Origin of the sequence: Borrelia recurrentis A1 (assembly GCF_000019705.1) — a bacterium.
In the GTDB taxonomy this organism is placed as follows: domain Bacteria; phylum Spirochaetota; class Spirochaetia; order Borreliales; family Borreliaceae; genus Borrelia; species Borrelia duttonii.
The window spans coordinates 807,401-922,743 of record NC_011244.1 but is presented as its reverse complement, the minus strand read 5'-3'; the positions used below and the strand labels follow the sequence as shown (position 1 = coordinate 922,743).

95 protein-coding genes, 4 tRNA genes and 2 pseudogenes (2 of these 101 running past the window's edge) are annotated in these 115,343 nt (G+C 26.8%); 41 read left to right on the top strand and 60 right to left on the bottom strand.

All coding sequences use genetic code 11. The features are described 5' to 3' along the window. The 3 genes in view from BRE_RS04275 to uvrB are tightly spaced (at most 27 nt apart) and all read right to left on the bottom strand, a layout consistent with a single transcriptional unit that may run on beyond the window. Positions 1 to 3,392, bottom strand: partial view of an LPS-assembly protein LptD gene (locus tag BRE_RS04275; protein WP_012539211.1) — the 5' portion only. It extends 67 nt beyond the left edge of the window; the window shows 3,392 of its 3,459 coding nt (coding positions 1–3,392); it begins with the start codon at positions 3,390 to 3,392; its stop codon lies off the left edge, out of view. Continuing rightward, positions 3,347 to 6,187, bottom strand: coding sequence for an excinuclease ABC subunit UvrA (gene uvrA / locus BRE_RS04270; RefSeq protein WP_012539210.1), 2,841 nt, complete (start codon positions 6,185 to 6,187; stop codon positions 3,347 to 3,349). The genes BRE_RS04275 and uvrA overlap by 46 nt, the downstream gene beginning before the upstream one ends. A 27-nt stretch (positions 6,188 to 6,214) precedes the next feature. Continuing rightward, complete coding sequence (uvrB, locus tag BRE_RS04265; protein WP_012539209.1) at positions 6,215 to 8,179, bottom strand: excinuclease ABC subunit UvrB; 1,965 nt, start codon at positions 8,177 to 8,179, stop codon at positions 6,215 to 6,217. A gap of 115 nt (positions 8,180 to 8,294) precedes the next feature. Here uvrB and BRE_RS04260 point away from each other — a divergent pair, with 115 nt between their 5' ends. Genes BRE_RS04260 through BRE_RS04245 form a run of 4 tightly spaced genes read left to right on the top strand, consistent with a single transcriptional unit; the run spans position 8,295 to position 16,186 of the window. Beyond that, the gene (locus BRE_RS04260; protein WP_012539208.1) at positions 8,295 to 10,004 is read left to right on the top strand and encodes a phospho-sugar mutase; all 1,710 of its coding nucleotides are present in this window, start codon (positions 8,295 to 8,297) and stop codon (positions 10,002 to 10,004) included. A 16-nt stretch (positions 10,005 to 10,020) separates the two neighbouring features. Continuing rightward, entirely contained in the window at positions 10,021 to 12,255 is a 2,235-nt protein-coding gene (locus tag BRE_RS04255; RefSeq protein WP_012539207.1) for an AAA family ATPase, read from the top strand. Next, positions 12,240 to 15,374, top strand: a complete 3,135-nt coding sequence (gene ileS / locus BRE_RS04250; protein ID WP_012539206.1) for an isoleucine--tRNA ligase — start codon at positions 12,240 to 12,242, stop codon at positions 15,372 to 15,374. Before BRE_RS04255 ends, ileS begins: the two co-directional genes overlap by 16 nt. Continuing rightward, positions 15,362 to 16,186 (top strand): hypothetical protein, encoded by an 825-nt coding sequence (locus BRE_RS04245; RefSeq protein WP_012539205.1) that lies wholly within the window; start codon positions 15,362 to 15,364, stop codon positions 16,184 to 16,186. Before ileS ends, BRE_RS04245 begins: the two co-directional genes overlap by 13 nt. Positions 16,187 to 16,257: 71 nt before the next feature. Here the strand turns inward: BRE_RS04245 and BRE_RS04240 are convergent, their stop codons facing one another. The 4 genes and pseudogenes from BRE_RS04240 to sbcD all read right to left on the bottom strand — a co-directional run bounded on the left by BRE_RS04240 (position 16,258) and on the right by sbcD (position 21,951). Continuing rightward, positions 16,258 to 16,845, bottom strand: coding sequence for a copper homeostasis protein CutC (locus BRE_RS04240; RefSeq protein WP_012539204.1), 588 nt, complete (start codon positions 16,843 to 16,845; stop codon positions 16,258 to 16,260). Positions 16,846 to 16,888: 43 nt separating this feature from the next. Next, positions 16,889 to 17,829 (bottom strand): annotated as a pseudogene (locus BRE_RS04235) (ROK family protein). 47 nt (positions 17,830 to 17,876) lie between these two features. Further along, the gene (locus BRE_RS04230; protein ID WP_012539203.1) at positions 17,877 to 20,732 is read right to left on the bottom strand and encodes an AAA family ATPase; all 2,856 of its coding nucleotides are present in this window, start codon (positions 20,730 to 20,732) and stop codon (positions 17,877 to 17,879) included. After that, a complete protein-coding gene (gene sbcD / locus BRE_RS04225; RefSeq protein ID WP_012539202.1) occupies positions 20,719 to 21,951 on the bottom strand; it encodes an exonuclease subunit SbcD in 1,233 nt (410 codons plus the stop codon). Before sbcD ends, BRE_RS04230 begins: the two co-directional genes overlap by 14 nt. Before the next feature lie 76 nt (positions 21,952 to 22,027). On the opposite strand from sbcD, the gene topA reads away from it, so the two are divergent. From topA to BRE_RS04200, 5 genes are all read left to right on the top strand, one after another. Continuing rightward, the gene (gene topA, locus BRE_RS04220; RefSeq protein WP_012539201.1) at positions 22,028 to 24,565 is read left to right on the top strand and encodes a type I DNA topoisomerase; all 2,538 of its coding nucleotides are present in this window, start codon (positions 22,028 to 22,030) and stop codon (positions 24,563 to 24,565) included. A gap of 3 nt (positions 24,566 to 24,568) precedes the next feature. Next, positions 24,569 to 27,055 (top strand): helicase-related protein, encoded by a 2,487-nt coding sequence (locus BRE_RS04215; RefSeq protein WP_012539200.1) that lies wholly within the window; start codon positions 24,569 to 24,571, stop codon positions 27,053 to 27,055. A gap of 89 nt (positions 27,056 to 27,144) precedes the next feature. Then, positions 27,145 to 28,581 carry a PTS transporter subunit EIIC gene (locus BRE_RS04210; RefSeq protein WP_012539199.1) on the top strand — a complete coding sequence of 479 codons (1,437 nt, stop codon included), beginning with the start codon at positions 27,145 to 27,147 and terminating at the stop codon, positions 28,579 to 28,581. 45 nt (positions 28,582 to 28,626) lie between these two features. Then, complete coding sequence (locus BRE_RS04205) at positions 28,627 to 29,139, top strand: hypothetical protein (RefSeq protein WP_012539198.1); 513 nt, start codon at positions 28,627 to 28,629, stop codon at positions 29,137 to 29,139. Continuing rightward, positions 29,132 to 29,941 carry a phosphodiester glycosidase family protein gene (locus tag BRE_RS04200; protein ID WP_012539197.1) on the top strand — a complete coding sequence of 270 codons (810 nt, stop codon included), beginning with the start codon at positions 29,132 to 29,134 and terminating at the stop codon, positions 29,939 to 29,941. Before BRE_RS04205 ends, BRE_RS04200 begins: the two co-directional genes overlap by 8 nt. Here BRE_RS04200 and BRE_RS04195 read toward each other — a convergent pair. Then, complete coding sequence (locus BRE_RS04195) at positions 29,913 to 30,461, bottom strand: TDE1717 family outer membrane beta-barrel protein (RefSeq protein WP_012539196.1); 549 nt, start codon at positions 30,459 to 30,461, stop codon at positions 29,913 to 29,915. The genes BRE_RS04200 and BRE_RS04195 overlap by 29 nt on opposite strands. A gap of 77 nt (positions 30,462 to 30,538) precedes the next feature. Here BRE_RS04195 and BRE_RS04190 point away from each other — a divergent pair, with 77 nt between their 5' ends. Beyond that, positions 30,539 to 30,895 carry a hypothetical protein gene (locus tag BRE_RS04190; RefSeq protein WP_012539195.1) on the top strand — a complete coding sequence of 119 codons (357 nt, stop codon included), beginning with the start codon at positions 30,539 to 30,541 and terminating at the stop codon, positions 30,893 to 30,895. Between the two features lie 155 nt (positions 30,896 to 31,050). Here the strand turns inward: BRE_RS04190 and miaA are convergent, their stop codons facing one another. From miaA to panF, 8 genes are read right to left on the bottom strand one after another with little or no spacing between them, the layout of a single operon-like run. Beyond that, positions 31,051 to 31,953 carry a tRNA (adenosine(37)-N6)-dimethylallyltransferase MiaA gene (miaA, locus tag BRE_RS04185; protein WP_012539194.1) on the bottom strand — a complete coding sequence of 301 codons (903 nt, stop codon included), beginning with the start codon at positions 31,951 to 31,953 and terminating at the stop codon, positions 31,051 to 31,053. Further along, entirely contained in the window at positions 31,940 to 32,137 is a 198-nt protein-coding gene (locus BRE_RS04180; RefSeq protein ID WP_232212706.1) for a DNA-directed RNA polymerase subunit omega, read from the bottom strand. Before BRE_RS04180 ends, miaA begins: the two co-directional genes overlap by 14 nt. 22 nt (positions 32,138 to 32,159) lie before the next feature. Beyond that, on the bottom strand, positions 32,160 to 32,699 hold the full coding sequence (gene cmk, locus BRE_RS04175) for a (d)CMP kinase (protein ID WP_012539192.1): 540 nt from the start codon (positions 32,697 to 32,699) through the stop codon (positions 32,160 to 32,162). Beyond that, positions 32,696 to 33,565, bottom strand: coding sequence for a YicC/YloC family endoribonuclease (locus BRE_RS04170; RefSeq protein WP_012539191.1), 870 nt, complete (start codon positions 33,563 to 33,565; stop codon positions 32,696 to 32,698). Before BRE_RS04170 ends, cmk begins: the two co-directional genes overlap by 4 nt. A gap of 11 nt (positions 33,566 to 33,576) precedes the next feature. Then, entirely contained in the window at positions 33,577 to 34,983 is a 1,407-nt protein-coding gene (murC, locus tag BRE_RS04165; protein ID WP_041178208.1) for a UDP-N-acetylmuramate--L-alanine ligase, read from the bottom strand. Position 34,984: 1 nt separating this feature from the next. Next, the gene (locus BRE_RS04160) at positions 34,985 to 35,917 is read right to left on the bottom strand and encodes a hypothetical protein (RefSeq protein ID WP_041178171.1); all 933 of its coding nucleotides are present in this window, start codon (positions 35,915 to 35,917) and stop codon (positions 34,985 to 34,987) included. Next, positions 35,895 to 36,869, bottom strand: coding sequence for an RluA family pseudouridine synthase (locus BRE_RS04155; RefSeq protein WP_012539188.1), 975 nt, complete (start codon positions 36,867 to 36,869; stop codon positions 35,895 to 35,897). The genes BRE_RS04160 and BRE_RS04155 overlap by 23 nt, the downstream gene beginning before the upstream one ends. 4 nt (positions 36,870 to 36,873) lie before the next feature. Beyond that, positions 36,874 to 38,295, bottom strand: coding sequence for a sodium/pantothenate symporter (gene panF, locus BRE_RS04150; protein WP_012539187.1), 1,422 nt, complete (start codon positions 38,293 to 38,295; stop codon positions 36,874 to 36,876). A 242-nt stretch (positions 38,296 to 38,537) separates the two neighbouring features. Here panF and coaBC point away from each other — a divergent pair, with 242 nt between their 5' ends. Next, positions 38,538 to 39,713 (top strand): bifunctional phosphopantothenoylcysteine decarboxylase/phosphopantothenate--cysteine ligase CoaBC, encoded by a 1,176-nt coding sequence (coaBC, locus tag BRE_RS04140; protein WP_041178207.1) that lies wholly within the window; start codon positions 38,538 to 38,540, stop codon positions 39,711 to 39,713. On the opposite strand, the gene BRE_RS04135 is transcribed toward coaBC, so the two are convergent. From BRE_RS04135 to mutS, 15 genes and pseudogenes are all read right to left on the bottom strand, one after another. Continuing rightward, complete coding sequence (locus BRE_RS04135; protein ID WP_012539185.1) at positions 39,707 to 41,137, bottom strand: HEAT repeat domain-containing protein; 1,431 nt, start codon at positions 41,135 to 41,137, stop codon at positions 39,707 to 39,709. The two genes, coaBC and BRE_RS04135, sit on opposite strands and share 7 nt — an antisense overlap. Beyond that, entirely contained in the window at positions 41,134 to 42,657 is a 1,524-nt protein-coding gene (gene murJ, locus BRE_RS04130; protein WP_012539184.1) for a murein biosynthesis integral membrane protein MurJ, read from the bottom strand. The genes BRE_RS04135 and murJ overlap by 4 nt, the downstream gene beginning before the upstream one ends. Continuing rightward, positions 42,650 to 43,777, bottom strand: a complete 1,128-nt coding sequence (tgt, locus tag BRE_RS04125; RefSeq protein ID WP_012539183.1) for a tRNA guanosine(34) transglycosylase Tgt — start codon at positions 43,775 to 43,777, stop codon at positions 42,650 to 42,652. The genes murJ and tgt overlap by 8 nt, the downstream gene beginning before the upstream one ends. Before the next feature lie 17 nt (positions 43,778 to 43,794). Continuing rightward, a complete protein-coding gene (locus BRE_RS04120; protein ID WP_041177757.1) occupies positions 43,795 to 44,862 on the bottom strand; it encodes an LptF/LptG family permease in 1,068 nt (355 codons plus the stop codon). Further along, positions 44,859 to 46,148 carry an LptF/LptG family permease gene (locus BRE_RS04115; RefSeq protein ID WP_012539182.1) on the bottom strand — a complete coding sequence of 430 codons (1,290 nt, stop codon included), beginning with the start codon at positions 46,146 to 46,148 and terminating at the stop codon, positions 44,859 to 44,861. Before BRE_RS04115 ends, BRE_RS04120 begins: the two co-directional genes overlap by 4 nt. Beyond that, positions 46,123 to 47,634: a hypothetical protein gene (locus BRE_RS04110; RefSeq protein ID WP_012539181.1), complete on the bottom strand. Its 1,512-nt coding sequence runs from the start codon at positions 47,632 to 47,634 to the stop codon at positions 46,123 to 46,125. Before BRE_RS04110 ends, BRE_RS04115 begins: the two co-directional genes overlap by 26 nt. 9 nt (positions 47,635 to 47,643) lie before the next feature. Continuing rightward, positions 47,644 to 49,797: a polyribonucleotide nucleotidyltransferase gene (pnp, locus tag BRE_RS04105; RefSeq protein WP_012539180.1), complete on the bottom strand. Its 2,154-nt coding sequence runs from the start codon at positions 49,795 to 49,797 to the stop codon at positions 47,644 to 47,646. Positions 49,798 to 49,810: 13 nt separating this feature from the next. Then, the gene (gene rpsO, locus BRE_RS04100; protein WP_014696616.1) at positions 49,811 to 50,077 is read right to left on the bottom strand and encodes a 30S ribosomal protein S15; all 267 of its coding nucleotides are present in this window, start codon (positions 50,075 to 50,077) and stop codon (positions 49,811 to 49,813) included. Between the two features lie 296 nt (positions 50,078 to 50,373). Next, positions 50,374 to 51,219 carry a tRNA pseudouridine(55) synthase TruB gene (gene truB, locus BRE_RS04095; protein ID WP_012539179.1) on the bottom strand — a complete coding sequence of 282 codons (846 nt, stop codon included), beginning with the start codon at positions 51,217 to 51,219 and terminating at the stop codon, positions 50,374 to 50,376. Between the two features lie 9 nt (positions 51,220 to 51,228). Further along, complete coding sequence (gene rbfA, locus BRE_RS04090) at positions 51,229 to 51,588, bottom strand: 30S ribosome-binding factor RbfA (protein WP_025400981.1); 360 nt, start codon at positions 51,586 to 51,588, stop codon at positions 51,229 to 51,231. A 19-nt stretch (positions 51,589 to 51,607) separates the two neighbouring features. Then, positions 51,608 to 54,223: a translation initiation factor IF-2 gene (infB, locus tag BRE_RS04085; RefSeq protein ID WP_198004626.1), complete on the bottom strand. Its 2,616-nt coding sequence runs from the start codon at positions 54,221 to 54,223 to the stop codon at positions 51,608 to 51,610. Positions 54,224 to 54,227: 4 nt separating this feature from the next. Then, positions 54,228 to 55,673, bottom strand: coding sequence for a transcription termination factor NusA (gene nusA / locus BRE_RS04080; RefSeq protein ID WP_041178169.1), 1,446 nt, complete (start codon positions 55,671 to 55,673; stop codon positions 54,228 to 54,230). Between the two features lie 13 nt (positions 55,674 to 55,686). Then, positions 55,687 to 56,118: a ribosome maturation factor RimP gene (gene rimP, locus BRE_RS04075; protein ID WP_012539176.1), complete on the bottom strand. Its 432-nt coding sequence runs from the start codon at positions 56,116 to 56,118 to the stop codon at positions 55,687 to 55,689. A gap of 113 nt (positions 56,119 to 56,231) precedes the next feature. Beyond that, positions 56,232 to 56,814: pseudogene (locus BRE_RS04070) on the bottom strand (amidophosphoribosyltransferase). Between the two features lie 35 nt (positions 56,815 to 56,849). Continuing rightward, complete coding sequence (gene mutS / locus BRE_RS04065) at positions 56,850 to 59,423, bottom strand: DNA mismatch repair protein MutS (protein WP_041178168.1); 2,574 nt, start codon at positions 59,421 to 59,423, stop codon at positions 56,850 to 56,852. A gap of 74 nt (positions 59,424 to 59,497) precedes the next feature. Here mutS and BRE_RS04060 point away from each other — a divergent pair, with 74 nt between their 5' ends. Then, entirely contained in the window at positions 59,498 to 60,007 is a 510-nt protein-coding gene (locus tag BRE_RS04060) for an STAS domain-containing protein (RefSeq protein WP_012539174.1), read from the top strand. 30 nt (positions 60,008 to 60,037) lie between these two features. On the opposite strand, the gene BRE_RS04055 is transcribed toward BRE_RS04060, so the two are convergent. The 3 genes from BRE_RS04055 to BRE_RS04045 are packed head-to-tail and all read right to left on the bottom strand — an operon-like array spanning position 60,038 to position 67,450. Continuing rightward, a complete protein-coding gene (locus BRE_RS04055) occupies positions 60,038 to 60,556 on the bottom strand; it encodes an OmpH family outer membrane protein (protein WP_012539173.1) in 519 nt (172 codons plus the stop codon). Positions 60,557 to 60,588: 32 nt separating this feature from the next. Next, positions 60,589 to 63,111 carry an outer membrane protein assembly factor BamA gene (gene bamA, locus BRE_RS04050; protein ID WP_012539172.1) on the bottom strand — a complete coding sequence of 841 codons (2,523 nt, stop codon included), beginning with the start codon at positions 63,109 to 63,111 and terminating at the stop codon, positions 60,589 to 60,591. Beyond that, positions 63,059 to 67,450, bottom strand: coding sequence for a translocation/assembly module TamB domain-containing protein (locus BRE_RS04045; protein WP_012539171.1), 4,392 nt, complete (start codon positions 67,448 to 67,450; stop codon positions 63,059 to 63,061). Before BRE_RS04045 ends, bamA begins: the two co-directional genes overlap by 53 nt. A 74-nt stretch (positions 67,451 to 67,524) precedes the next feature. Between BRE_RS04045 and tmk the strand changes: the two genes are divergently transcribed. Both tmk and BRE_RS04035 read left to right on the top strand, forming a co-directional pair. After that, positions 67,525 to 68,133, top strand: coding sequence for a dTMP kinase (gene tmk, locus BRE_RS04040; protein ID WP_012539170.1), 609 nt, complete (start codon positions 67,525 to 67,527; stop codon positions 68,131 to 68,133). Positions 68,134 to 68,165: 32 nt separating this feature from the next. Next, on the top strand, positions 68,166 to 68,783 hold the full coding sequence (locus BRE_RS04035; RefSeq protein ID WP_012539169.1) for a hypothetical protein: 618 nt from the start codon (positions 68,166 to 68,168) through the stop codon (positions 68,781 to 68,783). Between the two features lie 7 nt (positions 68,784 to 68,790). Here the strand turns inward: BRE_RS04035 and BRE_RS04030 are convergent, their stop codons facing one another. The 18 genes from BRE_RS04030 to BRE_RS03945 all read right to left on the bottom strand — a co-directional run bounded on the left by BRE_RS04030 (position 68,791) and on the right by BRE_RS03945 (position 83,307). Next, entirely contained in the window at positions 68,791 to 69,897 is a 1,107-nt protein-coding gene (locus BRE_RS04030) for a thymidine kinase (protein ID WP_041178167.1), read from the bottom strand. A gap of 35 nt (positions 69,898 to 69,932) precedes the next feature. Beyond that, complete coding sequence (locus BRE_RS04025) at positions 69,933 to 71,570, bottom strand: S1C family serine protease (protein ID WP_232212704.1); 1,638 nt, start codon at positions 71,568 to 71,570, stop codon at positions 69,933 to 69,935. A 16-nt stretch (positions 71,571 to 71,586) separates the two neighbouring features. After that, on the bottom strand, positions 71,587 to 73,065 hold the full coding sequence (locus BRE_RS04020) for a hypothetical protein (RefSeq protein WP_012539166.1): 1,479 nt from the start codon (positions 73,063 to 73,065) through the stop codon (positions 71,587 to 71,589). 22 nt (positions 73,066 to 73,087) lie between these two features. Further along, on the bottom strand, positions 73,088 to 74,998 hold the full coding sequence (ftsH, locus tag BRE_RS04015; RefSeq protein WP_012538526.1) for an ATP-dependent zinc metalloprotease FtsH: 1,911 nt from the start codon (positions 74,996 to 74,998) through the stop codon (positions 73,088 to 73,090). Next, positions 74,995 to 76,311, bottom strand: coding sequence for a tRNA lysidine(34) synthetase TilS (gene tilS / locus BRE_RS04010; RefSeq protein ID WP_041178166.1), 1,317 nt, complete (start codon positions 76,309 to 76,311; stop codon positions 74,995 to 74,997). Before tilS ends, ftsH begins: the two co-directional genes overlap by 4 nt. Then, positions 76,311 to 76,877 carry an aminoacyl-tRNA hydrolase gene (gene pth / locus BRE_RS04005; protein ID WP_012539164.1) on the bottom strand — a complete coding sequence of 189 codons (567 nt, stop codon included), beginning with the start codon at positions 76,875 to 76,877 and terminating at the stop codon, positions 76,311 to 76,313. The genes tilS and pth overlap by 1 nt, the downstream gene beginning before the upstream one ends. A 5-nt stretch (positions 76,878 to 76,882) precedes the next feature. Then, positions 76,883 to 77,431: a 50S ribosomal protein L25/general stress protein Ctc gene (locus BRE_RS04000; protein WP_012538523.1), complete on the bottom strand. Its 549-nt coding sequence runs from the start codon at positions 77,429 to 77,431 to the stop codon at positions 76,883 to 76,885. Between the two features lie 22 nt (positions 77,432 to 77,453). After that, positions 77,454 to 77,525, bottom strand: a tRNA-Gln gene (locus BRE_RS03995). Positions 77,526 to 77,595: 70 nt separating this feature from the next. Further along, positions 77,596 to 77,886, bottom strand: a complete 291-nt coding sequence (gene spoVG / locus BRE_RS03990; protein ID WP_012539163.1) for a septation regulator SpoVG — start codon at positions 77,884 to 77,886, stop codon at positions 77,596 to 77,598. A gap of 98 nt (positions 77,887 to 77,984) precedes the next feature. Beyond that, the gene (gene rsfS / locus BRE_RS03985) at positions 77,985 to 78,335 is read right to left on the bottom strand and encodes a ribosome silencing factor (protein WP_038366626.1); all 351 of its coding nucleotides are present in this window, start codon (positions 78,333 to 78,335) and stop codon (positions 77,985 to 77,987) included. Then, positions 78,310 to 79,494, bottom strand: coding sequence for an LCP family protein (locus tag BRE_RS03980; protein ID WP_012539162.1), 1,185 nt, complete (start codon positions 79,492 to 79,494; stop codon positions 78,310 to 78,312). Before BRE_RS03980 ends, rsfS begins: the two co-directional genes overlap by 26 nt. Beyond that, positions 79,495 to 80,067 carry a nicotinate (nicotinamide) nucleotide adenylyltransferase gene (gene nadD / locus BRE_RS03975; protein WP_041177753.1) on the bottom strand — a complete coding sequence of 191 codons (573 nt, stop codon included), beginning with the start codon at positions 80,065 to 80,067 and terminating at the stop codon, positions 79,495 to 79,497. A gap of 94 nt (positions 80,068 to 80,161) precedes the next feature. Beyond that, positions 80,162 to 81,145, bottom strand: coding sequence for a GTPase ObgE (gene obgE / locus BRE_RS03970; protein ID WP_012539161.1), 984 nt, complete (start codon positions 81,143 to 81,145; stop codon positions 80,162 to 80,164). 49 nt (positions 81,146 to 81,194) lie between these two features. Next, complete coding sequence (rpmA, locus tag BRE_RS03965) at positions 81,195 to 81,440, bottom strand: 50S ribosomal protein L27 (RefSeq protein ID WP_012538517.1); 246 nt, start codon at positions 81,438 to 81,440, stop codon at positions 81,195 to 81,197. Further along, complete coding sequence (locus BRE_RS03960; protein ID WP_012539160.1) at positions 81,427 to 81,759, bottom strand: ribosomal-processing cysteine protease Prp; 333 nt, start codon at positions 81,757 to 81,759, stop codon at positions 81,427 to 81,429. The genes rpmA and BRE_RS03960 overlap by 14 nt, the downstream gene beginning before the upstream one ends. A gap of 3 nt (positions 81,760 to 81,762) precedes the next feature. Continuing rightward, positions 81,763 to 82,074 (bottom strand): 50S ribosomal protein L21, encoded by a 312-nt coding sequence (gene rplU, locus BRE_RS03955; RefSeq protein ID WP_041178165.1) that lies wholly within the window; start codon positions 82,072 to 82,074, stop codon positions 81,763 to 81,765. 137 nt (positions 82,075 to 82,211) lie between these two features. Then, a complete protein-coding gene (locus BRE_RS03950; RefSeq protein WP_041178164.1) occupies positions 82,212 to 82,742 on the bottom strand; it encodes an adenine phosphoribosyltransferase in 531 nt (176 codons plus the stop codon). A 34-nt stretch (positions 82,743 to 82,776) separates the two neighbouring features. Then, a complete protein-coding gene (locus BRE_RS03945; RefSeq protein ID WP_041178163.1) occupies positions 82,777 to 83,307 on the bottom strand; it encodes a DUF2147 domain-containing protein in 531 nt (176 codons plus the stop codon). Positions 83,308 to 83,577: 270 nt separating this feature from the next. Between BRE_RS03945 and flgF the strand changes: the two genes are divergently transcribed. The 14 genes from flgF to BRE_RS03875 all read left to right on the top strand — a co-directional run bounded on the left by flgF (position 83,578) and on the right by BRE_RS03875 (position 96,315). Next, the gene (gene flgF, locus BRE_RS03940; RefSeq protein WP_041178162.1) at positions 83,578 to 84,426 is read left to right on the top strand and encodes a flagellar basal-body rod protein FlgF; all 849 of its coding nucleotides are present in this window, start codon (positions 83,578 to 83,580) and stop codon (positions 84,424 to 84,426) included. Positions 84,427 to 84,440: 14 nt separating this feature from the next. Beyond that, positions 84,441 to 85,238 (top strand): flagellar basal-body rod protein FlgG, encoded by a 798-nt coding sequence (gene flgG, locus BRE_RS03935; protein ID WP_012539155.1) that lies wholly within the window; start codon positions 84,441 to 84,443, stop codon positions 85,236 to 85,238. Then, positions 85,235 to 85,873 carry a hypothetical protein gene (locus BRE_RS03930; RefSeq protein ID WP_012539154.1) on the top strand — a complete coding sequence of 213 codons (639 nt, stop codon included), beginning with the start codon at positions 85,235 to 85,237 and terminating at the stop codon, positions 85,871 to 85,873. The genes flgG and BRE_RS03930 overlap by 4 nt, the downstream gene beginning before the upstream one ends. A 195-nt stretch (positions 85,874 to 86,068) precedes the next feature. Beyond that, complete coding sequence (locus tag BRE_RS03925; protein WP_012539153.1) at positions 86,069 to 87,049, top strand: flagellar basal body P-ring protein FlgI; 981 nt, start codon at positions 86,069 to 86,071, stop codon at positions 87,047 to 87,049. Between the two features lie 2 nt (positions 87,050 to 87,051). Then, positions 87,052 to 87,384: a rod-binding protein gene (locus BRE_RS03920; protein WP_012538508.1), complete on the top strand. Its 333-nt coding sequence runs from the start codon at positions 87,052 to 87,054 to the stop codon at positions 87,382 to 87,384. 111 nt (positions 87,385 to 87,495) lie between these two features. Next, entirely contained in the window at positions 87,496 to 88,299 is an 804-nt protein-coding gene (locus tag BRE_RS03915) for a sigma-70 family RNA polymerase sigma factor (RefSeq protein WP_012539152.1), read from the top strand. A 45-nt stretch (positions 88,300 to 88,344) separates the two neighbouring features. After that, complete coding sequence (locus tag BRE_RS03910; RefSeq protein ID WP_012539151.1) at positions 88,345 to 89,268, top strand: divergent polysaccharide deacetylase family protein; 924 nt, start codon at positions 88,345 to 88,347, stop codon at positions 89,266 to 89,268. Next, complete coding sequence (tsaD, locus tag BRE_RS03905; RefSeq protein ID WP_012539150.1) at positions 89,237 to 90,253, top strand: tRNA (adenosine(37)-N6)-threonylcarbamoyltransferase complex transferase subunit TsaD; 1,017 nt, start codon at positions 89,237 to 89,239, stop codon at positions 90,251 to 90,253. Before BRE_RS03910 ends, tsaD begins: the two co-directional genes overlap by 32 nt. After that, on the top strand, positions 90,250 to 91,044 hold the full coding sequence (locus tag BRE_RS03900) for a PfkB family carbohydrate kinase (RefSeq protein WP_012539149.1): 795 nt from the start codon (positions 90,250 to 90,252) through the stop codon (positions 91,042 to 91,044). The genes tsaD and BRE_RS03900 overlap by 4 nt, the downstream gene beginning before the upstream one ends. A 141-nt stretch (positions 91,045 to 91,185) precedes the next feature. Beyond that, the gene (gene murG / locus BRE_RS03895) at positions 91,186 to 92,283 is read left to right on the top strand and encodes an undecaprenyldiphospho-muramoylpentapeptide beta-N-acetylglucosaminyltransferase (RefSeq protein ID WP_041178205.1); all 1,098 of its coding nucleotides are present in this window, start codon (positions 91,186 to 91,188) and stop codon (positions 92,281 to 92,283) included. Next, positions 92,264 to 92,746 (top strand): CvpA family protein, encoded by a 483-nt coding sequence (locus BRE_RS03890; protein ID WP_041178161.1) that lies wholly within the window; start codon positions 92,264 to 92,266, stop codon positions 92,744 to 92,746. Before murG ends, BRE_RS03890 begins: the two co-directional genes overlap by 20 nt. 17 nt (positions 92,747 to 92,763) lie before the next feature. Further along, positions 92,764 to 93,807, top strand: coding sequence for a hypothetical protein (locus tag BRE_RS03885; protein ID WP_012539146.1), 1,044 nt, complete (start codon positions 92,764 to 92,766; stop codon positions 93,805 to 93,807). After that, positions 93,807 to 94,967 (top strand): two-component system sensor histidine kinase NtrB, encoded by a 1,161-nt coding sequence (locus tag BRE_RS03880; RefSeq protein ID WP_012539145.1) that lies wholly within the window; start codon positions 93,807 to 93,809, stop codon positions 94,965 to 94,967. Before BRE_RS03885 ends, BRE_RS03880 begins: the two co-directional genes overlap by 1 nt. Then, positions 94,960 to 96,315 (top strand): sigma-54-dependent transcriptional regulator, encoded by a 1,356-nt coding sequence (locus tag BRE_RS03875; protein WP_012539144.1) that lies wholly within the window; start codon positions 94,960 to 94,962, stop codon positions 96,313 to 96,315. Before BRE_RS03880 ends, BRE_RS03875 begins: the two co-directional genes overlap by 8 nt. A 214-nt stretch (positions 96,316 to 96,529) precedes the next feature. Here BRE_RS03875 and BRE_RS03870 read toward each other — a convergent pair whose 3' ends face one another. Next, positions 96,530 to 97,417 (bottom strand): LysM peptidoglycan-binding domain-containing M23 family metallopeptidase, encoded by an 888-nt coding sequence (locus tag BRE_RS03870; RefSeq protein WP_012539143.1) that lies wholly within the window; start codon positions 97,415 to 97,417, stop codon positions 96,530 to 96,532. A gap of 100 nt (positions 97,418 to 97,517) precedes the next feature. On the opposite strand from BRE_RS03870, the gene BRE_RS03865 reads away from it, so the two are divergent. Then, the gene (locus BRE_RS03865; protein ID WP_012539142.1) at positions 97,518 to 97,847 is read left to right on the top strand and encodes a nucleoside triphosphate pyrophosphohydrolase family protein; all 330 of its coding nucleotides are present in this window, start codon (positions 97,518 to 97,520) and stop codon (positions 97,845 to 97,847) included. Between the two features lie 34 nt (positions 97,848 to 97,881). Then, positions 97,882 to 98,748 (top strand): undecaprenyl phosphate translocase family protein, encoded by an 867-nt coding sequence (locus tag BRE_RS03860; protein ID WP_012539141.1) that lies wholly within the window; start codon positions 97,882 to 97,884, stop codon positions 98,746 to 98,748. Between the two features lie 2 nt (positions 98,749 to 98,750). On the opposite strand, the gene BRE_RS03855 is transcribed toward BRE_RS03860, so the two are convergent. From BRE_RS03855 to BRE_RS03845, 3 genes are all read right to left on the bottom strand, one after another. Then, a tRNA-Leu gene (locus BRE_RS03855) sits at positions 98,751 to 98,834 on the bottom strand. Positions 98,835 to 98,892: 58 nt separating this feature from the next. Continuing rightward, the gene (locus BRE_RS03850; protein ID WP_232212703.1) at positions 98,893 to 99,597 is read right to left on the bottom strand and encodes a hypothetical protein; all 705 of its coding nucleotides are present in this window, start codon (positions 99,595 to 99,597) and stop codon (positions 98,893 to 98,895) included. 1 nt (position 99,598) lies between these two features. Continuing rightward, entirely contained in the window at positions 99,599 to 100,189 is a 591-nt protein-coding gene (locus BRE_RS03845) for an ATP-dependent Clp protease proteolytic subunit (RefSeq protein ID WP_012538494.1), read from the bottom strand. 150 nt (positions 100,190 to 100,339) lie between these two features. Here BRE_RS03845 and BRE_RS03840 point away from each other — a divergent pair, with 150 nt between their 5' ends. From BRE_RS03840 to BRE_RS03815, 6 genes are all read left to right on the top strand, one after another. Then, positions 100,340 to 101,419: an NAD(P)/FAD-dependent oxidoreductase gene (locus BRE_RS03840; protein ID WP_012539139.1), complete on the top strand. Its 1,080-nt coding sequence runs from the start codon at positions 100,340 to 100,342 to the stop codon at positions 101,417 to 101,419. A gap of 305 nt (positions 101,420 to 101,724) precedes the next feature. Then, the gene (locus tag BRE_RS03835) at positions 101,725 to 102,684 is read left to right on the top strand and encodes a ribonuclease Z (protein ID WP_012539138.1); all 960 of its coding nucleotides are present in this window, start codon (positions 101,725 to 101,727) and stop codon (positions 102,682 to 102,684) included. A gap of 21 nt (positions 102,685 to 102,705) precedes the next feature. Beyond that, entirely contained in the window at positions 102,706 to 103,632 is a 927-nt protein-coding gene (locus tag BRE_RS03830) for an ABC transporter ATP-binding protein (RefSeq protein ID WP_012538491.1), read from the top strand. Then, positions 103,629 to 104,363 (top strand): ABC transporter permease, encoded by a 735-nt coding sequence (locus tag BRE_RS03825; RefSeq protein ID WP_012539137.1) that lies wholly within the window; start codon positions 103,629 to 103,631, stop codon positions 104,361 to 104,363. The genes BRE_RS03830 and BRE_RS03825 overlap by 4 nt, the downstream gene beginning before the upstream one ends. A gap of 7 nt (positions 104,364 to 104,370) precedes the next feature. Beyond that, positions 104,371 to 105,873 carry a GldG family protein gene (locus tag BRE_RS03820; RefSeq protein WP_012539136.1) on the top strand — a complete coding sequence of 501 codons (1,503 nt, stop codon included), beginning with the start codon at positions 104,371 to 104,373 and terminating at the stop codon, positions 105,871 to 105,873. Positions 105,874 to 105,886: 13 nt separating this feature from the next. Continuing rightward, a complete protein-coding gene (locus tag BRE_RS03815) occupies positions 105,887 to 106,882 on the top strand; it encodes a DUF4340 domain-containing protein (RefSeq protein ID WP_041178204.1) in 996 nt (331 codons plus the stop codon). Between the two features lie 509 nt (positions 106,883 to 107,391). Here the strand turns inward: BRE_RS03815 and BRE_RS03805 are convergent. After that, the gene (locus tag BRE_RS03805; protein WP_012539134.1) at positions 107,392 to 108,963 is read right to left on the bottom strand and encodes a hypothetical protein; all 1,572 of its coding nucleotides are present in this window, start codon (positions 108,961 to 108,963) and stop codon (positions 107,392 to 107,394) included. A gap of 172 nt (positions 108,964 to 109,135) precedes the next feature. On the opposite strand from BRE_RS03805, the gene BRE_RS03800 reads away from it, so the two are divergent. The 3 genes from BRE_RS03800 to BRE_RS03790 are packed head-to-tail and all read left to right on the top strand — an operon-like array spanning position 109,136 to position 111,389. Further along, positions 109,136 to 109,555 carry a septum formation initiator family protein gene (locus BRE_RS03800; protein WP_232212702.1) on the top strand — a complete coding sequence of 140 codons (420 nt, stop codon included), beginning with the start codon at positions 109,136 to 109,138 and terminating at the stop codon, positions 109,553 to 109,555. Between the two features lie 35 nt (positions 109,556 to 109,590). Then, positions 109,591 to 110,538, top strand: coding sequence for an ABC transporter permease subunit (locus BRE_RS03795; protein WP_012539133.1), 948 nt, complete (start codon positions 109,591 to 109,593; stop codon positions 110,536 to 110,538). After that, positions 110,538 to 111,389, top strand: coding sequence for an ABC transporter permease subunit (locus tag BRE_RS03790; RefSeq protein ID WP_012539132.1), 852 nt, complete (start codon positions 110,538 to 110,540; stop codon positions 111,387 to 111,389). Before BRE_RS03795 ends, BRE_RS03790 begins: the two co-directional genes overlap by 1 nt. A gap of 7 nt (positions 111,390 to 111,396) precedes the next feature. Here BRE_RS03790 and BRE_RS03785 read toward each other — a convergent pair whose 3' ends face one another. Continuing rightward, the gene (locus tag BRE_RS03785) at positions 111,397 to 112,014 is read right to left on the bottom strand and encodes an endonuclease III domain-containing protein (protein ID WP_012539131.1); all 618 of its coding nucleotides are present in this window, start codon (positions 112,012 to 112,014) and stop codon (positions 111,397 to 111,399) included. A gap of 103 nt (positions 112,015 to 112,117) precedes the next feature. Here BRE_RS03785 and BRE_RS03780 point away from each other — a divergent pair. Then, positions 112,118 to 112,191, top strand: a tRNA-Arg gene (locus tag BRE_RS03780). Positions 112,192 to 112,200: 9 nt separating this feature from the next. After that, a tRNA-Pro gene (locus tag BRE_RS03775) sits at positions 112,201 to 112,273 on the top strand. An 80-nt stretch (positions 112,274 to 112,353) separates the two neighbouring features. Here BRE_RS03775 and BRE_RS03770 read toward each other — a convergent pair. Both BRE_RS03770 and BRE_RS03765 read right to left on the bottom strand, forming a co-directional pair. After that, complete coding sequence (locus BRE_RS03770; RefSeq protein WP_012539130.1) at positions 112,354 to 114,603, bottom strand: P83/100 family protein; 2,250 nt, start codon at positions 114,601 to 114,603, stop codon at positions 112,354 to 112,356. Between the two features lie 128 nt (positions 114,604 to 114,731). After that, a protein-coding gene (locus BRE_RS03765; protein ID WP_012539129.1) for an outer membrane protein assembly factor BamB family protein crosses the window boundary here: on the bottom strand, positions 114,732 to 115,343 show its final stretch. It continues 1,074 nt past the right edge of the window; 612 of the gene's 1,686 nt are visible here — the last part of the coding sequence; the start codon falls outside the window, past its right edge; its stop codon occupies positions 114,732 to 114,734.

The following is a 115,343-nucleotide window of genomic DNA, read 5'->3' as shown; positions in this document are numbered from 1 at the left end:
CTCTCAAACGATGACTTAACAGGCTCAAAGAAATTCCAGGAAATATAAATTGAAAAAGTATTTCTCCAAATTGAAGAATACCGATTGTTATCATGCTTTAAAATATCTGGACTTAAACTATACTCACCAACAAATTTCCAATCATAAAAATTAAATTTAAAACTTGTACTAATTTTTTTAATCTTAAATAATGAATCTTTTCTATCCTGAATATTAAAAAAATTAAATGACTTAAAGACATCTTCTAAAAAATTGACTGTTGCAAGATCAATTTGATTCATATATCCCCCAAAATATCTAAAAGTTTTTGTATTAATAGAACGAGTTGCAACATCCAATTCAAAAAATTTAGTATACTTAAACTTTAAAGTAAACTCAGCCCAAAATTCATTATCAACAAATTTTTGCAAATTCATTTTCCATCCAACATCTGTTCCAAAGCCAATTGAAAATTTTTCATTAAAAAACTTAAATTCATACAAATCTTTTTTATACTGAGCACTTAAAGAATACGGAACAAGCTTAGCCATAGATCCCACTTTTGCAAAATCACCAAGTAATTTATCATATTTATACTCAAAATCATTTTTCATTTTAAATGCAAATTTAAAGTCATAAGCATTAACCTTTAACGAAAGCTCAGATAATCCATTAATTAAAGGATCATAAGCAATTAAAAAGGAAAATTTTAAATAATCTAAATATCGTGGCTCCAACTTATAATATAAAGCAGGATTCATTTTTAAATGCTTATATGGATATATAGGTTTTAAGGGTGATGAATTAATAAGCGTCTTTTTTGAAAAGAAAGTTTTTTTAGTGTCTTCTTTAAATTTTCTATCATATTTAACACCAATACCCACTTCTTGTAACAAATAAGGAAATTCTAGAGAAAATTTAAATTCAGAAGAAGTATATATGCTTTCAAAAGTATTTTTTAGGACACTTAAAAAACTAGTAGTAAAAAATTTATAATCATAAATCAAATCAAAATTAAAATCTTGATAAAATGTTTCGGGACTTTTTAAAAAAACAGTATTACTCTTACCAGCTAAAATTTTAGAATTTACATCATACTTTTTATCAAATGAATAAAGAGTAATTTTATTTTCAAATTTAATACTACTACGAGAAAAATTAGGATACATCATAAAAGGTAACAGATTTAAAGTGATCTTATGAATAATTGAATGCTCACCTTTTTTATCTTTTTCTATTAAATTATAATTTTTATCTAAGGGATTATATTCAACAGTATTAAGATACAAAATATCTTCAAAAGTAATTTGTCGATTATTAAAGTCAGCATAAAGCTTTAAATCTATTTTATTTTTAATGTCAAACAAATAAGTCTTTACATCATATTTAAATTCCTGGGGAGATTTAAATTTAGAATCATCAAAAAATATATTGTTTTTTAAATAAGGATTAATACCAAATCTTATATAAAAAGAATCTTGTTTATTAAAATCATTAGAAACAATTGGATTAGGAACTAAATGAAAATCTTTAATTAAATCTTTTTTTTCCTTAAGTTTTTCTGAATCACTTTTATCTTTATCATCTTCAAAACTATCCCCAATATCTTTAACTTTAGATCCCATAATTACTTCTTTAGTTTTAGAATCAGAAGAAACAGTCCAATTATTATTATAAAGATCCTTTTGAAAATTTAAATCAATATAAGGCAAATGAATCCTCTCTAAATAAAACCATTTTCTAGTAGGATCCTTAATATTTTTCTTAGATTTGGCATTAAATATATTATCATAACTTGCTAATTTAAAAGTAAATCCCAAATTATTTAACCTATAATCAATAAGAGAATTATCATCAAAAGTACGATTATAAAAAGAAGATAAATTCCAATCAAATGTGCTTATCATTTTTTCTATTTCTGATGAAGATTTTGGAGAACTTAAAAGAGATAAAAATGTTCCACTCTCTAATCTATCTTTAAAGTCAATCATCACATAAGGATCTGAATAATGTTCAAATATTACTGAAAAAAGTGCATCACTGATTAAAAATTCAGACTTAGATTTAAGTAAATATCTAAAAGGAACTTCAAACCCAAATATATTACCCTTATTTATATTATCAAAACTAAAAAGAGAATAATTAATACTATTACTATCAAAAGGACGATAAACTCCAGACAAAATATGTCTATGCACAGTTCTTGTGAAACCTATTCCAAAACTAACTTCAAAGGTCTTAAAAAGATCTAAGGTATTACTTAAGTTAAGATCAATACCTGTATAAAATCCCAAATTAGAATAAATATCAAAAATCAACTTAACATAATCTTTATTCAACTTAGAGACAACATCCTCTGCAAAAAAATAAGTTAAATAACCATTCCTAATATAAGGTTCTTTAGATGAATCATACATTGAATGAAAATCAAAATCTAAAAAAGAAAACTTATCACTATCAACAGACTTCTTCCCAAATAAATATACAGTATTAAAAAGAGTAAGACCTCTCTTGGGGAAATATCCTAAAGATGGATTAAAAAATAAACTATCACCTGGTTTAAAAAAGAACGGAATATAAAACATTGGTACTCTTCCTATATAAAACACAGCATTAAGAATACCAAAATCTCCAGATGGTAAAATCCATATCTTAGACGCTTTAATAGAATAATAAGGTTCTGGGATTTTACTGGTTGTAATAAAAGCCTGTTCTAAAATGCTAGCATCATTATCCAACCTTTTTAAAGATTTACCCCCAAATGAAACAATATGATCAACTAAATTTCTCTGTATTTTTTTCTGAATAATTCCATCTTTAAGAAGCAAATTTTTAGAATCAAAATCAACAAATAATTCATTACCATAAAAATATAATTTTTCATCAGAACTTAAATCAAGTTTATAATCAACATTTCCACTAGAAAAAAGCTTTTTGGTTTTTTTATTAAAAACAATCTTATCACCTTGAATATTATGTTTTTTATTCTCTTTAACATCTTCAATAATAAGTTTCACTCTACCTTTAAATACAATATTTTCATCTTCAGTAAGCTCATAGGTAAAATTTTCAAGATTATCTGTACTCTCAATAACTACTTTATATCTTCCTGCATCCTTGCCATCTTTTAAAAAAAGATCAGGAGATATACCAAATTTTTCCAAAAGCAATGATTTTATCTTAGAAATGTCTTTCTCTTTGATTCCTTCTTTTAATGCCCACTTTTTCAAATCTTCATCACTAGAAAGCTCAAGTTCCCTTAAATTAGCTTTCTGCATTAAAGTCAGCTTGTTTTTAATTTTATCCTTATCATTATCATTCTGAGAAAACAGGATAAAACAACTAAAAATATTTAATAAAATTAATATTACAAAAGATTTTTCAAAAACATTCCTGTATAGGAACTCTTGCATTTTGCAACCTCTTCAGGAGTTCCAGATACAACAATATTGCCTCCAGATACTCCACCCTCAGGACCTAAGTCTATTATATAATCCGCTTGTTTAATAACATCTAAATTATGTTCTATGAGAACCACAGTATTCCCATTTTTAACAAGTAATTGCAATACTTCTAATAATTTCCTTATATCATCAAAATGTAAACCTGTAGTCGGTTCATCAATAATATAAAAAGTTTTTCCCATACTTTTCTTACCAAGCTCAAATGCCAATTTAATTCGTTGAGCCTCTCCTCCTGAAAGGGTTGTTGATGACTGTCCCAGTTTAATATACTCAAGTCCCACTTGTATTAAAAGACTTAAATAATGACTAATCTTTGGAACACTTTCAAAGAAATCTTTAGCTTCAAGAACACTCATTTCTAAAATATCATAAATATTTTTTCCCTTATACCTAATTTCCAGAGTTTCTTCATTAAATTTTTTACCTTTACATAGACTACAAGGAACAAAAACATCAGGCAAAAAATGCATCTGAATATTTAAGTATCCATCCCCCTGACATTTTTCACAACGTCCACCCTTAACATTAAAAGAAAATCTACCTGCTTTAAACCCCCTCGTTCTAGACTCTGGAAGCTTTGCAAAAATTTCCCTAATCTCAGTAAAAAATCCAACATAAGTTGCCGGATTTGATCTTGGAGTTCGTCCTATTGGTTTTTGATTTATCTGAATAACCTTATCAATTTCTTCATAGCCAATAATATCCTCAAAACCATCAGAATAGATTTCATTCGCTTTTAACCTACTATCCAAAGCAGGATATAATACCTCATTAAGAAGAGTACTCTTTCCACTACCAGAAACCCCAGTTATTACAGTAAAAACTCCCAAAGGAATGTGAACATTAATATTTTTTAAATTATTTTTATTTGCATTCAAAAGTACAATTTTGGATTTTCCTATTTGACGTCTTACTCTTGGAACTTCTATTTTAAGTTGTCCACTTAAATATTTACCAGTTAAACTATTTTCATTATTTAAAATATCAGATAATACTCCCTTAGCAACGATCTCTCCACCATAAATTCCAGCTCCAGGACCAACATCAATAATATAATCAGCAGTACGTAAAGTTTGCTCATCATGTTCTACAACAATTACTGTATTGCCAAGTTCTTTAAGATTAACAAGGGTCTTGACTAATTTTTCATTATCTCTTTGATGCAACCCAATGCTAGGTTCATCAAGTACATAAAGAACTCCAGCAAGAGCTGAACCTATTTGTGTAGCAAGTCTAATTCTTTGAGCTTCACCACCTGAAAGAGTTCCAGATATTCTGTCCAAACATAAATAAGACAGTCCAACATCAATTAAAAATTTAAGCCTATTTATAATTTCTTTCAAAATCTCTTTAGCAATTTTTGTATCAAACTCATCAAGCTCAATATTTTCAAAAAATAAATAAGAATCCATAACAGATAAACTATTAAGCTCTTGGATATCTTTTTCAACCAATTTAACAGACAAAGCCTCGCAACTCAATCTCTTCCCTTTACAAAAATTACAAATTTTACGAGACATCAAACTTTCATAAAACGATCTAGCACTATCAGATTCAGTTGCAAGATAACGCCTCTTTAAAAGAGGAATAAGACCTTCAAATTCCTTAGAATAATGAAAACCTCCACTAATTTCTTTAGCTTCCATTTCTCTAGACTTATAAACAAAATCTATCTTTACATTATCTCCATACAAAATCTTTTGAAGAACATCCTCAGGAATATGACTTATAGGAGTATTTAACTTAAATCCATAATGCTTAGACAAGCCTTTAAAAATCGCCAAGGCCCAAGGCGAACTTGATTTAAAGGTAATAAATGCATCCTCATTAAAAGAAAGTTGCATATCAGGACAAATTTTTTCAAAATCAAAATCAAATATAATACCAAGACCAGAACATTCACTACAAGCGCCAAACGGACTATTAAATGAAAAAAGTCTTGGCTCTATTGCCGGAAGAGAAAACCCACATAAAGGACAACTATTATGCTCTGTAAAAATTCTATCTATTTTTTTTAAATCATCTTCAATCTCTACACGTAAATAACCATTAGACACCAATAAAGCAGTTTCAATAGATTCTGCAAGTCTCACTCTTATATCATTACTCAATTTTATTTTGTCTATTATAATTTCAATATTATGCTTTTTATTTTTATCTAATTTTAAGTTAACGGCATCTTCTACTAAATAATCCTGAAAATCTATCCTAACCCTAGCAAATCCTTGATTTAATATTTTCTCAAGTTCTTTGTTATGAATACCCTTTGCACCCATAACAATAGGAGCAAATAATATAACTTTGGAACCCTCAGAATAACTTAAAATAACATTAATTATATTATCTAAAGATTGCTCTTCGATTAAATTTCCATCATTGGGACAATATGGCTTGCCAACTTTTGCAAACAACAATCTATAATAATCATAAATTTCAGTAATAGTCCCAACCGTTGATCTTGGATTGTTGCTGATGGTTTTCTGTTCAATAGAGATAGCAGGAGAAAGTCCGCCTATATATTCAACATTTGGCTTTTTCATTACGCCCAAAAACTGTCTCGCATAAGAAGATACAGATTCCATATATCTTCTCTGTCCTTCTGCAAAAATTGTATCAAAAGCTAAAGATGACTTTCCAGAACCACTTTTACCAGATATTACCACCAAACTATTTCTTGGAATATCAACATCAATATTTTTTAAATTATGTTCCCTTGCACCTCTAACAGTAATGTTTTCTTTCAAAAATATAAACTCCTCGTTATTAAAACATCATATATTAATAAGCTCTTTGATTTTATCTCTCAAAAAGATAGCATCTTCAAACCTCTCATCCTCAACCGCTTCATTAAGCTCAAATTTAAGCTTAATGATAAGATCTTCTCTAGACAAATTATTATCGGAAATAATTTTTTCAACATTATAATCAAGAGTTTTATTTTTAAATTCTTTTTCTAAAATACTTTGCACTTTTTTGACAATAGTTTTTGGAACAATATTATTCGCTTTATTATATTCAATTTGAATATTCCGCCTTCTACGTGTTTTTTCAATGGCCTCTTGCATTGCACAACTTATTTGATCATAGTACATTATAACACAACCATGTGAGTTTCTAGCAGCTCTACCAATAATCTGAATTAAAGAAGAAGCTGACCTTAAAAATCCTACCTTATCAGCATCTAGTATAATAACAAGAGAAACCTCGGGAATATCTAAACCTTCTCTTAACAAATTAATCCCCACAATAACATCAATCTCTGATTTCCTAAGAGATGTAATAATATTTACTCTTTCAATAGCATTAAATTCTGCATGCAAATACCTGGCCTTTATTCCAAGAGTCAATAAATAATCTGTCAAATCCTCAGACATTTTTTTAGTCAAAGTTGTAATTAAAATCTTCTCATTTAAAACTACTCTTCTTTGAATTTCACTATAAATATCTTCTATTTGTCCATCTGAAGGTCTCAAAATAATTTCTGGATCAACAAGACCTGTTGGACGTATTATTTGTTCAACAATAACACTACTCTTTTTAGATTCCTCAAGGCCAGGCGTTGCTGATACAAAAACAGCTTGATTAATCAAAGACTCAAACTCATAATACTTAAGTGGTCTATTCTTCAGCGCTGATGGCAATCTAAAACCAAAATTCACAAGATTTAATTTTCTTGAATAATCTCCATTATACATTCCTCTAAACTGAGGTAAAGTAACATGAGATTCATCAATAAATAGCAAATAATCTTCAGGAAAAAAATCGAAAAGACAATAAGGCCTATCTATCTCATCCCCGCCAAAATATGCAGAATAATTTTCTATACCCTGACAAGACCCTGTTTCCCTTAACATTTCAATATCATATTTAACTCTTTGTTTAAGCCTTTCAGCTTCAACAAGCTTATTATTTTCTTGAAAATAACGATATTGCATTTCTAAATCAACCTGTATTTCAGGCAAAGCATTTAATATTTTTTCATAAGGAATAACAAAATAAGATTTAGCAAAAAGCGTAAATTCATTAGCAAAACCTAATTTTTTTTTTGTAAGTGGACTAATCCTGTTGATCTGCATAATTTTATCAAAATCCAAATAAATTCTATATGCAAAATCACCATGTTCATTACTAGGCCATATTTCAACAACATCACCCTTAATAGAAAATTTATCATGTTCAAGATTTGTAAACGTCCTTTCATATTGAAGTTTAACAAAAACGTCTGCTATCTCCTTAATGGAAATTTTTTGTCCTACAAAAAAAACATTAGCAGCACTTTTAAAAAATATTGGTGAACCTAATGCATAAATTGAAGAAACAGTAGCAACAACAATAACATCTCGTCTTCTAGAAAGAGATGTTACTGTCCTTATTCTCTTTATTTCAATATCTTCATTAATAGTAGCTTCCTTTTCTATATATAGATCCTTTGAGGGAACATAAGATTCAGGCTGATAATAATCATAATAAGAAACAAAATACTCAACTGCATTATCTGGAAAAAAATCTTTAAATTCTCTATAAAGCTGTGCTGCTAAAGTTTTATTATGACTAATTATTAAAGAAGGGCGCTCTAAATCCCTAATAATATTAGCTATTGTAAAAGTTTTACCACTACCTGTCACACCTTTTAAAGTCTGATACCTATTATTACGTAAAATAGATTCCTTAATCTCTCTTATTGCTTTCGGTTGATCACCAGCAGGAAAATAATCAGACTTTAAACAAAATTGCATGAAAACCCCAAATAAAAAGATTATAAATTAAATATAATAATCAACTCTACAGTTATATTTTATTATTTTATAATTTAATTATAAATTCTCAAATAACAAAATAAAGGAAAATAATATGAAAAATAATAAACTTCAAAAAAAATTAAAACAATATATACAATTTGAAAAAAACAATTTTTTTAAAGATGAAGCTATCAAATTGCTTAAAGAAAACAATGAAACAGAAATATACAATAGATTTCACAAAGAACTAGAATTTGGTACTGCTGGCATGAGAGGTATAATTGGGGCTGGATCATGCTATATTAATACATACAACATCGCCAAAGCAAGTCAAGGAATTGCCAACTATATCCTTACAATAACACAAAATCCTAAAATCGCAATAAGTTATGACTCAAGACATTTTTCAAAAGAATTTGCATACGAAGCTGCTGAAATTTTTGCCTCAAATGGGATTAAAATTTACATATATAAAAATTTAAGAGCAACTCCACAATTATCCTACACAGTTAGAAAATTAAACTGCGATCTTGGAATAATGATAACAGCAAGTCATAATACAAAAGAATATAACGGATATAAAGTATACTGGAAAGGAGGTGCTCAAATAATAGATCCACATGATGCAAAAATAATATCGGAAATACAAAAAGTATCTAATATCAAACATACATTCATAAAAAGAGAAGGAATAAATAAAAGAATAATAATTGAACTTAAAAATGAAATTGATATTAAATACATACAAAAAATAAATGACGAATTTCCTAATTTCAATCAAAAAAGTAAAACTACAAATTTACGAATCGCATATACTCCTCTGCATGGAACAGGAGGAACAATAATAAAGAAATTATTTAAAGGTAGCAAAGTAGAACTTTTAACAGAACAAACACAAATAAATCCTGATCCAGAATTTCCTACAGTCAAATATCCCAATCCTGAAGAACATACAACCATGTCTAGAGTAATAGAACTTGCAAAGAAAACAAACTGTGATATTGCATTTGCAACAGATCCAGATGCTGATCGATTGGGTATTGCTTTCAAAGAAAGCAGAAAATGGAAAATTTTAAATGGAAATCAAATTGCATGCATCTTAATGCACTATTTACTATCTAGAGAAAATAACCCCAAAAACACCTTTATAATAGCCTCTTTTGTCACAACCCCAATGTTAGATAAAATAGCTCAAAAATACAACACAACATTATATAGAACATATACAGGATTTAAATGGATAGGAAACTTAATAGATAAGATACAAAAAAAAGAACCAAACAAAAAATTTATTTTTGGATGTGAAGAAAGCCATGGATACCTAATTGGCACTGGAACTAGAGATAAAGATGCATTTTCAGCCATAAAAGGATTTTGTGATTTAATGTTGACACTAAAAAAAAACCAAATCACAATAAATCAATATCTACAAACAATGTACAAAGAATTTGGATATTACGAAGATTTTACAATTAATAAAATCTTTAAAGAAACTAATGGTGATTTTTTAAGAGAAAAATTAATGTTACAATTTAGAAACAATATTACAAAAAAATTTGCAGGTCTTTTCATAATTAAAAAATTAGATTATAAAACACTAAAAGAAATCGATATGCATGGAAACGTATATACAATAAAAGGCTATACACACACCACAAATGCAATAAAATTCTTATTAGAAAATAAAATAGAAATAACAATTAGGCCATCTGGCACGGAAGCAAAAATTAAATTTTATATATCCATATATTCAAGATACGAACAAAAAAATAGTATTTTTGATATAATGAACAAAATAAAGATGGAGATAGAAAAATATTAATATAACAGACAAATTAATGAACCTAGTTGAAATATCGTCAAGAGAAGTAGCTAGAAAAAATAAAAATAGAGAAGTCTCAAGTTGGCATTTATTAATGTCTATATTATTAATTCATCCTAAAAAATCTGAAATAAAAAATATAGAAACCAAAACTTTAAAAAATATCAAACAAGATACATTATATGAAATAGAAAAGCTAGAAAAAGTTTTAATTGGCACCAATGAAATTGTCATCCCAAAAATAAGCAGAGAAATCTTTACTCTTATTGACCAAACAAAAAAAGAATTTAAGTCCAAAACTTTAATAGGCATAAAAGAAATTTTTTATCAGATTTTAAAAACAAAAAAGCTTCTCAAAAAATATAAACTTAATAAACTAAGCTTTAACTTCGATGAAGATAATATAATAACAAGCATAGATAAAATAAGATTAATTGAAACATATAAAGAATTTGAAGATGAAACAAGACAAAACGACTACTTTGAAATTAACAAATACGTTAAAAATCTCACAACACTTGCAAAAGAAAAAAAACTTGATCCCCTAATAGGACGTGAAAAAGAAATTCAATCATTAATAAGCATACTTGAACGAAGAAACAAAAATAGCACAATTTTAATAGGAGAACCTGGGATTGGAAAAACAGCAATTGTTGAAGGACTTGCCATTAAAATTGCAAACAAAGAAATAAAAAGCCAATTACAAAATAAAATAATACTACAAATTGAAACTTCTGACTTAGTTTCTGGAACTAAATATAGAGGTGAATTTGAAGAAAGATTAAATAATATAATTAAGTCTATAAAAAATAATAAAAACATAATAATCTTTATTGATGAAATACACACTTTAATAGGAGCAGGAAATTCTGAAGGTTCTATTGACGCAGCAAATATCTTAAAACCTATTCTCTCTCGTTCTGCAATACAAATAATAGGTGCAACGACTTATGATGAATATAGAAAACACATATCCAAAGACAAGGCATTCACTAGAAGATTTCAAACAATATCAATCAAAGAACCTGATGAAAAAGAAACTCTCAACATAATCAACAGCATAATAAAAAACTTTGAAAACTATCACGGCGTCACTTATGAAAAAGAAGCCATAGAAAATGTTATTAGCTTATCATCACAATATTTAACTAATAGAAAATTTCCCGATAAAGCAATTGATCTAATTGACATTGCTGGAGCCCAGAAAAAACAACAAGAAATAAATACAAAAATAGTAAATGCCGAGGATGTTAAAAATACAACAGATGAATTTTTTGGCATTAAGGTAAAACTTAGTCTCACAGAAGAAATTGCATATCTTAAAGAAGAAACAATAAACATCAAAGAAAAAATAATTGGACAAGAATCTGCCATAGATGAAATCATTATAGAAATGGTAAAAACAAAACTAGGCATCAACAATAATATACAACCATTAACATCAATATTGCTCATAGGTTCAAGTGGAAGTGGAAAAACAATACTATCAAAAACAATATCAAAAATCATGATTAAAGATCAAAATTCAATACTACAGTTAGATATGTCAGATTACAGAGAAGAAACTTCTATATCAAAACTAATAGGAACAAATCCAGGATACGCAGGTTATACTGACGGTGGTATTTTAATAAACAGACTAAAATATAATCCTAGAGCATTCATCATATTTGAAAATATTGAATATGCGCATAATTCCGTAATGAGCATAATAGAACAAATACTTGAAAATGGAGAACTAATTGACAATACAGAAGATAAAATATCTTTTAAGAATAGCATCATTGTTTTAAGTACATCTATTGGCAGTAAAATATTACTTGGAAAAGGCATCCTTGGATTTAATAAAACAGACAATAATATAGATATTAAAAGCACAATCAATAATGAACTTAAAACAAAATTTAAGTTATCATTAATAGATAAAATACAAAAAAAAATAATTCTTAACGTATTAACAGAAAAAGACCTCAGCATAATTTACGATAATTACTGCAAAGAACTTACTCAAAAATTTAGCCTAAAAAACATTCAAATAGAAATTGATGACTCTCTTAAAAATCATATAATAAAAAAATATTATGATAAAAATTCCGGAGCAAGAAGCATTTTAAATGCAGTAAAAGAAAACATAGAAGAAAAAATTATTAATCAAATATTTCACAATCCTAATATAAATCTAATAAAAATATACTTAGAACAAAACAATATAAAAATCAAACAAAAGGAAATTTTATGTTCAAAAAAGTAGAAAATAAAGTACATTTTCCCCAATTAGAAGAAAAAATATTACAATTTTGGAATCATAATAAAATTTTCGAAAAATCGATGAAACAACGAGAAGGATGTGAAGAATTTACATTCTATGATGGTCCACCATTTGCAACAGGGCTTCCCCATTTTGGACATTTTGTCCCAAATACAATTAAAGACATAATTCCAAGATATCAAACAATGAAAGGAAAGAATGTCAAGAGATATTTTGGATGGGATACTCATGGATTACCAGTAGAATATGAAGTAGAAAAATCTTTAAAATTATCTGGAAGATATGAAATAGAACAATATGGTATCGATAAATTTAATGAAGAATGCAGAAATATAGTTTTAAGGTACACAAAAGAATGGAAAAAAATAATAACACGACTGGGAAGATGGGTTGACTTTGAGAATAATTACAAAACAATGGATCTAACATTCATGGAATCCGTATGGTGGGTATTTAAAACCCTTTACAATAAAGGTTTAATTTATGAAAGCTACTATGTATTGCCATATTCTCCAAAACTTGCAACTCCTTTATCAAATTTTGAGGTCAATCTTGGTGAATACAAAGAAATTCATGATCCATCATTAACCATAAAATTTAAAATCAAAGATAAAAATGAATATCTGCTTGCATGGACTACAACTCCCTGGACATTACCCACAAATCTTGGAATTGCTGTTGGGAAAGACATAGATTACTCTAAAGTAGTTGATCAAGAAAAAAATGAAATATACATAATAGGAACAAAAAGATTAAATCACTACTATCAAGATGAAAACAAATACGTAATAATAGAACAATTTAAAGGTGAACATCTCAAGGGAATAGAATATGAACCACTATTTGATTACTTTGTAAACCAACGGAACAAAGGAGCTTTTAAAATTCATACAGCAGAATACGTTACAACCGATGACGGAACAGGAATAGTACACATTGCACCATTTGGAGAAGAAGACTATCAAATACTTAAAAAAAATACTCAAACCGATATGATAACACCTATAGATGCCGAATGCAAATTCACAAGCGAAGTTAAAGATTTTGAAGGATTATTTGTTAAAGATGCAGATAATAAAATAATAGAAAAATTAAAATCAATGAATCTTTTATTCAAAAGAGAAAACTATTTGCACAGATATCCATTTTGCTATAGAACAAACTCACCTCTAATTTATAGACCTATAAGCTCATGGTTTGTCAATATTGAAAAAATCAAAGAAAAACTTATAAGATCAAATGAACAAATAAATTGGATACCTGAACATCTTAAAAAGGGAAGATTTGGCAAATGGCTAGAAAATGCAAGAGATTGGGCAATAAGTAGAAATAGATTTTGGGGAAATCCAATACCGATTTGGAAATGTTCAAAAACAGGAAATAAAATATGTATAGGATCTAGGGAAGAATTAGAAAAATTATCAGGACAAAAGATTATCGATTTACATAAAGATAAAATTGATAAGATAACCTGGCCTAGCAAATATGGTGGCACATATGTTAGAACAAGTGAGGTTTTAGATTGCTGGTTTGAATCTGGTTCAATGCCTTACGCAAGCAAACATTATCCATTTAAAGATAAAGATAAATTCCAAAATATCTTCCCTGCCGATTTTATTGCAGAAGGCTTAGATCAAACAAGAGGATGGTTTTATACATTAACAATTTTAGGAACTGCTCTTTTTGAAAAAACAGCATTCAAAAATGTAATAGTTAATGGACTAGTATTATCTAGTGACGGCAAAAAAATGTCAAAATCACTCAAAAATTATACAGATCCAATACAAATAATAAACACATTTGGAGCAGATGCTTTAAGACTTTATTTGATAATGAGTCCAGTAATAAAAGCTGATGATCTAAAATATAGCGATGATGGAGTTAAAGATGTCTTAAAAAATATTATAATCCCTATTTGGAATGCTTACTCATTTTTTATAACTTATGCAATCATTGACAAGTTTACACCTAATAATTATGTAAATCTATATAAAACCAATATACTTGACAAATGGATAATTAGCGAAATTGAAAGTTTAAAGCAAATATTAAACGAAGAAATAGATAAATATAACTTAACAAAATCAATAGAAGTACTTCTTACATTCATAGACAAGTTAAATAACTGGTATATAAGACGATCAAGAAGAAGGTTTTGGAAATCTGAAAATGACAATGATAAAATAGATGCTTATGAAACATTATATTATACTTTAAAAAACTTAATGCTAATGCTTGCACCATTTATCCCTTTTTTAACAGAAGAAATATATCAAAATTTAAAGACCAAAAATGAAAAAGAATCTATTCATTTGAATAATTATCCTCAATCAATTAAGGAACTTATTAATATAGAACTTGAAGAAAAAATGAATTTCACAAGAAAAGTAATAACAATTGCAAGAGCACTAAGAGCATCACACAATATAAAAATACGAAAGCCTATTAAAACAATATACATAATCACCAAAAATCATAAAGAACAAAATACTCTAAGAGAAATGACAGAAATCATACTTGAAGAGATTAATGCAAAAGAAATAAAAATAAAATCCAATGAAGAAGAACTTGTAACTTATAAAGCAAAAGCAAATTTTAAAGAACTTGGAAGCAAACTCGGCACAAATATGAAATCAGTAGCATTAGCAATAACAAAACTAAGCAATGAAGACATATTAGAAATAATAAATGGCAACAAACATACAATTACAATTAACAATAATACATATGATATAACACTAAAAGATATAATACTAGAAAGACATGAAAGAAAAAATTTAAAAGTAATTAATGAAGATTCTATAACAATAGGACTAGATACTTTAATTACAGAAGAATTATATCTAGAAGGACTCTCACGAGAACTTATAAGGAAAGTACAAAATTTAAGAAAAGAAAGTAATTTCAATGTTACCGACAGAATAATACTATATACAAATAATGATGAAATACTTACAAAAATAATCAACAATTTTGAAAATTATATTAAAACTGAAACTTTGGCAATAACAATAGAAATTAATAATAAAAAAGCCTTAACAACTTTAGAACTAGATGAGGAAATATCAGTAAATATAGGTATAGAAAAATGCTTAAATTAATTATTAATATTTGTATTGCTATGCTTTTAATAGGATGTGTAACTCTAACTTACCATCCACCTAAAAAAAATATATCTTCAATCATGTTATTAGACTCCTCATCAGATATATATGCTTATGTAAATTTATCTAAAAACAGATTCATATATAGTGAATTCGAAATGAAATATAAAATAGGTCTTCATACTGTTGGTAATTTATATTTAAGCTACACAAAAAATCCAGAAACTTTTTCATTAATAATAACAGGCAATTTTCCCAAAAGCATATTTTGGAAAATAAACAATCATCCGAATTTTCAATCATGTGGAAATATATTTATGAACCCAAAATGGAAAATAAAAAATTCAAACATATATATAACCCCAACTAAAGACAAAAAAGGTATATTAATCAATCAAAAAGAAATAACTCATCAAAATACAAACATACTCATAACAAAATACATTGATATCATTGATCAACATGAAATATTCATTTTGATCAATGATATCACTAAACTAATTCCAAACAACATCAATAAAACAAATTTAATTCCCTTTAACAAAGGAATTTTCATTGCAAATAGTGCAAACGACAACGAATATAATTTTAAAGCTTATCTAAACACTAATAATCCCAAAATACTCTCTATTGCATCAAAAAAATTAATACCAAGTATCCTTAAACATACAACAAAAATAATAATTTCAGGACCTATAACATCTAAAATACAAGATAAAAATACCATAGAACTTCAATTTAATGTTAATAAAATGAGTATTAAAGAATTTATAACAAATTTAATATATACTAAACATAATAAACATTAACTATTTATATATAAATTTAACAAACCTATTTTTCCAATACAAGTTCTAAATTCAAAAAAAATGATAAGAAATTAAAATAAACTTAAATCACCAACAATAAGCCTGCCATGATAAGCTTTTGCATCCAAAATAGCATCAATACTATCAATATTAGATTTATTAACTTTCCCAGCAACAACAATTTCTACCTTATTTCGACTCATCAATATTAAATCTTTAAGTATCATAAGTGAATCTTCTGCTTTAAGACCTCCTCCTGAAGTCAATATCCTGTGAACACCAATATCCAAAAGATTAGCCACAGAATCTTTAATATCATGAGTTTCATCAATTGCTTTATGAAAAGTAACCTTTAAAGGATAAGAAAAGTTCAACAAATATTTGGTTTTCTCTATATCAATTTCACCATTATCTCTTAAAATATCAAAAACAACCTCTTCAACCCCAAGACTTTTACAAATTTCAATATCTTCTTGCATAACCTGAAACTCTAAAGTAGAATACACAAAATTACCACCCCGTGGTCTAATCATCACAACAATAGGAATATCCACCAAAATTTGTTTCAAAATTTTTATGGTACCATAAAAAGGCGTAGTTCCTCCACAAAACATATTTTCACAAAGTTCAATTCTATCGGCACCAAGTTCTACAAGCACGTAAAGCCTCTAATACATTAAAAACACATGCCTCTTTTACCATTTAAACATCCAAATTACACAATAATCTATTTATAGCAAAATAATGATATAACGCCCCAATTTTTTCAGAATCATTATTAAATTTAGCTGTTTCAAGTTTGACAAGTTTTCTAATGTCATTATCATAAATACGTGCCAATTCTAAAGACCATAAATTTTCTAACTTATCATATATTCTACTTATTAAATCCAATCTTGAACTTATCCCACCTCCAATTAATATCTTTTCAGGATTTAAGACAAAAATTAAATTAAAAATACCAAATAATAAAGTTTCAAAAAAATAATCTATTTCATTTCTAACATGAATATTACCATTATCAGCAAGTTCAAAAACATATTCTCCAGAAACATTATCCAATTCCATTTCTAAACGACTAGCAACCCTTCATCTTAAAGCTGCAACAGAAGCTAAAGATTCCCATCTACAATTAAAAGGAATATTATTATCAAGACCTCTGGTAATCATAAATCCAATTTCACCAGACATAAAAGAATATCCTCTTACAAGCTTCCCATTAAGAAATATTCCAGCACCAATGCCTGTTCCAAGCGTTAAAGCAATAAAATCATTAGAATGAACAGCATTACCTTTAAATTTTTCTGCTAAGGCCACACAATTAGCATCATTTTCAATTTCAACATTTACTCCTGTTAAATTTTCAAGCGTCTCTCTTTTAAAGGATAATTAGTAAAACCCTCAATGGCATTCACTCTAATAACAATCCCCCTAGGATCAACAAAGCCAGGAATACAAATTGCAACACCTTCAACATTATACTCTCTCTTGTAATAATTAATTATATCAACTAAAATATCAACTTGATCATCAGCAGTAGCACCCGATTTAACTTCGAATTTATCAAGAAAATTACCATCACCATCTGCAAGAGAATATTTAGTATTAGTGCCTCCAACATCAATCGCAATATAATATTTCATACAATTCTCCATATCCTAAAATATTCAAATAATTATACAATGAAAAATTAAAAACTCTCTATAGTAATTTTAGAAACTGTAGAAACTTTCTCTACAACTATTTGCGTCTTAATTTCTTCCTTTAAATAAGAAACATGAGATATTATACCTATTTGACGCCCATCGATACGCTGTAAATCAGAAATTTTTGGGATCACTACTTTTAAAGTGTCTTCATCAAGACTTCCAAAACCTTCATCAAGAAAAAATGCCTCTATTTTAAGATCACTATCCCTGATCATATCTGAAAAAGCTAAAGAGAGAGATAAAGATACAAGAAATCTCTCACCACCAGATAAAGTTTTAACATTACGAGTCATATTTCCATCCCTTTTACTCCTAACTAAAAAATTAAAATCTCTACTATCTGTATTAATTTCAAGCCCAAAATCAGGAAGAATAATGCTTAAATATTTCTTATTAGCTATACTAAGAATTTCATCAATCAAAAAACTTTGAACATAATATTTTAAACTAGGAGATACAGTAATAATTTTTTTTAAAATTTCAAGTTTATCATTACGTTCATTAATATTGATTAATTTACTATTGATATTCCTTAAATTAATCTCCTGTTCATTGAGTTCTAATTGAAGATTTTGTACACTTGAAAAAGCTGCATCATACTTACTAATCTCTTTAGAGAAAACTTCAATTTGAGACATAAAATTAGACTTTAATTTTAAAAAATGTTCCAAACTATTTTTGCTAGGAATTAAAGAATCAAGAAAAACAATGGGATCTGTATCACAAGTATTACCTCGCATTGCTACTTTGAAATTCAAAAAATTAGAAGTAAAATTATCTAACTCATCTTTAAGCTCTATTTTAAAATCTAATATAGTTTGTTTTATAAATTCAATTTGACTCTCAAGTTTCAATTTTTCATTGTTTATATTGTCAAGACACACATTAAATTTCATACGATCATTTTCTATATTTCTTTGAGAAATTAAAAATTTTTCAAATTCTTCTTCTAATAAAGTAGAATCACTAAAATTAATGTTTAAATTAATATTAGACAGTAAATTTTTTATCTTATCCAAATTGTCTTTAATTTTTACATCGTTTAAGGAAATTTTAGAATTTAAATCATTAAGAATTAATTTCAATTCTGAAACTTTTTTAAATTTACTTTCAAAAACCAACATCTTATTTTTATCAGAATAATCTATATATTTATGAAATAAACTTTGACCAACTCTTTTTAAAATTTCTGAATTATTTTTCTTAAAATTTGCAACACAACCTTCCCATTTAATCTTATTTTCTTTATTACGCAAGATATCCAATCTCAAGATATCCAATTCAGATTGTAAAACTTGAAGCTTTGAATTTAATTCTAAAAGATCATTTAAATTACTAATTTTTAACTTTTCTTTTCCTTGATATGCTCTATACGCATCTTCAAGAAACTTAAGATTTTCTATATCTCTTTCAACCAATTCTTTATTTTTAATAAGATGTTCCAAAAATTTTTCATAAAAATCAATCTTAATATTCATGTTAACAACTTGAGAAAAGTCATTATTTTCATTATCCGAGTTTAACAATAACGATAATCCATTTTTATATTTCAATATTAGCTCTTCATAAAATCCTTTTAACAACTTTAATGCCTCATAATAAACATATTTATCAAAATCAAATGTTACCTCTTTTAAAGCAATACTTTTAATTTCAACATTCTTTTTCCTTTGTTTTTCTAACAATTTCTTTCTTTGAATTTCCAACTGTCTCTCTTTTACAAGCAATACATTATAAGCTTTCTCATCAAATCCTATTTCACAAAAAATAGCATTTTCATAATATAATTCTTTTACATAATCAAAATTAAAATTATCTAAATCCAAATATTTTAATTCTTCTAAATCTTTTTTAACCCTTGAAAATTCATAAACAAACTGATTCTTATCATTTAATAATTCAATATGCCTTCTAACAAAGTTTTTTAAATCCAAAAAATCATTAGAATGAAAAAATGCAAGTCTTTGATCCAACTGAGATTTGATCTTTGACTGCAAATGATGCTCATGCTTTAATTTTTTTCGACTCTCAATCTTAAAAGACAAGTCTAATTTTAGATTATCAATTCTACACTGAATATTTAAATAATTTCTATTAAATTTTATTATCTTTTCACAGATAACTATCAACTTATAAACATTATCAAGATTTTTTTTCAAAAATTCTATATCAATTAAACTCAAAATCTCTTTTAATTCATTGATTTTCTTTTTATTAATACTAACTCTATTTTTTTCCTCAGTATCTAAAAATATCAATTTTTCCCGATTAAATTTTGTAAGATCTAATTCTTTCTTTAAAAAGATCTCTATATTATCATATTTTTTTAAATTAAAAATATTATCAATTATAGCTGCTTTACTCTTTGGATTTGAAGTTAAAAATTCCTGAAAATTTCCTTGGGGCAAGATAACAGTTTGGCAAAACTGCTCAAAATCTAATCTACAAAGACTCTTAATGTAAACCAAAACATCATCTCTGTTTTCAATAAAGTTTCCATCACTAAGACAATTTAGCACCATACTCCTTGGTGTTTCTTTTTGTTTTATATGAAGTTCAATAAACGATTCATATCTCTTCTCAGAAACAGTAAAAGTAAGCCTCACATAAGCACTATCAAAACCTTTTGAGATAAAATCTGAAATATTTTTATCAAGCCTATAAACACGTGCATAAAGAGCAAGCGTAATACAATCTAAAATTGTACTCTTTCCAGCTCCTGTATTCCCAGAAATTAAAAAAATTCCAGACCTTCTTAAAACAGACACATCAAAATTAATTTCATACTCACCTTTATAAGACGCAATATTTTTAAATATTAATTTATTTATCCTCATATTCCCCTGCTCTTCCCTTCAGTAATACCTCTTCAAAAAGAGCAATAAGTTCTTCTTCCTTAAATTTATTTCTTCTCTTAAAACCACCCACAATATCCCTTTTCAATTTTTCTTGAAAAAAATACTTCTCATCTCTATTTAACACTTCATCTCTACCAAGCAATTTACGCTCATTTTTAAAAGACTCTTCGCCTGAATCTTCCAAATTATAATAAACATCAAATATATTAATGAAACTTGACTTTATTAAATTATAAATTTGCTCCTCAAATTCTGAATTCACCCTATCATTAATTTCAATTTTTAAATAACAAAGATAAGAAATTTCATTCTTAATCCTATTTAAATTATTAATCACTTCTTGGAAAGAACCTTTCAAAAAATACAATTTACCAAATATAGGAAGTAAAACCCTATTTTGCTCAACCAATTTATTATCACAAAAAAATAAAACGTTTACATATTTTTTAACATCCTCATCAAACGAATACTGAATTGGAGAACCCGAATACACTATATTCTCTTTTAATCTTTTAAAATTATGAATATGTCCAAGTGCAACATAAGAAAAATCATTACCAAAAACATTAACGGACAAAATAGGGGTGTTAACAATAATATCAGTCATACCACCGCTAGAAAAAAAAGAATGTGCCATTAATATCTTAGGAACGTCAAAATAATCTCTAGAGAGCAATTTAAGAATATCTGTTATCCGAGTTTCATAAGCTTTTTCAACATTATCAAGAAATACATCATTATTCAAATCTATATTTTGATAATCTGAATCTAAAAGAAATCTTTCATTAACATAAGGCATACATACAATAACAAATTTAACATCATTACCATCTTTTAAAAGAATTAAATGATTATCAATGTCATCTCCTGTCACCAAAAAAAAATTAAATTTTGAAAGTATCTTCTTATGAATATTAAAATAATCTTTCTTATCATGATTTCCAGCAATAACTACACACCATTTACAAGATGTAAAAGACAATTCATAAAAAAAATCATTTATCAACTTTTGCTCTTCAATGCCAGGCCTCTTTGAATCATAAACATCACCAGCAATAAGCAAAAGATCAATTTTTTCATTCACAATGAATTTCAATAAAAAATTTAAGAATTGTTGTTGTTCACCAATTCTAGAAAAATGCCCAATTTTTTTACCAATATGCCAATCAGATGTATGTAAAATTTTATAGATACTCATAAAATACCGTGCTATTTTTGTTGAAAAATTATAACAATTTATACATTATGTTATATTATATATATATAAGGGTTTTATGCAACAAAAAAGATTAATAATAGTAGAATCACCAACAAAAGCAACAACAATAAAAAAATATCTAGACAGCTCATTTTCTGTGGAGGCTTGTATAGGGCATATAAGAGACCTGCCAAACAGCGCCAAAGAAATACCAGAAGAATATAAAAAATTTGAATGGGCAAATCTGTCGATAGATTACCAAAATGATTTTAAGCCACTCTATATTATTCCAAGTAATAAAAAAATGATTATTGAAAAACTTAAAAAAGTCATAAAAGACCAAGATGAAATATATCTTGCAACTGACCAAGACAGAGAAGGCGAAACAATAGCATTTCACCTAAAAGAAGTATTACAAATCAAAAATTACAAAAGAATGGTATTTCACGAAATTACAAAAAGCGCAATAATTGACTCACTAAATAATACAAGAGAAATTAATATGAATTTAGTTAATGCTGGTGAAACAAGAAGAATACTCGATAGACTTTATGGATATACTATTTCTCCTTTACTTTGGAAAAAAATTGCCTATGGACTTTCTGCTGGCAGAGTACAATCTGTAGGACTTCAATTAATTATAGAAAAAGAAAAATCAAGAATAAATTTTAAAAAAGCTAACTATTACTCAATTACACTTGAATGTAAACATAACAAAAACAATATACAACTTAAACCAACATTAGAAAAAATTGACAATAAAAATGTAGCCGAAAGTAAAGACTTTGAAAATGATACAGGAACTTTACATGAGCCTAATAAAACAATCCTTATAGACAAAATATTAATGAATTCAATCACAAAAGAGCTAAAACAAATAAACAATATAGAAGTAATTTCAATTGAAACAAAAGAAATCAAACTTACTCCTCCAAAGCCATTCATAACATCATCACTACAACAAGAAATAAACAGACGATTAAAAATAGGAACAAAACAAATTATGAGTTATGCACAAAAACTATATGAAAGCGGATACATAACCTATATGAGAACAGACTCTTATGAGATTGCAAAAACTGCAAAAGAAAAAATAAAAAACATTATAAGACAAAAATATGGAGAGGAATATATAGAAAAAAATGACAGAATGTATACCAAGGCTAAAATGGCTCAAGATGCACATGAAGCCATCAGACCTTCTGAAATGTTCACTCCTCCTGAACAAATACAAATTGAAAGCGAAACAGCTAAAGAAATATATAAAATAATATGGGATAGAACCATTGAATCTTGTATGAAAGATGCAATAAAAAAAATGGGAAAAATAAAATTCAAATATAAAAATTTCACCTTCAAAGCAAATTTTACAAAACTTATTTTTGATGGCTTCTTGAAAAATAATAAAGAATTTCATGAAGATAACATAATAGATTTTTCACTTATAAAAGAAGGAGATAAATTCACTATATTGAATATAAAACCAGAACAACATGAAACAAAACCCCCATTAAGATATACAGAAGCATCACTTGTACAAAAACTTGAAAAAGAAGGAATAGGTCGTCCTTCAACTTATGCAACAATAATATCAACACTATTTGAAAGAGAATATGTATTTAAACAAAATAACACATTAATACCAACAATAAAAGGAGCTGCAGTCATAAATCTTTTAAAAAAATATTTTCCAATACTAATTGAATTGCAATTCACATCTAATATGGAAGAAAATCTAGACAAAATTGCAATAGGCAAATTAGATAAAATACAATATCTAAATGCATTTTATAATGGAAAAGAAGGTCTCAAGAACACAGTAAGTAAAATAGAACCTATGATCAGTCCTGAAGAATTTAGAATGGTATATGAATATAATAATGACAAACAATTTAATTACAAAATAAATATTGGAAAATTCGGGCCATACTTAATTTTTAATGGAAATAATTATGCAATAAATTTAACAACACCTCTCGAAAATTTGTATAAAAAAGATGAAATACAAAAAATAATAACAGAAAAAGAAATACAACCTAATATATTAGGGGTTGATCCTGCAACAGGACTTAACATAATATATAAAAATTCAAAATACGGAGGAATTATTCAACTCGGCGAAGACATTTATGAACCACAAGGATTTACAAAAACAGGCAAACCAAAAAAACCTAAAATAATTAAAGCTAAAAAAGTTTCAACAAAAAACATAGAATATGAAAATATCACGCTAGAACTTGCTTTACAATTGCTCTCCCTTCCAAAAGTAATAGGCAAATATCCAAAAACCAATGAAAAAATAATTGCTACTACAGGAATCTTTGGAGACTATATTAAAACTGAAAACGATAGCATAATATGTCCACTAAAAAAAGACATGAAAGCATATAAAATCACACTCGAAGAATCAATTAAATTACTAGACACAAAATTAGCAAAAAACGGAATTATTGTAAAAATAATATCTCTATCTAAAAACAAAATTGGAAATAAAATCTATATTTACAAACAAAATGACAAATTTTATGCTAAAATTAAAAGGAAAAAGGTTAATTTGCCTACTAATATCGACCTTAATCAAATAGATGCAACTTATGTTTTTGGACTAATGTAGGATATGAATGATTTTGAACTCCCCATTTACAAATACAAAGATGACTTAATTAAAAAATTAAGCACAAATAGTGTCTTGATAGTAGAAAGTCCAACAGGAAGTGGAAAAACTACACAAATACCAAGAATAATATATGAAGCAGGACTTGCAAAGCTTGGCAAAATTGGTGTAACGCAACCAAGAAGAATAGCCACAATATCAATAGCAGAATACATTGCAAAACATATTGGTGTAAATCTTGGAGAAGAAGTAGGTTATAAGATAAGGTTCCAAGAAGTCATAAGTCCAAAAACAAAAATTAAATTAATGACTGATGGAGTCTTACTACAAGAACTCAAAAAAGACACATTACTTTACGAATATGATGTCATAATAATAGACGAAGCTCACGAGAGAAGCTTAAATATAGATTTTATATTAGGACTCCTTAAAGATATATTAAATAAAAGAAATGATTTTAAAGTCATAATTTCATCAGCTACAATAAATACAAAAATATTTTCAAAATATTTTAACAATGCCCCAATACTTAGCATAGAAACGATTACCTATCCTGTACAAATAATTTATAATCCACCACTACTTAATACATCAAAATCAATGATACTAAAAATAAAAGAAATCATTGCTGGAATAATCAAAGAAAAAAAAGAAGGAGATATTCTTATATTTTTATCTGGAGAGAAAGAAATAAAAGAAACAATAAAAGAAATTCATGCATTGAACCTCAAAAAAGATTTGATAATATTACCATTATATGGTCGTATGGCAAAAGAAGCACAAGAACAAATATTTATGCCTACACCAAAAAATAAAAGAAAAATTATAGTATCAACAAACATAGCAGAAACGTCAATTACAATTGAAAATATTAAAATAGTAATTGATAGTGGTAAGGTAAAAACAAATAAATTCCAGATGAAAACTCATACCTACTCATTACAAGAAGTACCTATTTCAAAATCATCTGCAACACAAAGAGCAGGAAGAGCAGGAAGGCTTTCAAAAGGCACATGTTACAGATTATACAAACGAGATGAATATCAATTAAGAGATGAATATCAAAAAGAAGAAATATATAGAACTGATCTCTCTGAAGTAATATTGAGAATGGCAGATATTGGTATTAAAAATTTTACGAAATTTGACTTTATTTCTAAACCCTCAATTAAATCTATACAAACAGCAAGTGATATATTAAAATCTCTAGATGCAATAAATGAAAAAAATGAACTTACAGAGATTGGTAAGTACATGATAATCTTTCCCTTAGTACCAATACATTCAAGAGCTTTAGTAGAAGCAATGATGCACTACCAACAAGCAATATATCCAACAACAATTGGACTATCATTTCTGTCAACAAGTGGAATATTTTTACTACCTCAAAATGAAGAAATAGAAGCCAGACAGGCTCATCTTAAATATAAAAATCCCCTAGGAGATTTAATAGGATTTATTAATATATTTGAAGATTATAGAAAAGCCATTAACAAAGAAGACTTTGCAAAAGAAAATTATTTAGATTTACAAGGACTTGAAGAAATTAATAATATACAAAGACAACTTGAAAATATTGTAAACAGTTTTGATATACCAATTGTACATAAAAATGAAATTGATCACGAAGGATACTTAAAATCCATAATGAGAGGAATGAAAGACTATATTTGTTTTAAAACTTCAAAAAATAAATACAAAACAATAAAAGCTCAAAACGTAGTAATTCATCCTGGTTCACTTATTAACACAGATTCAGTAAAATATTTCGTAGCAGGAGAAATTATAGAAACTAGTAAAAGGTATGCTAGAGCAATTGGAGTACTTAAAAAAGAATGGCTTAATAATATCCAATTTGAAGAAAATAAAAACATTCCTCAAAAAGAAAACAAACAATCACATCATTCCCACAAAAATAATATATTAAACAAAGAAAATAAGGATTCACTAAAAAAAGAAATCAAAATTGGAGGAAAAAAATTTTATATTCAAAATGAATATAAAAATCAATTAACATTTAGCTTAAAAGAAATTAAACAATTAATTTCAAAAGGTTTAAAAAATGAAGAAGAAAAAGCAATAAAAAATGTCCTCGCAAAACTAACATATGAAAATTTAATAATATTCAAAAATAAAAAATTAATAGAAATAATGCGTATAGTGAATGGTATGGAACCAAACTGGACACTGCTTAAAACATACGAAAATACAAGTGTCAATATAAACGAAATTGACAAAATAAAAAACATCTTAGAATGTACTATGAACTTCATTCAACATTCCAATAAAAAATCTGTTCTTTTTTTATCACTCAGAAGTGATTATGCTGATAATTTTTGGTTAAAACCGCAAAAAAGCTTTATAGTAGCAATTGAAGAATCAATGGATAGTATTAAAAGCTTAATTGACAACCAAGAAAATATTACAAAACTAACTTCTATCAAAAAAACAATAAATAAAGTTTATAAAAAATTAAATTTCTTTTTTTAAAAAAAAGTAAATAAATATTATTTAAGCTAGAATCATATTGAAAGTTGAGCTACACTATAACTAACAAATAACATATTAATGGGAGTCATATGCATAATTTAATGAAAAATATGCAAAATCTTGGCAAAGCACTACAAACTCCTGCTGCCGTTTTACCAATTGCTGGTCTTTTACTCGGATTTGGATATCTTATAATATCTCTTACACAACCTTTTGAAATACTAGGCAAAATTGGCAAACTAATGGAACAATCAGGTAGCGCTATTCTTGGCAACTTACCAATACTATTTGCAATTGGAACTGGAATGGGATTATCTAAAAATAACAAAGCTGCTGCTGCACTAGGAGGAGCCGTAGGATATCTAATTCTAAACGCAGGATTATCTACATTTACAATAATTATCAATGAAAAAACCGAGCCTGTTAACATGTCTGTATTAGGAGGTATCATTACAGGAATAAGTTCAGCTATGCTTAGCGATAAAGTAGTAGATTATAAAATACCACAATTTTTAGGATTTTTTTCAGGACAAAGATTAGTACCAATAGCCAATGGAATCTTTTCTGTAATATTTGCTATAGTATTTGGCTTTTTATGGGCACCAATACAAATAACCATTAATCAAATTGGAATATGGATGATAGAAGCTGGCAATTTGGGACTATTTGTATTTGGATTCTTAAACAGATTACTCATAATAACAGGATTACATCAACTCTTAAATACATTGATATATTTTGTATTTGGAGAATATACCACAAGTGAGGGAAATATAGTACAAGGAGAAATCACAAGATATTTAAATGGAGATCCAACAGCTGGAGGATTCACATCGGGAATGTATCCAATAATGTTATTTGGACTACCAGGTGCAGCTCTTGCAATGTACTTAACAGCTAAAAAAGAACTCAGACAAGAAATAGGAGGTATCCTGCTCTCAGCATCACTAACCTCATTTTTAACAGGCATTACAGAACCAATAGAATATACATTCATGTTAATAGCACCAATGCTTTACCTAATACATGCTATTTTAACTGGAATATCACTAATCATTACAAATATATTTGGAATACGCATAGCATTTGCACTCTCAGCAGGAATCATCGATTATTTTTTAATGTTCCCAAAATCAACGAACGCACTATTAATACTTCCAATAGGACTGACAATTGGTATCATTTACTTCACCATATTTTTCACACTAATTAAAGCATTTCAAATAAAAACTCCTGGCCGTGAAGATGATATTAATCAACAAAATTTTAAACATATTCAAAATATATCTCAAAATGATACTTTTGAGGTAATAATTCAAGCTCTTGGAGGAACTAACAATATAATAAATATAGACTCATGTTTCACACGACTCAGAGTAGACGTAAAATCGCCCGAATTAGTCAATCAAGATTTAATGCATAATCTTGGAGCCACTGGAACAATTATCACACCAGGAAATCAGGCTCAAATAATATTTGGTGCAAAATCAGAACAAATTGCAAATTACATCAAATCTAAAATTTAAATTTGTATTTTTACTAAAAGGATATGATGCTTAGGATAAAATCAAATGCCCTTAACATTATCTAAAATATTATTAACTTTACTAATAACTAACCCTCTTGCTCAAACAAATAACACAGACAAAAATAATTTTGAAAAATTATATAAACTATACATGTTATATGACTTAAATAACAATCTACCAAAAGAACTTGAGACCATAAATGCAATCAAAAGCTTAAACTCAGAATATTATTATTTACTTATGGCCAAATACCTACTTAAAATCAAAAAATATGAAGAAGCAAATAATTTTTTACAAAAATTACAACCACCCAAAGACCAAAATACAAAAAATGCAATTCTGCTATTAAAACTAAAACTTAATGAAGACAACATAAGTGAAGAAGAAATTAATGATCTTTTACAAAAAGATAAAGAAATAGATATAAAAATTATTTACTTGTTATATAAAATAACAAAAATCAAAAATGATAAAATATCTTTAAAATTAAAAAATATAATATTAAAAAACTATCCTAAAAGTATTTATTCTTATAAAATAAAAAGAAATGAATAAAATAATACCATTTATAATAACATTAATTTTACCATTCAATACACTATTATCACAACAATTACCCTATCCAAATAATTTACAACCAAAATATGAAATAATTAAAGGATCATTTCAGGAAAGTAACTATGTTATTGTTAAGATTAAAAACAAAGATTTAAAGTTTATAATATCAAAACCTATTTATGATACAAAAATGAATAATTATTATTTTAAAGGACAAACAACAAGTCAATTTTTAATTTCTAATAAAGTAGATATTGCCATCAATACTAGTCCATATACAATTAAAGGAACTATGTTTTATCCCAATGGTATATATATATATAATAAAAAACTAATCTCTCATGCAAAAAAAGATCAGGGTATCATTATAATAAAAAATAACCAAATCATATTAAATCCCAAACACAATGAAATTAAAAACTCTGATTACGGTTTTGGTGGCTTTTTTTCATTAATTAAAAATGGAAAATATACTAAAAATTTCAAAGAAAATAAACATCCAAGAACAATAATAGGTACTGACAAAGAAAACAAGCACTTATATCTAATCACAGTAGAAGGAAGAGGCACTAATAATAGCAAAGGAATTTCATTAAATGAAGCAATAGATTTATCATTAAGTTATGGCGTTACCAATTCTATTAATCTAGATGGCGGTGGATCAAGTACACTTGTAACAAAAGTTGATAACCTTCCTTATAAACTAAATACCACATCCAATCTTTTTGGACAAGAAAGAATAATACCTTGTCACTTAGGAATAAAACTACCTAATTTAAAAACTTCCAACCAACATTAACTCCAAAAGTAATTTCCGTAGTCAAACAAGAAACACTTCTCGAAGAAAAAGAAGTAGGTGAAATTGAAAGTATAAATAGAGGTCTAATATATAAACCTTTAACTTCAGGAATAAAGAGATCTGTAGCAAATCCCAAAGATACAAATACCAAATTTTGTCTTATAGAACTTAAATCAATCGTATATTTAATTCCAATAAGAGGAAATAATGTTCTAACATATTCTTTAAATACAATAGGATAAATTCCATAAAATCCAAAAGAAAAATATCTACTATGATGACTAACCAAAAAAGCATCTTTATAAGAGATATCAAAAATAACATAATTAGCATCAAAGTATAAATTGAAATTTATTCCATTATCTATTCTAGTATCATTTTCTAACAATATATCCTTATTACTTTTGCTAGTATAATTAGTAAATTGATAAGAAAAACCCCCTCCAAAAGACAATGGATATGCAAATATTAAATCACCCAAAGGAAAAAATAAAAATAACAAAAAAACATATTTTTTCATTGATAATCCTTAAACTTTCTAAAAAAACATTATATTATTATATGTAGTTATATATCAAGAATATCTATAATAATATTATGAAAATAAAATTATTACCCTTAATTATATTTTTTTTAACATGTAAAATAAAACAAGAAGTTTCTTTAATAAAAGAATTTAAATTGCCCAAAAGCAGCATCCTAGGATTTCCCCAAAAAGTAGGAATCATAACAAAAAATTATACCATTTTAAATAATACAATTCAAATACAAAAAATTAATTATGATTATCTAACAATAATTAGAAAAGACGAAATAGTTAGAATTGAAAAAATTATGCAAGATACAGAACAGCATGGCATTAAAGGAAAATGGGTACTAGCAACCTATAAAGGAAATAAAGGATACATCTTTAGCAAAGATATCAATATAATAGATAATATAATCATTGAATAAACTAATAATATAAAGATGTTAGTTAGCAAAACTAACATCTTTATTATTTATTTTTCTTTTTATGTCTATTCTTTCTTCTTTTTTTCTTTCGCTTATGAGTAGATATTTTTTTTAATTTTCTTTTTCTTCCACAAGGCACGCCTCATATCTCCTTATTAAACAAAAATTAAATCCAAAATGTTCTTTAAATCATCATCTGGATGAAACCATAAAACATTAGGAAGTTTATTAAAAAAAGTCATTTGCCTTTTTACATACAAAAATGAATTTTTAACTATTAGATTAATTATATCATTTAATAGATAACAAGGTCTACTCCTCCACAATAAAAATTCACGATATCCTATTCCTTTAAAAGCTGGTGTTTTTTCATCATATCCTTTTCCCAATAAGCTTTTAATCTCATCAAGTAATCCACAATCAATCATATTTTTCACTCTAGAGATTATTCTAGATTTCATCTCGTCCATAGGTCTTCTCAACCCAATAGCTACAATATTTTCAAACATATTCTCTCTTTGTAAAAATTGACTAATTGGAATACCTGTTTGAAAATAAACTTCAAGAGATCTCTTAATTCTATAAATATCATTTTGATTAATTGATTCATACCGTTTAAAATCAACTCTCCTAAGTTCCTCCAAAAGATAATCTTTACCCATTCTAATAAAAAGGTTATTAATATAAAGTCTCACCTTATCAGAAACAGGTGGTGCACTGGGTAATCCATATTTCAAATGTTTAAAATAAAAAGCAGATCCCCCTACAAATATAGGTATTTTTTTTTGCTCTCTTAAACTTTCTATTATTTTGCATGATTCCTTATAAAAGATTCCAAGATTATACTCATAAATAGGCTCTAAAAAATCAACTAAATGATGTCTTATATGAGATCTCAATTCTATACTAGGCTTACAAGATGCAATATCAAATTCCTTATAAACTTGAATAGAATCAACACTAATTACTTCTGCCACACCTTTTGGAAAGTGAAATAGAATATCACTTTTACCTACAGCTGTAGGACCAAATATAAAAACTATTTTATTTGTCTTCAATTGAATATAAAAATCGCTTTGCAAAAATATCATTAAAAGCTTGACTGACAACTCTTTCATCAGCAATACTATGTTCTGCCAAAGAAATCTGCTCAATAATTTGATCTGTACGAACTATTACAGCCATCACAAGCTCATAATAATTCTCATCAAAATCTTGTATTTTTTTTAACGGAATTTTCATTACCTTTAAAAACCTCCTTAATTTATTTAACATATAAATTTCTTTTTTCTATTTCATTTTTTATCAACTCAAAAACTTTATTTGCAGATTGATCTGTAGTATCAACTATAAAATCAGCTACATCTAAATAATTATCAATATTTATATTATATACAGATAAATATCTCTTAGAATCATTAAAATCTCTATTAAAAGTACTAACCAAAATATCAGAATACATACCACCTTCTCTATTTATAATTCTTTCTGCCCTAATTTCTATCTTAGCATAAAGATATATTTTTAAATCGGCATCTTTTGAAAGCCAAATAGCAAGACGAGACGCAAGAATTGTATTATCTTCTTTTGAAAGCTTTAATAATTTACTGTCAAGATATTCATCCCAATAATAATCATTTCTGCCCATGATTTCTTTCTCATAAAATGTATCAAAAGGTATATTTTTTTCCCGAGCAATATCATGAAAGGTATAATTAATGAGCTTTAAACCATAATATTTTGCAAGCATACTACTAACAGTTGTATTCCCACAACCACTTTTGCTAGAAATGGCTATTCTCATTCAATATTCCTCAAATGTTCCTTTATTTTTTCTAAATTTAATTTCATATTTAAAACTAAATTCCTAATATCAAGATCAATAGCTTTATTACTCATAGTTGTAACCTCCCTATGCATTTCCTGAGCAATAAATTCTAAAACCTTTCCACATACCTCATGTTCAATATTTCTATAAAAATTATTTATATGTGAATATAATCTTACTATTTCTTCATTAATATCTAATCGAATTGCCATTTTAGCAGCCTCTTCTGCAACATTAATATCACTAAAATCATCCATCAATTTTAATAGATTCTCTTTAATACTTGAAAAAAGTTTATTATTTATACTGTCATGAGATTTTTTTAATAACTTTAAATCTTTCTCTATTAATACAAGCATTGAAATTATATCTTGTTTAATATTTTCACCTTCAAAAATTCTACTCTTATCATAATTCAATAACGTTTCTCTCAAAACTTCTTTAAAAACATCATAAATTAATGACTGCTCAACACTTACATCATCAACAATTAAAGCCCCTCGTAAAGACAAAAAATCACCAAGGCTCAACTCATCCTTAATATTTAAATTACTATTTTTTAATAAATTATCCCTAAGGCGAGTAATAGCCTCAACATAATGAGGATTTAAATTGAAATTAACATTTGGCATTATTTCCTTATATCCTACATATAAGAAAACATTACCTCTCTTCACATAAGTTGCAATAAAATTCCTTATATCAAGTTCATAAGCATATAAAACTTCGGGCAATTTAAATTTAAATTCTAAAAATTTACCATTATAAGATTTCAAATTAACACTAAACATATAATTTGAAATAGCTTTTTCTAAGTGAAAAAATCCTGTCATACTTTTCATTTAAAATACCTTCATAAAAAATCATGTAATATAAAATTATCACCAGCTCCCATTGTAACAAATAAATCATTTCTCTTTAACAGACCTTTTATAAAATCAACAGAATCACCTACCTCTTCAAAAAAATAAACATTCTGATTTAGATCTCTTAAGGATAAAAACAAATCTCTAGAGAGTCTCTTAGGATCAAAATCTTCTCTAACTGAAAGATATATATTATGAAGAATTAACACATCAACATTACTTAAAACCCTCACAAATTCATCAAATAGAACTTTTGTTCTTGTAAATGTATGTGGCATAAAATCTAAAACAATACGTCTACCATCATAAAATTTCTTAAGACCTAAAAGAGTACTCTCAATTTCTTTTGGATGGTGAGCATAATCATCAAGATATATAACACCATCTTTTTCCATAATAAATTCCATTCTCCTTTTAATGCCCATATACTTTCTAGCTACTATTTTTATTCTCTCATCAAAATTCCAAACTAATTTTTTATGCTCTTCTAAAAACAACTTCAAAGCCAAAAGTGCTATTGAAAAATTTAAAACATTATGAATTAAAGGGGTTTTAAGCCTGATATCAATACTTCCCAAAAAATCAAATTTTAAAAATCCATCTCCAATCTCAAAATGTTCAATTTTAAAATCAGACAGAGAATTAAATCCAACACTAAATACCCTAATATCTTTTCTTATAATCTTATTTTTAATATTAAACAAATTAATTTCATCAGCATTTATTATCAATATCCCATTTTTCTTTAAGTTGTTGACATATTGCAAAAAAATATCTTCAACCTCTTCATAATTTTTAAAAAAATCAACATGTTCATAATCAATATTGGTTAAAACAATTATATCTGGCGAAAAAGACAAAAAATGTCCCTTATACTCACAAGTCTCTGCAATAAATACATTGCTTTCCCCAACAAGACTAGATTTATCTTCTAAATTTTTCACACTAGAACCCAATATCAAATTAGGCTGCAATCCTAAACTATGAAATAAGATACCTAAAAATGCTGCCGTAGTGGTCTTGCCATGAGAACCCGCAACCCCAATACTATAATATTTTTTAGAAATTTCGCCAATAACTTCAGGATAAGAGAGAACTGGGATACCAAGTTCATAGGCTTCTAATAAAATAGGCAAATTATCCTTATCATAAGCTGATGAATATATTAAAGCATCATAAGATCTATTATATATTTTTAGTGAAAACTCATAAATATTTTCATAATATGTTATATTCTTGCTCTTTAATATATCTTCGGTATGGAACTTTAAAGGAACATCAACCCCTTCTATAAAATACCCCTTATCACTTAAAAAACAAGCAAGTGAACAAAGCCCAGAACCTTTAATTCCTACTAAAAATATATTGCTCCAATTATCCAAATCAATTTTCATCTTATTTATCCAAATTACCTTTTTGCTCATAAAATTTATGTATAATAACATCAATACCAGATATATTAATTATTGTATACTTAAGTACATTATTAATAATATACTCTCTAAGCATTTCCGCATCATCAAGTAAATTACTTCCAAGTGGAATATCTAAAAATAGCTTAAAATAATAACTCCCATGGCTTTTTTTTATTTTTAAATTATAAACAATATAATCTTTATTATATTCAGAAACACAATGTTCAATCACTTGTCTTACAGCATTTTTGGAAACAGATAAAATACCTCCCTCATCATGAAAATTAGGTTTTACAATAGAACGAATATAGTTCCTTTTCTTTGATAAAAACCCTTTACGTTTAAAAAAAACTCGAATTGAATCCAACAATAAATTTGGCTTAATAGATGTTATCTCAAAAGCAGCTGCTGGAACAACATGTTCACCCATCTGCCTTGAAATTCTTGCCTTTTCTATTTCTTTTTGAGTAGAAATATCTGTTATATAAATAATCTTAGAAGAATTTGGTAAAAAAAGCCTAGATGTTATTTTATCTATCATCCGAACACTTGTTCCCAATATTAATATTTTATTAAAATTTTCTTTACGAAGAGCTTCAACAATTTCATTCCTATGAACATCATCTTCAAAAATAGAACGCCTTATTGCATCAAACACATTATTTTCAAACTTAGCAGAAGTCCCAGCAATAATCTTCATGTTCTTAATTAAAACACCATCATCAATAATTAAAGGAATAGAATATTTATCTGCAATTAAATGTGATCTAAAACTTTTTCCAGTACCAGCAACACCTACTAAAGAATAAACCTTAATCTTTACAAATTTATGTTTAATAACAATTGAAATGTCCTTAATTGCACCTAAAGCATTTTTAAATGTGAGCTTCTTAAATAAATTCTTTAAAGTCATAAACACCAAAAATACTATTTATCCGTTTCACAAAATCTGAACTAGGTTCAACAAAAAATTCATTTCTTAAAAAGAAAGAATGGTTAAAGTTTATCAAAAAAGAATGTAAAAAGTAATTATTTTTTTTAAATTTAGGATTATATTTTTTATCATCAATTAAAGCATGATTATTAAAAGCACACTGTGCTCTTATTTGATGCGTAAATCCTGTCTTAATTGACACTTCAGCAAGTGTAGCAAACTTAGACACCAAAAGTGGCTTAACAATAGTTATAGCATTAAATTTATTTATATTACTATTTAAATTATCCATAACAAAAGTTTTCTTTACAATTTTATCCCGATACAAAAAGTTCTTATAAGTTAAAGATTTTCTAATCTCACCATCAAGTAAAGCTAAATACCTTTTGGTAACAATACCACTACTAAATGCTTTACTTAAAATTCTTGCAGAATATATATTCTTTGCAAAAACAATAAGACCTGAAGTATTTCTATCCAACCTATGTACAGCAGAAGGCTTAAAACTAAGAGATGCAAGATTTTCATCTAAAAGATAAGCATTAACCAAAACATCAAGTGAATACCCATCTCCATGAACTAAAACCCCCTTTCTTTTATTAATTACAAGTAAATCCTTATCCTCATAGACCAATCTACTCTCTACATCTCTTAATATATCGGTTTTATTTTTAATTACAACACCATTTAAATTTAAACCTTGCACTAAAGGCTTATACAAATAAATTTTATCATCCTTTAAAACCCGTTGTGAAAAAGAAACCTTAAGACTATTTAAACGAATATCACCATTTCTAATATGTTTTATTACCTTTGATTTAGGAAGTTTTAAAAATTTTATTAAAACTACATCAAGTCTTTTACCATCGTCATTATTTAAAACATTAATAACATTATATTTCCCAACGCTCTTAACATCCCCTAAAAACATACAACTAAATTTTACTACATTTTTTACAAATAAAATTAACTATCAAAAATGAACATATCGAAATAAAAAATGAAGGAACAATAGGATGAACATCATATATACTTACTTTATCACAAAAAATTATCAACAAATAACTCAAAAGCCCTGTAAACTGAGAAATAAAAGCTGATATCTTACTTACAAAATTAAAATAAAGACCAAAAACAATAATAGAAAAAAATGAAACTTCTAAAGCTCCAATCGCAAAAATATTTATAAAAAACAAAAAATCAGGTGGAGTTAAAGATAACCAAACTATTATTGACATAAAACAAACATTAGAAATAATGGTAATCCTTTTAACTCCTATTTTATCACCAATATTTCTACTTAGTAACAATATTACCTTAACTAAAGTAGAAGACATTAAAAGAAGTCCTGAATCTATTGTAGACATTATAGCTGACACAAGTCCTACAAAAAAAAATATAAATACATTGGGATTTAATACTTTTAATGCTATATCCAAAATAACTTTATCATTTGCCGCTAAGTTAGGAAAAATAACAAGTGAAAAAAAACCTATTAAATGCATAATAACAATTAAAAATCCTATCATAAAAGTAACAATAGGAAGAGAATATCTAATTGTTTTTACATCTTTAAAGGCTATAAAATTATTAACAAATTGTGGCAATCCCAACATCCCAACTCCTATTAATATCCAAAAAGAAATTATATAGCCTATTTTTAAATCCAAATTTGATGGTAATAATAAATCCTCCCTCAGTCCTAATTGAGCCATTCTAAAAAGATCACCAATCCCATCGCCCAAATCAATTAATTTTGCAAATAATAACACAGATGATATGATCATTAAAATTCCCTGTATCAAATCCATATATGCTATCATCTTAAATCCACCAAAACACACATATAAAAAAACAAAGAGAGCAAAGCAAATAAGAGAATCAATATAATTAATTTGAAAAAAAACCTCTAAAAGTTTAGCTCCTCCCATAAGTTGAGCCGAAATTAAAAACAAAGAAAAAAAAATTAATATAACACTACTAATTACAACTAAAGAACGACTAAAATATCTATACCCAATATAATCAATAATATTTATAGCATTAATTTTTTTAGACTCCAAGTTTAATTTCTCTCCAACAATAACAAATGAAATTAAACTTGTAGGAATTTGAATAACTGCTAAGAATATAAAAGACAATCCATATCTATAAACAGCCGAAGGTCCTGAAATAAAACTGCTAGCACTAACATAAGTAGATGCAACAACCAATGCCATTACAAAAAAATTCAAACCGCGATTTGCAAGAAAATAATCACGTAAAAATACTTTTTCCTCTTTTTTCCCTCGAAACAAAAAACCATACAAACAATATAAAACTAAAAAAACAAAAAATAAAACACATGCCTTAGTCATTTCTAAAAATAATTACAAAAATACATACCAATAAAAAACTAAGAAGAGGAAAAAAAATACATAATAATAAAAACCAAATAGGAATATTAAATATAGCAATAAAAAAATAAGATAAACAAGATGCAATACACCACCAGACAAATAAAAATAAATATATGACACTTGCAAAAAATACTTTATTTATCAATAAAAATCCTTTTAAAAATATTAAATACAATTATATAATATTCTATAAAATAAATATGAAAAAACACAAAAATATATTAATAGGAGTATGCGGGGGAATCGCAGCTTATAAAGCAGCTTATATTATCTCAAATTTAATTAAAATGGGATATAACGTTAAGGTCATAATGACAGAAAATGCAACTAAATTCATTACACCCCTCACACTAGAAACTCTTTCTAAGAGTAAAGTTATTACAAACCTGTGGAATACCAATCATGAAGAAGTAGAACACATAAACTTAGCAAGATGGGCTGATTTAATATTAATTATTCCAGCAACATATAATTTTATCTCTAAAATTGCAGCTGGAATTGCTGATGATATTTTAAGCATAGTATTATCCGCAAGTAAAGCACCAACTTATTTTGCAATAGCAATGAACAACATAATGTATCAAAATCCCATTTTACAAGAAAACATTAAAAAATTACAAAAATACAATTACAAATTTATTGAACCCGATAAAGGTTTTTTGGCATGTTCTTTAAATGCTATTGGACGCCTTAAAAACGAAAATGATATTTTAAGTATCATATCAAATTCACCCATGACAAAATTACCATTAAAAAACAAAAAAATATTAATAACTGCTTCAAGAACCGAAGAAGAATTAGATCCTATTCGTTATTTTTCTAATAAATCAACAGGACAAATGGGTTTCAATATAGGTATTGAAGCACAAAATCTTGGAGCCAATGTTACAATCATTACAGGGCCAAGCAATGAAGAAACACCTTATGGAATAAATGTCATTAGAATAAAAACAGCAGCAGAAATGTACAAGGAAACAATAGATATATACAAAGAATTTGACATAATAATTGGAACCGCTGCTGTAGCAGACTTTAGACCTGATAAAATTTATAAAACTAAAATTGAAAAAAATAATATAGAAGAACTTAATATTAAATTGGTCAAAAACTTAGACATAATTGAACACATAGGAAAAAACAAAACTAAAAACCAAATTGTCATCGGATTTTGCGCTCAAAAAGATGAAATTTTAATAAAAAAAGCCAGAGAAAAATTAGAAACAAAAAATTTAGACTATATTATTGCAAATGACTTAAAATATTTTGGATCAAATGTAAATAAAATTTACATAATAAATAAAGATAAAGTTAAAAAATTTCCAGAAATGTCAAAAAAAGAAACAGCAATAGAAATCTTAAAAATTTTATATCAATAATTTACTAAAAGCCTTTTTAAATATTCTGAATTAGTTGTTTTTTTAATTTCTTTAAGTCTATCTAAAAGTAATGCTGATTTATTATAAACAGCTCCCTTAATTGCAAGATTCATTAAATTCATATTTTGACTCTCAATAATTTTAGAATAAAAATCATCAAAATTACCCTTCTTAGATGCAAATAACATAGCAATATTTACAAGAAATTTTGAAGGTTTATTAATATTTTCTTTATTCAAAAGATCTAAAGCAATAGAACGAGCAGAATGTATATCTTTATCTAGAAGATAACTAAAAACAATAAACTTAAAGTTACTCTCAACAGAAAAATCAAACACTATTTTTTGTATAGCCTCATAACCAGAACCCATATCCACTAACGCTTTACCAGAAGCTTCTCTAACTTTTGAAGAAGGATCACTTTTTATTTTATAAATTAACACCTCTTTTGAATCAATATCATTATGCTCCTTAATAGCCTCAACAGCACGAATTCTAATGTTTGCATCAGAATCTCTTAAAAAATCATGCAAAATATCTTTTGATTTTAAAGACACATCTCTTGAAAGTGCTTCTATAATAGCAAGCTTAATATTGTGATTATTATTATTATTTTGAAGATATAGATGGGCATTTTCTGTTATTTTCTCAGGAGCAAGATATGATAATGCTTTAATAGCTGAAGCCTTAATGGACGGATTTTCATAACTATCAATAGAAATTTCATAAAATCTGTCTACATAATCAATAACATTAGATTTACCAAGAGCAATCAGTATTGCTGATTTAACACCATCATTATTAGAATACTTATCGTAAACATTCATCATCTCTCTAGAATACTCAGGGGAAGAAAGTTCACCAAGATAATAAGCAGCAATAGCTACAATATTTCCTTCTTTATTTTCAAGAATATCAATAAGAGTTTTCTTTAAGTCATTCTTATCACCTAACTTTTTAAGATATAAAATTGCCAAATTAATCAAATCATTAGGATATCTATTACTTTCATAATTATTAAGAATATCATTTGAAGCATCAATACCACCTTCATACTGAAGTGACAAAAATAAGTCAAGAATTGCCCGTTTAAGATCAATATTAAAAGTTTTTTGTAATCTCTTTTCAAGTAAAGCATTGTATTCCCCATCACCTGATTTTCTAAGACTATCAATAATTTCAATAACCTGAACATCAAGTCCATAGGAAATAACATCATTTACCTGCTTTATATTCAAATCAATATCTCTAGACGTAGACTTTTTAGATGAATCACTCTCTAAAGCATCTTTTACTTTATCTTCATTTATTTTAGTTTCAGGCCTTAAAGGCAATAAAGACCTATTTGACAATGCTGGTGACTTATTCACAGAAAAAGCATTAATAATAATATAAAATAAAAGAATAAACCGTAAATACATCATGTAATATCCCTACTAATAAATTTAAAAACCCTAATAACACCAAGCAAATAATAACATAATATCAAAATAATAATGTTAACTATGCCTATAACGCTTAATAAGTAAAAATTATTAAAACTAAATCCTATATCCCACTTCAAATTTTTTAAAAAAAAATAAAATAAATATAAAGGAATAATCGAAATAAATGACTTAATAAAAACTATTATGCTTTTATTAAGTTCAAGATTCATGTCATGCCTCAACCCAATAAAATAAAAAATAATAATGCATATAATAAAAGAAACTGATTGCGCAATAGGCAAAACATTTACCGTTTGATAATACTTAATACCAAAAACTGAAATAATAATATCAATAATAGAAAAAAGAATATTAAAATATAATGGTATTTTGGAATTACGTATTGCAAAATAATATTTTTGAAATAATCCAAAAATTGAAGAAAATAATAATCCTAATAAAAAATATTGCAGCACACCAACGGTCCTTTGAGTATCATATACAGAAAATTTACCACCTGTAAGTAATAAATTCAAAATAGGAGCAGCCCAAACATACATTAAAAAAGACATTGGAACTAAAAGAAAAATTAACATATTAATTCCCTGATTAAAAATTGCATTCAAACGTTCTTTATCACCCAAAGAAGCATATTCAGACATCTTAGGAAAAATAACCGTAGCAATCGAGACATAAAAAATCCCCACAGGAAGCTGATAATAAACAATTGCATTACTTAAAACAGAAACACTTCCAATATCCAAGGTTGATGCTAGAGCAAATGAAACTTGTTGAGTAATAATTGCAAATAAGGCTGATAAAATCATATGCGACCATCTCTTTAAAAACATTAAAAATGAAGAATCATTAAAATTCAATATTGGTCTATATATAAGACCAATACAAATACAATTTATCATCTGAATTAGAAACTGTAAAATCCCACCAACAATAACCCCAATAACAGCACTATATATACCATATTGGCTATAAAAAAAATATATGCTTAATATAATGCTACAAGAAAGCATAACAGGAGAAAAAGACGGTATAAAAAAAACTTTATAAGAATTTAAAACCGATGCAAATATAGATGACAAACTTATTAGCAATATATAGAGTATTAAATAATTAAATATATAACTGGCTAAATCCAAATTACTATCTCTGTAAGAAGATACTAAATACATAATTTGCTTAGAAAAAAAAACCATAACACAAATAATAAAACTAATAATTATAATATTAAAAGTGATAACCCGCCTAAAAAAAACAATAGCATGCCTATCAGATTTCTGTTTTTCATGAGTAAATTCAGGCATAAAAGCTGAAGTCATAGCACCCTCAGATATGATCTTTCTCAAATTATTGGGAATATTAAAAACATAATTAAAAATATCTGCTTCAATATTTGCACCAAAATAATAAGAAAACACTTTTATCTTAATAAAACCCATTACACGAGAAAAAAAAATTGCAATCATAACAACAACTGTTGAAATAACATCTCTACTCATTCAAATTACCTTCATCATACTTATCCAAATAAAGCTTTCTAAATTTTACAAAATTATCATTCATAATTGCATTTTTAGTCTTGTTAATTAGTCTAAACATATAATGAATGTTGTGCTCACTAGCTAACATAACTCCAAGTGCTTCTTCTGATTTAAATAAATGCCTTAAATATCCCCTTGAATATCTCGTACATAACGTACAAGAACATTCTCTTTCAACAGAACAAGTATCAAAACAAAATTCAGCTCGATTAATACGAAGTATTCCATTATCAGTCAAAAGTGAACCATGTCTAGCAATTCTTGTAGGATTAACACAATCAAAAATATCAATCCCATTATATATTGCATCTAATATATAATGAGGAGTACCAATACCCATTACGTACTTTGGTTTATCTTTAGGTATTAGTGAAGAATTATATTCAAGAATTTCTAAATATCTATCTCTTGGTTCCCCAACAGATATCCCACCAATCGCAATACCAGGACTATTTAATTCCAAAATTAATTCAGTGCTTCTTTTTCTTAGATCTTTAAAAAAATTACCCTGCGTTATTAAAAATAAAAGACCCTCATACCCCTCTTTTCTATTTTTATAAGCACACAATGTACGACGAGCCCAAGAAGTTGTAATATTTGTATACAAACTTGCCTCATCATAATCAATACCATAAGGACTACAAATATCAAGAGCCATAATAATATCACTCTCAAAAGTCTCTTGCATACTAAATACACTCTCAGGTGTAAAATAGTGTCTAGACCCATCAATATGAGATTTAAAATCTACCCCTTCATCCTCAATTTTTCTAAAATTAGATAAAGAGAAAACTTGAAAACCTCCAGAATCTGTCAAAAAATTTTTATTCCAAGTCGTAAAATTATGCAAATTTCCATATTTTTTTATTACATCAATACCAGGTCTTAAATACAAGTGATAAGTATTTGCAAGCATTAAATCACATCCCAATTTTTCAAGCACATCATGCTTTAAAGCCTTCATAACACCCAAAGTACCAACCGGCATAAAACATGGCGTTGCAACATTCCCATGAGGAAGTTCAAGTATACCAAGTCTTGCATTAGAATTTTTATCATTTTTGATAATATTAAACATAAAATCCTTAAACCCTATTATTTACATATAAGATTATAAATAACAAAATTAATAATAATAAACAAAATAGTAGGTAATGAACTTGCAATAAATATGGATAAATAACCAAGATCTGCTAAAAAATTAAAGACCATAATTGAAATAACATATACAACTGCAAATGCAATACTATTTAATAAACTCCATATAAAAATATTTTTCTTCAAAAAAAGACTCACAAAACTCACAGTAAAACTTAGTAATATTAATCTAAATGAAAAAAATATTCTATTCAATAAATCAAATAACGCATCAGAATAATTTAAATTTTCTTTTATTAAATCTCCAATCCAAGTAACAAGCTTTGAAAAATTCAATGTTTTGGAAGAAAGCATAATTATTTTAATATATCCTGGCTCTAAATTTACAATATTCTCTCCATCAAGAACTTCATAAAATTTTTCTATAACATCTAATTCTACTTTATAAAATTCTCTAACACCATAAAGCATCCACTTAGAATCAACCCACTCAGCTTTACTGATATCATATCTTTTTTTAAAATTATCATCTTGATCTTTCAAAATAATCATCAAATTAGTAATAATATGAGTTTCAACATCAAAACGTTTAATATTATAAATTTCTCTTGCAAAATCCTTAATAATTATATTTCTATCATTTGCACCTTGATTACCAATATTATTTTTAAGGAATGCATCTCTTTCTGCAACAGTATCTACAACTAAATAATTATCAAAAAAAAAGAGTATCACTGAAACAAAAACACTAAGCATAATTATTGATCTCAATATTCTAGCAATCGAAATACCACAACTAAAGAGACCTATAATTTCATTTCTCATTGAAAGATTACCAAGAAGATTAGAAACAGCAAAAAGAAAAGATAAAGCTACACCATCTGAAAAACATTTGGGTAAGTAAAGATAATAAATATAAATAATATCATTAATACTAAGATTATGTTCAAGATAATTTAAAAGGTTAGTTAATAAATCAAAAAGCACAATTAAGATTACAAAAAGAAAATTCATAAATAAAAAAGTCAGTAATATGTTATTTACAAAAATTTTATCTACTTTCATCTCTTTAGAAGTCTCAAAAATAGTATTAAACCTGCAACCATTAAAAGAATATTTGGCAAGATAATAACAAGAATAGGGTTTGGAGCATGTTGAACTGTATACACCTTTCCACCCATAAACATCGCCCAATAAAAAACACAAATAAGAATTGAAATAACAAGTTCAAGGATAATAGAATATTTTTTATTTGAATACATACCCATACCAAAAGCTAAAAAAATAAAAAATAAAACAGATAATGGCAAACTAATCTTTTGATAAAATTCCAAATAAAAAAAAGCATAACTTCTATTGGCAATAAGATCTTCATAAGGAGCATAATTTACACTCAAATTATAAACATAATTTAAATTTTCAATAATAGAATTCTCATCAAAAATATTATTCTTATCATATAAATAATTTAAATAAATATTTGCAAAATTCATATTTAAAAGATCTTCTTCCAAATAATTTTTTGTATTTAATTCTTCAACTAATTTACTTTGTCTGACAACAAGTTTAAAAACATCTCTCATACTCATCTGAGATGGGGGAACATAAGTTAACACCCAACCATCACTAAAAGTAACTTGATCTATTGAATATTTCATACGATCAGCATAAAAATAATCATAAAAGCCCTTTTCATCTTCTGTTAGAGCAATTGACAAAACATTATTTAAAATAAAATATACTTGATGATTTTCCTTTTGAATATTGAGTTCTTTTGCCATAAATATTCTGTCATAACCTTTAAGTCTAGTATTATCAAAAAAAGTCACATTTTTATAACCTGTTTCAGATTTCTCCCCCGATACAAATATCAAATCTCCATATTGCTTACTTGAATAAGGTTTCAATATTAAATGAGGTATTTCTTCTTTAATATCATTAAAAATTTTCAATCTACCAATAGATCCAAGAGGCAGTAAAAAATCATTAAGAATAAAAGAAACTAATGCAATAATTACTCCCAATTTTAAAAAAGGAGTCAATAAATTACTAATAGATATTCCAATTGATCTAAAAGCCAAAATTTCATTATTAAGTTTAAATCTATAAATAGTAAGTATCACAGAAAGCAATGCTGCAAAAGGTGGAGATAAAGCAACTACCATAGGAAGCGAGTATATAACAAAAATAAAAGCTTTAAAAAATGACACATAGTTTTGAAGAAGTATTCTCATAAAAAAAAGTATTTGATTTATGAAAAACACAAAAAGAAAAAACAAAAAAGTAATAAAAAAATACTTGCAAAATTCAGTAATTATATAAGATTCATAATTGTTTTTTAATACTCTCATTTATAAAAACCAAACCATTATTTAAAGTCCCAAGTATAACATAATCATCAAAATTTAAAATCTTGATTAAATTTAAACTAATAAGCCCATCACCAGGACCTAAATAATCCCAACTATCACTCATCGTATCATAAATTAATAAACCATGCTCAAAAGTTGCAAATAATAGTTTATTATCCCTAATTTCCATATCAAGAAAATATCCAATGCTAGAATCATTATTAATGTCATATCTTATATAAGTATGATTATCTAAATTGAGTCTAAAGAGCCCACCACCATAAGTTCCAATATAATAATAATTATTATACTTTTTGATAAAATTAATATTTTTTTCACTCTCCAGTTTACTAAAAAAATTTAAATGTTTAACATTATTAAAATCGGTTAGATCAACGCTATAAATAGATTTATTCATTGTTCCAACAAATAACAAATTTTTTTCCTCATCTAAATATAATGATGAAATTCTATTAGAATTAAGCTTAATATAAGTCCACTCCCCTCTATCAGAATAAAACCATAATCCAGAATCTAGAGTCCCAACAAAAATGCCATCTTTAGCACCTAGCAAAACCTGTATACTACCTAAATTAATTTGTAAAGGTTTTTCAACTTGTTTAACAGACCCTTCCAAATCATCAATATAATAAAGAACATTATTGCCGCCAATATATATAGAACCTCTATGCTCTGTAAAACCTTTAAGACCATTTAAAAAAATACTTTTCTTATCTTTAATATAAACTTTATATTCATTATTTTTAATATCATATCGTAAAAGACCACCAAATATATTTGCAACAAAAACATTATTTTCGAAAACAAACATATCAAAAATACTATTATCTAAAAATCCCAAAGTCTCTAAATTTAAATAATTTATTCCAAACTTATTATTTAAAAAGTTATAAATTCCAAGATCATAATCCGAATTAAGAGAAGTCTGATCAACCTCTTTCAATGCAGATATTGCACCTAATCTATCCTTAACAAAATATTTAAGTTCAGCAACTCTAAGACTCGCATGAGAATATTTATAATTTTTTAAAAAATTATCAAAATTATATTCAGAGAGATCATAAATTCCCATACTATAATTTAAATATCCAAAAAATAAATTTGCCTTTGCAACTAATTCTTTAGGATAATTTTTTTCATCAGTTACTATTTTATTCAAATAGTAACTGGCTGCACCAAAATCTTGTTTAGCATAACTCTCCCTAGCACTTTTAAAATAAGAATTCTCTTCTTGTAAAAAAGCATTACTCAAAAAGAAAGATTCATTATCTCTAAGTCCCAATAAATAATCCCTCTCCTCAATCTTTAAGTCATCAATATTCGAATCTTTATTCTCAACCATCAAATCAAAAGAAATTTCAACACCACCTTTCTCAAGAGGAATTTTAATATTTTCATTAGTAAGACATGACACAAATAAAAACAAACTTAAAAAAATAATGTTTATGTGATTTATAAATACCATAATATCCTATTAATCTCTAGCTAATTCAAGTTCAATTTTTCCAAATTTATCAATATCAGATATTCTAACTTTAACTATCTGCCCTTCTTCTAATCTTGGGAAACGCATACTAAAGCTGCTTCTATTATCTCTCCCATATCTAGAATGTCTATTACTATACCTAGAATGCCTAATATCACTACCATATCTATCATCTCTAGATCTTGACCTATTACTCAAAAACCCTTCCTTAGTAGGAGTAAGTTCAATGAAAGCTCCAAAACTGTTAATTTTTTTCACAATGCCATCATAAATTTCACCAACCTTAGGTTCCCTAACAATACTCTCTATTTTTGCCTTAGCTTTTTGCATCTTTAAATTATCAGTTCCAAAAAGAGTAATTCTACCATCTTGTTCAATTTGAACTCTAACTTCAAATTCATCTGTAATTGCTTTAACTGTCTTACCAGTAGAACCAATCACAAGAGAAATTTTATCAATATCAATTTGCAATTGAACGATTTTAGGAGCATTCACAGATATATCACCTCTTGAACTTGAAATAACAGAATCCATAATAGATAAAATATGCATTCTTCCAATTCGTGCCTGTTCAAGAGCATCTCTCATTAATTGTTTTGTAACATTTGAAATTTTAATGTCCATCTGAAAACCAGTAATCCCATTTTTGGTTCCTGCGACTTTAAAATCCATATCACCTAAATGATCTTCTTCTCCAAGAATATCACTCAAAATAACATATTTATCATCATTACTAATAAGTCCCATAGCTATCCCTGCAACTTGTTCTTTAACAGGAACTCCAGCAGCCATTAAAGACATACTTCCAGAACACACGGTTGCCATTGATGATGAACCATTTGATTCTAATACTTCAGATACCACTCTAATGGTATATGGAAAATCATCTTTTTTAGGTAACATAGCTTCAAGGGATCTTTGAGCTAAATGCCCATGTCCAATTTCACGTCTTCCTGTCATAAGTCTACCTGTCTCGCCAACAGAAAATGGAGGAAAATTATAATGAAGCATAAAATTAAGACGCTTATCACCATCAATATCATCCATTACTTGCTCATCAATACTTGTACCTAGCGTTGTAACAGCCAATGCCTGGGTTTCACCTCTTGTAAAAAGAGCAGAACCATGAGTTCTCTTTAAAAGATCAACTTCAGCAATAATATCTCTTATTTGTGTAGGAGTACGACCATCGGTTCTAAGATTATCCTCTAAGATTGATTTTCTAACAATTTCTTGTTCAAAATCATCACAAGCTTTATAAAAAAGAATTTCATTTTCATCATTGAGCTGCTCAAGAGAAGAAAAATGTTCATAAGCTTTCTGTTTAACTAACTTTATAGCTTTATCTCTATTAAGTTTCCCCCTTACAAAACACGCATCTTTAAGTTCAAAATAAATTAGACTTCTAAGATCATCCTTAAATTCAAAAACCTTTTCCTCATAAGCAAGTGGTAACTTTTCTCTCTCACCTATTAAATATATAAATTCTTTTTGCAAATCACAAATTTGCTTAATATAAGTATAAGCCTTATCTATAGCATCAAGCAAAATTTCTTCACTAACTTCATTAGCACCACCTTCAACCATTGTAATTCCATCTAAACTTCCAGCAACAACAATATCTAAAACAGAATCTTGTATCTCATCAAAAGAAGGATTTACTATAAACTCATCATTTAAATAAGCTATCCTCACAGCTGCAATAGGACCATTAAAAGGAATGTCTGACAAAAAAACAGCCGTAAAAGCAGCATTCATCCCCACAATATCAGGAGGATTCATTTGATCTGTAGACAAAGTTGTTGGAACAACCTGAATTTCCCTACCAAACCTTTTATCAAAAAGTGGCCTCATAGGTCTATCTATCAATCTAGAAACAAGCACTTCTTTATCTTTTGGCTTACCTTCCCTTTTAATAAAACCTCCAGGAATCTTTCCAGCAGCATAATATTTCTCATTATATTCAACAGATAAAGGAACAAAATCTAAATTTTCTCGAATTGAATCTGAACAACAGACTGTAGCAAGAACAGTAGAACCACCATAAGTAGCAAGAACTGCTCCATTTGCTTGCTTAGCTAACAAACCTGTCTCTAAAATTAAATCTTCTCTGCCTATTTTCAATTTTAAAATTTTTCTCAAAACCTACCCCTTATTACTTTCTAAGTCCAAGTTTAGATATTAAGGTTCTATAAGCTTCCAAATTCTTTTTTTGATAATATCTCAATAAACTTCTTCTCTGCCCAACTAACTTTAATAAACCTCTCTTAGAGCTATGATCTTTCTTATTATTTTTCAAATGCTCTGTTAAATACCTTATTCTATCTGTAATTAACGCTATTTGTACTTCAACTGAACCTGTATCATTCGAATTCTTTCCAAACTCTGTAATTATTTTTTGTTTCTGTTCTTTACTAATCATAAAAACGGCTCCTATACCATCATAGCAAAGCCTACAATAGACCATCTTGCTATAATTAAAATCTTCATCAGTCAATTATAATATTTTTTCACTCAAATAACAAAAGCAGTCTAAAGACTTTTTTGCTAAAAATTACATAAATCTAACTAAATCAAGTTCATTATCAATAATAACGCTAAAGAATAATATATTATAAAAACTTTATTTCAATCTTACTTATCTAAAGTACTGCAATAAAGAGCAATAATCTTGTAATCAAATAATAAAATCAACAATTATTATTTATAAATCAAATATTAAAAAATAATAATATACCTATATTTATTTAAACCAATACCACAAATTACTGCTAATATTTTCTCATTCTGAGACTTCAAAATTTTAAATTCGCCATCATTAATAGCAATATTTATATAAATACCATTTTGTATAAACCTAATCATACTATCATCAACATAAATTTTCTCAAAAAAATTTAAAGATTCTATACCAAGTAAAGAGTTATCATTAAGATTGTCAAAACAATAAGCATCACCTAATTTAAAATCACCAATTTGGGTTCTCTTAAGGCTCTTTACATAAGCACATGATCCTAAAGCACGTCCTAAATCTCTTGCTATACTTCTAACATAAGTACCCTTAGAACATTTGATCTTTAATTTTAAAATACAAAAATCAATGTTATAATCTAAAATTTCAATATCATATATATTTATCTTCCTAGCTTGCAAGTCAAAAGACTCTCCACTAAGAGCAAGCTTGTAAGCCCTTTGACCTTTAACATGAATTGAAGAAAACTTAGGTGGAACCTGAAAAATCTCACCTATTAAAGACTTAACACCAAGAACTACTTCATTAAAATTGGGAACATAATCTGTTGTATTTACTATTTTACCATTAGGATCAAGCGTATCAGTCTCAATACCAAACTCAAATTCTGATATATACTCTTTATCTAAAGATGTGATATAATCTGAAAGTTTAGTATATTTACCAACCAGAACAACTAAAAGACCACTTGCAAATTTATCAAGAATACCTGTATGTCCAATGCGACTTGTAGAGAAATATTTTTTTATAGGATAAAGAGCCTCATAAGAGGTCATTCCAACTAGCTTATTTAATAAAATAATCCCATCCATTAATTTTTACTATTCTTCACTAAAATTTAGATTTTCAATTATTTTATTAACATAAAAAGCCTTAGAAATAGTATCATCTCTTATAAAATTCAATTTAGGAGTATTTCTCACCTTAATACGCTTAACAAGTTTTCTTTGAATAAAACCTTTAGCATTATTCAATGCTTTAATAGCGTTATCAAGAGATACACCTTCTTTAATAGACCCAACAAATACTTTTGTATTAATTAAATCATTTGCAATCTCAACCCTTACAACAGTCAAAAATTCATGCACTCTAGGATCTTTAATTGATCTTGTTACTATCAAATTACCAATCTCTTGAACTAATAAACTCTCAAGTTTTGATTTTCTTATTGCTTTTTCCATACATAAACACAAACAATTATTAAGACTCAAAACGTCTCTTCACTTTCTTAACTTCAAATGCCTCAATGACATCACCTTCTTTAATATTAGAATAATTATCAATCATAATACCACATTCATATTGAGCACCAACTTCCTTAACATCCTCTTTAAATCTCCTTAATGAGAAAATTTTACCAGAATGTATTTGATATCCATCCCTCATGATATTAGTTACAGCATCACGCTTTATGCATCCTTGTGACACATAACATCCAGCCACTACCCCAACCTTAGGAATATTAATAACAGCACGAACTTCAGCAAATCCAATAAACTGCTGTTCAATATCTGGTTCTAACATACCTTCAAGAACTGATTTAATATCATTAATTGCATCATAAATTATATTATACTTTTTAATTTCAACTTTTTCTTGATCAGCCAAAAATTGTGCTTTTGCTGTAGGCCGCACATGAAAACCAATAATAACTGCCTCACTCGCTGCTGCAAAACTAATATCGGTCTCTGTTATTGCACCTACCGAAGAATGAATAACTTTTACTCTAATTTCATTATTAGTCAATTTTTCAAGAGAATGCTTTAAAGCTTCAACAGAACCTTGCACATCTGCTTTTAAAATTATCTTAAGTTCTCTTAATTCCCCATCCTTAATTGAATCATAAAGATTTGACACGGTAACTTTTTTAACATTTTTAGCATCTTCATATTTCTTAAGATCTTGCCTTTTAGAACTAATTAATTTGGCTTCTTTTTCTGTTTTTGTAACTTGAAATGGATCACCGGCTTGTGGAATTGATGAAAAACCTAAAACACTAATTGCTTTTGCAGGACCAATACTCTTAACAGATACTCCTCGTTCATTAATCAATGCCCTAACTTTACCATGATATACTCCTCCAACAAAAGAATCTCCTATAGAAAGAGTTCCATCCTCAATTATAACAGAGCAAACCACTCCTCTACCCATATCAATCTTAGCATCAAGAACTCTCCCAACAGCCCTCTTGGTTGGATTTGCTTTTAATGACATTACTTCGGCTTGCAAAATAATCATATCAAGAAGTTCTGTAATACCAATATTTTTAAGAGCTGATATTGCAACAAAAATTGTATTCCCACCCCAATCTTCAGGTATCAAATCATACTCTGAAAGTTGATGCTTAACCTTATCTAGATTTGAATCTGGTAAATCAATTTTATTAACCGCAACTATGATAGGCACATTTGCATCCTTTGCATGATTAATAGCCTCAACAGTCTGTGGCATTACTCCATCAACAGCAGAGACAACAAGAACAACAATATCAGTAACCTGTGCTCCCCTGCTTCTCATCATTGTAAAAGCCTCATGTCCTGGAGTATCTAGAAACGTTATTTCATGTTCATTATAATTAATAGTATAAGCCCCAATATGTTGAGTAATCCCACCAAATTCAGTTTGATTGATATCAATATTCTGCAACACTGATAAAAGTCTAGTCTTTCCATGATCAACATGTCCCATTATTGTAATGACAGGTGGTTTTGTAACTTCTTTACTCCCATCGCCTTCCTCTGCCTCTATCACTGTTTCATCATAAATTGAAACAACATTAACTCTTGAACCATATTCTTCAACTAAAATAGTAGCAGTATCAGAATCAATCTTTTCATTAATAGTAGCCATTACACCTAAGGTCATTAATTTAGCAATTAAATCTGAAGATTTTAAATTCATTTTTCTTGCAAGTTCAGCAACAGTAATACTACCCATAATATCAATTGATTTAGGAATTGAATTTGCCAAATTTTCTTTCTTCTTTTTCTGAAGTTGTTCAAAGACTTTTTGTTCTATTGTTTTGCTCTCAATTTCCTCTTTCTTCCTTTTATAAACTTTTTGGCTTTCCTGTTGTTGCTTCTTTTTTTCGCCAAGTTTTCTATTAAGAAGACCCTTATTATCAGAATCAGAAGGAGGTGATATAGTTGCACTAGAGACAACCTTAGTCCTAATTACTCTTCTAAATGACTGGGAACTATTATTACTACTATTACTATTATCCCTACTATTATGAGTATAGTTTCTATTAGAATATACCCTATTACCTTGTTGCACCACCCCAGAATTATCTTTATTATCCGTAGTACGAAAAGAAGAAGATTTTATACCTCCCCCTCTAGAATAAGAATGTTCTCTATTATCTCTATTATAAGTAGAGCTTCTATTAGAATACCTTCTATTACCTTGTTGCACCACCCCAGAATTATCTTTATTATCCGTAGTACGAAAAGAAGAAGATTTTATACCTCCCCCTCTAGAATAAGAATACCCTCTATTATCTCTACTATTACTATCTCTATTGTAAGTAGAGTTCCTATGAACATATCCCTTATTGCCCTGTTGAACAGTCCCAGAATTACCCCTATTATCTGTATGAAAAGAAGACGATCTACCACCCCTATCTTTATTATCATACGAATATCCCTTACCAGAAGATTGCTTATTCCATGAATTTGAAGATTTCAAAGAATCATCTCTAGAACTATTCAAATTTTTATCAGTATGAGCTACAACTTTTACCACCTTCTTTCGTAATTTAACAACCTTAATTTTTTTTTCATCTTCACTGTGATCATCATCAATATTTTCTGACAAACTATTACTCCTCTTCAAATTCAAAACTAAGCCCTATCTTACAACCTGGACAAAAAGTCATATTTTCATTAATAACAGCACCACACTCAGGACAAAGTAAATCTTCCTCATCTTTCACATCTTCAACAGATTCATCGTCATTAGAAATTATTACCATTCCTTCTTTTAATATTTTATTTATCTCTTCTTGCTTTTCATAAGTTATTCCTAACTCAAAAAGCTTATCTTCGCTGGCATTCAAAAAATTATCGATATCATCAAGATCTCTTTGAATCAATTTGGCAACAATATCATCATCAAGAACTTTAAGTTCACTAATTTTATTTATCTCTTCAAATTCATCTTCCTGAACATTATCCTGAATAATTTTGTCAAACATTTCAAAAGTATCTTGCTTAAACTCTCCACTTGCCTTCATTTCAGCAAATTGACTATTAGTTTTAACATCAATTGCCCAATCAAGAAGTCTATTTGCAAGTCTAACATTCTGTCCCATCTTACCTATTGCAAGCGAAAGCTGATCATCACTTACAACAACTAATGCCTTATGCAAATCTTCATCAATAATATACACATTATCTATCTTAGCCGGAGTTAAGGAATCCTTAATAAACTCCTTAATATCTTTAGAATAAGGAATAATATCTATTTTTTCTCCTTCAAGTTCTTTAATTATTGATTGAATTCTAACTCCCTTTTGTCCAATACAAGGACCTACAGAATCAACTTCTTCTTTCTCAGAATAAACAGCAACTTTAGTCCTATAACCTGGATCCCTTACTATTTTATGTATCTTAATAATCCCTTCTTCAATCTCAGGAATTTCAAGAGCAAGTAATTCTGCAATAAATTTAGGATGGGTTCTTGACAAAATTACCTCTATCCCATTCCTTCCTTTTTTAACACTATAAACAAGAACTCGAACTTTATCATTAAGACTATAAACCTCTCTTGGAGATTGATATTTCTTAGGAATAACACCATCTGTACTACCAAGATTAACATAAAGATCGCCATTTCTATTTTGTTGAACATAACCAATAACAATTTTATGTAATTTATGCTTAAATTCTAAATAAAGTTCATTATCCTCAATTCCCTGCAAATCACTCTTAGTTCTTTGTTTAGCAACCTGAATTGATAGTCTATCAAAAATTTTAGGATTAATTTCAACATAAACATATTCATTATCTACAACTTCAAATGTTTTAGCATCATCTACTAATATCTCCATTACATTATTTTTAACTTCATCCACAATCCTTTTTTTGGAATAAACTATTAAGTCCCCAGTATTATCATCAAACTTAATTAAAGCATTATCACTTGTTCCAAAGTATTTCTTATAAGCTATTATTACCGATTCTCTAACCGTCTTTCTAATAGCATCTATACTCATTCCCCGCTCACTAGCAATATTGGCAATCATTTGACCAGTACCCTTTATCATATCCAAGACTCCTTTAAGACAATTTAGCCTTCTTAACATTGCTATAAAGAATTTTTACTTTCTTATACTCCGTTTTAAAAATAAAACCATCCCTCTCTGCTCTTAAGATAAAACCTTCTTCAAAATCATTGTTTAACATCAATTTAATTTTTTTACCCTCAAAAATCTTAAACTCTCTATCACTCTTAATTTTTCTATTTATTCCAGGCGTAGAGATTTCTAAACTAACATTATATTTAAGAACCGCTTCCAATTTCAATAAAATCATTTTATGTAAATCACAAAGCATATCAACACTGAAATTATCACTCTTATAAAGAACTATCTGTATTTTAAATTCATCTCTTTTTCTAAAAGTATTAATTTCTATAATTGAGATTCCTAATAGATAGGTTACATCCTTTATTAAATCATAAATTTCACTATTATCAGAAATTTTAACCAATCACATTCCTAAAAAGAATAAGGCTCTTTTTAAAAGAACCTTATTAAATAAAATAATCAATCCAAATCAAATGTAGCATTAATGTCAACAAATGTCAATATACTAATCATCAACTAAACTCTAGCAATTGACAGTTTCATTACCTGATAAAATCCATGCTTTATGAGGATATTTTCACAAAAAGTCATAGATGTTCCGGTTGTCACAATATCATCAATAAGCACAACTCTTTTAAATTTTATATGTTTATATTTAGATCTTAACTTAATCTTATTCTCTAAATTAGTATATCTCAAATTTCCACGTAATAGCTTTTGACTTCTCCCCAAATCTCGTTTCAAAATATTGATATAATTTATCCCTTTCTTAGATAATAAATTACCAATATATTCCATATGATCAAAATCATAAAAAACATTTCTTTTAAAACTACAAGGAACACTAACAACCAAATCAAAATCAATATTCATTAAAAATTGCAAAATCATATTTGCAAAAAATTTACCAAGTAATTTTTGTCCATCAATCACTCTTATAAGCAAGAATTAATTTTTTATATTCATCTTTATATTCAAAAAAATACCAAATATCATCTTTCAACTTAACATCAAAATGAAAAAAAGTAATACACTGCTTGCAAAGGGAATTTAAACAAACATAATTTCTATGACAATAAGAACAAAAAGGAAGCAATATACTTTTAAAAACAGTTCAATTCCACATTAATATTTTTAAGTTTTAATTTTTAATATTATTTCATTTAACAGATTCATTGCTTGAAAAGGAGTGATACTATTAATATTTATTTGAGAGATAAAATTCTGCAGTTCAAAATAAGCATTAAGTTCAGACTTATAATTTAAACTTTTTTCTGGTAATTTTTCATCAATAACAGAAGTCATAGTAGCAAAATTAGATACACAAAAATGCTCTCGACTAGTCAAACTCTTAAGAATAATATTAGCTCTTTTTACAACCTCTAAAGGTATGCCAGCTATTTGAGCAACATAAATTCCATAAGAATTAAGAGACGGTTTCTCTTCAACTTCTCTTAAGAAAATAAGTTCATCCCCTTGTTGCTCTATTTTCATTGAAAGATTCACAAAAGAATCATGATTAATAGCTGATAGTTCATGAAAATGAGTTGCAAATAAACTCCTAGCCTTAATATGCTTTAAAATATATTCAACAATCGAATATGCAATAGCAAGTCCATCATTAGTACTAGTACCTCTACCAACTTCATCCATAATAATCAAACTATTTTGAGTTGCATTTCTTAAAATATTAGCCGTCTCATTCATTTCTACTAAAAACGTAGATTCACCTTTAGAAATATTATCACTTGCACCTATTCTACAAAAAATCTTATCTGTAATCCCTATTATCGCCTTACTAGCAGGCACAAAAGAACCAATATGACTCATTAAAACAATTAACGCAGTTTGACGCAAATAAGTTGATTTTCCTGCCATATTAGGTCCCGTAATCAAACAAAAATATTTCTCACTATTAATTTTGACAGAATTTTTAGTAAAAGCTTCAATTCCTCTCATATAATGCTCAACAACAGGATGTCTAGCACACTCAAGAATAATTTCTTTATTATTTGTCAAAATAGGTCTTACATATTCATTTTTTCTAGCCAAATATGCAAAATTTGCAATTACATCGATATACGCAAAAAACTCAGCTATTTTTTTAATAATGACACTATATTTAACAACTCTTAAAGCTATCTCATCAAAAATTTCTTGCTCAAAAGCTAATAAATTATCTTCAGCATCATTAATATCTCGCTCAAGTTCAATAAGTTTGTTAGTTTTGTATCTCTTAGCAGAATTTAAATTCTGACTCTCTATAAAGTGAGATGGAACTTGTCCATAATAACTTTTTGTAACCTCAAAAAACAAACCTTTAATGTTAGTTCTCTTGATCTTAAGACTATTAATTTTATTAAAATCTCTCTCAAAATTAAGATAATCATCAATATATTTACTTGCATTATTTTTAATCTCTCTCAAACGATCAATCTTAACATTGTACCCATGTTTTATAAGTTCTTCTTGTTCATTTGAAATAGAACTATCAATTAAAGAATAAACTTCCATTATGCTGGTTTCATCATTAACATCAAATATCCAATACTTAAAAGAATATTCATTAAGCAATTCTTTCACTGAAAAAAATGCCAGCAAAGTTTCTTTAATAAACAAAAAATCTTTTTTTACATATTTTTTCATTTGAAGTCTTGATATTATTCTCTCAATATCCCAAACATCACTAAGAATATCTCTCAATTGCATGCTTAAATTAACATTATTACTTAAAAATTCTACATGAAATAATCTATTATTAATTGCACCAATATCTAAGAGAGGATTTAATATATACTCTCTTAAAAGTCTCTTTCCCATTGGTGTTTTACAATCATTTAACACCGAATAAAGAGAATAACAAACTGTCAAATCATTATTATTTTTTACAAGTTCAAGATTTATCTGAGTAACATCATCAAGAAACATATACTCAGAATCATTATTAATATTAATCGTATCAATATTGATCAATAAATTTTTTAAATTGTTCTTTATATAATCTATTATTAAAAAAGATGAAATATAATAAGGCTCACTCTCTGTAAAACCAAGAACACTTAAACTAACAATATTAAAATGTTCTTTTAATGATTTAATAGCAATATCCTTATCTAAATGCCAACTGGGAACTTTATTAACTAAAAATCGATCAAGAACAAGTTTTTCTAAATATTCATAGTAAAAATCATCAGAAACTATTATTTCCTTTGGAGAATATTTTTCAATATCACGCCTTAACTTTTCTAAAAAATTTCCTTTATAAAAAATAATCCCTAGCTTAGATGTTGATAAATCTATATAAGAAAATGAACAATAATCTTTATAATCACTAATAGCTACCAAATAATTATTAACATCATCTTGTAAAAAATCCTCATCAATTATAACACCAGGACTTATAACTTCAACAACTTCTCTTTCTAATGGACCCTTAGGATCAGTTTGCAATCCTTGTTCACAAATTGCAACCTTCCTATCAAGCAAAATTAATTTTTTAATATATTCTCTGCTTGTATGACAAGGCACCCCACACATAGGGACATTTTCTCTTTTAGTCAAAGTTAAACCTAAAAGCTTACTCCCTTCTATAGCATCATCAAAAAACATCTCATAAAAACTACCTACCCTAAAAAATAGAATAGAATCTTTATATTTGTCTTTAATATCTAAATACTGCCTCATCATCGGCGTAATATCTTTTTTCATATAGATAACACTCAAATTATAATTGATATTATTAAAACTTTACAATATACTTAAAAATATCAAAAGAATGAAAAATGGAAAAAGATACTTCTCAAAGCAATGTCTTTTATATGTGTAAAGGCGATTCTATTTTCATAAAGCTAATTAACAGATTCACAGCATTATATTCTGTTAATTTTAAAACATTCATTAAAAATACATTTATTAATAATAATGATAAAATAAATAACTTATATATAGATTTATCTGAAACTCAATATTTAGATTCAACTTTTATGGGAGTATTTCTATATATTGACAATAAAAGCAATGAACATAAAAAAAATTTCAAAATAATAAATTCTAGTAAAGAAGCACTTCAAAACCTCAGATCGCTTGGTCTTGAAAAAATATTAAAAATAGAAAATAGAAAAAAAAAATTAAATAAAAGTGATATGCAAGAATATTTTTGTTTTAACACACATAAAAATACAATATTCAAGTCTATGTTAAAATCACACATTTTACTTTCAAGTCTAAATAGAGACAACAAAAAAGAATTTTGTACTCTAATTAGAAGACTTAAAAAAGAAAATAGCAATTAAAATTAAATAAAAATATATTATAACAAGACACTATTGTTCATTTAAATATTTAACGACATCATCTGTTATATCAACAGTACTATTATAATAAAGAATATAAGGATTATCCTTTTTCATAACCAAAGAAATACCACTAGTTTCTGCAACATATTGAATACTCTTAAGTATCTTACTCCAAAGTACTCCATCACTATTTAAGCTGTTTATATTAATTTGTTTTTGTTGTTCAAAATTACTTTTCGCCAAATTTTTTAGTTTTTTAAGTTCATCAATCTTTAAATTATACTGATTACCATATAATTTAGCATTATCTAAATCATGTATCTCCATAGAATCATCATACATTTTCCTTAAATCTTTAATCTCAGAATTTAAAGTATCAATTCGCTCTTGATAATGATTTTTCAACTGTTCAAGGTTAGACTTCAATTGGGGACTTAAAAACCCAATTATAACTTTCTCAAAATCCACAATACCAATCTTTGTAACATTAAGTGACAAAAGATTTAACGGAAAAAAACATGCAAATAAAAACACAATGAAAGCCATAAAACCTCCCTATAAAAATTATCTAAATTATATCAGTATCTCATATCAATGGCTAAGAAAAATCGAAATCCTCCCAAATAATTATAATATCTATTAATACTCCCATTATCAAAATAAAATGGATAAGCCATCATAAAGGACAAAGGTATTTGAGGTAAAACAAATCTAATCCCAGATCCCCAACTAAAAATAAAATTACTAAAAGGCACAAATAAAGCATTTTTTTGTCCTTCAAGAGCATAAGAAGCCATATCTAAAAATAAAATATCCCAAACCATAATATTTTTAATTAAAGGCATTGATAACTGAATAGTATTTAAAAAAGAACTATAAATATTACTCAAAGTTCCCCATCCCCTAGCAACCATAAAATTTTCACTAATAACCAAAAGATGATGCGGTTGTATTTCTATTTCAAAACCATTTCCAAGTGGTGGCAAAATATTTGAATAAATACTTCTAAAAGTCAAAATTAAATCGATAAACGGACTAAAAACATCTTGATAACCTAAGAGAGAAAAATATCTCTCAAAAGTTGTTGTGGACTTTGTAAAATGACTTTGTCCAAATAAAAATCCACCAAAAAAATCAAATTGTTGTTTAAGTAAAAACCCATTATTAGATAAAGACTGAGAATTTCTAGTATCCCACGCAACACTAACTCCCAAAGAATTCTCAAATCTAATAGTATTATAATTATCTCTCAAATAATAATTTGAAGGTCTATTAACATTATCATCATAATATACATATTTTAAAGCTGTCTGAATAGTTCCAATAAATGACTGCTTTCCAAGATAATTGGAAAAAGCATAGCCAGTAAATCCACTAACACTAAATTTGGCTAAGGAATAATTCATAATATTAAAATCAGAAAAATTTTTAGCATTATTATATGCTTCCCAACTTACAAAAGGATCTGGAACCTCTTTTTTACCTATAAATATAGGACCATTAATATCTTGATAAGCGGTATTCACAGAATGTGACAAATCAAAAAACCCACCAATAGTCCATCTAGTTTGCATAAACCAATTATCTTCAAACATCAACCGAATACTTTGTTCAGAAAAAGCAAGATTAATTCTTGCTGAGAGAGAATATCCTTTACCTAAAAAATTAGATTGTTCCCACTGTCCAAAAAGTGAAAATGGAAACCAAGAATTAGTAATACCACCAAAATTCATACCAAATCTCAAACTTGCTGTCTCTCGCTCTTCAACAATAAAATTTATTTTCATTAAGCCCTCAATATTACTTGGAACAACATCGGGTACTACATTTCCAAAATAACCAAGCCTTTGCAAATTAAGCATTCCCATACGAAGCCTCTCCAAACTGAAAACATCTCCCTCAATTAATGGAATTTCTCTAAGTATCACATGAGAATCTGTTTTGTTATTACCTGAAACAGTAATAGACTCAATATATGCCTTATCTTTTTCTAATATTTTAATAGAATAATCTACAAAATCATCTCTTATAGTTTGAGAAGGAATAATCTCTGTAAAGATATAACCATCAGAATAATACTTTTCCCTAATCTTTGCAAAATCTTGTTCAAATTTTGACTCATCGAAAATATCTCCTTCTTTAAAAGTAACTAAAGATAATAATTCATCCAATTTAAAAACCAAATTTCCAATAATTTCAAATTTACCAAATTTAAAAATATCACCCTCTGAAATAAAATATTTTAGGTAAACTTCTCTCTCTAATTTTTTAGAATCACTAGGAACACGTATATCTACAATATTATTTACAACTTTTGCATTAATGTATCCATTATTTTTATAATAAGATTCAAGCCGCATTTTATCTTTATCAATATTTGATTTTAAATACTTACCATCAAAGAATAAAGATGCTGTTTTTGATACAAGATATTTTCTAAGAACACGACTCTTAAAATTCAAATTGCCTTCAAAAGAAACCTCTTTAACAATATATTTAGGACCTGCATTAATTTTAAATACAATACTTACCAAATTATTCTCTTCTTTAATATCATATGTAACAGCAACATCAAGATACCCAGCATCCTGATACATTTCTTCAAATTTAATAACACTCTTTTTAATCTTTGAAAGATTTAAAGCTTCTTTTACCTTAACATTCGACTTCTCACGTAATTCACTATTCCAAAAAATTCCACTATCATCAACAAAATTAACACTTTTTATTAACGATTTTTCTTTTACAAAAAATACAATCAGAAGTTTGTCATCATCAAGTTTAAACTCAGGCCGAATAAGTCCATCAAAATAATCAAGAGCATAAAGATCAACTTGTAATTTATCAAAAAGTTCATCAGAATAATGCTGCCCCAAATAAACATTTAAAATACTTTTTAAATCATTTTCACTTACATTTTTAAGACCAATAAAGTCAATATTTTTTATAATCTTGCCCTTATAACTGTCTTGGGAATAAGACAGATTAAATACTAATAAAAAACAAACTATAAAAATAAAGGTTCTAAATAACTGCACTTCAAACCCCTCAATATTTAAATTTCCAAAAAATAGACACCTGGCTCCCGAAACCATAACCATGCTTCATAAAATTATAGTCAAAAGTATAATCAATAAAGAAAAACGGAGAATCAAGTTCAAGACCAAGATTAATACTAAAATTTAAATTTTGAGAAAATGGTGTTATTTCTTCTATTAAAAATCCAAATCCTGCTTTGGCAAAAACACCATCAAGAATATATTTACCCACTGTAACATTTGTTTTATCAAGAACACCTACAAACGTAGGAGAATTTCTCAAAGTACCAATAGCATTCCTTAGTATATCCGTTTTTATACTCAGTAGGTCTAATTTTAATACAGAACGCATATAATCTTCAATAGGTTGTATGATCAAATCAATCAGGATATCACCAACTAGTCCAAGTGCCATTTCAAGCGTATTTACACCTGCCGATTGTAAACCATGTTTACCTCCTCCAATTATTGCATTTGACAAGAGATATTTAATCTCTTGTTCTGTTCTCGCAGGATAAGATGAAAACTTAAAATTCCATAAACTTAAAGGACTATCTATAGTCATAGTTATAAATAAATTTTCACCACCATCTTTAACAATATTTGTAGCCTCAGCTTTTACCCAAGGATCAAATTTATTTTTATTCTCATTAAAAGATATATACGATACACCTCGAAACACAAATTGTTTGCCATTATAATTAAAAGAACCACTTGCAATATTTAAATCACCCTTAAGAATAAAATCATCTGTTTTAGTATCTGATTTAACTTCAAGCGTATTTCCTTTTACAATAACAGCATTTAAAAAGGAAATCTTATTATCTGGCCAATGAAAAGCAACATTATTATCAAAATTAATTTTAAGATCCGTCACAATATCTAAACCCTTAGAATCAGTATTAAATACTCCAACATCCTTTGATTTTTTATAAGGATCTATTAATAAGTCAACAATTGAATTTTCAAGTAAATAAACCCACGCATTAGAGACATTTAAATCTCCCTTAAACATAATCTCTTCAGAATTACCTTCAATAAAGAAATCACCCGAAGCATGTCCAACAAAATTTATAGTCACTTTATCAAATTTAATAGGTACCCCAGAATTACCAGAAACATTAATATCTATTTTATAATAATCAACAATACTATCACTTAAAAAATTAAGATTTAAATGAGCAACAACATCAACAGCAGAATAATAATCTAAATGAAATTTATTCTCAATAATAACACTATTATCTTTAATAGAAACTGGTACATCAATTAACTCTAAAATTCTACTCTGACCATATTGTCTAAATGATTTTAAATATTCAGTGCTCATAGAACCATTTAAAACCTGAAATTTTCCATTAAGATTTGGATTATATAAATCACCATCAAGCTCTAATTCACCAACTAAATCAAGATCATAGAGAACAAAATGTTCCTTAATATTGAAAAGAGATTGTGACACTAATAAATCTTCTGTAATTAATTTTGAATTAAATTTAATATTCCCTATACTACTTGTAATTTTATCCTTCACAATGTTTCCTGTTGCAATAAAACTAAAGGGTAAATAATCATTTAATATCAAATTAAAATTACCATTAGCATATTCATATAAATAACTAATCAAATCATATTCAATTGATGAAATCATCAATCTTTCAGAATTATTTTCAAATTCAATTGTAAGTTCAGAAAGATTTTTGTCTTTATACATTAATTCTCTTAATGCAATCTCTCCATCAATTTCACTCCTTAAAATTCCAAATTCTTCTTCTGTTGAATCTTCCAACATTTGAAAACTTGCATTCACTTTTGACGAAAAAAGATCACTATTAACATTTAAATTAGAAAGTCCAATAGAATTTTCAATATCATATCTAAAATTACCTGTTAAAACTTCTCTTTTATTTTGAATAGCCTTTATATTATAAATATTAAGATTATTATCAACCAATCCCAAATTCAAAGAAAAATATGTAGGAATACCTACCAAAGAAAGACCATCTGTTTCAAGATAAGCATTAAGAGAATATTTAAAAAAATCACTATCTTTAAAATTAAGTATAAAATTACCATTAATCTTACCACTTAAAAATGATAGAAATTTCAAATTATCAAAATTAAATTCCTGAAATCTACCAACAAAATAGCTGCCATCCTCATTAGTATCAATTCCTAAAAAATAACGTTCAGAATTTAAACGTGAAAACAAATTTAAATTACCATTAAGCTTATTATTTAAATTTAAATATCCTTGACCTTGTAAATTTGAATTTTTATTCACAAACTTAATATTTGAAAGACTAACTTTTTGATCCTTATATAAACCTTCAAAACTAAAATTAAAATTAAAATTAGGATTAATAGAAATTTTATCTAACCTAAATCTAGAGAACATAATACTCAAATTATCTGTCACTCTTTGATAATCACCATAAGAATTTATACTTAACAAAATTTCAGAATCGCCATTATAAAAACGAAAATCATTAATATCAAAAAAATAAGCTATAATTAAATCAGAATAAGTTAAATTGATCTGTGCCTTAGGTGAAAGTTTTAAATTGGCATATCTATCTTTAAAATTAAATTCAAAAGAAACAGGATAATTCCTATTTAAATATTGAAACTTAGTATCTATCTTTAAACTATCATCAAACAAATGTACCAAAAAACTAGAATTTACATCATAATCGCCACTATTATAATTAAAGTATTTTACTTTATAAGAATTTCCTTCTCCACTAGCATCAAACATTAAACTAAAATTACTTAATTTTGAAAATAGAGTAAACTTAAGATCATTTAATTTACTCTTAGTATAATCAACAATATTTAAGTTAAAATCTGAATTCAAATTTAAATACTTACCCGACAAAAAATACTCAGGAATGATTTTACTCATAAAAATTTCTGGAAAGATATCTTTAAAGAAAAGCACAGGAAACTCTTTAACACCTAGATTAAGATTGAAATTTTCCCTATTAAAATCACCCTTTAAAGAAAGGGTAGAATTATTGTTAACAAAATTTAACAAATAATCAACATGGATATTCTTTGAATCAAAATCCGTCTTTAAATTTAAATCTTTAATTTTCAGTCTACCAATTTTAAAATCTTTAGATTTTACACAAAAATACTGTTTTTCTTTACTAAAATTCAAATGCCCATTAATATCATTTAAATTAAATATTTTGGCTGATTTAAAATCAAGCTTTCCGATCGGCATTAAATTTTTAAAAGAATAATAACCCTTATACCCAACAAACCCTCTCTTAAGTTTTATGAAAGCATTCTGTATATCTGCAATTTCCTCATTACCTTTAACTTGTATTGTAACACCCTGAATTTCCTTATCTGCAATATCATCACTCAAAGACGAGTTTAATAAAAATGCATACCTTAAGTCTTTATCTGTAAAATCATAAGAAAACGCAAATTGACCATTCAAACTTGTATTAAGATAACTATTATAATTTTTCAAATAATCATTAAGCTTTATCCAATCTAAAAGATTTATATCAAAAAACAAAGCATCCAATCTTAAAAAATTTTTGTTAAAGTCATATTTTAAATTAAAATCCAAATTTTCTCTTATAATATTAAAAACCTCAATATTACCCTTTGAATAATTTATTTGAAACCCTTGTTCAAGAAAAGTAAAATAATCTGTATAAAATTCTAAAAAACTAAAGTTAATATACCCATCTTCAAGATCTTTTTTAAATTTACCCTCAAAATAAAAGACTGAATTAACAATATTTTCACTATTAACATCAGGATATAAAACTTCAGGAAGGCCAAAATTAACAACAAAATTAAATAAAAAATCATCATCAATAGTCTTTAATATAAAATTATTAATTTGAAATCTCAAAAATCTACCAGAACCTAATTTTAAATTAATATTAATATCTTCTAAATGCATATGAAGACTTTCAAAGGAACCAAACATCTTGCCAATTATTACACGACTAGCTTTTTCATCATTTAACTCTAATTTCATAGGAATTGAACTTTTGGATTTAAGAATTTTAAAATCATTTAAATCAAAATTCAAAGTACTACCCTTAACAAAAATATCTAAAATAATATTTTCATTTCCTAAAAATAAGTTAAATAAATCTAAATTAACTTTAACAGTATGCATCAAGACTTTATCTTGTTCATTTAAACTCAACTCCAAATTGTCTATTTTAATCGAAGATAAAAAATAAGGATCGATTTTACTATATTTAATCTTAAAACCCAATTTTGCCTCAAGATAATTCATAATAAAAAACCTAGCAGAATAAACTTGAAATTGAACAAACAAAACAAAAATAATAAGAACAAATATAAAAACTAAAATCGAACAAATAAAAGATAGGGTATCTTTATTCCTTATAAAAAACAAATTCATAGATCTATTAATATATATTATATAATATTTACAGTAAGCATCTAATTACTAAAATATCTAAGGAGATAATTTTTGTGACTAAGATCCTAAAAAATTTTTATTGTATAGAAGGAATTGATGGAAGCGGCAAAACAAGTATAATCCAAAAATTACAAAAAATCTGTAACAATAAAATGAAATATCATTTTACAAAAGAACCATCAACAGGAATAATTGGCAAACTCATAAGAAAACAACTGACCAACTTTAAAAATCCCTTACGAAAAGTATCATTAGCACATTTATACGTTGCAGATAGATACGAACATTTATATAATATACAAAATGGAATAATAACAATACTAAATAAAAATCAAACAAAAGTAATAAGCGATAGATACTTATTTTCATCTATAGCATATCAAGGAGAATTAGGGTATAAACTAAATAAAGATTTCCCATTACCTGAAAAACTTTTTTTTATAAAAACAGACCCCAATATAGCATTTAAACGTATTCAAAAAAATAGAACACAAGCGGATATTTTTGAATTTGAAGAAGCTAAATTTAAAGAAATAAATTCTAGATACATGGAAATGTTTCAAATTTTTAATCAACTAATTGATATTGTATATATTGAAAACTCAAGTGAACACGATCTTGAAATAAGTGCAAGGAAAATTTTTGATTTAATAAAATTTTAACATCTAATATAACAAAAGGAAGGATACAAAATATGTTTCATAATAACTTTTTTGTATTATATTTAATAATACTTTCAATTTTACTCATAATTAACGTCAATGCATCATCAAAATTTTTCTATGCTGAACAATGGTATGTTATTTTTAATGAAAATATGCAAAAAAAACCAGACAATTATAAAAGGAATATTTTTTTTCTACAAAACGCATTAAAATATCCATTCGGGAATCCAAATTATTCTCTAGCTCAAATAAAAACAAAAGAAGAATGGAATAAATATAAGCTGTTCTTTAAAATGCATGTAAATTTACTTCTTGTTAAGCAACATCTATATTTAGGTAATTTATTTGACACAAAACATGTATATTTTTATAACACTCCCAAAAAAGATGGCATTCTTAAAAACCTAAATCAAGCCATAATTTTTTATAAAATGGCCACTTCTTATTACAAAAAAGCTTTAACATATCATAAACAATTAGACAAATACAAATTTATCAAGATACAAGGTAATGGAATAACAAATTGGGAAGATGAATATTATAGAATTGAAATAAAAGAACTTAACTACTATGACATAATCGAACGAGAATTAATACGCATTGAAAAAACAAAAGAGTTTTTTCAAAAAAGACCAAATTTTTATTAATATTATTTTAAAAAATTCCCTTATACTCTCTTGAAACAATTACTTTTTGAATATAATCTTTACTAAGTGAAAATCTATTAACAATTTCCTTAAAATCTTCTTTACTTAAGATATTATATTCAAACGAAAGTGTAATCAAGGCTCTTTCTGCCAAAAAAGGCAATTTTAACACATTTTCTAAAATGGTAATATCATATTTCTCGTCAACCTCAATTAAAAGAGACTTTTGAAAATTTGAATTTACAATATTACTCTTTAAATCAACAATTTCTCTCTCTAGAAATTTTCTATCACCCTGAATATATAATAATGCAAAAGGTTTAAGAATAGTAAAAAAATATTCTCTCCCAACAAGATAATGATGTTTAAAACATCTTGTAGCATAATTTGGATAAATAGCAGATTCAACAATCTCATCACCACCAACAATTAATAAAGGATCAAAATAAGGTGCGGCTATTTCTTTACCTTCATAAAAATAATATCTATATGTCAAAAAAGATTCATCCATACAATTAATATGTTCACAATAAGCACCAAGACTACAAATTTTATCTGCATACTCTATTAAAAGTCTAGCCGTATTATTAAATATTTCTTTTCTAAAATTATAAAGTAAAGTAGGAAGTATAAATAATACATTTAAATCTAAAGCTATCTTATTTACAATAAATACTAATCTCTCATCATAAAAACAAGTCTCATCAATAATAAAAGTCCCATATTCAGGATTTTTCTCTATCAATTGTCCTACATCAAAAGAATCACTAGCAAAATCAACACCATCAATTTCATCACTCCCACCGCCTCTATAAGGAATAACATTCTCAGGATAATTCTTAAATCTTTTTTTATCAAGAATATTTCTAATAAAAAATACATTGGCTCTATTTCTAAGACCCCTTGTGATAGAAGCTAAAATTTCAGAAGATTTATTTTTAATAATAAGAGAATCTTTATAAATTTTAGCAGCATATTCTGTCTTACCACTACCCATAGGACCAATAATAAGCATTAGATTTGAATTGTCTTTAAAATTAAAATGACTAATAGAAACAATATTATCAAGCTTAGAACGAGTATCGCCATTAACTAAATTCAAATAAAAGCCCATAAAAACAAACTCCCCCCAAACATAGCTCAATTTATTTATACAAATATAATAGAATCAAAAGGAATAATAAGCTGCAAAGGAGCTCCTAAATATCCAGAAAATAATCTTTTAACATAAAGTAATAATATAAATACTCTCTTATCCCTAATATATTTTAAATCATAAATAAAAATTTCATCATTAGTCCTAAAATTCAATTCATCACCAAGACCATTTGCAAAAACCTTGGCGACCCTATACTCTTTTCCAGCAATAAAACTTAAATTTAAACCCAAAAAAGCTCCCACTACATTTTTAAAAGAATCTCTATTAATGATACTCTCAAAAATATTTTCGGGTCGATTTTGGGGATATAAATAACTCTCGTATTCCTTATTATTCCTTTTATATTTAACACTTACCATAGACTTTCTTTGCAAAATATAATATTGTAATTCTCTTAAACTATCAAATTTTAAAGAATTAACACTTAAAATAGAATCTCCACTTCTAAGTCCACCAATATCTGCAGGCGAATTAGGAACTACATACGATATTTCCAAATTATTTAAACTTTCTGAAAAAGTAAAACCCAACCAATTATTCTTTAAAACACCACCTCTATACATAAAGGGCAATACCTTTAAAACCCATTTTGAAGGTATTACAAAATTAAGACCTTGAGAATATACAAATCCAGCAAATGTAAGGCCAACAAAACCTCCATTCTCATTGATGACAGGTCCACCAGAATTTCCCTGATTAATGGCAGCATCAATTTGATAAGAATCACCCACAGACAACAGATTTCTATTCTTACCAGAAATTATTCCTGAAGTAATAGTCTTCTCAAATCCCAAAGGAGAACCCATAGCATAAATTCTGTCTCCAATATTAATATTTGCAGAATAATCCAAATTAAATTGATGCTCTAATTTAAAAGAAACCTTAATTAATGCAAGATCCATCTCTTTTGAATAAGAAATCACTTCTGCGGGAAGCTTTTCACCCTTGCCTCTTGGAAGCTTAACATAAAGATTGGAAACTCCATTATAATCACTGTTAACTTGAGAACTAATTACATGATAATTAGTCAAAGCATATCCCTTCAGATTATCAATAACAAAAGAAGAACCTAAAGCAATATTGGGTACTCTATTACCATTTACAATTTTAGTGCCCATATCTACCCAAACCGTTAATACAGCTGTATCTAGCAAAACATTTTTTGAAGGAGATTTTTCATGAATAACAAAATTTTGCAAAAAATCAAAATTATTATCAAACAAATAATATTTTGCAAAAAAACTTGCAAGCATTGGATCCTTATGTCTCAAACTCTCAAGATGTTTTAAAATCAATTGCTTTTTGCTCTCATTAAGCATAATACCAAACAAATTTAAAGTCTCAAGCTTAAATAATGCTCCCTCATAATCTTTAGATTTGCACAAATTTAAATATTCATTTTGAATTCCAGATAAAGCTTTATCTCTTAAATCCAAAATATCCTGTTCCATTTCAAAACCATTATTTCTTAGATTGTAATAACTTGAAAGAGCAAATTCAAAATTATTGTCCTCAATATGCTTACTTATGCTTTCAGATGGGACATAATAAATTTGTTTGTCATCTATATCTCTTATTGTGTTGCATGAAAAAATTAACATAATGACAATAAAAATTTTTCTATGCATCAATAATTTTTAAAAGCTACTTAATGTTACGATAGACATCCAAAGAATCATCTAAAATAACTCTTTTAGCTTTAAAAACTCCTTTATCATAAATTTCAATATAATTAAACTTCTTAGAGTCATTAATTTTTTTATAAACTGAAGTCAAATCCCCAAAAGAATAATTTCTAATTTCAACAACATCATGCTCATTAAAAATCTTTTTAGATATCAAAGCTTGTCGGATATCAAAAGAAGAAACTTGCTTTGGACTTAAATTTAACATATTAGGAACAAAAATTTCTGGAACATCGGCTATCAAAAAATTATTAATACCTACATAATCAAAACTATAACTAAAATTATCAAAAATTTCATAACGAAAAGAATCCAAAGCAAAAATATAAACGGCTTTCTTATTTGGGTACTTAACCTCAATCATACTAACATAAGGATAAATAGAATAATAAACATTATAACCAAATAAAACATTTTCATAACGAATAGGAATTTTATTTTCAAAATAAACCTTATTCAGATATTTTTCATCTAAATTTAAATTTGAAGTATAATTCGCTATTTTGGAAAAAAAATTTACTAAAACACCATTTTTAAATACTACAACATCATTCTTATCATCTACAAAATATACACCTGATAAGTTTTTATAATAATTTAAAAATTCTTCTCGTATATTAGGATCACCCAAAAGATCATAAAACATTTTATAGTCACGAAGCGTACTTGGCGGCTTTTCTTTAAAAAAAACATAGGCCTCATCAGGTGTTAAAAGACGATATTTAAGCAAATACATACTCTGAACACCATTTATTTGTTTGCTTTTATTCTTAAGAAAAGTAAACAAAGCAACAGCATTAGGTTCATTTAATGTTGTATTTTTAAAAATAAAATCAATATTTTCGCTTTTAAAAAAAGAATCTCCCTTTAACTTAAGCTTATTAAAAAGACTTGCAAAAAATTTATCTTCCTTTAAAAACCATTTAAAAAACCTTATATCATCACTATACACAGAAAAAGCACTTTTTAATACTTTATCAAAAGTACCACTAAAATCTCCAAGCCTACTAGACGCCTCAAGTCTCATATAAATCAAGTCTTTATCATTTTTTAAATCACTATCCAACTTATCATAAATGTCAATAATTTCTTTATTCTTATAAACATCCTCATTTTGATCCAAAATTAATGAAAAATACTGAAAGTATAAATCCAAGGGTTTTACAAGTACAAAATTATTAATCTCTATAGCTGATTTTAATAAATAAATTCTATCTAACAATGAAATATCATTCCTCAATGACAGCTCATAAAGAGAATCGGAGTTTTTTAAATTAAATTCAAGAGAACCATAAAGCATATCAAGTCCTCTTTGAGTACCATTAAAACTTTTAGATTCAAGCAAAAGAATTTTAGATATATCTTCGTCTCTCTTATTTAAATTGGCATTTAAATTTACAAAAATTAAAAACAATAATACAATTTTTAAGACAACCACAAAAACTCCTTAAAAACTTGTTTTATCTATCAATTGTCTCTTCTTGCTTAGACTGTTTTAAACTTAGTTCATAATCACTCTCAATTAATTCAAAACCTAAAAGTTCTCTCACTTCATTATCTGTTAAAGTTTCTCTTGTAATCAAGGCCTCTGCAAGTTTTACTAACTGATCCTTATGCTTAATTAAAATATCTGATGCCTCTTTTAAACACCCTTCAAGAATTTTCTTAACTTCTCTATCTACTCTATCAGCAGTATTTTCAGAATATGCTTTTGATTTAGAAAATTCTTTTGGAAGAAAAATTGGAGCTTCATCATCTACCAAAAATATAGGACCTACATCCTCTCCCATACCCCATTCTGTAACCATTTTCTTTGCCAAATTAGTAGCTTGCATTAAATCATTCTGAACACCAGCTGTAGTAAAACCTAAATTAATCTGCTCACTAGCATAACCACCATAACATATTTTAATTTTATCAAGAATTTGATTCTTATTGATTGAAAGTCTATCTTCTTTAGGAAGAGAAAAAGCAACACCAAGAGCTCTACCTCTAGGAATAATAGTAACTTTATGTAAAGGATCAGCATGCTCAAGATAATAATGAAGCAAAGCATGACCAGCTTCATGATAAGCTGTTTCAAGTTTTTGCCTATCAGTAATAGTCATAGATTTTTTAGCAACTCCCATAAGTATTTTATCCCGAGCTTCTTCCAAATCATGCATCAAAATTTCAGATTGATTATTTCTAGCAGCAATCAAAGCACCTTCATTAATTAAATTTGCAAGATCAGCACCACTAACACCAGGGGTAGCTCTTGCTATTACTCTTAAGTCGATCTCTTTTGCAAGCTTAGTCTTCTGAGCATGTATATTTAATATTGCTTCTCTCTCCTTAATATCAGGCAAAGTAACTGCTACTTGCCTATCAAATCTACCTGGTCTTAACAAAGCAGAATCAAGAACATCAGGTCTATTTGTAGCTGCCATCACTATTACATTAGTATATGTCCCAAAACCATCCATCTCAACTAATAATTGATTAAGAGTCTGTTCTCTCTCATCATGACCACCACCAAGTCCAGCTCCACGACTTCTCCCAACAGCATCAAGTTCATCAATAAAAATTATACAAGGAGCATTTTTTCTTGCATTATCAAAAAGATCTCTAACACGACTTGCCCCAACCCCTACAAACATCTCAACAAAATCAGAACCCGACATATGGAAAAAATTTACTCCTGCTTCCCCAGCAACAGCCTTGGCAAGCAAAGTCTTTCCTGTTCCAGGAGATCCAACCAAAAGAACACCTTTGGGAATTCTGGCACCAATTTTTTCAAATTTTTTAGGATATTTAAGAAATTCAACTACTTCACCAAGTTCTTGTTTTGCTTCTTCTTGCCCAGCAACATCTTTAAAAGTAACTTTATTCTTTCCTGCTTCATATTTTTGAGCATTGCTTTTTCCAAATGAAAAAACTTTCCCACCACCACCTTGAGTTTGACGAAAAATAAAGAAAAAGAAAACAAAAAATAATATCCAAGGTAAAGTTTGAAGTAAAACGCCAATTAAAGACGATTGACTCTTTCCAGAACTTACCTCTACTCGCTTGGCTTTAAGCTCCGCAAGTAAATTAATATCAAAATAAGGAATACTAGTAGAGAAATAAGACTTTCCTAAATTAGAATTTTTGACAATAAACTGAATTTGACTCTTATCAATAATCACAACTGATTCAATCAAACCACTATCTAAATAAGTCTGAAATGTACTATAAGGAACGTTTTTATAATTTTCTCCACCACGCATAAAATAAGACATGAATATTGCTAAAACTAAGAAAACAACAACAAGTCCCAAAATCCAATTCTTATTTTTCTTTTTATTATTAGATTTACCATTATTATTCAAATTATTATTGTTAATATTCATTCCTTTAAAAATCCTCCGAACAAAGATATACTAATTTTTTTAAGAATATTCTTATCACTCCACATTAAGTTTAAAGTATTTAAATCAATAATTCCAATTATCTTATCATTTAATACTAACAACATTAAATAAAGTGGATTATATCTTACAAACTTAGAAAAGAACTTCTTTGATTGTAACTTTTTTTTAAAAAATTTATGTCTAAACTCATAAGAACAACATCTCAATGTTAGTATAGAATCATCTTCACACTCCAAACATTCTAACAAAATCTTACCTAAAGATAAACTATGATATTCATTAACTCTTAAGAAAAAATCAAAAGGTCTACGCATTTCCTCAGATCTCCTAAAAATAAGATTAACCTTATCTCTACGTTTCTCCAAAAAAAAATCATTATTCTTAAGTAAAATATTACTCCTTTTATTATTAAGACTTACTCTAAAAATCTCACTTAAAGACCCGTATGATAAATTTGTCACAATTTTTTCCAAATTTAAAATTTTAAAAACACTCCTAAAAACCAAATATTTTGGCAAATTAAAAAAAACCATAGCATCAAAAGAATAATAATAATTACCCTTAATAAAGGGAAGAAAATCTTCTCTATCAAAATAGTTTGTAAGTTCCCTTGAAAAATCAGATATTCTCCTTAATCCTTTTTCATATCCTTTAAAAATTTTTTTAATAACAGGAACAAGATTATTTCTAACTTTATTTCTTAAATACAAATCTTCATGATTAGTACTATCAATAGAATAAACAATATTATTAACAGATAAAAATTTTTCAATCTCTTCTCTTGACACTTCAAGCAAAGGCCTAATAATGAAATTATTAATAACTGGAATACCAACAAATCCATCCAAAAATGAACCTTGAAAAAATCTCATTATTAAAGTCTCAAATTGATCATTTTTATTATGAGCAAGAGCAACATAACTAGCATGATTTTCATTAAGAGCTTCTAATAAAGCATTATATCGATATTTTCTGGCCAATTCTTCAATAGAAATACCCAATTGCTTCGCTTTTATTTTAATATCAACATCACACTTCTTTATCTGACAAACGATATCATACAAATTACAAAATTTCTTAACATGTTCTATTTCTAAATCTTGTTCACTTTTTGACCTTATATAATGAGCAAAATAAAAAGCAACAATATTATTATTTAAATATTTTTTTAAATTTAATAACAAAACAGTAGAATCTGGACCTCCAGAAAAGGCAACAATTACTTTCTCTTTAGTCAATAAATTTCTTTTATAAAAATCTTCTATTCTTGTTATTATATTATCCCAAACCATCAAAAACTACTAGAATTAATAGTTGCAATTTTATGCTCAAAACTAAATTCATCTATACCCAATATTTCTTCACTTAAAAAATTAAATACATTTTTAACACGAACAAGTTCACTATCATTAAATTTTGAAAGAACAAAATCTTTAAGACCAAAAGCACTATTATTTCCAACCCCAATATAGAGTCTACCATACTTAGTACTCCCAAGACTCTCAGAAATAGAACGAAGCCCATTATGAGTAGAAGCACCCCCTACCTTTCTAAGTCTACACTTTCCCAAAGGTAAATCAACATTATCAACCACAACCAATAAATTATTTATTTTCATATAAAACTTAGAAAAAACACAAGGAAAAATATTACCACTCAAGTTCATATAAGTTAAAGGTTTAATTAAAACTATTCGCCTAGAATCAACATTAAAATCTGCATATTCATAGTTTTTGGCTTTTCTTAATGAAAGAGCATTTTTCATAACCAACTTATCTATCAATCCAAAACCAACATTATGCCTAGTATGCAAAAAATTAGACCCAGGATTACCTAGGCCAACTATTAATAAATTCATATTTTTTATTTTACAAATAAAACCGCCAAATTTTCATCTGTTTCAGAAAGTTTTACATTATCAGAAAGTACAATATCTTTCAAAGTTATTTGATCCCCCTTTTTAACAGGAGTTAAATCTACTTCAACAAACTCTGGCAAATTCAAAGGCAGAGCCTTCACTTTAACTGTATTACGGAGTACACTTAAGGTACCACCTTCCTTAACACCAACAGAAGCTCCTATAAATTTAATTGATATATCCCTTTCAATTTCCCTAGTTCTATCAACTTCATAAAAATCAATATGATAAATAAATTTCTTTGTAAGATTTTCACTAACATCTTTAATGAAAACACATTTTTCAACCATACCGTCATTTAAAAGCAAAACAGTATTATCTGTAAATTTAGCAAATTTTTTATCAAATTCATTACTATTGATCTTTATATGCAAAACATCACTTTCTTTACCATAAACAACAGCTGGTATTTCGGACTTTGCCCGTAAAATACGAGCACATGATGAACCAAATTTAGAGCGACCCTCATACTTTAAAATCCTACTACTATACACAACAAAACTCCTAATATAAATACTGGGACGGAAGGATTCGAACCCTCGAATGCCTGGACCAAAACCAGGTGACTTACCACTTGTCCACGTCCCAAATACTTAACAACTAATTATCCACAAGTCAAAAGGATACAAAATACAATAAACTTTGTCAATAATATTATCTAGACTAATTCAAGTTCAAAATTTGCAGGGTTTTCTTTGACATATTCTTTAAAAATAGCACTTTGCAAAATTTCTCTAAAACTTTGATTAATAGGATGAACAATATCTTTATATTCTCCAACTTTAGTTCTCCTATTAGGCATAACAATAAACACGCCTTTTTGCCCTCTAATAACTCTGATATTATGTAAAACTAAGCAATCATCAAAAGTAACTGTAACATATGCTAATAGCTTCGAACTGGAATCTTTATTATCAACTCTCCTAATTCTTACATTTGTAATATTCACTTCTAGGCCTCCCTAAAATACATGTTTTAAATCTAGAATATTTTTAATTTTTTGTAAATAATTCTTGTGATATTTTTATTTTTTTTAATTAATAACTCTCAAGAATAAATAACTTCTCCCTTATCCCATATTTTTTCAAGTTCATAATATTCTCTAGAATTTTTACTCATTAAATGTATAACTAGACCCCCACAAGAAATAACCGTCCAATCAAAAAGGAAACCTTTACCCTGAAGACAACAATTTAAATTTCTCTCATTAAAAAAAGCTATTAATTTTTCAGTATACAAAACTTCCATCTGTTTAAATGACGAAAATGAAACAATAATAAAAAAATCAGCCCAATTGCACACAGAACTAACATTAATACCCAAAACGTCAATACCACCAAAATCAGATATAATTTTACATAACTTCTTAATATCATCGACTCTTAACATATCTTCCATCAAAATCATCTCCCAAAATTATTACAACATCAGGACCCATATCAGAGATATCAAGTCCCAAAATATCCATATGAAACTCAGAGATTGGCTTGATATTTCTCGCTCTAATAACATCTCCAGCCTTAATAGCAATCTCCAAATTATCAGAATTATTTATAATCAGAGTATGAGAATAATTATGCTTATCTGCATTTCCAAATCTTATAACCTTAAATTTTAAAGATTTAAAAATATCTGCTACATTCCTTGCAAGCCCAGCAGTTTGCGTGCCATTTAAAATAATAATCTTAATTACATCTTCGGTTTTAGTTCCATCTATTAAAATCCTATTCAAATTTTCTATTGATTCCTTAAGAATTGCTCCCCCATAATAAGGAAAAATAACTTTTATTAAATTATCATCATCATCTTTAAATGTTTCCTCTTGACCCTTAATATTTAAAAAAATAAGCTTCTCATCATTTATTTTATAATTGGAAAGAATATATTTAAATACAGTTTCAGAAAGATTAGTATCTAACATAACATACATTTTAGAAAAATAATCATATTCTTCTTGAAAATTAGCAAATTGTGCTAAAATTTTTTTAAAAAATTCTTTATAAAATTCAAATCGCTCATCATAAGAAGCAATATCTCTGAAATAACTTAAATAATCATAAACTTTATCACCATCAAAAATAGAATTACCAGAAGGTATTAATATAGAGTGTACCAAATTGTATACCTTAACAGGATTTTTAACAAGAAATCGAACTCCACCAAGATAATCAACAAACCTCACAAAATTATCTTTTTTAAAACGAATATAATAATCAGGTTCATGATTCAATTGTTTAGATACTTTAACTAAAAATTCAGTAAAATTATTTTTTTTATACAAAGCCTCAAACCACGAAATATTTCCTTTAAAATCTTCATAACCTGTATAAATAGGAATATCCAAAAATCCAACATTTCCTGTCTTTATGTTAATAAAAACTTCTTGCATACTTAAAAGATTTTCATTATCATCTTCTACAAGAAATAAAAAGCTAATATTGCTTTTGGTATTTAGTTCAAAATATATTTGCTCTCTTTTAGAAATATCAACAAAAAAAATTACAATACCAAGAATTATTAAAATGATTAGAACTAAAAAAAATAATTCTCTCCTCAATTACATACCTTTAACATACAAATTATTATTTTTAATATATCTCAAAACATCAAAGGGAAGCAAATAATCTACAGGTAATCCTTGTTCAATTCTATTTCTAATCTCTGAAGACGAAATAGGAAATACCCTATTATCAACATAAATATGTTTAAATCGACTACTCAATCTCTTGCTATAAATTCTATGAACAACTACAAGATTAACAGATTCAACTATTTTTTCCGGATTTTTCCATGAATCAAAAGTTTCAAAAAGATCATCTCCAATGATCAAATATATATCATCATTAGCATATTTATTTCTAATACAAGCAATAGTATCAATAGTATAAGTTACCCCCCCATGTATCACATCGCATTCATCAACAAACATATTATCTTCATATTGTACCGCCAATTTAAGCATTGTCACTCTATCCGTAACACTAATATCCTCAACACATTTATGAACAGGTTTATGAGTAGGAATAAATAAGATCTTATCAACATTTAAAAAATGCTCTATTTCTTTTGCCAAAAACATATGTCCAATATGAACAGGATTATAAGTACCACCCAATATTGCTATTCGCATCAATCTCCCCTATTATAAATTTAATTCATCAATCAAACAAACTAAAACCTGCATAATACTGATCTGTATTTTCTAAAAAACAAAATAAACACCTTCAAATTTTTGCTAAAGAAAAAAATTCACTAACAAGTTCATTTATTCCGATATTATCATAAATAGAAATTCCTAGCACCCTCTCTTCAGACAAAATACTTTTTAACTGATTAAAATTTTCTGTTGCACCCTCTAAATCAAGTTTACTAGCAACAATTATGCGCTTTTTTTTCAAAAGTCCAATATCATATACTCTAAGTTCATTAATAAGAATATCATAAGCACTCATAAAATCATTACTAGAAACATCTATCAAGAAAACCAAAATTTGAGTCTTAGAAATATGCCTTAAAAATTCAAAACCAAGACCTATACCTTTACTTGCTCCCTCAATTATTCCAGGTAGATCAGCAATAATCAAATCATTATAAGAAACTCTTACAACACCAAAATGTGGAATTTTAGTTGTAAAAGGATAATTTGCAACTTTTGATCGTGAAGCAGTTATTTTAGAGATAAGAGAAGATTTACCTGCATTAGGAAGCCCAACAAGTCCAACATCAGCTATTAATGACAATTCAAGGCGTAAATTTAAAGTAAGCCCAGATTCTCCTGGTTGAGCAAATCTTGGTGTGCGTTTTGTAGAACTTTTAAAATTCACATTTCCAAGACCACCTCTTCCACCTTTCAAAACAACAACTTCATCATTAAAATTTTTAAGCTCAAATAACATACAATTAGAATCAGCATCATAAATGCTAGTATTTGGAGGAACAAAAATAATCAAATCTGACCCAGCAGCTCCACTTTTCTTTAAACCCATTCCAGATTTTCCATTACTAGCACTAAGTTTTTGGCCATTTCTATAAAGAGACAAAGTTTTAAGATTAGACTTAACTTTAAAGATTACATCCCCACCTCTCCCTCCATCACCTCCATCAGGACCTCCTTTAGCCTTAAATTTTTCACGCAAAAAAGAAACACATCCTGCACCCCCATTTCCTGAAGAGACAATCAAATTTAAAGAATCTTTAAATAGATGCAAATCAACCTCAATTGTAATAATATTAAATAAAATTAAATAAGTAATGATATTAAATAATATTTATATATTTTCGACCTTTAGAAGTTTTAAATTCTACTATACCATCTTTCAGAGCAAATATTGTATGATCTCTACCAAGACCAGAATTTTTACCTTTATGAAATTTTGTACCTCTTTGTCTTATAATTATTTCCCCGGCTCTTACAAATTGTCCACCACTTCTCTTAACACCAAGCCTTTTAGATATAGAATCTCTTCCATTCTTAGAACTACCACCACTTTTACTTGTTGCCATTAGTTTCCTCCAAAATTAATTTAATATCATAAGGATATTCAAAACACAAATCCTTTATACCGTGTATTAAAAATTTACTATGATAAAAAAGACTCTCCTTATTCAAAGTTCCAAAAGAAGCTCGAAATTCCAAATAGCCTTTTAAAGAATTATCCACAATAAAGCCCTCTCTCTCATAATCAAGAATACTAAAAAAAGTTCTTAAAATAAAAGAAAAAGAGGAACAAACTACACTAATATAACCATTACTCTTAGCATGTCCATTAGCTAAAATATAAATAATTATATCATTATGGGTTCTTATCAAAACATTAATCACTAATTAACAAATTATATCATCAACTAAAACATAAGAATAAGATTGACGATGCCCAACCTTTCGCTCGCTTTCCTTTCTTCTTCTGTATCTATAAGAAACAACCTTCTTATCTTTCTTATCTTCTAGATAAGTACATTTTACACAAGAACCTAAAACATAAGGCTTTCCTATTTTTAGATCCTCATCTTTTTTTACAAGCATTACACTATTGAATTCCAATTGATCACCACTATTTGCCACAATTCTATCTACCCTTAATATTTCTCCCTTTACAGCCTTGTATTGCTTACCTTTTATCTCTACTAACGCATACATTACAATCACCTCTCAATATTCAGCTAAACATTATAATTTTAATAAAATTTAAAGTCAATTATTTAAATTTAAATCATATTAATTAATAATTAATATTTATTACATGAATAATACAAAATTATTTATTAAATAAATTACTAAGGATATCTAACAAGAGAATTCACATTATACTCTCCCAAAATATCTCTACCTCTTATTGATACAAGCTCAATAAAACAAAATATATCAGATATCACTCCACTCGCTCTCTCAAGCAACCTAACAGCTGCCCTTATAGTACCTCCAGTAGCTAAAATATCATCAACCAACAAAATCTTTGTGTGCTGTTTAATATCATCCTTATGTATTTCAATACTACCCAATCCATATTCAAGTTCATACTCTTCTCGTAAGACTTGACGTGGAAGCTTTCCTCCTTTACGAATCAACAAAAGAGGTAAATTCATCTTTAAAGCCAAAGGAGCACCTATTAAATATCCTCTTGATTCAATAGCAGCAATGCAATCAATTTCTTTTGACGAATAAAGGGCATGCGCATCTTCCAGTAAAGACTTATAAGCTTCTGCTTGAAGTAAAACATTTGAAATATCATAAAAAAGTATACCTTCTTTTGGAAAATTAGGCACTTTCATGATAAACCTATCATAATATCCCATTTTATCTATCATCAAATTTTCCATTAATATCAAAAATATCAAATATTTATTCTTCTACAACAGGAGGATTTGGCACTATACCATCTACATCCAAATTAGGAATTTCATCTTCTTTAGCTCGTGTCCAAACTTTACTCCTACCAAAAACCCATACTTTACCCTTAGTAACAAGATTTCCGGTTTTTGGATCTACTCTCATTTCAGAAGTATAAATCTTGCCATTATTAGGATCAATAATTTTACCCTTATCCCATTTTGAAGAAGACTTAAAATACTTAAGACCCCACATAAAATCAAGTCCCTCAGTACTTAAATGTTCAAAACCTACAACCTTATAACCAGAAGGGTTATTAATATCATGTATTTTGCCATCCTTAATTACATTTAAAATCCTACCATAAACCTTATCATTATACTTATAAACATAAATCACAGAATTTTTAGCATTGGTCTTATCATCATAGCCAACCCAATATCCCAAAACTTCACTACCATCCTCTTTTTTACTCTCAGATTCTGCAAATAAAAAAAATGCAAACCAGAATAAAAAAACAATTTTTAATATATTTTTACTCATACAAACTCCTAAAACTAACATTACAAAAAACACTTTAAACATTTCATAATAAAAAAGAATTATACATTTATTTTATATCTTTTGCAAAAGATACCTTATATACATAATTATACAAAGTCAATCATTTAACAACAATTAACATCTCAATTTTTTTGGGTAATACCCACATAAAATACAAACAAATATCATAAACCAATATTTTTGAATTTAAAAATATTGACTTTTATGATAACATATTTATAATTGCAAAGAGAAGTAATAAGGATTTATATGGTAAGAGGAATTTATACAGCTGCCAGTGGAATGATAGCACAAAGACATAGGTTAGAAGTTATTGCCAATAACTTAGCAAATATTGACCTTACAGGATATAAAAAAGATTTATCTGTTCAAAAAGCCTTTCCTGAAATGCTAATTAGACGAACTAATGATGATGGTCTTTATAAATTTCCTAAAGGATATCTAGAAACAGCACCTGTTGTCGGGAAGCTTGGAACAGGAGTTGAAGAAAACGAAATATACACATCCTTTGAACAAGGTTCACTAAAAATAACTGGAAATCCTCTTGACTTGGCATTAACTGAAGAAGGCTTTTTTGTTGTACAAACACCTGAAGGAGAAAGATATACACGAAATGGATCTTTTACACTTGGACGAGAAGGCATACTTATTACAAAAGATGGATATCCTGTTATTGGAGAGAAAGGATACATACACATAAAAGATAATAATTTCAAAATAACAGAACAAGGACAGATATTTCACAATTCAACATTCGAAAGCAATCCCAAAAGGCTTGTAAGTGAAAGTGAAAATTCATGGGAAAATTATGAACTACTAGACAATTTAAAAATTGTCAATTTTGAAAAAGCAAGATTTTTAAAAAAACAAGGAAGTTCCCTATGGTACAGCACAGAAATATCTGGACAAGCTAAAAATATTCCCATAAATTCAAGACCTAAAATTGAATCAGGAGTTTTAGAGTGTTCAAATGTAAATGCAATTAATGAAATGGTTTCAATGATTACAGTTAACAGAGTTTATGAAGCAAATCAAAAAACAATACAAACTGAAGATACACTTCTTGGCAAATTAATCAACGAAATTGGAAAATTTTAAAGGAGTATATATATATGATGAGAGCACTCTGGACATCAGCCAGTGGAATGAAAGCACAACAATATAATGTAGACACAATTGCTAATAATCTTTCAAACGTAAACACTATTGGTTTTAAAAAAATAAGAGCTGAATTTGAAGATTTAATATACCAAACACAAAGAAGAGCAGGAACGCCTGCAACTGAAGACACAGTAACTCCTCTGGGCAATCAAGTTGGACATGGAACAAAAGTATCAGCAACACACAGATTGTTTGAACAAGGGAATCTGCAAGTTACCAATTTAAATACTGATGTTGCAATTGAAGGTGATGGATTTTATAAGGTTCTCTTATCAGATGGCACTTATGGATATACCAGAGATGGTTCATTTAAAATAGACGCAAATGGACACTTAGTAACAAATCAAGGATATATATTGTTACCAGAAATATCATTCCCTGAAGAATACATCAAAAACTCTATTGCAATCTCTCAAGAAGGAATAATATCTGTAAAAGTTAACGAAGGTCTTGAACCAATTGAGCTTGGACAAATAGAAATCGCAAGATTTGTAAATCCAGCAGGGCTAAATGCAATTGGTAACAATATATTTAAAGAAACAATAGGATCGGGAGAGGAAATATCAGGAATTCCAGGAAGCAATGGAATGGGCAAACTTAAACAAGGAATGCTTGAAATGTCAAACGTAGCAATCGCAGAAGAAATGGTGACAATGATAGTTGCACAAAGGGCTTATGAAATAAACTCAAAAGCAATCCATACTTCAGACAATATGCTAGGAATCGCTAATAACTTAAAGAAACAGTGACAACACTCAAAAGTAGGTTTATATTTTACTTACTTACAATAAATTTATCATATATAAAAGCTTATGACACCTGCTTTAAAATGTCTCCCAACAAAGTATACTTTTTTTCAAAAGAATATTCAAAAATATGCAATGGAAATAATTTATCCCAAATTTATATAAGTCCACATTTCAAAAAAAAACAAATAATATATTCTATGATTAGTCATATAACTAAAACTCTTGAAAATAAAAATATATACATATTGCAATTCAGTTTCGATGAATCAGAAATCAATATCCAAAATCAATCTGCAATCAATATAAAATTTAAAATAACAAATCAAACATCATATAAAAATATACCTATACAAAAAATCATAATTTATTATGCAAAACAATTTGAAGACTATAAAAAACATAACAAAATAAATATATACATAGACATCATAGAACCAATTGTATTTGCAAAAACAACTTTAAAGACAGGACAAAATTTAAACGAACATAACGTTTACTTTAAATACCAAATAAACACAACAAGCAACAACGAAAACTTAAATTTAAATGCATTACATCAAAACAAATATATTGTATTACAAAATATAATGAAAAATGAAAAAATTAAGCTAAACAAAATACAAAAGCAACAATAATACACTTATATAAAAAGTATCATTTTCAATTTTGTTAGTTAATTTCACATACAAGCAACAAAATTTTTTCTTCAAGTATCATTTTTCATTTCACTTTACATAAACAAAAAAAGCCAAATAAAACACACAAGACTAAACAATTGAAATAATATTAAAATAAAGGTAAACTATATTGCCATACAAAGGAACAAAATCATGAAAAAATTGATAATGTTAATTATATTAAATTTAAGCTCATTTGCACAAGAAAATCAAGTTAAAAATTTTTCTAACCAAAATAATGCTGACAAACAAATAAATGAACACACAAAACTAAAAAATATTTCTGAAATACAACCTGCTAATTCGCAAATATTAACAGGAATTGGAATAGTAGCAGGACTTACTGATAAAGGAGATTCAATTAAAGAAAAGGAAATTTTAAATCAAATTTTAAACAAAATTGGTATTAACGAAATAGATCTAACCAAAACAGGAAGCAAAAATATAGCATTAGTAAATGTAGCAATCAAAATAAATGGAAATATGATTAAAGGTGCAACTCATAACGTTTACATAGCATCTATGCTAGATGCAAAAGATTTAACAAACGGAATGCTTTTAAAAACAGAATTTAAAGATAAACAAGGAAAGTTATTAGCAACTGCATCAGGACCAATAATAATCAATGATAAATCAAAAGGTACAGGATACATATTAAATGGAGCAACAATACATGAGAATCAGAACTATACAACTTACAATATAATTTTAAAAAACAAAGATTATTCTCTAATAAATTTAATAAGTCAAAATCTAACAAAAAATAACATAAAAAATAATATAAAATCAGGAAATATTATAGAAATTGAAGTTGATGACATTAGACTAATAAGTAAAATTGAGAAAATAGAAATAAAAACTATGCCTAAAGTTTTAATCAATGAACAAAATAAAATAATTATGGCAAGCACAAATGCAGAAATAGGACCCCTAGTATTATCAATTGAAAGAAAAGAAGAAGACTTATTTAGTAACAAAACAAATAAAAATATAAAAATAGAAATACAAAAGATGAAATTAAATGAATTCATATCAAATAATTCAACTAAGCTTAATAACAAAGAATTAATACAAATAATTAAAAGAGCAAATAAAATTTCTAAACTATACGGAGAATTAATTTTAGAGGAATAAATATGATAAATAAAATCAATTCACAACATATAAAAACACAAAATCAAATAAAAATATTAAAAGAAAAAGTAGGAGAAATAAATCAAAGCAAAAATGACAATAAACTTTATGAAGCTGCTCTAGAATTTGAAGCAATATTTATAAATCAAATGCTCAAGAGTATGAAAAATACTTTAAATAAAGAAAATAATTTAATTAATGGAGGACAAACAGAAGAAATTTTTGAAGACATGATTTATTCAGAAAGAGCAAAACAAATAGCCAAATCCAAAAATTTTAGGCTTGCTGATGTAATCTACAATCAAATTAAAATAACAAATAATCTTAGAAAATAATTAATATTTAATAAAAATATCAATTATTTTCTAAGTTGGCATGATTTTTGCATCACATCAAAAAGGGAGAAGGATGTTGATACACAAAATTTAAAAGATGGGAGAAGTAGTGTGAATATATTTAGCAATGAAGATTTAAATATATATCTAAAATCTGTAAGAGAACATAGGCTTATAACTCACGAAGAAGAAATCGAACTTGCAAAACAGATAAAACTAGGAAGCTTAAAAGCAAAAAACCAAATGATAAATGCCAACTTACGTTTAGTTCTCAAAATAATTAAAAGATATGCTGGCAAAGGATTAAAAATAGAAGATCTAATACAAGAAGGAAATTTAGGTTTAATTAGAGCTGCGGAAAAATATGATCCGAGTAAAAATACCAAATTTTCAACTTATGCTTCATTTTGGATTAAACAATCTCTTCAAAGGGCATTAAACACAAAAACAAGACTTGTAAAAGTACCATACAGAAAAGAAAATTTAATACTTCAAATCAATAAATATCTAATGGAAGAAGAAAAATCACCAAAAAAAGAAGACATAATGGAAAGATTTAACTTGACAACTGCTCAATATGTAAAGATTATTCCTTACCTTGAAAAAGAATATTCTCTAGATAAAAAGATTGAAGGATCAGAAAACTCCACGCTACTAAATCTCTATGAAGATAATTCTTTAAATCCTGAGAGTACTCTTGAACAAAATTCAACATTAAAGCATCTAAACTACATACTAGAAACCAAACTAAATGAAAAAGAAAGATATATAATCAAGAAAAGATACAATTTGGACAATAGTGATAAAAAAAGCACATTAAAAGATATTTCTACAGAACTTGGAATATCTTCAGAAACTGTAAGACAGATCGAAAAAAGAGTACTAAAAAAACTCAGAGAAGAACTTTATCAATAAATATTGACTTAGTCACATATTTAAATATAATAAGAATTTCTGAGAATGAATATTCAAAATATTTATGTTTTTATTAAAAGACATAAGTTACAAATTAAAGTATTGTTTATCATAATTACATCTTTTGCATCAATAAGTATATTGTTTTCTAGTTTTGTATATCTAAAATCCAATAACAATAAAATTAATTTAAAGTTAAAAGATAAATTGGCAAAACTTAAAAGACACAATTCAACAAAAACAAAACAAAAATTAAAACTCAACAATTCAAAGCCAGAATTTTATCTTATAATTGATGACGTTGGATATGATGAATTTATGTTAGACGAATTTATAAAAATTAATCTAAACATTAATTTTTCAATTATTCCCTTTTTACCAAAATCAATGGAATTTTATAACAAACTACAAAATAAAAATAAAATTATAATGATTCATTTCCCAATGCAATCAAAACATAAAAATTCAATAGAAAAATTTCATATCAATATCAATGATGATGAAATCACTATACGAACAAAAATTGAAACAACATTCAATACATATCCAAATGCAAAGATAATGAATAATCATATGGGAAGTCTTATTACCTCAAATGAAAACATTATGAAAATCATGTTAATAAAACTTAAAGAAAAAAATAAATATTTCTTTGACAGTCTAACTACTAAAGACAGCATATCTATACAAACTGGTAAAAGCATTGGAATCTTAGTAGAACAAAGAGATATATTCCTTGATAATAGAGATAATGAAAAATCTGTAATTAAAGCACTTGAACGAGCAAAACAAATAGCTAGAACAAAAGGAATTGTCAAAGTAATAGGACACATTTGGTCAAAAAACACCCTTAAAATACTTCAACAAGAATCAGAAAACTTAAAGAAAGAATTTGTATTTAAAAATTTAATAAACCTTTATCAAAGAGAGGAAAACAATGAAGGTACTTGGAATAGAAAGCTCATGTGATGATTGTTGTGCAGCTATAGTAGAAAATGGCAACACAATTTTAAGCAATATCAAACTTAGTCAAAAAGAACATAAAAAATATTATGGAATAGTACCAGAAATTGCCTCAAGACTACATACAGAATTTATTATGTATGTTTGTCAACAAGCCATAATAAGTGCTAAAATAAATATATCTGAAATAGATTTAATAGCAGTTACATCTCAACCTGGGCTTATTGGCTCTTTAATTGTTGGTGTAAACTTTGCCAAAGGACTGTCCATTGCCCTCAAAAAACCTCTAATTTGTATTGATCACATTCTAGGACATCTTTATGCACCCTTGCTGAATCACACAATAGAATATCCATTTCTATCATTAGTATTAAGTGGAGGTCACACAATACTTGCCAAACAAAATAATTTTGATGATATTGAAATACTTGGAAGAACACTCGATGATGCTTGTGGAGAAGCATTTGACAAAATAGCAAAACATTATAAGATGGGATTTCCTGGTGGCCCAAATATAGAAAAATTGGCTATAGACGGCAATCAATATGCATTTAATTTTCCAATTACAATTTTTGACAAAAAAGAAAATAGATATGACTTCTCATATTCGGGCCTCAAAACAGCATGCATACATCAACTTGAAAAATTTAAAAACAACAATGCCCAAATAACAAATAACAATATTGCTGCAAGTTTTCAAAGAGCAGCTTTTGAAAATTTAATAATTCCAATAAAAAGAGCAATAAAGGATACTAACATAAAAAAATTAATAATATCTGGAGGAGTAGCAAGCAACCTTTATTTAAGAGAAAAAATTAAAAACCTTGAAATAGAAACATACTATCCCCCAATTGACCTTTGTACAGACAACGCAGCAATGATTGCAGGAATTGGATATCTTATGTATTTAAAATATGGAGCAAGTTCCATTGAAACTAATGCAAACTCAAGAATAGAAAATTATAAATATACAAAAGGAGTAAAATTATGAAACGAGTATTAGCCATGCATGATATTTCAACCATAGGTAAAGCATCACTTACAATATGCATACCAGTAATATCATCATTTAATATTCAAGTTTGTCCACTAGTAACTTCTGTTCTCTCTGCAACAACAAATTACAAAGAATTCGAAATAATAGATTTAACAAATAAATTAAAAAAGTTTATACTATCCTGGAAAAATCAAAATGAAAATTTTGATATATTTTATAGTGGATTTCTTGGCAACAACAAACAACACAAAATAATAGAACAAATTCTAAAACTATTCAAATTTAAAAAAATAATAATTGATCCTGTTTTTGCAGACAATAACATGCTCTACCCTACTTTTGATTACAAAATAGTAAGTGGTTTTAGAGAAATAATAAAACATGCAGACATAATAACACCAAATATCACAGAATTAAAAATGTTAGCAAAAACTGAAAAAATTAGAAATAAAGATGAAATAATAAAAGCAACATCAAATCTTGAAATAAAAGGAACAATCATAGTTACAAGCATAGAAAAAGACAATCTCATAGGAACCGCTGCTTACAATACAAAAACAAAAGAATATTCGGAATTTTTTTTAGAAAAATTAGAACAAAATTTTAGTGGAACAGGAGACCTATTTACAAGCTTACTAATAGGATATCTTGAAACATATGAAATAGAATACGCATTAAAACAAGCAACTAAAGTCACTCACTCAATAATAAAACATTCTACTCTAAACAATAATTCGACAAAAAAAGACATTCAAATTGAATTTTTTTTAAAAAATAGTTTTTAACATATTGCAATAATAAAAATCATTTATTTTAGTCTAATAAATGATTTGTTATTTAAAAGAAAAAATGCAATATTTGCATTAAAATACATTATTAAATTAAAATAAAAAATATAGGAATTTAAACAATAAATGCAACAGTATATAAACACTAAGAAAAGGATTTTTTTTACAGGGGGGGGCACAGGAGGACATATTTTTCCAGGAATAGCAATAATTTCCAAATTAAAAGAATATGATACAAATATTGAATTTTTTTGGCTTGGAAAAAAAAATTCAATAGAAGAAAAACTTATTCAAGAATACGAATATATCAAATTTATTGCAATTCCGTCAGGGAAATTCAGAAGATATTTTTCTCTACAAAATTTCACTGATTTTTTCAAAGTAATATTTGGAATAATAAAAAGCTTTCTCATCATACAAAAATATAAACCACAAATCATATATGCAACTGGTGGTTTTGTATCAAGCCCTCCTATTATTGCAGCAAGTTTCCTTGGAGTAAAAAGTATAACTCACGAAATGGATCTTGATCCTGGACTTGCAACAAAAATTAACTCAAAATTCGCACACAAAATACATATAAGTTTTCAAGAAAGCACAAAATATTTTAAAAATAAAAACGTCTTATATACAGGATCACCAATAAGAAAAGAATTTTTAAATCCAAAATCAGATATAATCAAAAATTTGACTCAAAATACACAAAAACCCATAATTAGCATAATTGGGGGTTCCCTTGGAGCAGAAATTTTAAATAAATTAGTTATAAATATAAAAAACAAAATTGATGTCTATTTTATTCACCAATGTGGCAAAAATTTAGATCCAACTAGAGAAGACAATTATCTAAGAAAACAATTTTTTAATGCAGAAGAAATGGCAAGTATAATAAAATTTTCAGATATAATAATAAGCAGAGCTGGAGCTGGAGCCATTAAAGAATTTGCAAATGCCGGTGCATGCGTAATACTTGTTCCATTTATAAAGGGCTCACGAGGAGATCAAGTTAAAAATGCAAATTTATTAGAAAACCAAAATGCATGTTTAAAAATAGATGAAGATGACCTAAATGAAATTAAAATCATAAACTTGATAAAAGAAATTTTAAATAATAAAGAAAAATTTAATATAATAAAACAGAATATAAAAAAATTTCACAATCAAGATTCATCAAGTATAATATCCAATCTATTATTAAAGGAATTTGAGGACATCAATGCTAAACAATCCTTTTAAAATAACAGGCGTAGTTGACATATTAATAATAATAATTTTTACATCATTAGGCCTCAGAGGGTTTTTACGAGGTTTTATTAAAGAAATTACTGGATTTGTCGAAATTTTTACTTTAATATTTTTACTTTACAATAAAACTAATGATTTCAAGATATTAATATCGCCAATCCTTGATTTGTCATATATTCAAGCACTATTAGTATTTTTTCTAGTAATACACATAGGATTCTTAATTTTACAAGCATTAATTGAATCAATAATAAGTCATCTTAAATTACTATTTTTCAATAGAATACTTGGTCTTGTACTTGGCTTACTTGAAGCTTTTGGAATAATAGCAATTGTAGTATATATAATTCATGCTCAACAAATATTTAATCCTAACTATTTCTTAGAAGGAAGTAACTTTCTTGAATATCTCAATCCTGGAATAAATTACCTATTTAAAATATCAAAAACATAGCAAAGAGAAGTAAAAATATGAAAATATTACCTGAAATAGCTAAAACAATAATTAATGAATATAAAAAAGAAAATTTAGCAAATGCAATGCTTTTTTGGGGAGAAAGATTTTCTTTTAAAAAGACAACTGCAATTACACTAGCAAAAGAAATTCTAAATACAAAAAATTTAACAAATCCTAATTTAATTATTCTCTCAGATCTTAATGTAGTGGAAGCAAAAGCTTATCTCAGCTCAACATCAAACGAAGTTATAAATCGATATCTAGAATATGTTAAAAATATTATCTTTGCAAAATACAACTTTAGTAGTGACAAAAATTTAAAAAAAATAGAAACAAATATCAATTTTATTAATGATGTCTACTATAACAATCAATACAATGACACAACAAAAAAAGAACTTATTAATAAAATTGAAGAAATAATTAAAGAGATAAATTTTAACATTACAATTAAGGATGTTAGAAAAATTAAATACTGGGTACTATCTGAAAAAAACAAGATAAAAGTAATTTACATTAATACAATTGAAAACCTTAATTTTAATGTCTATAATGCATTATTAAAAATACTAGAAGAACCACCTCCAAATATCTATTTCATTTTAGCCACAAGGAATAAAAATAAAATTCCAAAAACAATTTTATCAAGACTTAGAATATACAAATTCAAAAAAGAAAACAGAGAATTTGAAATTAGTCTATTTCAGGAAACTTTTAAAAAAAATGACAAACTTACAATAGAAGAATATTTTAAATCATTTAATAGCGAAGAACATACCAAATTAAAAGAAGAAGTCAAAAAAATTTTAAATGTCATACAAGAAAAGCAAAGTATATTTAATCTAAGTTCAACTAATTTCATAAAAGACGACAACATATTCAGTCTATTTTTAGAAGAACTTACAAACCAACTTAGAAATGAATTTTTAAACCAAAATTTAGATATAAACACATACTTACAAAGATTAGAACATCTAAAATATATAATGAAATATAATCCTTACAATCAAAATAAAAAATTAATAATCGAAAATCTAATGTTACATTATGAGGATTAATGAGCAAATTTTTAAAAAAAACATTGACCAAATTAAATAAATTATCAAGTGACCAAAAACTTAAATTCATACAAGATATTTATAAAAAAATAGAAATATATGATGGTATTTTCGCATCTATTAATGAAGGCATTATGGTACTTGATAAAATCAACAACATAATTTATCTAAACAAAATGTTATTTCAAATTCTATCTATAAGCCCCAAATATAAATTAGAAACTCTTAAAGATATTTCAATTCCAACACTAACAAATCTCATAGAAGAACTAGCAACAAATGAAGATAAAATAATAGGATTTGAAGTACAAATTTCAACAAACATATATATCAAAATATCATTTATGCCATATGTAAGAGATCAAAAACTTGAAGGAAATATCATTTTAATTGAAGACATTAAAGATAAAAAACATAAAGAAGAACTCTTTAGAAGAGCTGAAGCTTTAGCTGCATTTACAAGACATGCAAGAAACATAGCACATGAAATTAAAAATCCTCTAGGAGCAATTGATATAAATTTACAACTCCTTAAAAAAGAAATAGATAAACAAAACATCAAAAGTACAAAAACAAATCATTACTTTAAAATAATTAAAGAAGAAATAAATAGAATGGACAAAACAGTAACAGATTTCTTATTAACAGTAAGACCAATAAAAATAATGCCACAAAAAAAAGATATTTCAGATATTATAAAAAGTGTATATAATTTATTAAATCCAGAATTAAAAAATAAAAATATTAAATTTATACTTAGTTTAAAAAAAGTAAGCTTTGTATTAATTGATGAAAAACTTATAAGACAAGTAATTATTAATATAGTAAAAAATGCAGAAGAAGCATTACTTGAATCAAATAAAAAAATAAAAAAAATAGAAATATCTATTCATGAAAATGAAAATAACATTTATGTTTCTATTAAAGATAATGCTAATGGAATAACAAACGAAACAAAAGACGATATATTTAAACCCCAATTCAGTACAAAAGAAAATGGAAGTGGTATAGGACTTACCATTTCCTATAAAATAGTGAAAGAACATGGTGGTGAAATTTTTGTAGAAAGTAAAGAAATGAAAGGAACATCTTTTACAATAACACTTCCAAAATTAAATAAAGACAAAATTTTAATTGAAGGATGTTTAGAAAATGAGTAAATTATTGGTAGCAGATGATGAAAAAAACATACGAGAAGGAATAGCAACTTATCTTGAAGAAGAGGGTTACTTTGTATTTACTGCTAGTGATGGCGAAGAAGCTCTTGAAACAATTCAAAATGAAAAAATCGATGCTATAATATCTGATCTTCGAATGCCTCAAATATCAGGAGAAGAATTATTAAAAATTGTAAAAGATAGAAATCTAAATATACCTTTTATCATTCTTACAGCACACGGCACTGTAGATTCAGCTGTTGATGCTATGCGAGAGGGTGCTTATGACTTTTTAACAAAACCTGTTGACCTTGAAAGACTATTATTAATCATCAAGCGAGCTTTAAAAAAAAGGAATGACAAAACACAACAAAATGTATTACAAAAAAACGTCATTATAAGAAAAAATTTAAGCTATTACGAAGAAATATTTGGAAAATCACTTATAATGCAAAAAATCTTAGAACTTGTAAAGAAAATTGCAAAATCAAAAGCATCTGTTCTAATAACTGGAGAAAGCGGTGTTGGAAAAGAAGTAATAGCAGATGCAATATTTGATTTATCAAATAGAAACGACAAACCTTTTATTAAAGTCAATTGTGCCGCACTATCTGAAAGCATACTTGAGAGTGAACTTTTTGGACATGAAAAAGGAGCATTCACAGGTGCAATTTTCCAAAAAAAAGGCAGATTTGAACTAGCAGATAAAGGAACCATATTTTTAGATGAAATAGTAGAAGTATCACCTGAAGTACAAGTAAAATTACTAAGAGTACTGCAAAATAAAACCTTTGAACGAGTAGGCGGAGAAACTACTATGCAAGTTGACATTAGGTTACTAACAGCAACAAATAAAAATATTGAAGAAGAAATTCAAAAAGGAAAATTTAGAGAAGATTTATTTTATAGACTTAATATAATAAATATAAATATTCCACCATTAAGAGAAAGAAAAGATGACATTCCAAATTTAACAAAAATACTAATTAAAGATGTTGCAAGTGAAAATAATAAAGAAGAAAAAAGTATTTCAAATGATGCACTAAAAGCTCTTTATGCATATGATTGGCCAGGGAATATCAGAGAATTAAAAAATGTACTTGAGAGTGCATTAATCCTATCTAAAGGGAAACAAATTGTTAAAGATGATCTACCCCCTAAAATTAAAAACAACACAAATCAATCATTTAATATAACACTACCAATAGGAATAAGCTTAAAAGAAGCAGAAAAAGAGATCATAAAACAAACACTTCTTCATTCCAAGAATAATAAAAGTAAATGTGCTGAAATACTTAAAATTGGAAGAAAAACTTTACACAATAAAATCACAGAATATAAAATACATTAACTATTAATAAATAATCAATATCAAACAATATAGCCATTATCTGATAGTGTATATTTTTTATACTAAAAAAATTCTAATAGTAAGAATAATATATCAAGTCGAAACATATTAAATAAATCTTTTAAATAAAGTGTAGCAAAAAATTACACCCTTATATTTAATTTATCTTAAAATATAACATAATAATAAACACAATTTAATAATACAATTATGTTTACTTTAAAATTGTTACAGGATTAATAGGAGCATCTCTCTTTAATATTTCAAAATGTAAATGAGGCCCTGTAGATCTACCAGTTTGTCCCACTTTACCAATAATATCTCCTGTTCTTAAAATATCCCCCCTTTTGACAACATAAGAATTAAGATGTCCATAAAGAGATTTAACATTATTTTTATGTTCAACAACAACAAAATTACCATAAACATTATTAAACCCAACTAAACCTACAACACCATAAGCTGAACAAAAAACTAAAGTGTTAATCGGCGCTGCAAGATCTATACCTGTATGAAAATTTTTAACACCAGTAAAAGGATCTGGTCTAAATCCAAAATCAGAACTTATGATAAATTTCTTTAAAGGAAAAATAAAATCAGAATTTAAAAAGAAAAGCATCTCTGTAGTTGAAAAAAAACTTAATTTTGGTTGTTCAATCGAATCAAAAAAATAAAACTCATAAATCTTATTATTCCTCTTAATTTTTACTTTCTCTGCTTTTTTTAAATCCCTTGTTGCTAAGAGTAAATTATTAAATCTATATTCCCTACTATTAAAGACAAAAAGACCTTTCTTACTGGGAAATAAAATTTCTTGTCCTACCTTTAAAACAGGAGAATCTAACATGTTAATTGTAGCAATACTAGCCTGCCAACCATTCAATTTATTCGCAATCCTAAAAAAAGTATCACCTTCCTTTACTCGATATAAATAAATAAACAAAGGAACATTTTCTCTTTTATTATATTTAACAATTTTTTTTCTCAGATCATAAAAAACAGGATCTTTATTTGAAAAACTTTTTATCTCAGGATAAGAATATATGTAATTAAATTGTACAACAAAAAATAGAGTTGCAAATAAAAAAATACATTTACTCATAATAGCTAAACCCCAATTAATATAATAAAACTTTTTAAAAAAAAAGAAATAATAAATAAACTTGTAAATAAATAAAAACTATATTAAACTAGTCTTAATTATGGAATTAAATGAATATCAAACAAAAGCTAAACAAACTGCAAAATATAAAAATAAAAAAGAAGAACTGATTTTAAGCACACTTGGCCTTGCTGGAGAAACAGGAGAAGTAGTAGAAAAAATAAAAAAATTAGGTCGAGATAAAGAATACGTCCTTGATGAGGAATATTTATTAGCAATAAAGAAAGAACTTGGTGACGTATTATGGTATATTTCAAATTTAAGTAATAACCTTGGAATAACACTTGAAGATGTTGCAATCACAAATCTAGAAAAGTTAAAAAAAAGACATAAAAACGGTACAATTAGTGGTGAGGGGGATGAGAGATAACAAACATCAAGTCTATGTAAATACATAAATTACGATGGGAATTTATATAAAAGGCCTCTTAATTGGTATCGCAAATATAATACCAGGCATTTCAGGAGGCACGATAGCCTTAATCACAGGAATATACTATAACATCATTTATTCGTCGACAAATCTTGTAAAACTAAAAAGAGTAAAAGAAAGCATAACTTTTTTGGGGAAATTATCACTCGGAATGTTAACCTCAACAACAATATTTGCAAAAATACTTAAAAAATATATTTTAGACAATGCAACAAAAGAAATGTATTTAAATATATTTTTTATAGGACTAATACTAGGGAGTATATTTACATTAAAAAAAGAGATTAATACAAATTCAACATTTAATATCAATACAAAAATTAATAAATACTTATTATTTATATCTGGCCTTTTAACTATACTATTTCTCTTAATCCTAAAGCATCATAATGTATCACTAAATCTGACAACAAATCAAGATAAAACATCAATTCAATACTATTTATTACTTGCCTGTTCAGGAATAATAGGTGGTTCTGCAATGATATTACCAGGTATCTCAGGTTCACTCATATTATTAAGTCTTGGAACTTATAAAGAAATAATCAACATAATAGCACAAATTAAAATAATACCATGTATCATATTTAGTACTTTTACAATAATAGGCATAGGAATCACAATAATAATAATTAAAAAAACAATAGAAAAATACTTAATTGATTTTCTCTATCTATCCATAGGACTAATTTCAGGAACAATTATACAAATGATATTTCTTACAACCAAACTACAAATAAAACTTAGTCTACAAATTTATGTCTTTTCAATTATCTTATTTATTGGCGGAATTTATATAAACAAGCTACTTAACAATAAAAATAATCCTAAAATTTGAAATACCGAAAACCGGACTTGAACCGGTACGGAGCTTCCTCCTCAGGATTTTAAGTCCTGTGTGTCTACCACTTCCACCATTTCGGCATCGGTAGTAATAATATAACAATGCAATAATGATGTCAAGAACTAAGAATTGCAAAACCTATTTAATTAAAATACTTTTTGGTAAGCCGCTCATATAAAAATTATTATACAAATAGCTTAAAACAACATACCTTAAAGAATGAATAGAAATTTGTGCTATAAAATTAGAATAAACCTTAGAACTAATGGCATTAATGATATAAAAAGGATTAATAGAATTATAAATTAAATTAAAAAAACCATTCTTAATAATCATATCTAACAAGATAAGTTCACTCTTATCTAAAATAAAAAGCAAATTTTCATACCTATAACTTAAATATTTAATTTGCTCATTAACAAGATCAATATCCAAATTATTAGCTATTTTCTCATCAAAATTAAAAATAACAATCCCATAATGCCGATCTTTAAACACAAAATCAACAACCACACCCAATCTACATGCATAAAATCCCTCTATTAAATCTAAAATTTGAATTTTAATTTTTTCTTTAGAAAGAATACTTATTGATAAAATATCATTTTGTCCAATAAAATATGCATTTTGAAAATCTCCAAATGCAACTTTATTATTAATAAGATCCAACTCCTCTTTATTCTTTAAATTTTTAACAATCACTAAATCAAAATCAAAAAAAGATAGATTATAAGCAATATCTACTAACGCATTAATTAAAATCAAATTTTTTTGGAAATTAATAACACTAAGTTCCAAAATACTAAAATCTCTTTTCGGAAAACTACAAGATAATACCAACAAACTAAGAAATAAATTTCTCAAGTTCAAGTCTAGTAGTAATAATCTGAAAGACAAGCCCATATTTTACTGCTGATTCGCTGTCTAACCAAAAATCCCTATCAGTATCTTTTTCAACTTTATTAAGCTCCTGGCCCGTCTCTTTTGCAATAATATCATTAAGTTCACTCTTAACTTTATTAAGCTCATTTGTATAAATTTCAATATCCGTAGCAACACCTTTAAAACCACTTAATGGTTGGTGCAATAAATATCTTGCATGTGGCAAAGAAAACCTACTCTTTGAATCTGCTGCTAAGAAAATCAAAGCACCAGCACTTGCAACAAGCCCAACTCCAATCGTAAAAACTTTGGGCCTTACAAAACGTATCATATTAAAAATAGCAAAACCAGCATCAATGTCACCACCTTCTGAATCAATATAAACAAATATTGGTTTTGTAGAATCTGATGCTTCTAAAAATAATATTTTTTCTTGAAACAACTTAGAAGTATCTTTATCAATTTCACCTGTAATAACTATTGATCTACTCTTTAATGCAAATTCTAATGATTTTTGTATTTCTGTTTGCACATTCATATCCTTAAAATCCATAAACTTACCTTTTAAACAATTATAATTAAATATATATAATTATAATTAAAAACAAAAGGTTTTTAAATCTCAACACACATATAAAAATAAATAGTATATTAAAATAAATAATTATTCAAAAAAATCAAATTTAACATAAAGGAAAATTAAATGGAATATGAATTTGCAATTATTGGTGGTGGGATTGCTGGAAGTACTTTAACTTATGAAATACTTCAAAGAAAAAAAAGTGTAATTTTATTTGATGATGGCATTCAAAAAGCAACAACAATAGCAGGAGGAGTTATTAACCCCATTATGGGAAGGAAAATGAATATTGCTTGGAGAGAATCTGAAATTTTTTTCTTTGCAATTCAATATTACAAAGAAATGGAAAAAAATATTCATTGCAATATTTTAAAAGAAATTCCTATTTTTAGACCATTTACCACAAAAACACAAAAAGAAGAATTACTTTTCAAAATAAATAATTATTCAAATATAGAAAAGTTTATTATCGAAATAAAAAATGACAAAATAAATGATTTCTGTAATGACAATGATGGAGGCATACTAATCAAGGGAGCAACAATTAACACAGAACTATACATAAACAATCTCAAAAAATACTTTATTAAATATCAAGCATATACAGAACAAGAAATAAATAATAAAAATCTTAAAATAGATGAAAATTTCTTTACAATAAACAAACTTAAATTTAAAAAACTAATATTTACAAAAGGATATAAAGAAAAAATTGAAGGGCTCTTTTCATATCTTCCATTTAAATTAGCAAAAGGAGAAATGCTTATAGTAGAAATTAAAGGTCTCAATCTAAAAGAAATATACAATAGACATGTATCACTAATACCTCTAGAAAATAGTAAATACTATCTTGGAGGAACTTATGAATGGAACACTTTAGATACAAACACAAATGAATGGGCAAAAAAAGAATTATTAAAAAAACTAGAAAAAATTACAAATCTAAATTATAAAGTAATAAAACATAAAGCACACATAAGACCTGCCACAATTGATAGAGAACCATTTCTTGGAGAACATCCACAATATAAAAATATATTCATCTTAAATGGATTTGGAACAAGAGGAATATCAATGGCACCATATTTATCTAAAAAAATCTTAGATTATATTGAAAACAAATCTAATTTACCAACTTATTACGATATTAAAAGATATGAAAACTTATATAATCATTCAAATAAAAAAGGTACTATCAAATAACCAATTAATTCGTATTAGAACTTTTATTAAAATAAATAATTTCTATTTGAAACATTTCTAAATTATCAAAAAAAATAATATAATGTTTGCAGTGTGTGCAAAATAAAACATAATAGTAAAAATAAAATATATCTATCTTTTATAAAATCAAATACTCAATATGTAATATCAAGGAGTATCTACTATTAAATTAAAAAATCATTTAAAAAAAATGCAAAATACCAATATAATCATGCACATTTTAAAAGCCAATTTTAACATGTATATCCATAATTTACTAAACAAAAAGAATTGGGAGATTATTTTTGAATTTTAATATTAATATTCTTGGCACAGGAGGCACAAGACCATTACACAACAGATATTTAACATCTGTTTTAATTGAATACCACGGAGAAAGTATTCTTTTTGACTGTGGAGAAGCTACACAAATGTCTCTTAGGAAACAAAAAATATCATGGCAAAAAATTAAAATGATTTGTATCACACATTTACACGCCGATCATATCACAGGACTACTTGGAATAGTAATGTTAATGGCACAAAGTGGTGATACAAGAAAAGAACCTTTAACCATTATTGGCCCTATAGGTATCAAAAAATATTTAGAAACAAATATTGAACTCTTAAGAGTACATAAAAATTATCAAATAATATATAAAGAAATAATAATTAATAAGACAGAACCTGTACTATATGAAGATAAAAGAAAAAGAATTGAATATATAAAACTTAAACATTCAATAGATTGTATTGGATATTTATTTATAGAAAAAGATAAACCTGGTAAATTTGACACACAAAAAGCAGAAAGCCTAAATATACCAAAAGGACCTATTAGAAAAAAACTACAAGAAGGATATGAAGTAATACTGAATGGAAGAAAAATAGTTCCTTCTGAAATATTAGGAGAAATAAAAAAAGGACTCAAATTTGCATATATTACAGATACGGCTTACTTTGAAGAATTAAGCACATACATTCAAAATTTCAATTTAGTAATTATTGAGAGTACATTTAAAGATGACTTAAAAGAAGAAGCTAAAAAAAAATTACATCTAACAGCAAAATTAGCAGCACAAATTACAAAAAAAGCAAAAGTATATCAAACTGGACTTATACATTTTAGTGAAAGATATACTTTAAATAAAGACCTATACGAATTATTAAATGAAGCACAACAAGAATATCCAAATGGAAACATATTCTTAGCAAAAGATGGTATGAAACTTAAAGCAAATAAAGATAAATTTATTATAAAATAATAATATCTAAGGAGATAACAAATGATCAATGTAAACAACATTACTAAAACATATGGTTCATTTACAGCTCTCTTAAATGTTAGCTTCAAAGTTAACGAAGGAGAAGTGCTTGGAATACTTGGCCCAAATGGAGCAGGAAAATCCACATTAATCAAAATTTTAACATCATTTCATTATCCAACTAAAGGCAATGTAAAAATCTTTGGAAAAGATATAACAAAAAATCCAAAAGAAATATTGCAAAATATAGGCTACATACCTGAAAAATTAGCTCTCTATCCTGAATTATCCGTTAAAGAATATTTAAACTTTATATCCGAAATTAAAGGTGTTACAAATCACAATAAAGAAATAGATAGAGTAATAAGCATTTTCAAACTTGAAAGTGTCAAAAATAAACTAATATCCACATTATCAAAAGGATTTAAACAAAGAGTAGGAATAGCTGGTGCTTTAATTAATAATCCCAAACTTGTAATACTAGATGAACCTACAAACGGACTTGACCCAAACCAAATTATCGAATTTAAAGACTTTTTAAAAGAACTTGCAAAAACCAGTACAATACTATTTTCATCTCACATTCTAAGTGAAGTTGAGTCAATATGCAAAAGAATCGTCATTATTAATAATGGACAAATTATTGCCGATGACACTAAAGCAAATATAGCCAAAAACAGACTTCAAGAATCTGAAATAGAGCTTATTATTTACAAAGATTCTGAAACAATCAAAGAACATTTCAATAACAATGATATATTTACATCAATTAAAATAGAAGAATTTGAAAAAGAAACCAATGTTTCATTAAAACTCAAACCCAATAAAACTGAAAGAGAACTTTTTAATTATATTACAAGTAAAGGAATAATACTTAAAGCAATGATTCCAAAACATGAAAGTCTAGAAAAAATATTTAGCAAATTAACAAAGGAGAGAAAAGAATGAAAATAGATCTAAGACAATCCTTAATTTTGTCAAAAAAAGAATTAAAAATTTTATTTGGAACGCCAACTGCATATGTTGTAATATTATTTTTCTTAATATTTGTAAACTTTTCTTTTATTTTCTTATCAGGATTTTTTATCAAAGACAACGCATCATTAATGTCTTATTTCTCATCAATGCCTATAATTTTAATGTTGGTTCTCCCAGCTCTAAGTATGGGAGTATTCTCAGAAGAATACAAAACGGGAAGTATTGAATTACTATATGCACTACCAATAAATCCACAAGAAATAGTACTTGGCAAATTTATTACACTTAAAATATTTACACTAATACTCTTTGCTCTTACATTGCCACTAACATTAATGACAATCTTCATGGGTGAATTTGATCTTGGTATAATATTCCTTCAATATTTAGGAATAATTCTTTATTCTTACTCAGTGCTCAGCATAGGAGTTTTTATATCTTCCATTACCAAAAGTCAAATAGTGTCTTACATATTAAGCGTTTTTGTTTTGGTCATAATAGTATTTTCAGGAAAGTTAGTAATGATATTTGGAAAAGACAATATATTTGGACAAATACTAAATTTTATCTCAATTAGTAATCATTTTGGTTACTTTAACATGGGAATATTAAACTTATCAGACTTAATTTACTTCAGCACGTTTACAATTACATTTTTAATACTAAGCGCATATAGCATAAAATTAAAAAAATGGAGATAGTTATTTTATGAAAAACAAACATCAAGAGATTCTAAATTTAACCTTAAACCTTATAATAATATTGCTAATCTTTTGTAATATATCTATTTTTACTTTCAAAATAGATCTTACTAAAAACAAAGCTTTTACGATTTCTCAAGTTACAAAAGATTTATTTTCAAATGCGAATGAAAAAATATATATTACTTATTATAATTCTGCAAGCCTTGGCAATTATTTTGCATTCCCGGAACAAATAAAAAATTTTTTAACAAGTTTTTCTGACGCTTCAAGAGGAAAAGTGATTTATAAAGACATAGATGCTGATAAAATAGCAACTCCATTAGAACAAATTGGAATTCCATCACAACAAATAGATTTAAGAGAAATTAATCAGCTCTCAATACTAAAAATATATTCAGGAATTGAAATCACATATGAAGGCAAACGTGAAGTACTTCCAATAGTAACAGAAATTAGCAATTTAGAATATGATCTTGCAAGCAGTCTGGACAAATTAATAAATAATACACAAAAAATATTAGGACTCGTATTTGGAGATGCAAATTTAAAAGCAACACATAAAAACTTTATAGAAATAATGCAAAAAGTTTTTAAAACAGAAGTTAAAGAAATAAATATAGAAAACGAACAATTACAAGATATTAATGGATTATTTATTATTGGCTCTAAAGACATAAATGAGAATACATTAAAAAAAATTGATGAGTTTATCGTCAATAATGGAAGAATATTAATAACTACAAGTAAAATTGATTATAATCCTCAAAACCCATATACAACAACTTCTACTCAATCTCCAATATTTAACCTAATTGAAAGTTATGGTATTAAATATAACGAAAATATTATACTTGACAAGAGATCACCAAGTCTTTTCTTAGGAGGCAATTTCCAAACTTATTATCCATGGATCTTGATTAATAAAAATAATATCATAGATTCTAATAATCCTTTACTTAAAAATTTTTACGATGCTATCATTCCTTGGAGTAATTCACTAAATCTTATAGAAACAAAAGAAAATAATGATGACATAAAATATTTACCCTTATTTACAAGTTCTAAAGAATCTTGGCAAGTCAACAACGAAGAAGTTGCAAACATAGCCATGTATTCATTTAATATACCTAAAACATTTGATAAAGAAAATCAACAAATTCTTGGATATTCAGTTGAAGGAAAAATTAAAAGTCTATATAAAGACATAAAATCTGCAAATTCAAAAATAGTTTTATTAGGTTCAAACATGATCTTTAGCGATTACATGTATAATGGTTCACCCTCTAATTTTGAATTTGCTGGACGAATTTCAGACTATTTAATGCAAAAAGAAGCTTTTTTTAACATTAAATCAAGAGAAGTACGCTCAAAACTCAAATTTATAAATTCTTCAAAAGAAATGTTAAACGCAAAATTTTCATTAATAGTCATAACTTTGGTTATACTACCTATAGCAATAATAATATTTGGACTTATTAGATTTACAAAAAAACGAAAAATCAACTAATGAAGGAGAACTTATGAATAATAAATACACATTGCTAGGAATTAAAGAGAACATAAAAATAGTAATAATCATAATATTAATATCCACATTTTTGTTAGGAATAATCTTCTCAAAGCAAAACCAAGTTACAAGACTTTTAGAAGAAAAATTATTTACAATTGACTTTAAAAAAACTGCAAAAATTGAAACAGCTCTTGAAGGAACAATTATAAAAGCAGGAACAGGTTGGGAACTTAAATACAACGATATAAAACTTCCAATTGATGAACAAAGGGTTAATTCTATGATTCAAAATCTAGAAAAACTCCAAAAAAATAAACTTGTAAGCAGAAATCCAAAAAAACATAAAGAACTGGGAATCAACGAAAATCCTGCTTTTAAATTTTATGACGAACAAAATAATTTGCTAACAGAAATATTTATTGGAAATCCAGGAGAAGGAGATTCACGATTATCTTATATCAAGGGAAGTGACGAGAATGTATATCTAACAAATAACATCTTCCTATCTTACAAAGGCAACTCTTACAACACATTTGCCGATACCAAACTCTTTAATGAAAATAATTCAAAAATAGAAAGTTTGTCCTTTAAAATAGCAAATAAATCAAAAAAATCTGAAGAAAATTCAATACAAAATGATTATCAAGTATATATTAAAGACGGCCTTTACTTTATCAATCAAAAAGTATTAAAACAAGAAAAACTTTTACAAATAATTCAAGAATTCACAACAGATGGCCTTGAGATAGATCAAAGTAAAATTAATAATTATAACCTACAATATAACATTGAAATACAATGGGACAATAAAAGTATCAGTAACATTGATGTTTATATTAACAAAGATGAAAAAAACAAAGATATCTTAATGAAAAGAGACAATGATATATATTATTATATTACCAATAGATGGTCATTCTTTGATGTCTTTAATTTAGAAAAAAAAATAGAACAAAAAGATAAAGAATCTACTGAAGATCATCTAGAACACAATGATCACAATTAATATCTCGATATAGTCGATATAAAATAAAGACAGAAAAACAAAAATATAAAAAGGACATTACAAAAAAATAAGAATATAAAATATAAAGTATCCTGCTCTTGGGTAGGATATTATAGTATACAACTAAACTTATAAAATCATCACTCAACTCAAAGTTAACTTTAACTTTTTTAATAAAAATACTATTTATTAAAAAAGTTGGTTCTAATTTATTGGATAATCTATAAATTGAATCATCTTTTGATTTATAAACTAACATACCATTAACCGATGATAATAAATAATAAGAATTCACTAAATCATTATCAAATAAAGTGTTAGAAAAATAATTTTCCAAATCTAAATCTTTAAAAAAATTCATATTATATGATTTCACATCATTGATTAAATCATCAAAATCAAAATCAATTTGATTTAAAAATTTATTAATAAAGTAAAAAAAAGTTAAAAACAAAAATAAAATTGAAGTTATAAAAAACAAAAAATAGTATCTAATTAAATAGATAATCCTACTCTCTTTCTAGTAAACGCTTAATCTTTTGTAAAATCTCATATTCTTTTTTAATTTTAAAATTATTACCCTTAGGTTTAAAAGAAAGTTCATTTTCTAAATTATCAATAAACTTAACTAACAACGCACGTTCTTCATCACTTAAATTAATCTGACTTAAATAATCATTATCATTAAACTTATTTATTATAGCCTCAACATCAGTAAAACTAAAATTACAAGAATTATAACCATCCCCGGTAGTCTCTTGTTCTTTTAAAAAAGATGCATTTAATTTTTCATCCTGTCCCACTTTTTCTTCTAAATCACCTGCATCATCGTAAAGATTTTTCTCTTCAAAATCTTTAATACAATTTTGTAAATCCACATAATTTAAATCCGCCTTTAACACATCTTCAAAATTATCAAATTTTTTCAAATTAGAAGAAACAACATTACTATTTTTATGCTCTACTGTTAAAGTAGAATCATGATCACTTTCTTGTAGCTTGCCATCATTAATCATGTCCAAGCTATTAACCTTATGATCAGTAATATCAACTAAACCATCTAATTCTTTATTACCTTCCTGAACTTCCACATCATTTGCATCTTGCAAATTTTGATCTAAAGACATAGCTTCATTTAAATTGGAATTTAAAGAATGCTGTTCATATTTACCCAAATTATCCTGCTCAAAAGATGCAATATCACTCTCTATATTTTTCATATCTGAAGTAACTTCATTTACACTGGAATTATCAATATAATCATCCTCACTATTCAACTCAACATTAGTAGGACTCTCATCAGTAAAAGAACTAGTCAAAACCTTATTATATTCATCCAAACTTGCAGCAGAAGCCTGATCACTACCATCATCATGAACAATATTATCCATCTTTAAAGAAGAAGATTCTTCTAATAAATCAATATTCTCAGACATTGCCAAATTAGATTTTAAGGATTCATCTTTTTCTGTTTCTGACAATTTATCTTGAACACTATATATATCATTATTGTATAAAGATAAATTATTATCGATATCTAAACTCTTACGATCATCCATCAAAATTTCTTTGGGTTCAGAATCATCCTCTACAGCATTACCATTATTATCATTATCAAAATTCTTCTTATTATCACTCGAAATTTCATTAAGCCCTTCAAGTAAAGCATCTAATTCTTCCTGAGCAAGCGAAACATTTGGCAAATTATTCTCTCGTTTTAGCACTTCACTAAATTCATTATCTCTAACAATAATGTCATCATGAGATTTCATAAAACTCATTGATTTTAAGCTAGAGTTATCAGAATTTTCAAGAAAATCCAAACTACGATCAAGTATTGTATTTTCAACTCTAGAAATACGTACCTCAACCTTTTTTAAATAATCAACCAACTCACCATGCCTTTGCTTTAAAGAAGAATCAAGTTTTAATAACTTTTCGTCCAATAGAACTTTAATATCATCAGAACGTATAGAAACAACTTGTGCATTAACTGAGTGCTGTAAAAACACACTATCCATATCAAAATCAACTTTTTTAGGGCCCTCTTTAATAAAGAAAGAATTCTTATGACTTATCATATTAAAAATTTTTCTCCAAATTTAGTTACACAAAGACAACATACTCATACTTTACAAGTATACAATTGCAATATAACATGCTATAGAACATATTATATTGTAATTATATACTTTTAAATATAATATATTAAAGATATAATTACAATATAATATGTTCCTAATACAAAAAATTATGTTTTCCGTTTACGTAGGTGTAATAAGTTATTTCATAATAGCACCAATTTTTGGAGAAACAGGAATTATTAACTATAAAAAATTAAACAATAATCTCATTATGATGAAAAAGCATATCGAAAACTTAAAAATGATACAAAAAAATTTAAAAACAAAATATATTAATTTACAAATATCGAAACCAGCTATCTTAAGAGAAGCAAGCAAACTAGGTTACTATCCTCAAAATTCAATTATCATAAAAAATTCTGATGAAGATGAAAATTATTATCAAGGCAATATATTAAACATAAAACAAACATCAAACAATACAAACATAGACAAAAATTTTTACTTAATATCAATAGTACTTTCACTGATATTTTATTTTTTACTCAGTTATTTTGAAAAAATAAAAATTCTTCACCAAGGGAGGTAACCACAGCTATATTTATCATAAAAAATGTACTATATATGGCGATTAATGTCATTATATCAACATTTTTTTGCATATCAATATTAAATGCATTTTCAAATAATCGTCCAAATATTCCATTCATAAAAACAAATATATTTAAAGACTATTTGGAATATATTGGATTAATTAAAAGCATTGAAAGCTACAAGTTAATATATGATTTTGATCCAAATACTCCATTAAGTAAAGATTATTTTGCCAAACACATCTCAGGATCTCTATACATAGTCTACAAAACTCAATATCAAGGAATAATCTGGAACACTACCTATAACACCCCTCTTATAAAAGGCAAATCACCAATAAGTGTCATTTTTAGTAAAATAAAAAACACATTAACAATATCAATTCCAGGTTTAATATTATCTTACTTAATAGCCATTTTTTTTATTATTATATGGACATTTTTTGTAAAAAATAAAATTTTAAATAATATTTTAGAATATATAATGCTATTTTTACATTCACTACCAAGAAACTTAATCATAATGTTAGTAATTACTATACTTTACTACCTCAACATCAATCAAAAAAACCTGATAATAGGTGGATTTGCATGGTTTTTTTCATTTTTCATATTTAACGCTGTAATTTTTAAACAATCCCTAACAAAAAATTTATCTGAACCTTATATAATAAGTGCAAAATCAAGGGGTATCAAAAATTTTTCAATAATAACATTTCACTCATTAATTCCCTCTTTAACTTCATTAATCACTCAACTCCGATCCACTCTTACAACATCATTCTTTGGTTCCTCTTTTATTGAGATAACATTTGGAATTGATGGGATTGGGGCTTTAACAATTAATGCAATGAAAAATAACGATTATATAGTTTATAGAGACTTACTATTTGTTGGAGTATTAATTATGTTAATAACAAATTTAATAACAGATATACTAACATACAATATGAATCCTTATAAGGATATATTAGAATAATGAATAAATTTAAAAGATCATATATTTTATTATTGAGTATTTTCATTTTATTTCTAATAATAATTCCCAATTTAATAAATGAAAATTCAAAATTTGCAATATATAAAAAAGACCCAAATAAAATATACATTAAGCAAACAAACAAATTGCCGCAAACACCAACAAATACAAATCCTTTAGGAATTGATAAAATGGGTAGAGATATATTATCAAGATTAATATTAGCAACTAGAAATTCTATTTTACTTGCATTTAGTTATGCAGCAATTTCTGCAATAATTGGAATTTTTATAGGAATAATAATCGGTAATTTCAAATTCAAAACTTGTTTGATAATTTCAAAATTAATAGAATCATTACAAACAATACCATTTTTCTATGTATTAACGTTAATTCTCTATTATTTTTCAAAACAAAAAAACTATAACATACTAGAGGTATCATTTATACTAGCAATAGTACACGGATGGATCAAATTTTCATTCATCACAAGAAATAACACACTACTAATTAAAAACTTTGATTATATAAAAGCAAGCAAAATGATGGGTGCAAGCCAATATAGAATAATAATGTATCACATATTTCCCGAAATTTTTTCATCAATTTCATCAATCATTCCCCTACAAATCTCAAAAAGCCTAACAACTTTTGAAGTAGTAAACTTTTTACAACAACAAGACAAAAGCTATTATCCAAGTCTTGGAGAACTTTTAAGATATATAGAAATGGGAAAAGAATATTTTTGGATATGGATAAATCCCCTAATAATATTATTAATAATAAACATTATCTTAACATCAATAAGTCTCAAACTAAAAAAACACACAAAATTTTTCATATCATCATAAATTATAATCAAACAAGTCTTGGTGCAAATTTTTCTAAAAAACAATTTTTACAGTTTTGACTACGTGATGTACAAACATCTCTTCCATGCCTATTAATAGCCATAGAAAATCTATATTGTTTATCAGCAGGTATTCTATTTCTTAAATCTAATTCAATTTTTAAAGGTGTCTTCTCAAAAGTAATTCCATGTCTAATCACAACTCTACTAAAATGAGTATCTACAATAATAGCTGGCTTTTTATAAACAACACCAAGAATAACATTGGCTGTTTTCCTACCTACTCCTGGCAAAGATATAAGATCAAAAATATTATCTGGAATAATACCATCAAAATTTTCCAAAATCATTCGTGCACAATTTATAATATTTTTAGATTTATTTGAATAAAATCCTAATTTATAAATTAATCTTTCAACATCTACTAAATCAACACATGCCAAACTTTTAAAATCACCATATTTATCAAAAAGTTTAGGTGCAATCTTATTAACCATATTATCAGTCGTTCTTGCACTCAAAATCACCATTATTAAAAGTTCGTAATTATTTTTAAAAGTTAAAAAAGGTTTTACATAAGGATAGCGAAATAAAGTTTCATCTACAATTAAATCAATATTAACCATAAAAATAATTATAAATTATATGTATAGTCATAATAAAGGATAAGCAATAATATTTTATTGACAAGGATTTTTCAACATGGTATACTCAATTTTAGGCTCAAAAGCGCTAATAGCTCAATGGGATAGAGCAACAGACTTCTAATCTGTAGGTTTTAGGTTCAAGTCCTAATTGGCGCGTAATTTTTTCGGGACATGGCCTAGCGGCTAAGGCACCTGCTTTGGGAGCAGGGGATCGTGAGTTCGAATCTCACTGTCCCGATTTCCCGGTATTGAAGGAATGAATAAAATTAATCCTTCCTGTTTGCATTGACAAACATGTTATTTAATCAACGACTGAATTTAATTTGTTTTTTTCAAAGTATTTATATCCAAAGTAATAATTGACTTAGATGCATCCTGTAAATAAACACGTCCTGCATTAACAGTAAAACTTGTAAATGGTAAAACTTCATCTTCAGAAAGAACAAATTTACTCAAATCATTTGAAGAAAACTTTGCTAATTTCCAAACATCATTATCCTTAACAACTACTAAAATCATTTCAGAATCAACATAAAGAGACGAATCCCTACTCAATTCAAAACCTGCTTGAGATTTAACTTTTAAATTTTCTGATTTGCTAAGCAACTGAAGTTTTGCAATACCTGAACAAAGTTTTATAGCAACAAAATCATCTTTCCTCTCATAAACCCCATACCTCCTAATACCGTACTGATAATTTTTATCTAATTTTTCTTTATCCGAATCAATTAACCTAAGAACACCTAAATTAGTATTAGGATTTAAAATTTCTAAAAATACGGGCTTTTTGTCTTTATCTTCAGTGGACAATTTTTTTACACCCTCAGACTTAACCAAGTTATCTTTAGCATTTAAAGATTTATCGGATAATTTCTGCAAAGATTTTTTATTCGCAATATTAGGAGAATTTTTTGCAATATCTGATGTAGCCTTTTCAAGTCGTCTTTTCAATTCACTAGCTGACTTTAATTTTTCATCATTTTGTGATGTAGCTTTAGGCTTTGGCAAATTATTATTTTGATTTTTACGCCCAACATTTCCTTGCAACCTATTCCTAACTGGATCTTTTTGTTTATCCAAACCACCATTATCTAATTCTTTAAGACTATCCCTCTTATCTTCTAAAACATTTCTTTGAACTATATTGTCATCAATTTGTTTTTCAATTTCTTTTTTCTCAGCATCATCAATAGCCTTCTTAAGTTGTTGTGCTAAATCCTTAGATAACTGTGATTTTCCATCATTTTGTGATGTAGTTTTAGGCCTTGGCAAATTATTATTTTGATTTTTACTCTCAACATTTCTTTGCAATATATTCTCAGCTGGTTCTTTTTGTTTATTCAAATCCCCATTATCTACCTCTTTAAATTTATCTCTCTTCTTATCTTTTAAAGCATCTCTTTGAAGTATATTATTATCAATTTGCTTCTCAATTTCTTTTTTCTCAGTATCATCAGTAACTTTATTGAGTTGCTCTTCTAAATCTTCAATAGTCTCGGTTAATTGCAATTTTTCATCTACTTTTGGAGAAGTTATGTCTCCAGGCTTTGGTAAGTTTTTATCTTTATTACTCCTATCAATATTTTCTTGTATCTTATCCTTTACTATATCCCTCTGTTTATCCAATTTTTCTTGAGAACTATCCAACTTTTTTTGTGATTTTTTAAGTTCTTCTGTTTTACTCTTTAAAGCATCTCTTTGAAGTATGTTATCATCAATTTGTTTCTCAATTTCTTTTTTCTCAGTATCACCTGTAGCCTTCTCAAGTTGTTCCCTCAAATTATCAATGGTTTCATTCAATTCATCATCAATAGTCTTTAAAGTATTAGATTCAATATCAATTTTTTTCTGATCAACATCACGAATTTCATCTTGAACATCTGTTAAATCTCTTGCAAAATTTGTACCAACTTCTTCATTTTCACCTAAAAGAGAGGCTACTACTCTCTCCGTAACTATTTTATCAAGATCAACATCTGATTCAATGTCTCCTGACAAAATATTTCTTTTGAGAGGAATAAAAATATGAGTATTTCCAGCCCATTGACTATAAACTCTTGAAAGCCCTACATTATGCTTATTTAAATCTGTAAGAGAAGAATTAATATAAGCATTATTATAATAATCCAAATCACCTCGATAAGCAGCATTATATATCGTAATAGCCTTGGCAAGCAATTCTGCACTTTCTTTACTGTATTTAAAACCTTCCATCAAATATCCTGTAAGTATTCTTCTAAGATTTAAAATACTATCAAGAGATGAATTTAAACCAATAACAAAAACATCTGAACTACTCTTTTCATCTTCACCATCAATATGCCGATTAACATAATATTTATTGTAATAGTTAGCCTTATTATCAACTAAATTTTTAGCTAAAAATTCACCAATACCCACTATCTGTTGGTACGTGTCTGTAGAATCATAAGGACCTCGATAATTGACAAATTCAAGATCCATATTAATAAAATCTTTTAATTTTTTCTTATCAACCTCTCTAGCATGAAAAGTAACAATATTTAAAAAAATAAATAATAAACTAGAAAATACCCATATTCTTTTCATAATAAAATTCTCCCCTGGTTAATTATAAACTTTATCATTAAATAAACCGGTATAAATTAAAACATTAATTTTAACACAATATAAGATGTATTCAATACATGATAACATAAAATTAGCAACAAAATGAATCAAAGAATTGCAATAATTTCATTAGCAAAGCCATTAATTTTTTCAGAAAAATTCTGTCGCTTTATAAATTTCAAAAGAGTTAGATATTTACTTCTATACTTTTGAAGATTCTCTTCAGAAGAATTTACAATTATCTTTCGTAAGCTTAAAAGAACAGCATAAGCTATCTCTAAATTACCCTGATAATTCAATATTATATATTGAATATAATTATATACAAGTTCATCTTGATCATGATAATACTCAAATTTGGCAATATTTTTAATCAACTGAATTACATTGCTAATATCTTTCTCATGAATTGCAACATTAACAAAACCCTTAATTGCAGACATATCATCAACATACATAAAATATTTATACAATTGTCCTCTTTGAAAGATTCTATCAATTCCATCTTTTGGAGCAAGCCAATTATCAATAGCCTTTTTATATAAATTTAAATATCTTTTAGGAAAACTACCATATTTCTTTAAAATAGAATCAAGCATACTTAAAAATTTACGATAAGTAACCTTATCATATGCAGAATTTAACATTTCATCAAGAGTCAAATAAACATCTTCATGTTCTATTAAATATTTTTCTCTAAAATCTATTCTATTTTGATG

Bases quoted from the DNA above. Each gene is read 5' to 3' on its own strand.
- uvrB (WP_012539209.1), bottom strand. From the start codon at position 8,179: ATGCAATTTTGTTTAAAGTCTGATTATTTTCCTGCTGGTGATCAACCG.
- BRE_RS04260 (WP_012539208.1), top strand. From the start codon at position 8,295: ATGAAAAATAATAAACTTCAAAAAAAATTAAAACAATATATACAATTT.
- BRE_RS04255 (WP_012539207.1), top strand. From the start codon at position 10,021: ATGAACCTAGTTGAAATATCGTCAAGAGAAGTAGCTAGAAAAAATAAA.
- ileS (WP_012539206.1), top strand. From the start codon at position 12,240: ATGTTCAAAAAAGTAGAAAATAAAGTACATTTTCCCCAATTAGAAGAA.
- BRE_RS04245 (WP_012539205.1), top strand. From the start codon at position 15,362: ATGCTTAAATTAATTATTAATATTTGTATTGCTATGCTTTTAATAGGA.
- BRE_RS04230 (WP_012539203.1), bottom strand. From the start codon at position 20,732: ATGAGGATAAATAAATTAATATTTAAAAATATTGCGTCTTATAAAGGT.
- sbcD (WP_012539202.1), bottom strand. From the start codon at position 21,951: ATGAGTATCTATAAAATTTTACATACATCTGATTGGCATATTGGTAAA.
- topA (WP_012539201.1), top strand. From the start codon at position 22,028: ATGCAACAAAAAAGATTAATAATAGTAGAATCACCAACAAAAGCAACA.
- BRE_RS04215 (WP_012539200.1), top strand. From the start codon at position 24,569: ATGAATGATTTTGAACTCCCCATTTACAAATACAAAGATGACTTAATT.
- BRE_RS04210 (WP_012539199.1), top strand. From the start codon at position 27,145: ATGCATAATTTAATGAAAAATATGCAAAATCTTGGCAAAGCACTACAA.
- BRE_RS04205 (WP_012539198.1), top strand. From the start codon at position 28,627: ATGCCCTTAACATTATCTAAAATATTATTAACTTTACTAATAACTAAC.
- BRE_RS04200 (WP_012539197.1), top strand. From the start codon at position 29,132: ATGAATAAAATAATACCATTTATAATAACATTAATTTTACCATTCAAT.
- BRE_RS04195 (WP_012539196.1), bottom strand. From the start codon at position 30,461: ATGAAAAAATATGTTTTTTTGTTATTTTTATTTTTTCCTTTGGGTGAT.
- BRE_RS04190 (WP_012539195.1), top strand. From the start codon at position 30,539: ATGAAAATAAAATTATTACCCTTAATTATATTTTTTTTAACATGTAAA.
- BRE_RS04180 (WP_232212706.1), bottom strand. From the start codon at position 32,137: ATGAAAATTCCGTTAAAAAAAATACAAGATTTTGATGAGAATTATTAT.
- cmk (WP_012539192.1), bottom strand. From the start codon at position 32,699: ATGAGAATAGCCATTTCTAGCAAAAGTGGTTGTGGGAATACAACTGTT.
- BRE_RS04170 (WP_012539191.1), bottom strand. From the start codon at position 33,565: ATGAAAAGTATGACAGGATTTTTTCACTTAGAAAAAGCTATTTCAAAT.
- murC (WP_041178208.1), bottom strand. From the start codon at position 34,983: ATGAAAATTGATTTGGATAATTGGAGCAATATATTTTTAGTAGGAATT.
- BRE_RS04160 (WP_041178171.1), bottom strand. From the start codon at position 35,917: ATGACTTTAAAGAATTTATTTAAGAAGCTCACATTTAAAAATGCTTTA.
- BRE_RS04155 (WP_012539188.1), bottom strand. From the start codon at position 36,869: ATGTTTTTAGGGGATGTTAAGAGCGTTGGGAAATATAATGTTATTAAT.
- panF (WP_012539187.1), bottom strand. From the start codon at position 38,295: ATGACTAAGGCATGTGTTTTATTTTTTGTTTTTTTAGTTTTATATTGT.
- coaBC (WP_041178207.1), top strand. From the start codon at position 38,538: ATGAAAAAACACAAAAATATATTAATAGGAGTATGCGGGGGAATCGCA.
- BRE_RS04135 (WP_012539185.1), bottom strand. From the start codon at position 41,137: ATGATGTATTTACGGTTTATTCTTTTATTTTATATTATTATTAATGCT.
- murJ (WP_012539184.1), bottom strand. From the start codon at position 42,657: ATGAGTAGAGATGTTATTTCAACAGTTGTTGTTATGATTGCAATTTTT.
- tgt (WP_012539183.1), bottom strand. From the start codon at position 43,777: ATGTTTAATATTATCAAAAATGATAAAAATTCTAATGCAAGACTTGGT.
- BRE_RS04120 (WP_041177757.1), bottom strand. From the start codon at position 44,862: ATGAAAGTAGATAAAATTTTTGTAAATAACATATTACTGACTTTTTTA.
- BRE_RS04115 (WP_012539182.1), bottom strand. From the start codon at position 46,148: ATGAGAGTATTAAAAAACAATTATGAATCTTATATAATTACTGAATTT.
- BRE_RS04110 (WP_012539181.1), bottom strand. From the start codon at position 47,634: ATGGTATTTATAAATCACATAAACATTATTTTTTTAAGTTTGTTTTTA.
- rpsO (WP_014696616.1), bottom strand. From the start codon at position 50,077: ATGATTAGTAAAGAACAGAAACAAAAAATAATTACAGAGTTTGGAAAG.
- truB (WP_012539179.1), bottom strand. From the start codon at position 51,219: ATGGATGGGATTATTTTATTAAATAAGCTAGTTGGAATGACCTCTTAT.
- rbfA (WP_025400981.1), bottom strand. From the start codon at position 51,588: ATGGAAAAAGCAATAAGAAAATCAAAACTTGAGAGTTTATTAGTTCAA.
- nusA (WP_041178169.1), bottom strand. From the start codon at position 55,673: ATGATAAAGGGTACTGGTCAAATGATTGCCAATATTGCTAGTGAGCGG.
- mutS (WP_041178168.1), bottom strand. From the start codon at position 59,423: ATGAAAAAAGATATTACGCCGATGATGAGGCAGTATTTAGATATTAAA.
- BRE_RS04060 (WP_012539174.1), top strand. From the start codon at position 59,498: ATGGAAAAAGATACTTCTCAAAGCAATGTCTTTTATATGTGTAAAGGC.
- BRE_RS04055 (WP_012539173.1), bottom strand. From the start codon at position 60,556: ATGGCTTTCATTGTGTTTTTATTTGCATGTTTTTTTCCGTTAAATCTT.
- bamA (WP_012539172.1), bottom strand. From the start codon at position 63,111: ATGGTTATGGTTTCGGGAGCCAGGTGTCTATTTTTTGGAAATTTAAAT.
- BRE_RS04045 (WP_012539171.1), bottom strand. From the start codon at position 67,450: ATGAATTTGTTTTTTATAAGGAATAAAGATACCCTATCTTTTATTTGT.
- BRE_RS04035 (WP_012539169.1), top strand. From the start codon at position 68,166: ATGTTTCATAATAACTTTTTTGTATTATATTTAATAATACTTTCAATT.
- BRE_RS04030 (WP_041178167.1), bottom strand. From the start codon at position 69,897: ATGGGCTTTTATTTGAATTTAGTTAATGGCGATACTCGTTCTAAGCTT.
- BRE_RS04025 (WP_232212704.1), bottom strand. From the start codon at position 71,570: ATGCATAGAAAAATTTTTATTGTCATTATGTTAATTTTTTCATGCAAC.
- ftsH (WP_012538526.1), bottom strand. From the start codon at position 74,998: ATGAATATTAACAATAATAATTTGAATAATAATGGTAAATCTAATAAT.
- tilS (WP_041178166.1), bottom strand. From the start codon at position 76,311: ATGGTTTGGGATAATATAATAACAAGAATAGAAGATTTTTATAAAAGA.
- pth (WP_012539164.1), bottom strand. From the start codon at position 76,877: ATGAATTTATTAATAGTTGGCCTAGGTAATCCTGGGTCTAATTTTTTG.
- rsfS (WP_038366626.1), bottom strand. From the start codon at position 78,335: ATGGAAGATATGTTAAGAGTCGATGATATTAAGAAGTTATGTAAAATT.
- nadD (WP_041177753.1), bottom strand. From the start codon at position 80,067: ATGCGAATAGCAATATTGGGTGGTACTTATAATCCTGTTCATATTGGA.
- rpmA (WP_012538517.1), bottom strand. From the start codon at position 81,440: ATGGCAACAAGTAAAAGTGGTGGTAGTTCTAAGAATGGAAGAGATTCT.
- rplU (WP_041178165.1), bottom strand. From the start codon at position 82,074: ATGTATGCGTTAGTAGAGATAAAAGGTAAGCAATACAAGGCTGTAAAG.
- BRE_RS03950 (WP_041178164.1), bottom strand. From the start codon at position 82,742: ATGATAGATAAAATGGGATATTATGATAGGTTTATCATGAAAGTGCCT.
- BRE_RS03945 (WP_041178163.1), bottom strand. From the start codon at position 83,307: ATGAGTAAAAATATATTAAAAATTGTTTTTTTATTCTGGTTTGCATTT.
- flgF (WP_041178162.1), top strand. From the start codon at position 83,578: ATGGTAAGAGGAATTTATACAGCTGCCAGTGGAATGATAGCACAAAGA.
- flgG (WP_012539155.1), top strand. From the start codon at position 84,441: ATGATGAGAGCACTCTGGACATCAGCCAGTGGAATGAAAGCACAACAA.
- BRE_RS03925 (WP_012539153.1), top strand. From the start codon at position 86,069: ATGAAAAAATTGATAATGTTAATTATATTAAATTTAAGCTCATTTGCA.
- BRE_RS03920 (WP_012538508.1), top strand. From the start codon at position 87,052: ATGATAAATAAAATCAATTCACAACATATAAAAACACAAAATCAAATA.
- BRE_RS03910 (WP_012539151.1), top strand. From the start codon at position 88,345: ATGAATATTCAAAATATTTATGTTTTTATTAAAAGACATAAGTTACAA.
- tsaD (WP_012539150.1), top strand. From the start codon at position 89,237: ATGAAGGTACTTGGAATAGAAAGCTCATGTGATGATTGTTGTGCAGCT.
- BRE_RS03900 (WP_012539149.1), top strand. From the start codon at position 90,250: ATGAAACGAGTATTAGCCATGCATGATATTTCAACCATAGGTAAAGCA.
- BRE_RS03890 (WP_041178161.1), top strand. From the start codon at position 92,264: ATGCTAAACAATCCTTTTAAAATAACAGGCGTAGTTGACATATTAATA.
- BRE_RS03885 (WP_012539146.1), top strand. From the start codon at position 92,764: ATGAAAATATTACCTGAAATAGCTAAAACAATAATTAATGAATATAAA.
- BRE_RS03880 (WP_012539145.1), top strand. From the start codon at position 93,807: ATGAGCAAATTTTTAAAAAAAACATTGACCAAATTAAATAAATTATCA.
- BRE_RS03875 (WP_012539144.1), top strand. From the start codon at position 94,960: ATGAGTAAATTATTGGTAGCAGATGATGAAAAAAACATACGAGAAGGA.
- BRE_RS03870 (WP_012539143.1), bottom strand. From the start codon at position 97,417: ATGAGTAAATGTATTTTTTTATTTGCAACTCTATTTTTTGTTGTACAA.
- BRE_RS03865 (WP_012539142.1), top strand. From the start codon at position 97,518: ATGGAATTAAATGAATATCAAACAAAAGCTAAACAAACTGCAAAATAT.
- BRE_RS03860 (WP_012539141.1), top strand. From the start codon at position 97,882: ATGGGAATTTATATAAAAGGCCTCTTAATTGGTATCGCAAATATAATA.
- BRE_RS03845 (WP_012538494.1), bottom strand. From the start codon at position 100,189: ATGGATTTTAAGGATATGAATGTGCAAACAGAAATACAAAAATCATTA.
- BRE_RS03840 (WP_012539139.1), top strand. From the start codon at position 100,340: ATGGAATATGAATTTGCAATTATTGGTGGTGGGATTGCTGGAAGTACT.
- BRE_RS03830 (WP_012538491.1), top strand. From the start codon at position 102,706: ATGATCAATGTAAACAACATTACTAAAACATATGGTTCATTTACAGCT.
- BRE_RS03825 (WP_012539137.1), top strand. From the start codon at position 103,629: ATGAAAATAGATCTAAGACAATCCTTAATTTTGTCAAAAAAAGAATTA.
- BRE_RS03820 (WP_012539136.1), top strand. From the start codon at position 104,371: ATGAAAAACAAACATCAAGAGATTCTAAATTTAACCTTAAACCTTATA.
- BRE_RS03815 (WP_041178204.1), top strand. From the start codon at position 105,887: ATGAATAATAAATACACATTGCTAGGAATTAAAGAGAACATAAAAATA.
- BRE_RS03805 (WP_012539134.1), bottom strand. From the start codon at position 108,963: ATGATAAGTCATAAGAATTCTTTCTTTATTAAAGAGGGCCCTAAAAAA.
- BRE_RS03800 (WP_232212702.1), top strand. From the start codon at position 109,136: ATGTTTTCCGTTTACGTAGGTGTAATAAGTTATTTCATAATAGCACCA.
- BRE_RS03795 (WP_012539133.1), top strand. From the start codon at position 109,591: ATGGCGATTAATGTCATTATATCAACATTTTTTTGCATATCAATATTA.
- BRE_RS03790 (WP_012539132.1), top strand. From the start codon at position 110,538: ATGAATAAATTTAAAAGATCATATATTTTATTATTGAGTATTTTCATT.
- BRE_RS03785 (WP_012539131.1), bottom strand. From the start codon at position 112,014: ATGGTTAATATTGATTTAATTGTAGATGAAACTTTATTTCGCTATCCT.
- BRE_RS03770 (WP_012539130.1), bottom strand. From the start codon at position 114,603: ATGAAAAGAATATGGGTATTTTCTAGTTTATTATTTATTTTTTTAAAT.